Source organism: Saccharothrix deserti (genome assembly GCF_009769385.1).
Classification (GTDB): Bacteria; Actinomycetota; Actinomycetes; order Mycobacteriales; family Pseudonocardiaceae; genus Actinosynnema; species Actinosynnema deserti.
The window spans coordinates 351,119-462,885 of record NZ_ML775961.1 but is presented as its reverse complement, the minus strand read 5'-3'; the positions used below and the strand labels follow the sequence as shown (position 1 = coordinate 462,885).

The 111,767-nt window shown below is 71.8% G+C and carries 119 protein-coding genes and 1 pseudogene (1 of these 120 cut by a window edge); 63 read left to right on the top strand and 57 right to left on the bottom strand.

Annotated features, from left to right (window positions below; all coding sequences use genetic code 11):
* Positions 1–881, bottom strand: partial view of a KamA family radical SAM protein gene (locus tag FM051_RS06950; RefSeq protein WP_158841790.1) — the 5' portion only. 508 nt of this gene lie to the left of the window's left edge; only the first 881 of its 1,389 coding nucleotides appear in the window; its start codon is at positions 879–881; its stop codon lies off the left edge, out of view.
* A gap of 108 nt (positions 882–989) precedes the next feature.
* On the opposite strand from FM051_RS06950, the gene FM051_RS06945 reads away from it, so the two are divergent.
* The 3 genes from FM051_RS06945 to FM051_RS06935 all read left to right on the top strand — a co-directional run bounded on the left by FM051_RS06945 (position 990) and on the right by FM051_RS06935 (position 4,097).
* Positions 990–1,478, top strand: coding sequence for an FxsA family protein (locus FM051_RS06945; protein ID WP_158841788.1), 489 nt, complete (start codon positions 990–992; stop codon positions 1,476–1,478).
* A gap of 118 nt (positions 1,479–1,596) precedes the next feature.
* Entirely contained in the window at positions 1,597–2,556 is a 960-nt protein-coding gene (locus tag FM051_RS06940) for a TIGR03885 family FMN-dependent LLM class oxidoreductase (RefSeq protein WP_158841786.1), read from the top strand.
* A complete protein-coding gene (locus FM051_RS06935; RefSeq protein WP_158841785.1) occupies positions 2,553–4,097 on the top strand; it encodes an alpha-amylase family protein in 1,545 nt (514 codons plus the stop codon). Before FM051_RS06940 ends, FM051_RS06935 begins: the two co-directional genes overlap by 4 nt.
* Here FM051_RS06935 and FM051_RS06930 read toward each other — a convergent pair.
* Together FM051_RS06930 and FM051_RS06925 are read right to left on the bottom strand one after the other, a co-directional pair.
* Entirely contained in the window at positions 4,082–4,759 is a 678-nt protein-coding gene (locus FM051_RS06930; RefSeq protein ID WP_158841783.1) for a response regulator, read from the bottom strand. The two genes, FM051_RS06935 and FM051_RS06930, sit on opposite strands and share 16 nt — an antisense overlap.
* The gene (locus tag FM051_RS06925; RefSeq protein ID WP_238412189.1) at positions 4,756–6,327 is read right to left on the bottom strand and encodes an ATP-binding protein; all 1,572 of its coding nucleotides are present in this window, start codon (positions 6,325–6,327) and stop codon (positions 4,756–4,758) included. The genes FM051_RS06930 and FM051_RS06925 overlap by 4 nt, the downstream gene beginning before the upstream one ends.
* A gap of 171 nt (positions 6,328–6,498) precedes the next feature.
* On the opposite strand from FM051_RS06925, the gene FM051_RS06920 reads away from it, so the two are divergent.
* The 8 genes from FM051_RS06920 to kal all read left to right on the top strand — a co-directional run bounded on the left by FM051_RS06920 (position 6,499) and on the right by kal (position 15,345).
* A complete protein-coding gene (locus FM051_RS06920; protein WP_158841779.1) occupies positions 6,499–7,473 on the top strand; it encodes a Bug family tripartite tricarboxylate transporter substrate binding protein in 975 nt (324 codons plus the stop codon).
* On the top strand, positions 7,470–8,015 hold the full coding sequence (locus FM051_RS06915) for a tripartite tricarboxylate transporter TctB family protein (RefSeq protein ID WP_158841777.1): 546 nt from the start codon (positions 7,470–7,472) through the stop codon (positions 8,013–8,015). Before FM051_RS06920 ends, FM051_RS06915 begins: the two co-directional genes overlap by 4 nt.
* A complete protein-coding gene (locus FM051_RS06910; RefSeq protein ID WP_158841775.1) occupies positions 8,008–9,516 on the top strand; it encodes a tripartite tricarboxylate transporter permease in 1,509 nt (502 codons plus the stop codon). Before FM051_RS06915 ends, FM051_RS06910 begins: the two co-directional genes overlap by 8 nt.
* A 317-nt stretch (positions 9,517–9,833) precedes the next feature.
* The gene (kdd, locus tag FM051_RS06905; protein ID WP_158841773.1) at positions 9,834–10,850 is read left to right on the top strand and encodes an L-erythro-3,5-diaminohexanoate dehydrogenase; all 1,017 of its coding nucleotides are present in this window, start codon (positions 9,834–9,836) and stop codon (positions 10,848–10,850) included.
* The gene (locus tag FM051_RS06900; RefSeq protein WP_238412187.1) at positions 10,847–12,439 is read left to right on the top strand and encodes an amidohydrolase; all 1,593 of its coding nucleotides are present in this window, start codon (positions 10,847–10,849) and stop codon (positions 12,437–12,439) included. The genes kdd and FM051_RS06900 overlap by 4 nt, the downstream gene beginning before the upstream one ends.
* Positions 12,440–12,620: 181 nt before the next feature.
* On the top strand, positions 12,621–14,219 hold the full coding sequence (gene kamD / locus FM051_RS06895; RefSeq protein ID WP_158841771.1) for a lysine 5,6-aminomutase subunit alpha: 1,599 nt from the start codon (positions 12,621–12,623) through the stop codon (positions 14,217–14,219).
* Complete coding sequence (gene kamE / locus FM051_RS06890) at positions 14,216–14,959, top strand: lysine 5,6-aminomutase subunit beta (protein ID WP_158841769.1); 744 nt, start codon at positions 14,216–14,218, stop codon at positions 14,957–14,959. The genes kamD and kamE overlap by 4 nt, the downstream gene beginning before the upstream one ends.
* Positions 14,956–15,345, top strand: a complete 390-nt coding sequence (kal, locus tag FM051_RS06885; RefSeq protein ID WP_158841767.1) for a 3-aminobutyryl-CoA ammonia lyase — start codon at positions 14,956–14,958, stop codon at positions 15,343–15,345. The genes kamE and kal overlap by 4 nt, the downstream gene beginning before the upstream one ends.
* Before the next feature lie 37 nt (positions 15,346–15,382).
* Here the strand turns inward: kal and FM051_RS06880 are convergent, their stop codons facing one another.
* Positions 15,383–15,832 (bottom strand): hypothetical protein, encoded by a 450-nt coding sequence (locus FM051_RS06880; RefSeq protein ID WP_158841765.1) that lies wholly within the window; start codon positions 15,830–15,832, stop codon positions 15,383–15,385.
* A 98-nt stretch (positions 15,833–15,930) separates the two neighbouring features.
* Here FM051_RS06880 and FM051_RS06875 point away from each other — a divergent pair, with 98 nt between their 5' ends.
* Both FM051_RS06875 and FM051_RS06870 read left to right on the top strand, forming a co-directional pair.
* Positions 15,931–16,284 carry a GntR family transcriptional regulator gene (locus FM051_RS06875; protein ID WP_158841763.1) on the top strand — a complete coding sequence of 118 codons (354 nt, stop codon included), beginning with the start codon at positions 15,931–15,933 and terminating at the stop codon, positions 16,282–16,284.
* A gap of 22 nt (positions 16,285–16,306) precedes the next feature.
* On the top strand, positions 16,307–17,074 hold the full coding sequence (locus FM051_RS06870; protein WP_158841761.1) for a TetR/AcrR family transcriptional regulator: 768 nt from the start codon (positions 16,307–16,309) through the stop codon (positions 17,072–17,074).
* A gap of 18 nt (positions 17,075–17,092) precedes the next feature.
* On the opposite strand, the gene FM051_RS06865 is transcribed toward FM051_RS06870, so the two are convergent.
* Entirely contained in the window at positions 17,093–17,278 is a 186-nt protein-coding gene (locus tag FM051_RS06865; RefSeq protein WP_158841759.1) for a PspC domain-containing protein, read from the bottom strand.
* Positions 17,279–17,616: 338 nt separating this feature from the next.
* Between FM051_RS06865 and lnt the strand changes: the two genes are divergently transcribed.
* Together lnt and FM051_RS06855 are read left to right on the top strand one after the other, a co-directional pair.
* Positions 17,617–19,239, top strand: coding sequence for an apolipoprotein N-acyltransferase (gene lnt, locus FM051_RS06860; RefSeq protein ID WP_238412186.1), 1,623 nt, complete (start codon positions 17,617–17,619; stop codon positions 19,237–19,239).
* Positions 19,214–20,005 (top strand): polyprenol monophosphomannose synthase, encoded by a 792-nt coding sequence (locus FM051_RS06855; RefSeq protein ID WP_158841757.1) that lies wholly within the window; start codon positions 19,214–19,216, stop codon positions 20,003–20,005. The genes lnt and FM051_RS06855 overlap by 26 nt, the downstream gene beginning before the upstream one ends.
* Positions 20,006–20,071: 66 nt before the next feature.
* Here FM051_RS06855 and FM051_RS06850 read toward each other — a convergent pair whose 3' ends face one another.
* The 6 genes from FM051_RS06850 to FM051_RS06825 all read right to left on the bottom strand — a co-directional run bounded on the left by FM051_RS06850 (position 20,072) and on the right by FM051_RS06825 (position 23,931).
* Positions 20,072–20,416 (bottom strand): RNA polymerase-binding protein RbpA, encoded by a 345-nt coding sequence (locus tag FM051_RS06850; RefSeq protein ID WP_158841755.1) that lies wholly within the window; start codon positions 20,414–20,416, stop codon positions 20,072–20,074.
* Between the two features lie 475 nt (positions 20,417–20,891).
* Complete coding sequence (locus FM051_RS06845) at positions 20,892–21,365, bottom strand: NUDIX hydrolase (RefSeq protein WP_158841914.1); 474 nt, start codon at positions 21,363–21,365, stop codon at positions 20,892–20,894.
* A 36-nt stretch (positions 21,366–21,401) separates the two neighbouring features.
* Positions 21,402–22,022: a helix-turn-helix domain-containing protein gene (locus tag FM051_RS06840; protein ID WP_158841753.1), complete on the bottom strand. Its 621-nt coding sequence runs from the start codon at positions 22,020–22,022 to the stop codon at positions 21,402–21,404.
* A gap of 98 nt (positions 22,023–22,120) precedes the next feature.
* Positions 22,121–22,855: a thymidine kinase gene (locus tag FM051_RS06835; protein ID WP_158841751.1), complete on the bottom strand. Its 735-nt coding sequence runs from the start codon at positions 22,853–22,855 to the stop codon at positions 22,121–22,123.
* 197 nt (positions 22,856–23,052) lie between these two features.
* Complete coding sequence (locus FM051_RS06830) at positions 23,053–23,445, bottom strand: RidA family protein (protein ID WP_158841749.1); 393 nt, start codon at positions 23,443–23,445, stop codon at positions 23,053–23,055.
* Between the two features lie 36 nt (positions 23,446–23,481).
* Positions 23,482–23,931, bottom strand: a complete 450-nt coding sequence (locus tag FM051_RS06825) for an RrF2 family transcriptional regulator (RefSeq protein ID WP_202918711.1) — start codon at positions 23,929–23,931, stop codon at positions 23,482–23,484.
* Between the two features lie 91 nt (positions 23,932–24,022).
* Here FM051_RS06825 and FM051_RS06820 point away from each other — a divergent pair, with 91 nt between their 5' ends.
* Both FM051_RS06820 and FM051_RS06815 read left to right on the top strand, forming a co-directional pair.
* Complete coding sequence (locus tag FM051_RS06820) at positions 24,023–24,337, top strand: PadR family transcriptional regulator (RefSeq protein ID WP_158841747.1); 315 nt, start codon at positions 24,023–24,025, stop codon at positions 24,335–24,337.
* Positions 24,334–25,122 carry a hypothetical protein gene (locus tag FM051_RS06815; protein WP_158841745.1) on the top strand — a complete coding sequence of 263 codons (789 nt, stop codon included), beginning with the start codon at positions 24,334–24,336 and terminating at the stop codon, positions 25,120–25,122. The genes FM051_RS06820 and FM051_RS06815 overlap by 4 nt, the downstream gene beginning before the upstream one ends.
* A 3-nt stretch (positions 25,123–25,125) precedes the next feature.
* Here the strand turns inward: FM051_RS06815 and FM051_RS06810 are convergent, their stop codons facing one another.
* Positions 25,126–26,523: an MFS transporter gene (locus tag FM051_RS06810; RefSeq protein ID WP_158841743.1), complete on the bottom strand. Its 1,398-nt coding sequence runs from the start codon at positions 26,521–26,523 to the stop codon at positions 25,126–25,128.
* Between the two features lie 100 nt (positions 26,524–26,623).
* Entirely contained in the window at positions 26,624–27,400 is a 777-nt protein-coding gene (locus FM051_RS06805) for a glycerophosphodiester phosphodiesterase family protein (protein WP_158841741.1), read from the bottom strand.
* Positions 27,401–27,467: 67 nt separating this feature from the next.
* Here FM051_RS06805 and FM051_RS06800 point away from each other — a divergent pair, with 67 nt between their 5' ends.
* The 3 genes from FM051_RS06800 (at position 27,468) to FM051_RS06790 (ending at position 30,668) form a co-directional block, all read left to right on the top strand.
* Complete coding sequence (locus FM051_RS06800; RefSeq protein WP_158841739.1) at positions 27,468–27,824, top strand: hypothetical protein; 357 nt, start codon at positions 27,468–27,470, stop codon at positions 27,822–27,824.
* 68 nt (positions 27,825–27,892) lie between these two features.
* Entirely contained in the window at positions 27,893–29,938 is a 2,046-nt protein-coding gene (locus FM051_RS06795; protein WP_238412184.1) for a putative bifunctional diguanylate cyclase/phosphodiesterase, read from the top strand.
* A 49-nt stretch (positions 29,939–29,987) separates the two neighbouring features.
* A complete protein-coding gene (locus FM051_RS06790; RefSeq protein WP_158841737.1) occupies positions 29,988–30,668 on the top strand; it encodes a VOC family protein in 681 nt (226 codons plus the stop codon).
* Positions 30,669–30,854: 186 nt separating this feature from the next.
* Here FM051_RS06790 and FM051_RS06785 read toward each other — a convergent pair whose 3' ends face one another.
* On the bottom strand, positions 30,855–31,316 hold the full coding sequence (locus FM051_RS06785; protein WP_158841735.1) for a PPOX class F420-dependent oxidoreductase: 462 nt from the start codon (positions 31,314–31,316) through the stop codon (positions 30,855–30,857).
* A 34-nt stretch (positions 31,317–31,350) separates the two neighbouring features.
* On the opposite strand from FM051_RS06785, the gene FM051_RS06780 reads away from it, so the two are divergent.
* Positions 31,351–32,205, top strand: coding sequence for an alpha/beta fold hydrolase (locus FM051_RS06780; protein ID WP_202918709.1), 855 nt, complete (start codon positions 31,351–31,353; stop codon positions 32,203–32,205).
* A 16-nt stretch (positions 32,206–32,221) separates the two neighbouring features.
* On the opposite strand, the gene FM051_RS53045 is transcribed toward FM051_RS06780, so the two are convergent.
* From FM051_RS53045 to FM051_RS06740, 9 genes are all read right to left on the bottom strand, one after another.
* On the bottom strand, positions 32,222–32,350 hold the full coding sequence (locus FM051_RS53045; RefSeq protein ID WP_274383496.1) for a hypothetical protein: 129 nt from the start codon (positions 32,348–32,350) through the stop codon (positions 32,222–32,224).
* A 54-nt stretch (positions 32,351–32,404) separates the two neighbouring features.
* Entirely contained in the window at positions 32,405–32,962 is a 558-nt protein-coding gene (locus FM051_RS06775; protein WP_338019460.1) for a GrpB family protein, read from the bottom strand.
* 194 nt (positions 32,963–33,156) lie between these two features.
* Positions 33,157–34,062: a non-homologous end-joining DNA ligase gene (ligD, locus tag FM051_RS06770; protein WP_158841731.1), complete on the bottom strand. Its 906-nt coding sequence runs from the start codon at positions 34,060–34,062 to the stop codon at positions 33,157–33,159.
* A complete protein-coding gene (gene ligD / locus FM051_RS06765; RefSeq protein ID WP_158841729.1) occupies positions 34,052–35,530 on the bottom strand; it encodes a non-homologous end-joining DNA ligase in 1,479 nt (492 codons plus the stop codon). Before ligD (FM051_RS06765) ends, ligD (FM051_RS06770) begins: the two co-directional genes overlap by 11 nt.
* Positions 35,531–35,546: 16 nt before the next feature.
* Positions 35,547–36,437: a non-homologous end joining protein Ku gene (ku, locus tag FM051_RS06760; RefSeq protein ID WP_158841727.1), complete on the bottom strand. Its 891-nt coding sequence runs from the start codon at positions 36,435–36,437 to the stop codon at positions 35,547–35,549.
* Positions 36,438–36,533: 96 nt separating this feature from the next.
* Entirely contained in the window at positions 36,534–37,325 is a 792-nt protein-coding gene (gene ku / locus FM051_RS06755; protein ID WP_158841725.1) for a non-homologous end joining protein Ku, read from the bottom strand.
* A gap of 70 nt (positions 37,326–37,395) precedes the next feature.
* Positions 37,396–38,367: a tyrosine-type recombinase/integrase gene (locus tag FM051_RS06750; RefSeq protein WP_158841723.1), complete on the bottom strand. Its 972-nt coding sequence runs from the start codon at positions 38,365–38,367 to the stop codon at positions 37,396–37,398.
* Positions 38,368–38,399: 32 nt separating this feature from the next.
* Positions 38,400–39,269 carry an SDR family oxidoreductase gene (locus tag FM051_RS06745; RefSeq protein ID WP_158841721.1) on the bottom strand — a complete coding sequence of 290 codons (870 nt, stop codon included), beginning with the start codon at positions 39,267–39,269 and terminating at the stop codon, positions 38,400–38,402.
* Entirely contained in the window at positions 39,266–39,700 is a 435-nt protein-coding gene (locus FM051_RS06740; RefSeq protein ID WP_158841719.1) for a nuclear transport factor 2 family protein, read from the bottom strand. Before FM051_RS06740 ends, FM051_RS06745 begins: the two co-directional genes overlap by 4 nt.
* 61 nt (positions 39,701–39,761) lie before the next feature.
* Between FM051_RS06740 and FM051_RS53040 the strand changes: the two genes are divergently transcribed.
* Positions 39,762–40,412: a TetR/AcrR family transcriptional regulator gene (locus FM051_RS53040; protein WP_202918708.1), complete on the top strand. Its 651-nt coding sequence runs from the start codon at positions 39,762–39,764 to the stop codon at positions 40,410–40,412.
* A gap of 556 nt (positions 40,413–40,968) precedes the next feature.
* On the opposite strand, the gene FM051_RS06730 is transcribed toward FM051_RS53040, so the two are convergent.
* Entirely contained in the window at positions 40,969–42,195 is a 1,227-nt protein-coding gene (locus FM051_RS06730) for a glycosyltransferase (protein ID WP_158841715.1), read from the bottom strand.
* A 64-nt stretch (positions 42,196–42,259) separates the two neighbouring features.
* Positions 42,260–42,670 carry a VOC family protein gene (locus tag FM051_RS06725; protein WP_158841713.1) on the bottom strand — a complete coding sequence of 137 codons (411 nt, stop codon included), beginning with the start codon at positions 42,668–42,670 and terminating at the stop codon, positions 42,260–42,262.
* A gap of 92 nt (positions 42,671–42,762) precedes the next feature.
* On the opposite strand from FM051_RS06725, the gene FM051_RS06720 reads away from it, so the two are divergent.
* Entirely contained in the window at positions 42,763–43,707 is a 945-nt protein-coding gene (locus FM051_RS06720; RefSeq protein ID WP_158841711.1) for a helix-turn-helix transcriptional regulator, read from the top strand.
* Positions 43,708–43,732: 25 nt separating this feature from the next.
* Here the strand turns inward: FM051_RS06720 and FM051_RS06715 are convergent, their stop codons facing one another.
* Positions 43,733–44,200 carry a MarR family winged helix-turn-helix transcriptional regulator gene (locus tag FM051_RS06715; RefSeq protein ID WP_238412183.1) on the bottom strand — a complete coding sequence of 156 codons (468 nt, stop codon included), beginning with the start codon at positions 44,198–44,200 and terminating at the stop codon, positions 43,733–43,735.
* Between the two features lie 42 nt (positions 44,201–44,242).
* Here FM051_RS06715 and pip point away from each other — a divergent pair, with 42 nt between their 5' ends.
* Complete coding sequence (gene pip / locus FM051_RS06710; RefSeq protein WP_202918707.1) at positions 44,243–45,190, top strand: prolyl aminopeptidase; 948 nt, start codon at positions 44,243–44,245, stop codon at positions 45,188–45,190.
* On the opposite strand, the gene FM051_RS06705 is transcribed toward pip, so the two are convergent.
* Together FM051_RS06705 and FM051_RS06700 are read right to left on the bottom strand one after the other, a co-directional pair.
* Positions 45,178–45,975: a GNAT family N-acetyltransferase gene (locus tag FM051_RS06705; protein ID WP_158841709.1), complete on the bottom strand. Its 798-nt coding sequence runs from the start codon at positions 45,973–45,975 to the stop codon at positions 45,178–45,180. The two genes, pip and FM051_RS06705, sit on opposite strands and share 13 nt — an antisense overlap.
* 11 nt (positions 45,976–45,986) lie before the next feature.
* The gene (locus FM051_RS06700) at positions 45,987–46,952 is read right to left on the bottom strand and encodes a helix-turn-helix transcriptional regulator (protein ID WP_158841707.1); all 966 of its coding nucleotides are present in this window, start codon (positions 46,950–46,952) and stop codon (positions 45,987–45,989) included.
* Between the two features lie 63 nt (positions 46,953–47,015).
* On the opposite strand from FM051_RS06700, the gene FM051_RS06695 reads away from it, so the two are divergent.
* Entirely contained in the window at positions 47,016–48,137 is a 1,122-nt protein-coding gene (locus tag FM051_RS06695; RefSeq protein ID WP_158841705.1) for an epoxide hydrolase family protein, read from the top strand.
* 46 nt (positions 48,138–48,183) lie between these two features.
* Here the strand turns inward: FM051_RS06695 and FM051_RS06690 are convergent, their stop codons facing one another.
* Together FM051_RS06690 and FM051_RS06685 are read right to left on the bottom strand one after the other, a co-directional pair.
* Positions 48,184–48,774, bottom strand: a complete 591-nt coding sequence (locus FM051_RS06690) for a class I SAM-dependent methyltransferase (RefSeq protein WP_238412182.1) — start codon at positions 48,772–48,774, stop codon at positions 48,184–48,186.
* Between the two features lie 35 nt (positions 48,775–48,809).
* Complete coding sequence (locus FM051_RS06685; protein WP_158841703.1) at positions 48,810–49,067, bottom strand: helix-turn-helix domain-containing protein; 258 nt, start codon at positions 49,065–49,067, stop codon at positions 48,810–48,812.
* Between the two features lie 46 nt (positions 49,068–49,113).
* On the opposite strand from FM051_RS06685, the gene map reads away from it, so the two are divergent.
* Positions 49,114–49,908 carry a type I methionyl aminopeptidase gene (gene map / locus FM051_RS06680; RefSeq protein ID WP_158841701.1) on the top strand — a complete coding sequence of 265 codons (795 nt, stop codon included), beginning with the start codon at positions 49,114–49,116 and terminating at the stop codon, positions 49,906–49,908.
* Here the strand turns inward: map and FM051_RS06675 are convergent.
* Together FM051_RS06675 and FM051_RS06670 are read right to left on the bottom strand one after the other, a co-directional pair.
* Positions 49,868–50,581 carry an SDR family oxidoreductase gene (locus FM051_RS06675; protein ID WP_158841699.1) on the bottom strand — a complete coding sequence of 238 codons (714 nt, stop codon included), beginning with the start codon at positions 50,579–50,581 and terminating at the stop codon, positions 49,868–49,870. The genes map and FM051_RS06675 overlap by 41 nt on opposite strands.
* Entirely contained in the window at positions 50,569–51,288 is a 720-nt protein-coding gene (locus FM051_RS06670; RefSeq protein WP_158841697.1) for an alpha/beta fold hydrolase, read from the bottom strand. The genes FM051_RS06675 and FM051_RS06670 overlap by 13 nt, the downstream gene beginning before the upstream one ends.
* A gap of 164 nt (positions 51,289–51,452) precedes the next feature.
* On the opposite strand from FM051_RS06670, the gene FM051_RS06665 reads away from it, so the two are divergent.
* Together FM051_RS06665 and FM051_RS06660 are read left to right on the top strand one after the other, a co-directional pair.
* On the top strand, positions 51,453–52,340 hold the full coding sequence (locus FM051_RS06665; RefSeq protein ID WP_238412181.1) for a sucrase ferredoxin: 888 nt from the start codon (positions 51,453–51,455) through the stop codon (positions 52,338–52,340).
* A 216-nt stretch (positions 52,341–52,556) separates the two neighbouring features.
* Positions 52,557–53,069: a CGNR zinc finger domain-containing protein gene (locus FM051_RS06660; RefSeq protein ID WP_158841693.1), complete on the top strand. Its 513-nt coding sequence runs from the start codon at positions 52,557–52,559 to the stop codon at positions 53,067–53,069.
* Positions 53,070–53,143: 74 nt separating this feature from the next.
* Here FM051_RS06660 and FM051_RS06655 read toward each other — a convergent pair whose 3' ends face one another.
* A complete protein-coding gene (locus FM051_RS06655; RefSeq protein ID WP_158841691.1) occupies positions 53,144–54,022 on the bottom strand; it encodes a pentapeptide repeat-containing protein in 879 nt (292 codons plus the stop codon).
* A gap of 99 nt (positions 54,023–54,121) precedes the next feature.
* Here FM051_RS06655 and FM051_RS06650 point away from each other — a divergent pair, with 99 nt between their 5' ends.
* Both FM051_RS06650 and FM051_RS06645 read left to right on the top strand, forming a co-directional pair.
* Positions 54,122–54,562, top strand: coding sequence for a DUF1707 SHOCT-like domain-containing protein (locus tag FM051_RS06650; RefSeq protein ID WP_158841689.1), 441 nt, complete (start codon positions 54,122–54,124; stop codon positions 54,560–54,562).
* Positions 54,563–54,642: 80 nt separating this feature from the next.
* Positions 54,643–55,971 (top strand): amidase family protein, encoded by a 1,329-nt coding sequence (locus FM051_RS06645; RefSeq protein WP_158841900.1) that lies wholly within the window; start codon positions 54,643–54,645, stop codon positions 55,969–55,971.
* A 364-nt stretch (positions 55,972–56,335) separates the two neighbouring features.
* On the opposite strand, the gene FM051_RS06640 is transcribed toward FM051_RS06645, so the two are convergent.
* From FM051_RS06640 to FM051_RS06600, 10 genes are all read right to left on the bottom strand, one after another.
* Positions 56,336–56,755, bottom strand: coding sequence for a hypothetical protein (locus tag FM051_RS06640; protein ID WP_158841687.1), 420 nt, complete (start codon positions 56,753–56,755; stop codon positions 56,336–56,338).
* Positions 56,752–56,886 carry a hypothetical protein gene (locus FM051_RS53035; RefSeq protein WP_274383491.1) on the bottom strand — a complete coding sequence of 45 codons (135 nt, stop codon included), beginning with the start codon at positions 56,884–56,886 and terminating at the stop codon, positions 56,752–56,754. Before FM051_RS53035 ends, FM051_RS06640 begins: the two co-directional genes overlap by 4 nt.
* Before the next feature lie 368 nt (positions 56,887–57,254).
* Complete coding sequence (locus FM051_RS06635) at positions 57,255–58,268, bottom strand: hypothetical protein (RefSeq protein ID WP_202918706.1); 1,014 nt, start codon at positions 58,266–58,268, stop codon at positions 57,255–57,257.
* 78 nt (positions 58,269–58,346) lie between these two features.
* A complete protein-coding gene (locus FM051_RS06630; RefSeq protein WP_158841898.1) occupies positions 58,347–59,498 on the bottom strand; it encodes an SPFH domain-containing protein in 1,152 nt (383 codons plus the stop codon).
* 69 nt (positions 59,499–59,567) lie between these two features.
* A complete protein-coding gene (locus FM051_RS06625) occupies positions 59,568–59,993 on the bottom strand; it encodes an NfeD family protein (protein ID WP_238412179.1) in 426 nt (141 codons plus the stop codon).
* Positions 59,994–60,033: 40 nt separating this feature from the next.
* Positions 60,034–60,858 carry a DUF3097 domain-containing protein gene (locus tag FM051_RS06620; protein ID WP_158841686.1) on the bottom strand — a complete coding sequence of 275 codons (825 nt, stop codon included), beginning with the start codon at positions 60,856–60,858 and terminating at the stop codon, positions 60,034–60,036.
* A 38-nt stretch (positions 60,859–60,896) separates the two neighbouring features.
* Positions 60,897–61,679, bottom strand: a complete 783-nt coding sequence (locus tag FM051_RS06615; RefSeq protein WP_158841684.1) for an aminoglycoside phosphotransferase family protein — start codon at positions 61,677–61,679, stop codon at positions 60,897–60,899.
* A 56-nt stretch (positions 61,680–61,735) separates the two neighbouring features.
* Positions 61,736–62,212, bottom strand: a complete 477-nt coding sequence (locus tag FM051_RS06610; protein WP_158841682.1) for a GNAT family N-acetyltransferase — start codon at positions 62,210–62,212, stop codon at positions 61,736–61,738.
* Positions 62,213–62,287: 75 nt separating this feature from the next.
* A complete protein-coding gene (locus tag FM051_RS06605; RefSeq protein ID WP_158841680.1) occupies positions 62,288–63,082 on the bottom strand; it encodes an SCO1664 family protein in 795 nt (264 codons plus the stop codon).
* 13 nt (positions 63,083–63,095) lie between these two features.
* Complete coding sequence (locus FM051_RS06600) at positions 63,096–63,662, bottom strand: DUF3090 domain-containing protein (protein WP_158841678.1); 567 nt, start codon at positions 63,660–63,662, stop codon at positions 63,096–63,098.
* A gap of 116 nt (positions 63,663–63,778) precedes the next feature.
* Here FM051_RS06600 and FM051_RS06595 point away from each other — a divergent pair, with 116 nt between their 5' ends.
* Positions 63,779–65,713, top strand: coding sequence for a prolyl oligopeptidase family serine peptidase (locus FM051_RS06595; RefSeq protein ID WP_158841676.1), 1,935 nt, complete (start codon positions 63,779–63,781; stop codon positions 65,711–65,713).
* A gap of 56 nt (positions 65,714–65,769) precedes the next feature.
* Positions 65,770–66,654 (top strand): S66 peptidase family protein, encoded by an 885-nt coding sequence (locus tag FM051_RS06590; protein WP_238412177.1) that lies wholly within the window; start codon positions 65,770–65,772, stop codon positions 66,652–66,654.
* Between the two features lie 211 nt (positions 66,655–66,865).
* Here FM051_RS06590 and FM051_RS50405 read toward each other — a convergent pair whose 3' ends face one another.
* On the bottom strand, positions 66,866–67,465 hold the full coding sequence (locus FM051_RS50405) for a hypothetical protein (RefSeq protein WP_202918705.1): 600 nt from the start codon (positions 67,463–67,465) through the stop codon (positions 66,866–66,868).
* A gap of 101 nt (positions 67,466–67,566) precedes the next feature.
* Between FM051_RS50405 and FM051_RS06580 the strand changes: the two genes are divergently transcribed.
* Entirely contained in the window at positions 67,567–68,004 is a 438-nt protein-coding gene (locus FM051_RS06580; RefSeq protein WP_158841674.1) for an Hsp20/alpha crystallin family protein, read from the top strand.
* 37 nt (positions 68,005–68,041) lie between these two features.
* On the opposite strand, the gene FM051_RS06575 is transcribed toward FM051_RS06580, so the two are convergent.
* Entirely contained in the window at positions 68,042–69,328 is a 1,287-nt protein-coding gene (locus FM051_RS06575) for a glycosyltransferase family protein (protein ID WP_158841672.1), read from the bottom strand.
* Between the two features lie 62 nt (positions 69,329–69,390).
* On the opposite strand from FM051_RS06575, the gene FM051_RS06570 reads away from it, so the two are divergent.
* Positions 69,391–69,915, top strand: coding sequence for a DUF6886 family protein (locus FM051_RS06570; protein WP_158841670.1), 525 nt, complete (start codon positions 69,391–69,393; stop codon positions 69,913–69,915).
* A gap of 73 nt (positions 69,916–69,988) precedes the next feature.
* Here the strand turns inward: FM051_RS06570 and FM051_RS06565 are convergent, their stop codons facing one another.
* A complete protein-coding gene (locus FM051_RS06565; RefSeq protein ID WP_158841668.1) occupies positions 69,989–70,816 on the bottom strand; it encodes an NmrA family NAD(P)-binding protein in 828 nt (275 codons plus the stop codon).
* Positions 70,817–71,015: 199 nt separating this feature from the next.
* On the opposite strand from FM051_RS06565, the gene FM051_RS06560 reads away from it, so the two are divergent.
* Genes FM051_RS06560 through FM051_RS06540 form a run of 5 tightly spaced genes read left to right on the top strand, consistent with a single transcriptional unit; the run spans position 71,016 to position 75,063 of the window.
* Positions 71,016–71,657: an HAD family hydrolase gene (locus tag FM051_RS06560; protein ID WP_158841666.1), complete on the top strand. Its 642-nt coding sequence runs from the start codon at positions 71,016–71,018 to the stop codon at positions 71,655–71,657.
* On the top strand, positions 71,654–72,658 hold the full coding sequence (locus FM051_RS06555) for a phosphotransferase family protein (protein ID WP_158841664.1): 1,005 nt from the start codon (positions 71,654–71,656) through the stop codon (positions 72,656–72,658). Before FM051_RS06560 ends, FM051_RS06555 begins: the two co-directional genes overlap by 4 nt.
* The gene (locus tag FM051_RS06550) at positions 72,658–73,869 is read left to right on the top strand and encodes an acyl-CoA dehydrogenase family protein (protein WP_158841662.1); all 1,212 of its coding nucleotides are present in this window, start codon (positions 72,658–72,660) and stop codon (positions 73,867–73,869) included. The genes FM051_RS06555 and FM051_RS06550 overlap by 1 nt, the downstream gene beginning before the upstream one ends.
* 4 nt (positions 73,870–73,873) lie before the next feature.
* The gene (locus FM051_RS06545; RefSeq protein ID WP_158841660.1) at positions 73,874–74,245 is read left to right on the top strand and encodes a winged helix-turn-helix transcriptional regulator; all 372 of its coding nucleotides are present in this window, start codon (positions 73,874–73,876) and stop codon (positions 74,243–74,245) included.
* On the top strand, positions 74,242–75,063 hold the full coding sequence (locus FM051_RS06540; protein ID WP_158841658.1) for an SDR family oxidoreductase: 822 nt from the start codon (positions 74,242–74,244) through the stop codon (positions 75,061–75,063). Before FM051_RS06545 ends, FM051_RS06540 begins: the two co-directional genes overlap by 4 nt.
* On the opposite strand, the gene nikE is transcribed toward FM051_RS06540, so the two are convergent.
* From nikE to FM051_RS06520, 4 genes are read right to left on the bottom strand one after another with little or no spacing between them, the layout of a single operon-like run.
* Positions 75,018–76,601, bottom strand: coding sequence for a nickel ABC transporter ATP-binding protein NikE (nikE, locus tag FM051_RS06535; protein WP_158841656.1), 1,584 nt, complete (start codon positions 76,599–76,601; stop codon positions 75,018–75,020). The two genes, FM051_RS06540 and nikE, sit on opposite strands and share 46 nt — an antisense overlap.
* The gene (locus FM051_RS06530) at positions 76,598–77,482 is read right to left on the bottom strand and encodes an ABC transporter permease (protein WP_158841654.1); all 885 of its coding nucleotides are present in this window, start codon (positions 77,480–77,482) and stop codon (positions 76,598–76,600) included. Before FM051_RS06530 ends, nikE begins: the two co-directional genes overlap by 4 nt.
* On the bottom strand, positions 77,479–78,480 hold the full coding sequence (locus tag FM051_RS06525) for an ABC transporter permease (protein ID WP_158841652.1): 1,002 nt from the start codon (positions 78,478–78,480) through the stop codon (positions 77,479–77,481). The genes FM051_RS06530 and FM051_RS06525 overlap by 4 nt, the downstream gene beginning before the upstream one ends.
* Complete coding sequence (locus FM051_RS06520) at positions 78,432–80,114, bottom strand: ABC transporter substrate-binding protein (protein ID WP_238412174.1); 1,683 nt, start codon at positions 80,112–80,114, stop codon at positions 78,432–78,434. Before FM051_RS06520 ends, FM051_RS06525 begins: the two co-directional genes overlap by 49 nt.
* Positions 80,115–80,307: 193 nt before the next feature.
* Between FM051_RS06520 and FM051_RS06515 the strand changes: the two genes are divergently transcribed.
* The 3 genes from FM051_RS06515 (at position 80,308) to FM051_RS06505 (ending at position 83,105) form a co-directional block, all read left to right on the top strand.
* A complete protein-coding gene (locus FM051_RS06515; protein ID WP_158841650.1) occupies positions 80,308–81,135 on the top strand; it encodes a M55 family metallopeptidase in 828 nt (275 codons plus the stop codon).
* Positions 81,128–82,414, top strand: a complete 1,287-nt coding sequence (locus tag FM051_RS06510) for a M20/M25/M40 family metallo-hydrolase (RefSeq protein WP_158841648.1) — start codon at positions 81,128–81,130, stop codon at positions 82,412–82,414. The genes FM051_RS06515 and FM051_RS06510 overlap by 8 nt, the downstream gene beginning before the upstream one ends.
* A gap of 103 nt (positions 82,415–82,517) precedes the next feature.
* Entirely contained in the window at positions 82,518–83,105 is a 588-nt protein-coding gene (locus FM051_RS06505; protein WP_158841646.1) for a dihydrofolate reductase family protein, read from the top strand.
* A gap of 22 nt (positions 83,106–83,127) precedes the next feature.
* On the opposite strand, the gene FM051_RS06500 is transcribed toward FM051_RS06505, so the two are convergent.
* Positions 83,128–83,559 (bottom strand): MarR family winged helix-turn-helix transcriptional regulator, encoded by a 432-nt coding sequence (locus tag FM051_RS06500; protein ID WP_238412173.1) that lies wholly within the window; start codon positions 83,557–83,559, stop codon positions 83,128–83,130.
* A 100-nt stretch (positions 83,560–83,659) separates the two neighbouring features.
* Positions 83,660–84,502 carry a PucR family transcriptional regulator gene (locus FM051_RS06495; RefSeq protein ID WP_158841645.1) on the bottom strand — a complete coding sequence of 281 codons (843 nt, stop codon included), beginning with the start codon at positions 84,500–84,502 and terminating at the stop codon, positions 83,660–83,662.
* Between the two features lie 75 nt (positions 84,503–84,577).
* On the opposite strand from FM051_RS06495, the gene FM051_RS06490 reads away from it, so the two are divergent.
* The 11 genes from FM051_RS06490 to rox all read left to right on the top strand — a co-directional run bounded on the left by FM051_RS06490 (position 84,578) and on the right by rox (position 97,484).
* Complete coding sequence (locus tag FM051_RS06490; protein WP_158841643.1) at positions 84,578–85,894, top strand: serine hydroxymethyltransferase; 1,317 nt, start codon at positions 84,578–84,580, stop codon at positions 85,892–85,894.
* Between the two features lie 49 nt (positions 85,895–85,943).
* Positions 85,944–87,029, top strand: a complete 1,086-nt coding sequence (locus tag FM051_RS06485; RefSeq protein WP_238412172.1) for a winged helix DNA-binding domain-containing protein — start codon at positions 85,944–85,946, stop codon at positions 87,027–87,029.
* A gap of 475 nt (positions 87,030–87,504) precedes the next feature.
* Complete coding sequence (locus tag FM051_RS06480) at positions 87,505–89,172, top strand: GH3 auxin-responsive promoter family protein (RefSeq protein WP_158841641.1); 1,668 nt, start codon at positions 87,505–87,507, stop codon at positions 89,170–89,172.
* Positions 89,169–90,035, top strand: a complete 867-nt coding sequence (locus FM051_RS06475; protein WP_158841639.1) for an SAM-dependent methyltransferase — start codon at positions 89,169–89,171, stop codon at positions 90,033–90,035. The genes FM051_RS06480 and FM051_RS06475 overlap by 4 nt, the downstream gene beginning before the upstream one ends.
* 36 nt (positions 90,036–90,071) lie before the next feature.
* Complete coding sequence (locus FM051_RS06470) at positions 90,072–91,505, top strand: FAD-dependent oxidoreductase (protein WP_158841637.1); 1,434 nt, start codon at positions 90,072–90,074, stop codon at positions 91,503–91,505.
* 2 nt (positions 91,506–91,507) lie between these two features.
* Positions 91,508–92,662, top strand: coding sequence for a hypothetical protein (locus FM051_RS06465; protein WP_158841636.1), 1,155 nt, complete (start codon positions 91,508–91,510; stop codon positions 92,660–92,662).
* Positions 92,659–93,396 carry a DUF6182 family protein gene (locus tag FM051_RS06460; protein WP_158841634.1) on the top strand — a complete coding sequence of 246 codons (738 nt, stop codon included), beginning with the start codon at positions 92,659–92,661 and terminating at the stop codon, positions 93,394–93,396. The genes FM051_RS06465 and FM051_RS06460 overlap by 4 nt, the downstream gene beginning before the upstream one ends.
* Positions 93,383–94,000, top strand: coding sequence for a LysR substrate-binding domain-containing protein (locus FM051_RS06455; RefSeq protein WP_158841632.1), 618 nt, complete (start codon positions 93,383–93,385; stop codon positions 93,998–94,000). Before FM051_RS06460 ends, FM051_RS06455 begins: the two co-directional genes overlap by 14 nt.
* On the top strand, positions 93,997–94,749 hold the full coding sequence (locus FM051_RS06450; RefSeq protein WP_238412171.1) for an alpha/beta fold hydrolase: 753 nt from the start codon (positions 93,997–93,999) through the stop codon (positions 94,747–94,749). The genes FM051_RS06455 and FM051_RS06450 overlap by 4 nt, the downstream gene beginning before the upstream one ends.
* The gene (locus FM051_RS06445; protein ID WP_158841630.1) at positions 94,739–95,572 is read left to right on the top strand and encodes a class I SAM-dependent methyltransferase; all 834 of its coding nucleotides are present in this window, start codon (positions 94,739–94,741) and stop codon (positions 95,570–95,572) included. Before FM051_RS06450 ends, FM051_RS06445 begins: the two co-directional genes overlap by 11 nt.
* Before the next feature lie 484 nt (positions 95,573–96,056).
* Positions 96,057–97,484, top strand: coding sequence for a rifampin monooxygenase (rox, locus tag FM051_RS06440; RefSeq protein ID WP_158841628.1), 1,428 nt, complete (start codon positions 96,057–96,059; stop codon positions 97,482–97,484).
* Positions 97,485–97,606: 122 nt separating this feature from the next.
* On the opposite strand, the gene FM051_RS06435 is transcribed toward rox, so the two are convergent.
* Complete coding sequence (locus tag FM051_RS06435) at positions 97,607–98,491, bottom strand: aminoglycoside phosphotransferase family protein (protein ID WP_158841626.1); 885 nt, start codon at positions 98,489–98,491, stop codon at positions 97,607–97,609.
* 102 nt (positions 98,492–98,593) lie between these two features.
* Here FM051_RS06435 and FM051_RS06430 point away from each other — a divergent pair, with 102 nt between their 5' ends.
* Positions 98,594–99,115 (top strand): TetR/AcrR family transcriptional regulator, encoded by a 522-nt coding sequence (locus FM051_RS06430; RefSeq protein WP_158841624.1) that lies wholly within the window; start codon positions 98,594–98,596, stop codon positions 99,113–99,115.
* A complete protein-coding gene (locus FM051_RS06425; RefSeq protein WP_158841622.1) occupies positions 99,112–100,239 on the top strand; it encodes an FAD-dependent oxidoreductase in 1,128 nt (375 codons plus the stop codon). Before FM051_RS06430 ends, FM051_RS06425 begins: the two co-directional genes overlap by 4 nt.
* 147 nt (positions 100,240–100,386) lie before the next feature.
* On the opposite strand, the gene FM051_RS06420 is transcribed toward FM051_RS06425, so the two are convergent.
* Complete coding sequence (locus FM051_RS06420; RefSeq protein WP_158841620.1) at positions 100,387–101,781, bottom strand: tyrosine-type recombinase/integrase; 1,395 nt, start codon at positions 101,779–101,781, stop codon at positions 100,387–100,389.
* 357 nt (positions 101,782–102,138) lie between these two features.
* Here FM051_RS06420 and FM051_RS06415 point away from each other — a divergent pair, with 357 nt between their 5' ends.
* Positions 102,139–103,203: a coiled-coil domain-containing protein gene (locus tag FM051_RS06415; RefSeq protein ID WP_158841618.1), complete on the top strand. Its 1,065-nt coding sequence runs from the start codon at positions 102,139–102,141 to the stop codon at positions 103,201–103,203.
* A complete protein-coding gene (locus tag FM051_RS06410) occupies positions 103,200–104,129 on the top strand; it encodes a DUF2268 domain-containing putative Zn-dependent protease (RefSeq protein ID WP_238412170.1) in 930 nt (309 codons plus the stop codon). Before FM051_RS06415 ends, FM051_RS06410 begins: the two co-directional genes overlap by 4 nt.
* Before the next feature lie 25 nt (positions 104,130–104,154).
* Here FM051_RS06410 and FM051_RS06405 read toward each other — a convergent pair whose 3' ends face one another.
* Positions 104,155–104,586: a VOC family protein gene (locus tag FM051_RS06405; RefSeq protein ID WP_158841616.1), complete on the bottom strand. Its 432-nt coding sequence runs from the start codon at positions 104,584–104,586 to the stop codon at positions 104,155–104,157.
* Between the two features lie 87 nt (positions 104,587–104,673).
* Between FM051_RS06405 and FM051_RS06400 the strand changes: the two genes are divergently transcribed.
* From FM051_RS06400 to FM051_RS06380, 5 genes and pseudogenes are all read left to right on the top strand, one after another.
* Positions 104,674–105,336, top strand: coding sequence for a GntR family transcriptional regulator (locus FM051_RS06400; protein WP_158841614.1), 663 nt, complete (start codon positions 104,674–104,676; stop codon positions 105,334–105,336).
* 111 nt (positions 105,337–105,447) lie between these two features.
* Positions 105,448–105,897, top strand: a complete 450-nt coding sequence (locus tag FM051_RS06395; protein WP_158841612.1) for a GNAT family N-acetyltransferase — start codon at positions 105,448–105,450, stop codon at positions 105,895–105,897.
* Positions 105,898–105,914: 17 nt separating this feature from the next.
* Positions 105,915–106,226, top strand: a pseudogene (locus FM051_RS06390) (epoxide hydrolase N-terminal domain-containing protein); the annotation flags it as partial.
* Between the two features lie 98 nt (positions 106,227–106,324).
* Positions 106,325–106,558 (top strand): DUF3418 domain-containing protein, encoded by a 234-nt coding sequence (locus tag FM051_RS06385; RefSeq protein WP_238412169.1) that lies wholly within the window; start codon positions 106,325–106,327, stop codon positions 106,556–106,558.
* A gap of 315 nt (positions 106,559–106,873) precedes the next feature.
* Entirely contained in the window at positions 106,874–107,683 is an 810-nt protein-coding gene (locus FM051_RS06380; RefSeq protein WP_158841608.1) for a phosphotransferase, read from the top strand.
* A gap of 106 nt (positions 107,684–107,789) precedes the next feature.
* On the opposite strand, the gene FM051_RS06375 is transcribed toward FM051_RS06380, so the two are convergent.
* Entirely contained in the window at positions 107,790–108,068 is a 279-nt protein-coding gene (locus FM051_RS06375; protein WP_158841606.1) for a MarR family winged helix-turn-helix transcriptional regulator, read from the bottom strand.
* Between the two features lie 175 nt (positions 108,069–108,243).
* Complete coding sequence (locus tag FM051_RS06370) at positions 108,244–111,243, bottom strand: Tn3 family transposase (RefSeq protein WP_202918719.1); 3,000 nt, start codon at positions 111,241–111,243, stop codon at positions 108,244–108,246.
* A gap of 65 nt (positions 111,244–111,308) precedes the next feature.
* On the opposite strand from FM051_RS06370, the gene FM051_RS06365 reads away from it, so the two are divergent.
* Complete coding sequence (locus tag FM051_RS06365; protein WP_158841880.1) at positions 111,309–111,650, top strand: DNA glycosylase AlkZ-like family protein; 342 nt, start codon at positions 111,309–111,311, stop codon at positions 111,648–111,650.
* Positions 111,651–111,767 lie beyond the last annotated feature (117 nt).

Sequence of the window (111,767 nt, the reverse complement as noted above, 5' to 3'; positions counted from 1 at the left end):
GTGTGGATGGCGAGGTTGACGCCTCGGCGTGAGGCGGTGTGGGCGACTCGTTCGAGGCCTTCGACGACCTTGGGTTGGAGCCAGTGCTGGGGGAGTCCGGCGAGTGCCTTGGTGGCGAGGCGGATGTCGCGGACGGTGTCGATGTCGAGCAGTCGCATGAGGAACGATTCGAGCTGGGGCCAGGGGACGTTGGCGACGTCGCCGCCGGAGACGACGACGTCTCGTACGCCGGGGGTGCGTTTGAGGTAGTCGATCATCTGGTCTTGGCGGTCGACGGGTTTGAGGGCGAGTTTGTGCTTCTGGATCTGGGGGGTGGAGTTGCCGACGAGGTCCATGCGGGTGCAGTGGCCGCAGTACTGGGGGCAGGTGGAGACGAGTTCGGCGAGGACTTTGGTGGGGTAGCGGTGGGTGAGGCCTTCGACGACCCACATCTCGGCTTCGTGGAGTGAGTCGCGGGTGGAGTGGGGGTGGCTGGGCCAGTCGGGGTCGCGGTCGGATCGCACGGGGATCATGTAGCGGCGGATGGGGTCGGCGAGGAACGCGGTGGTGAACCCTTCGGGGTCCAGTGGGGCGTCGGGCGCCATGGTGTTGAGCATCTGGGGTGGTACGAGCATGGACATCGTGGCCGATTGCTGCTGGTCGGCGGCGAGGTCTTCGTAGAACCGGTCGGTGAGCAGGTCGCCCATGAGGGTGCGGAGCTGTTTGGGGTTCTTGACGCAGTTGGCGCGTTGCCATTGGGCGTCGCGCCATTGGGCGTCGGTGGTGTCGCGCCAGCCGGGGATGCGGCGCCAGTCGGGTTCGACGAGTTCTCGGCGCACGTAGGTGTAGGGCTGTAGGTCGGCCCGGTGCATCGTGGGGGCGACCTCGTGCAGCGCAGTCATCCATGCTCCCTAACCGTCGAGTGGCATGAAGATATGCTGCCAGATGGCTAGTTCGGCGTAAATATTCCGGCGGGGAGCGTTTTGGGGGGCTCGTGCGTTGGGGTGGGTATGCGCGTGTTGGCGGTACTGCTGATCGGCCTGGCGGTCGAGGTGACGGCCCTGGTGGCGGCGTTCGGCGCCTGGGGTCTGCTGCCGACCCTGGGTCTGCTGATCCTGGGTGGGGTGGTGGGGTCGGCTCTGATGCGTCGTGAGGGCGCCCGCACGATGGCGGCGTTCTCGGAGGCGTTGCGGACGCGTCGTGCGCCGCATCAGGAGATCGCGGACGGCGTGCTGATCGCGGCGGCGGGTTTCCTGATCGTGGTGCCGGGGTTCATCAGCGATGTCGTGGGTCTGTTCCTGTTGTTCCCGCCGACGCGGCGGTTGATCAGCAGGCGGATCGCGCGGCGGGCCGAGGAGCGTGAGCGGGCGATGACGTTGAACCTGCGGTACGGGCGGGACCCGATGGCGGGTGGTGTGGTGGTCGACGGCGCGGTGGTCGAGGGTGATGTGGTGGACGTGCGGCCGGAGAGGCCGGCGAACCGCCCCGAGCTGACCTGACCCGCCCCGAGCCGACCTGCCCCGGCCTGACCGGACCCGGACCGTCCCGGACCTGGGTGACGTCGGGCTGACCGGTTCGCCCGGTTCGCCCGTCGGGTGGTGGGGTACGTGAGACGGCATGACCGTCATCGGTGTGCACGCGTCGCACGAGCAGGTTCACCCGTCCGCGTTGTTGGCCGCGGTCCGCCGGGCGGAGGAGGTGGGTTTCGACGCGGCGATGAGTTCGGACCACTTCTCGCCGTGGAGTGCGCGTCAGGGGCAGTCGGCGTTCGCGTGGTCGTGGTTGGGTGCGGCGATGCAGGCGACGGGGTTGCCGTTCGGTGTGGTGAACGCGCCCGGTCAGCGGTATCACCCGGCGATCGTGGCGCAGGCGATCGGGACGTTGGGTGCGATGTTCCCGGGTCGGTTGTGGGTGGCGTTGGGCAGTGGTGAGGCGAGCAACGAGCACGTGACCGGTGATCCGTGGCCGCGCAAGGAGGTGCGGAACGCCCGGTTGAGGGAGTGCGTGGACGTGATCCGCGCGTTGTTGGCGGGGGAGGAGGTCTCGCACGACGGTCTGGTCCGGGTGGATCGGGCGCGGTTGTGGACGAGACCGGAGGAGCCGACGCGGCTGGTGGGTGCGGCGGTGAGCGAGGCGACGGCGCGGTGGTGCGCGGAGTGGGCGGACGGGTTGATCACGGTCAACGCGCCCGTGGAGCACCTGAAGCGGATGGTGGGGGCGTACCGGGACGCGGGTGGCCGGGGGTCGTTGTACCTGCAGGTGCACTTGAGCTGGGCGGAGTCGGAGGACGAGGCGCGGGCGGTCGCGCACGAGCAGTGGCGGAGCAACGTGTTCGGTCCGCCGGTGTGCTGGGACCTGGAGACGGCGGAGCACTTCGACGTGGTGTCGGAGCACGTGACGGCGGATCGGGTGGCGGAGGTCGTGAACGTGTCGTCGGATCTGGGTGTGCACGCCGCGACGTTGCGGGATTACGTGGATCTGGGGTTCGAGGGGCTTTTCCTGCATCACGTGGGTCGGGAGCAGGAGCGTTTCCTGGAGGCGTTCGGTGCGCGGGTGCTGCCGGGGGTGCGGGCGTGAAGCTGACCAGGACGGCGGACCTGTGGTGGAAGAACGCGGTGGTGTACTGCCTGGACGTGGAGACGTTCCACGATTCCGACGGTGACGGCCGGGGTGATTTCCGGGGGTTGGCGCAGCGGATCGACCACCTGCACCGGCTGGGTGTGACGTGTGTGTGGCTGATGCCGTTCTTCCCGACGCCGGAGCGGGACGACGGGTACGACATCACCGATTTCTACGCGGTGGACCCGAGGCTGGGGACGTTGGGTGATTTCGTCGAGTTCGTCCGCACGGCCCGTGACCGGGGGATCCGGGTGATCGCGGACCTGGTGGTGAACCACACCTCTGACCGGCACCCGTGGTTCCGGAGCGCGCGGGAGCCGGGCAGCCCGTTCCGGGACTGGTACGTGTGGCGGGACCAGCCGCCGCCGGATGCGGAGAAGGGCGTGGTGTTCCCGGACAAGGAGAAGTCGCTGTGGACGTACGACCGCACGGCGGGGCAGTACTACCTGCACCGGTTCTACCGGCACCAGCCTGATCTGAACGTGGCGAACCCGGCGGTGCGGGACGAGATCGCGCGGGTGATGGGGTTCTGGATGGAGTTGGGGCTGTCGGGGTTCCGGGTGGACGCGGTGCCGTTCCTGCTGGAGGCGCCGATCGAGGAGTTGCCGGATCCGCACGACTACCTGGGTGATCTGCGGGCGTTCCTGTCGCGGCGCAACGGTGAGGCGGTGCTGTTGGGCGAGGTGAACCTGCCGTACGCGGAGACGATGAAGTTCTTCGGGCGGAGCGACGGTGTGGGCGACGAACTGCACCTGTGTTTCGACTTCATCGGGATGCAGCAGATGTACCTGTCGTTGGCGCGGCAGGACGCGGGGCCGTTGACGCACGCGCTGGGTGAGCGGCCGGAGCCGCCGCGTGACTGCCACTGGGCGACGTTCGTGCGCAATCACGACGAGTTGACGTTGGACAAGCTGACCGTTCCGGAGCGGCGGGAGGTGTTCGAGGCGTTCGGGCCGGAGGAGGACATGCAGTTGTACGGGCGGGGTCTGCGGCGCCGGTTGCCGGGGATGCTGGGGCACGACATGCGGCGGATCCGGATGGTGTACAGCCTGTTGTTCTCGTTGCCGGGGACGCCGGTGTTGTTCTACGGCGAGGAGGTCGGCATGACCGAGGACCTGGCCTTGGAGGGTCGGGAGGCGGTGCGGACGCCGATGTGGTGGGGCGCGGAGGCGGAGCAGCGGCGGGATCCGGAGTCGTTGTTGGCGTGGACGAGGCTGCTGATCGAGCGGTACCGGGAGTGTCCGGAGTTGGCGTGGGGTGCGTTCCGGGTGGTGGACACGGCGGATCCGGGGGTGTTCGCGCACCGGTGCGACATCGACGGCGGCACGGTGGTCGCGGTGCACAACCTGGCCGACCGGGACGCGGTGGTGGAGCTGTCGGATCTGGACGGGGATCTGGTGGACGTGCTGGTGGACGGCACGGTGAAGGTGGAGGACGGTCGGGCGCGCGTGGAGTTGGGTCCCTATGGCTGCCGGTGGTTCCGTCAGGTGAGGCGGTAGCCGTGGGCGGGGCGGTTGGCCATGCCGTAGCGGGGGAGGACTTCGGCTTTGCCGACGGTGACGAGGTGTTCGAGGTAGCGGCGGGCGCTGACGCGGGACAGTCCGGCGCGGTCGCCGACTTCCTGTGCGGACAGGTCGTCGTCGGTGGTGCGCAGGGCGTCGATGACGAGTTTCAGGGTCACGGGTGAGAGGCCTTTGGGCAGCGCGACGCGTGGTCGGTGTTGGAGGAGCTGGTCGACTTCGTCCTGGTCGAGCCAGGGGCCGAGGCGCTGGACCTCGGTGCGGCGGGCGAGGTATTCGCGCATGCGGTCGAGGAACGCGGTGCGGGTGAACGGTTTGACCAGGTAGTGGTCGACGCCGCGGGACATGGCCTGGCGGACGGTCTCGCGTTCGCGGGCGGCGGTCACGGCGATCACGTCGACGGGCGGCCCGGAGCGGGCGCGCAGCCGGGCCAGGACCTCCAGTCCGGAGATGTCGGGCAGGTGGATGTCGAGGAGCACGAGGTCGGGTTGGAGTGCTTCGACGGCGCGCAGTGCCTCGCCGCCGCCGTGGGCCTCGCCGACGACGGTGAACTCGGGCAGGGCCTCGAGGAAGCCGCGGTGCACGGCGGCGACCGCGAAGTCGTCGTCGACGACGAGTGTGCGGACGGTGGGGAGGGTCATCTGACGGCCTCCGGCAGCCACACGTCGAACGACGCGCCTCCCAGTTCCGAATCGGAGATCCGCACCCGGCCGCTGCGCCGGGTGACCACCCTCGACACCAACGCCAGTCCGATCCCTCGTCCGTGTGCGCCCCGGGGCGCTTTCGAGCTGACGCCCAGCGTGAAGATCCGTCCGCGTTGGGATTCCTCCACGCCGGGTCCGTCGTCGTCCACGACGACCCGCACGCCCGACGGGTCCGACCGCACCAGGACCCGGACGGTTCCGCCGGTGGACACGGCGTCCACCGCGTTGTCGACCAGGTTGCCCAGCACGGTGAGCGCGTCGTCACCGGTGCGGGCGTCGACGGTGGAGGACGGGTCCAGGCGCAGGGCGACGCCGCGTTCGTGCGCGGTGGACGACTTGGCGAGCAGGAGCGCGGCGAGCGCGGGGTCGGTCATGGCGCCGCCGATGATGTCGGAGGTGACCGACCCGGCGCCACCCACCCGTTCGATGTAGCGCACGGCGTCCTCGCGGCGGTCGAGTTCGACCAGGCCGCTGATGACGTGCAGGTGGTTGGTGAACTCGTGGGCCTGGGCGCGCAGCACCTCGGTGACGGTGCGCTGGCCGTCGAGTTCGCGCAGCGCGTCGTGCAGTTCGGTGCGGTCGCGCAGCGTGAGCACGACGCCGACGGGGCGGCCTTGGGTCTTGGCGGTCATCCGGTTGGCGACCAGGACGCGTTCGCCGGCGAGGACGAGCCGGTCGGCGACGTCGTCGCCGGTGCGGGCCAGGTCGAGCAGGCCGCCGTCCTCCAGCACGGAGGCGGCGGGTTTGCCGGTGGGGTCCTCGGTGAGGCCGAGCAGTCGCATCGCCTCGTCGTTGACCAGCGCGAGGCGTTCCCGGTCGTCGACGGCGACGACGCCTTCGCGGATGCCGTGCAGCATCGCGTCGCGGGTCTCCAGCAGTTGGGCGATCTCGGCGGGTTCGAGCCGGAACGTGCGTTTGCGGACCATCCGGGTGACCAGGGCGGCGCCGAGGACGCCGACGAGTGCGGCGGCGGCGAGCCAGCCGATCAGTTCGGGGAGGTCCTCGGCGAGGTCGGCGGCCAGTTCGCTCTCCAGGATGCCGACCGAGGCCATGCCGATGACCTCGCCGGACGGGGAGCGCACCGGCACCTTCGCGCGCAGCGACGTGCCGAGCGTGCCGGTCTCGGTGCCGACGAACACCTGCCCGGACAGGGGGCTGCTGGGGTCGGTGGACACCTTCTCGCCGATGCGGGCGGGGTCGGGGTGGGCGTAGCGGACGCCGTTGCGGTCGGTGACGACGACGTAGGTGACGCCGGAGGCCTTGCGTATCAGTTCCGCCAGCGGCTGGATGGTGACCGCCGGGTCGGGGGAGTCGAACGCGTCGACCACGGTGGGCAGTCGGGCGACGCTCTCGGCGACGGACAGCATCCGGTCCTTGTAGGACTCGCGGATCCGGTCGCTCTGCAGTTTCGCCGCCAGCAGACCGGCCGCGCTCGTGGTGGCCAGCACGATGACCACCTGCAACACGAGCAGGGTGACACCCAGGGGGACCGAACGGCGGCGCATGCGACGCATTCTGGCCCAACCCCTGTGAGCCCGGCCACGACCAAAACGACCAATACGGCCCTTACGACCTTTGCCCCACCCCGGACCGGCCCGACTCCTACCGTTCCCGCGCACCGGAGCGATGGCGCCCCGGGGTTGGCCAATCAGGCCGAATCTGTGGTGGAGGACCCGATGGCAGGACAGCACACCCGACTTCTCGCGGCAGTGGCCGCCGCGAGCCTGGTGCTCGCGGGGTGTGGGGGAGGCGCGGCGGCGAACGGCGACGTCGGCAGGTTGGAGATCATGGCGCCGGCCGACCCCGGCGGCGGCTGGGACCAGACCGCGCGCGCCATGCAGGCGGCGATCAGCGGCGCCGATCTGGCGGACTCGGTGCAGGTCAGCAACGTCGGCGGCGCCGGCGGCACGGTGGGGCTGCAGAAGCTCGCCAACGAGAGGTCCGAGAGCTACCTGATGATCACCGGTCTGGTGATGGTCGGCGCGGTCGAGACCAACGGCGTGGACAAGCGGCTGGAGGACACCACCCCGATCGCCCGGCTCACCGCCGAGGACGAGGTCGTGGTCGTGCCCGCCGAGTCGCCGTACCGGACGATCGACGACCTGATCACGGCCGTGGACCAGAAGGGCCAGGGCGTGTCCATCACGGGCGGCTCGGCCGGCGGCACCGACCACATCCTGGCCGGGATGCTGCTCAAGGCGAAGAACATCGACCCGTCCAAGCTGAACTACGTGCCCTACTCCGGTGGCGGCGAGTCGCTGGCCGCGCTGCTGGGCGGCAAGGTCGACGCGGGCATCTCCGGTGTCGGCGAGTACGCCGAGCAGATCAAGGCGGGCAAGCTGCGGGCCCTGGGCACGTCCGGCCCGGCGGAGCACCCCGAGCTGAAGGTGCCGACGCTCAAGAGCTTCGGCACCGGTGTCGAGCTGACCAACTGGCGCGGTGTGGTGGCGCCCGGGTCGATCTCGGTGGCGGCGAAGGACCGGCTGGTCAAGCTCGTCACCGACATGCACGCCAGCCCGCAGTGGCAGGAGGAGCTGAAGAAGAAGGGCTGGACCGACACGTTCCAGACCGGGCACGACTTCTCCACGTTCCTCACCGTCGAGATCGGCCGCATCAAGCCGGTGCTGCAGGAGATCGGGCTGGTCAAGTGACCTCTCCCGAGACCTCTTCGGGAGACTCGGCTTCGTCGACGCCCCCCTCGGCGTCGGCGAAGGCCGAGGAGTACGTCTTCGGTGGCCTGGTCGTGGCGCTCGGGGTGTTCACCCTGGTCGACGCGACCACCATCACCGCGCGCGGCCCCCTGGGCACGGTGGGGCCGCGTGCCTTCCCCTACGCGGTCGGTGTCCTGCTGGTCGTGACCGGGGTGATGGCGATCGTCGCCACCCTGCGCGGCCGGCTGGGCCCCGCCGAGGACGCCGAGGACGTGGACACGTCGGTGCTCACCGACTGGCCCACCGTGGCGAAACTGGTCGCGGTGCTGGTGGCGCACCTGGCGCTGATCGACCTCGTCGGCTGGCCCGTCGCCGCGATGGTGCTGTTCTTCGGCGCGGCGTGGACGCTGGGCGCGATCTGGTGGAAGGCGCTCGTGATCGCGGTCGTGCTGGCCCTGGCCGTGCAGGTCGTGTTCGCCTCCGGTCTGGGCCTGTCGCTGCCCGCCGGCGTGTTCGAGGGGGTGCCACTCCTCGATGGGTAGCCTCACCGCCCTGCTGGAGGGTTTCGCGACCGCCGCGCAGCCCGAATACCTGCTCTACGCCCTGCTCGGCGTCACCCTCGGCACCGCCGTGGGCGTGCTGCCCGGCATCGGCCCCGCCATGACGGTGGCACTGCTGCTGCCGCTGACCTACTCGCTCGAACCCACCGCCGCGCTGATCATCTTCGCGGGCATCTACTACGGCGGCATGTACGGCGGGTCGACGACCTCGATCCTGCTGAACACGCCCGGCGAGTCGTCCTCCGTCGTGACCGCGCTGGAGGGCAATCGGATGGCCCGCGCGGGCCGGGGCGCGGCGGCGCTGGCCACCGCCGCGATCGGCTCGTTCGTGGCGGGCACCATCGCCACGATCCTGCTCACCGCGCTCGCACCGACCATCGCCGACCTCGCGGTGACGCTCGGACCGGCGGACTACGTGGCGCTCATGGTCGTCGCGTTCACCACCGTCGCCGCCCTGCTCGGCGCGTCCCCGGTGCGCGGCCTGGCGTCGCTCGGGATCGGCCTGTTCATCGGGCTGGTCGGCACCGACACCCTCACCGGGCAGCAGCGGTTCACCCTCGGCGTGCCGACGCTGTCCGACGGCATCGACGTCGTCGTGGTCGCCGTCGGGGTCTTCGCCGTCGGCGAGGCGCTGTACGTGGCGGCACGCATGCGGCACGGCCCGGTCGAGGTCGTGCCGGTCGGCGGGAAGTGGATGACCGCCGAGTTCTGGCGGCGGTCGTGGAAGCCGTGGCTGCGCGGCACGTTCATCGGCTTCCCCATCGGCACCGTCCCCGCGGGCGGCGCGGACGTGTCCACGTTCCTGTCGTACGCGGCGGAGAAGAAGCTGGCCAAACGGCCCGAGGAGTTCGGCAGGGGCGCCATCGAAGGCGTCGCCGGGCCCGAGGCGGCCAACAACGCGGCGGCGGCCGGCGTGCTCGTGCCGCTGCTCACGCTGGGCCTGCCGACGACCGCGACGGCGGCGGTGATCGTGGCCGCGTTCCAGAGCTACGGCATCCAACCCGGACCGCTGCTGTTCACCAACAACTCGGCCATGGTGTGGGCGCTGATCGCGTCGCTGTACATCGGCAACGTCATGCTGCTCGTGCTCAACCTGCCGCTGGTCAAGATCTGGGTCAAGGTGCTGCAGATCCCGCGCCCCTACCTGTACGCCGGGATCCTGCTGTTCGCCGCCCTGGGCACCTACGCGGTGAACTTCGTGGTGGACGACCTGATCGTGCTCCTGGTCATCGGCGTGGCCGGGTTCTTCATGCGACGCCACGGCTACCCCGTCGCGCCGCTCGTCGTCGGCCTCATCCTGGGACCGATGGCCGAGGAACAGGTGCGCCGCACCCTGCAGATCAGCCAGGGATCGCTCACCGCACTGGTCACCAGCCCGTTCGCCGCGGTCGCCTACAGCGTGCTCGCCGCGGTGCTGGCGTTCGCGATCGTCCTGCGCGTGCGGCGCAAGGCGAGTCGACCGACGGCGGCGCCGACCCCGTAGACCGCGACCCCGTAGACCGTGATCGGGTGACCGCGATCGGGTGACCGCGCGCAACGAGGGGCTGCGCGCGGCGGCGTGGAACACCCCCTGGGGGCCGCGCCCGCGGTGTCCCGCATACGACGTGCCCGACCCGGGCGTCCACCGTGACGTCCCGGGTCGGGCACGTCGCGTTTCCGCCGGTCGGTGCGTGGCGCGGCCGTCCCGCCGGTCCGGCGGACCCGTACCACCCCACCCCCAGCGGAACTTAGATACTTGCGGAAACTTGACGTTGCACGTGAAGATATCCGCGTCCCGGCCCTGTCGACAGAAGGATTTCCATGACTTCGCCGTACGGTCTGCATCGCGTCCTCGAACCCGCCGGGGTGCTGCCGCAGCAGGCGTGGCGGCTGGACGCCTCCCCCGGGTGCGGTCCGGACGAGGTCGTGGTCGACGTCGCACGGCTCAACCTCGACGCCGCCTCCTACCGGCAGCTGCGCGAGGAGCACGGCGTCGCCGGCGTGCGGAGGGCCGTGCTGGACATCGTCGCGTCCCGCGGCAAGATGCAGAACCCCGTCACCGGATCGGGCGGCATGCTGCTCGGCACCGTCCGCGAGGTCGGCCCCTCGTCACCCCTCGGGCTGCGCGTGGGCGACCGGATCGCGACGCTGGTGTCGCTCACCCTGACGCCGCTGCGCATCACCGACGGCCTCGCCCGGTGGGACGGCGCCGACGAGCAGGTGCCGTGCGAGGGCACCGCGGTGCTGTTCGGCCGGTCCATCGCCGCCGTGCTGCCCGACGACCTGCCCGAGGAACTGGCGCTGTCCGTGCTGGACGTGTGCGGCGCGCCCGCGTTGACCGACCGGGTCGTGCGCCGCCGCGACGCGCCGTCCGTGCTGGTGCTCGGCGGCGGCGGCAAGTCCGGCTCGCTGTCCCTCGCCGCGGCCCGCCGCGCCGGCGCGTCCCGGCTCGTCGCCCTGGTCCCCACCGAACGGGAGGCCGCCGCCGTCCGCGACGCCGGTCTGGCCGACTCCGTGGTCGTCGCCGACGCCCGCGATCCGGTGGCCGTCGCGGACGCGGTCGGCGACCGGGTGGACGTGACCGTCGTGTGCGTCGACGTGCCCGGCTGCGAGCACGGCGCGATCCTCGCCACCGCCGACGGCGGCACCGTGGTCTTCTTCTCCATGGCCACCTCCTTCCCCGCCGCCGCACTGGGCGCCGAAGGCCTCGCCGCCGACGTGGAGATGCTCGTCGGCAACGGCTACGTGCCTGGTCACGCCTCCTTCGCGCTGGACCTGCTGCGCGCCGAACCTGCCGTGCGGGCCCTGTTCGAGCACAGGCAGACTCAACAGGCGTGACTACAGTGAACGGCGTCCCGGCGTCGACGAGCACCTCGACGCGTCTGCTCGTGGGGGGACGCATCCACTCCCCGACCGCACCCGACGCCACCGCGATGGCGATCGCCGACGGCACCGTCGTGTGGCTCGGCCAGGACTCCGTCGGTCGCGCCCTGCACCCCGGCGCCGACGTGACCGACCTGGACGGCGCGTTCGTGGCCCCCGCGTTCGTCGACGCCCACGTGCACGCCACCTCCGCCGGCCTCCTGCTCACCGGCCTCGACCTCACCGGCTGCCGCACGCTCACCGAACTCCTCGACGCCGTGCGCGCCGCCGACGGCCCGCTGATCTGGGGCCACGGCTGGGACGAGACCCGCTGGCCCGAGAACCGCCCCCCGACCAGGGAGGAACTCGACGCCGCCGCCCGCGGCGCACAGGTCTACCTGTCCCGCGTCGACGTCCACTCCGCGCTCGTGTCCTCCGCCCTGGTCGACCTCGCCCCCGCCGCCCGCGACGCCGACGGCTGGTCACCCGACGGCCCGGTCTCGCGGGCCGCCCACCACCACGTGCGGGGCGCGGCGAAGGACGCCATCCCCGCGGCTCGGCGACGCGCGGCGCAGCAGGCGTTCCTGGAACACGCCGCGTCACGCGGCATCGCGTCGGTCCACGAATGCGCCGGCCCCGACATCTCCGGCCGCGACGACCTGGCCGACCTCCTCGCCACCGACACCCTCGACGTCGTCGGCTACTGGGGCGGCCTCGAACCGATCGACCTGCCCGTCCGCGGCCTCGCCGGAGACCTGTTCGTGGACGGCGCCCTCGGCTCCCGCACCGCCGCCCTGTGCTCCCCGTACACCGACGCCGACACCACCGGCGCCCTCTACCTCGACGCCGACGCCATCGCACGACACCTGATCACCTGCACCGAAGCCGGGCTGCAGGGCGGGTTCCACGTCATCGGCGACGCCGCCGTCGCCGCCGTCGTCGAAGGCTTCGAGAAGGCCGCCGCGGCGGTGGGCGTGCCCGCGCTGGCCGCCCGCAGGCACCGCCTCGAACACCTCGAGATGATCACCGCCGAGCAGGCCGCGAAACTCGGCTCCTGGGGCGTCGTCGCCTCCGTGCAGCCCCTGTTCGACCACGAATGGGGCGGACCGGACGGCATGTACACCCGGCGCCTGGGCGTGGAGCGCGGCACCGCGCTCAACCCGTTCTCCCGGCTCGCCGCCGCCGGCATGATCCTCGCGCTGGGCTCCGACGCCCCCGTCACCGCCGTCGACCCGTGGGCCGCGATCAAGGCCGCCGTCCACCACCGCACCGACGGCTCCGGCATCTCCCCGAGGGCCGCGTTCAACGCCCACACCCGCGGCGGCTGGCGCGCCGCCGGCGTCGACGACGGCATCACCGGCACCCTCCAGCCCGGCGCACCCGCCACCTACGCGGTGTGGGACGCGGGCGAACTGGAGGTCGCCGCACCGGACAGCCGCGTGCAGCGCTGGTCGACCGACCCCCGATCCCGCGTCCCCGCCCTGCCCGCCCTCGACGGCCCCGCGCCGACGTGCCTGCGCACCGTCCTGCGCGGCCGCACGATCTACGACAAGGACACCCGATGACCGCCCCCGCCGACGCGCCCCACAGGACCGCCGGACCGGCACAGGACACCCGGCGCCCGACTCGACCCGACCACCGGGACGCCCGATGACCACCCTCACCGGAACACCCCACAGGGCCGCCGGACCGGCACGGGAGACCGGGCGCCCGGCCCGGCCCGACCACGAAGAACAGGAGTGACAGATGGCGTTGCTCGACCTCGACCCCGAGGTGGTCGCCACGGCGCGGGAACTCGCCGCGCGGGCCGCCGAGCCGGTGGTGGCCATCGCGAAGGCCCACACCACGGTGGCGGTCGAGCGCGCCACGCTCCGCCTGGCCGGCATCACCGGCGCGGACTCCACCCACCGCGCCGGTGACGTGCCGTGGGTCAACCGGGTGGTCGACACCGTGCGCGAGCACTGCGGCCTCGAACACGGCGTCGCGCTGCCCGTGTTCCACGCCCTCGAAGAGCACAACCTCGCCACCCTCACCGAACTCGCCGAGGCCACCGCCGCCGGACAGGTCCGCTACCGGCTCCCCGAAGGACGCGACCGCGCCCGCGCCCGCAAAGCCGCCACGACCGCCGTCACCAAGGGCATCCGCACCGTCGACCGCAACCGCGCCCGACGCGACCGGCTCGTCGCGAAACTCGGCGACCCGCCCCAACGCCCCTGGATCTACCTCATCGTCGCGACCGGCGACATCGACGAGGACGTCGTCCAAGCGCGCAACGCCGCCCGCGCCGGAGCCGACGTCATCGCCGTCATCCGCTCCACCGGGCAGTCCCTGCTCGACTACGTCCCCGAAGGCGCCACCCACCACGGCTTCGCCGGCACCTACGCCACCCAGGAGAACTTCCGCATCATGCGGGCCGCCCTGGACGACGTGTCCAAAGAGGTCGGCCGGTACGTGCGGCTCACCAACTACGCCTCCGGCCTGTGCATGCCCGAGATCGCCGTCCTCGCCGGCCTGCAACGCCTCGACATGATGCTCAACGACTCGATGTACGGCATCCTGTTCCGCGACATCAACCCCATCCGCACCTTCGTCGACCAGCGGTTCTCCCGCCAGGTCCACGCCCGCGCCGGGATCGTCATCAACACCGGCGAGGACAACTACCTCACCACCGCCGACGCCGTCGACGCCGCCCACACCGTCACCGTGTCGCAGCTGCTCAACGAGCACTTCGCCCATGAAGCCGGCCTGCCCGACCACCTCCTCGGCCTCGGCCACGCGTTCGAGATCAACCCCAAGGTCCCCGAGTCGTTCCGCCTCGAACTCGCCCACGCCCTGCTGGCCCGCGAACTGTTCCCCGACGCGCCGCTGAAGTGGATGCCGCCCACCAAGCACATGACCGGCGACGTGTTCAACGGCTACCTGCTCGACGGGTTCTTCAACCTCGCCGGCGTCCTCACCGGCCAGAGCATCCTGCTCGTCGGCATGATGACCGAAGCCGTCGTCACCCCGTTCCTGTCCGACCGCGACCTCGCCCTGGCCAACGTCCGCTACGTCCTGGGCGCCGCCGGCGGCCTGAGCGAGGACTTCCGCCCCGCACCCGACGGCCTCATCGTCAAACGCGCCCACCAGGTCCTGGGCGAGGCCGTGGACCTGCTCGCCCGCATCGTCGACGACGGGCTGCTCGACGCGATCGCCGACGGCACGTTCGGCCTCATGAAACGCCCCGCCGACGGCGGCAAGGGCGCGGACGGCGTGGTGGAGAAGGCCGACGGATACCTCAACCCGGCCTCCGAACTGCTGGAGACGGCACCCCGGGAGACGGCACCCCAGGAGGAGGCACGGTGAAGCGGCACGTCCGGCCCTACGGCGACACCACCGGCGACGGCATGGTGCAGACCTCGTTCACCCTGCCCGTCCCCGCCGGGCCCCACGCCGACGGCGCCGCGCGGCAACTGGCGAACAAGATGGGCATCGACCCCGCCATGGTCGTGCACTCCCACCCCATCGGCGACGACTTCACCTTCTTCGTCGTCTACGGCTCCGTCCGCCACATCGTCGACCTCGACGACGTGCGGGTCGTGGAACGCGAATACCCGCTGCTGTCACCCGCCGAGGTCAACACCACCCTGAAGAAACTGCTGCGCCGCAAACTCGTCGTGGTCGGCGGGTGCATCGGCACCGACGCCCACACCGTCGGCATCGACGCCATCCTCAACATCAAGGGCTTCGCCGGGGAGAAGGGCCTGGAGTACTACCGCGAGCTCAAGGTCGTGAACCTCGGCGCGCAGGTGTCGGTGCCCGAACTCGTCCGCCGCGCCCGCGCGGAGAAAGCCGACGCGGTCCTCGTGTCGCAGGTCGTGACACAACGCGACGCGCACATCCACAACACCCGGGAGATGTCGGCGGCGTTCCGCGAGGCGATGGGGGAGCGGCGCCCGCTGCTCATCGCCGGCGGCCCCCGGTTCGACCCGCTCATGGCCGGGGAACTGGGCGTGGACCGGGTGTTCGGCCGCAGCACCACACCCGGCGAGGTCGCCAGCTACCTCGTGCACGCCGTGCAGACCAGGAAAGAGGAGAGCGCGTGAGCCCGACCGAGGGATTCGCCGTCACCCACCGCCGCTACGTGCCGCACTCCCACGCCCACTACGGGGGCAACCTCGTCGACGGCGCGTACGGGCTGGGCATGTTCGGCGACGTCGCCACCGAACTGCTCATCCGCACCGACGGCGACGAAGGCCTCTTCGCGGCCTACTCGAACGTCGAATTCCTCGCCCCCGTCCAGGCCGGCGACGTGATCGAGGCGACCGCCACCCTCGTCCGCGTCGGCACCCGGTCCCGCGAGATCGACTTCGAGGCCCGCGTCGTGTGCCGCTCCGCCCCCGACCGCGGTCCGTCGGCGGCCGACGTGCTCGACCCGCCGATCGTGGTCACCCGCGCCCGCGGCACCGTCGTCGCCCCCAAACGCCCCTAGCACCCGAACGGCCCCGGTCCCGGCCGGTCTCTTCCGGCTAGTCCTCGTCCTCCCAGACCACCGGGTCCTCGCACGCGTCGGAGTAGGTGACCCGGTACTGCAACCGCAGCTCGTCGGCGAACGCCTCGGCGTCGACACCGAACGCCTCGATCACCCGGACGGTCGCCGGGGTGTCGCCCACCCGGGCTGCGTCGGCGAGATCGTCGCGGCCCGACGCCCGCAGCTCCGTCGTGAGCCGCTCGTGGTTCTCCGCCTTCGTCCGCTCGTCCCGGACCTCCCGCACCCGGCTGTCACGCCGCAACTCCCCGGCGACACGCCGCATCTCCTCGTCGGCGTCGAACAGCACGTGCAGATCCGTGCAGTAGGGGACCGGCGTGCCCGCGACACGGTCACCCGGCGGGAAGAGCACCACGAACGCGGCCACACCCGTGACCAACGCCAGGGCCACGACCAGCAGCCATCTGACGGGCAGCCATCTGCGGAGCACGGCCACCACCCTGCCACGCACCGTGGACCGCCCGCGACTCATCGTCACCCCGTGGCCGTACCCGACCCGCGGACCGCACCTCTGCCACTATCGACCACGTGATCAGCCTAGATCCGGCCTCGCCCGTACCGCCCTACGAACAGGTGCGGTCCCAGTTCGCCCGCCAGATCACCGACCGTGAGCTGGCCGTCGGCACCCGGCTGCCCACCGTCCGCGCACTGGCCGCCGAACTCGGCATCGCCGTCAACACCGTCGCCCGCGCCTACCGCGAACTCGAGGAGGCGGGTCTCATCGAGACCCGAGGCAGAGCCGGCACCGTGGTCAGCGCGGCGGGCGAACGCAGCCGCGAACGCGTGCTGCGCGCCGCCCGCTCCTACGCCGCCACCGCCCGCGAACAGGGCCTCACCGCCGACGAGGCGCTGGAGATCGTGCGCGCCGCGCTCGCCGGCTGAACCACCCGTAGGGTGGCCAGGCGTGACGACCGAACACACCGGCACCGGCGACCCGGCCAGGACCCTCGCGGTGCTGTGGCGCACCACCGGACGGACCGCCCGCAAGGACCTCGGCGTGGACCGCATCGTCACTGCGGCCGTCGAACTGGCCGACACCGAAGGCCTCGGCGCGCTGTCCATGCGACGGGTCGCGGACCGACTCGGCGTCGGCACCATGTCGCTCTACACCCACGTGCCCGGCAAGGCCGAACTCGTCGACGCCATGGTGGACGCCGTGCAGGCCGAGACGGCCCGGCCCGACCGGGTCCCCGGCGGCTGGCGCGGCAGGCTCACCCAGATCGCCCGCGAGAACTGGGCCCTGAACCTGCGCCACCCGTGGCTGCTGCACGTCGCCACCAACCGCGCCGTCCTCGGCCCCAACGTGGTCGCCAAGTACGACTACGAACTCGGCGCCGTCGACGGCATCGGCCTCACCGACCTGGAGATGGACTCGGTGCTCAACCTCGTCCTCGCCCACGTCCAGGCCGCCGCCCGGATCGCCGTCGAAGCCGCCCGGACCCGGCAGCGCACCGGCCTCACCGACGAGCAGTGGTGGCACGCCGCCGCACCGTTCCTGGCGAAGGTCCTCGACCCCGAACGGTTCCCCACCGCGGCCCGCGTCGGCGCCGCGGCGGGCGAGGCGCACGGCGCCGCCTACGACGGCGAGCACGCGTTCACGTTCGGCCTGGAACGCGTGCTGGACGGCATCGAGACCCTCGTGCGATCCCGTCAGCAAGGACCCGCCCGGTAGGGGCCCGCCCGGTAGGGCTCAGTAGGGGCGTTTGGGCATCATCACCCACAACACGAGGTAGATGACGAACTGCGGTCCCGGCAGCAGGCACGACAGCACGAACAACAACCGCACGGTGCCGGGCTTCCACCCGAAGCGAGCGGCGAGTCCCGCGCACACGCCCGCGATCATCTTCTGGTTCTGCGGCCTGGTCAACGTGGTCATGACTCCACCATCCCCGCGTTAGGGTCCCCTGCCATCGGTGGGAACCCTGATTGATACCCCCGCCCACCCCCGCCGAATCCCAGGGCAACCTCGACCCACCCGACACGTCCTTCCGTCCCCTGAACGGGTGTCACCGCGTCGGCGGAACACCCCCACCTCCTGGCCCGGATCGCGTCGACAAGAATCCGTCGCGAGCGGGCACGGCGCTGCGGGCACGTCGTCAGCGGTACCCGGCCGGGCGACGGTGACACCGCGTGCGCGGAGGGCGACCGGCGTGCGTTGTGTGAGGCGCGCGGCCTGGCTGCGGGTTCGTGACCGGGGGCTCGTAGGCTGATCCGGTGGTCGCTCCCCCCGTGACGTCGGACCAGCCCGTCGCCGACATGCCCCCCGTCCGTCGTCGCCGGGACGTGCGCGGCACGTCGCTGAGGGTGCTGTCGGCGGCCGCGGGCGGTGTGGCGGTGTTCCTCAGCTTCCCCCCGCGCACGGTGTGGTGGTTGGCGCCCGTGGGGTTCGCGGTGCTCGGTGTGCTGCTGTACGGGCGGCGGGCGCGGGCCGGGTTCGGGCTCGGGCTGGTGTGGGGGCTGGCGTTCATGGCGCCGCTGCTGCGGTGGACCGGCGAGTTCGTCGGCCTCATCGCGTGGCTGCCGCTGGCGCTGCTGTGCGCCCTGCTGATCGCCGTCGGCACGGCCGCGATGGCGGTCGTGTCACGGCTGCCGGGCGCGCCGCTGTGGATGGCGCTGGTGTGGGTCGCCGACGAGGCGCTGCGCGCCGTGGTGCCGTTCGGCGGGTTCCCCTGGGGCAAGATCGCGTTCGGGCAGCCCGAGGGCTGGTACCTGCCGCTGGCCTCGATCGGCGGGGCGCCCCTGATCGGGTTCGCCGTCGCGCTGACCGGCCTCGGCGCCGCCCACCTGGTGCGCGACCGGAAACGCCACTGGAAGCTCGGCGCGGCCGCCGTCGTGCTGCCGCTGGCCGCGGGCCTCGGGGCGACCGCGCTCGTGCACACCGACCCCGACCAGGGTGCGGCGACCGTCGCGGCGATCCAGGGCAACGTGCCGCGCGCCGGCCTGGACTTCAACGCCCAGCGCCGCGCCGTGCTCGACAACCACGTCACACGCACCCTCCAACTCGCCGACGACGTGAAAGCCGGCCGCGCCGAACAACCCGACCTGGTGATCTGGCCGGAGAACTCCTCCGACATCGACCCCTTCCGCAACGTCGACGCCGCCGCGCAGATCCAACGGGCCACCGAGGCGATCAACGCGCCCATCGCCGTCGGCGCGGTCGTGATCGACCCCGGCGACGGGCTGCCCCGCAACACCGTCGTGCTCTACGAACCGGGCGTCGGCGCCACCGACACCTACACCAAGCGGCAACTGCAGCCCTTCGGCGAGACCATGCCCTACCGCTCGTTCTTCCGGATCTTCACCAAGACCGTGGACCGCGCGGGCACCTTCCAGCCGGGCACCGACCCGGAGGGCTTCACCATGGGCGACGCGAAAGTGGCGATCGACACCTGCTACGAGGTGGCGTTCGACGGCGTGGTGCGCGACTCGATCACCGCGGGCGCGAACCTGATCGCGATCCCCACCAACAACGCCACGTTCGGCTACACCGAGATGACCTACCAGCAGCTGGCCATGTCCCGGGTCCGCGCCGTCGAACACGGCAAATCCGTGGTGGTCGCGGCCACGAGCGGCGTCAGCGCCATCGTGCAGCCGGACGGCTCGGTCACCCGGCGGACCGGGATGTTCACGCCCGACGCGTTGGTGGCGACGGTGCCGCTGCGGGGGGAGGCTACGCTGGCCACCCGGCTCGGCGCATGGCCCGAGTGGGTGATGACCGCTCTGGGCCTCTTGGCCGTGGCGATCGGCTTGACAGTGACACGACGACGAACGCGTCCGACCCCTGGTGCGGGTGTCGGCGAGGAGGAAACGGATGGCGGACCAGCAGGCGCAGCCTGACCGCGAGCTCGGGCCGGTGCTGGTGGTGATCCCGACCTACAACGAGCGGGACAACATCGGGAAGATCGTGAAGCGGCTGCACACGGCGCTGCCGAAGGTGCACGCCCTCGTGGTCGACGACGGCAGCCCGGACGGGACGGGACGGCTCGCCGACGAGATGGCCGCCGCGGACGACCGGGTCCACGTGCTGCACCGCACGGAGAAGGCGGGACTGGGCGCGGCCTACGTGGCGGGCTTCCGGTGGGCGCTGGAGCGCGGGTACGCGGTGGTCGTGGAGATGGACGCGGACGGCTCCCACGCCCCCGAGGACCTGCCGCGCCTGCTCGACGCGCTGCGCGACGCGGACCTGGTGCTGGGCTCGCGGTACGTGCCCGGCGGCAGCACGGTGAACTGGCCGAAGTACCGGGAGTTGATCTCCCGCGGCGGGAACGTGTACTCGCAGGTCGCGCTCGGCGCGAAGGTCAAGGACATCACCGGCGGGTTCCGCGCGTTCCGCGCCGAGGTGCTGGAGCGGCTCAAGCTGGACACGGTCGCGTCGCAGGGCTACTGCTTCCAGATCGACCTGGCGTGGCGCACCATCGAACTCGGCTACCGCGTCGTGGAGGTGCCGATCACGTTCACGGAGCGTGAGATCGGCGAGTCGAAGATGAGCAGCAACATCGTGCGCGAAGCGCTGTGGCGGGTCACGAAGTGGGGCGTGCGGCGACGCGCGACCCAGTTGCGCGACCTGTTCGCCCCGAAGGCGAAGACGCCCAGCAACCGCTGACCGCGGCACACATGCGTGAGGGCCCGCCGGAACTGTTCCGGCGGGCCCTCACGCATGTCACAACGGTCAGGCGGTGCGGGTGCGCCGCCCCTTCAGCTCTTCCAACCGCTCGTCCAGCAGCTCTTCGAGCTCCGGGATCGTGCGCCGCTCCAGGAGCATGTCCCAGTGCGTGCGCGGCGGCTTGATCTTCTTCTCCTCGGGCACGGCGCCGTCGATGATCTTCGACACCTGGCCGTGGAGGCGGCACTCCCAGGTGTGGGGGATCTCGGCGTCGTCGGAGAACGGGACCTCGAAGTCGTGGCCCTTGGGGCAGGCGTACCGCACCGACCGGCGCGGGGCGAGGTCGTGATTGCGGTCGGTCTCGTAGCTGACTGCTCCGAGCCGGCTACCCCGTAGAACGCGGTCGGCCATGGCGGTGTCCTTTCGCTCGGCTCAGGGCCGGGGCCCAGGCTTGTTGCTCACCGAGTGCAACGATCGGACTGCTCCGTTCGTTCCCGGCTTCACGGTCATCGTCGCCCACAGTGACGTCTTTCACCCGTCAACGAAGGCTTCCTCCTAAGGGATGCAATCGCGGCCGGTTCGTGACGCGTTATCAAGCTACCGGGCTACACCATCACACGAATGGAGCAGTCCCGGGAGAAGTCGTGCGGCTGCGACAGCTTAGACCGACCACGTAGGGCGACGTTACGGCGGGTTTAACGCAGCGGCAGTGACGTCCGTCATGGTTTCGGTCACGCAAAGTCATTTCGAGGGTTTTCGACCCGGCCGCCACGCTCGGTGGCGGCACGGTTGTGTTCGGTGGCGGGCATGAGGATGAAATCACCCGTCCGGACCGCACCCAAACGTCCAGTCGGATGCTTTATGTACTCGATGATCTCAGTGCTGCCTAAAAAGCAACCTTCTCGGTCAGTCTGTCGAGCAGTTCCCGTTGGGCTTTCACCACTTTCAACCGCGCTTCGACCAGGGGAAACCAGGCGACGCGGTCGACCTCGGGATACTCCCGGAACCGGCCGGAGCCGCGTGGCCATTCGAGGGTGAACGTGCCCGGAACCACCTGATCGGGGTCGAGATCGCCGGCCAGCGCCCAGGCCTGGACGACCTTGCCGCCGGACTGGCGGACCTCGCCGAGGGGCACGAGGTCGCCGTCGGGCACGGGCAGGCCGAGCTCCTCGGTGAACTCGCGCCGCGCCGTGGCCACGGGGTCCTCGTCGCCGTCGGGTTCGCCTTTGGGGATGGACCACGCGCCGTCGTCCTTGCGGGCCCAGAACGGGCCGCCCATGTGGCCGAGGAGGACCTGGGGTTCGCCGTCGACCACGCGGTGGAGCAGGATCCCGGCGCTGCGCCTGCCTGCCCTGGGCATGCCTGTCATGGGCACAGTGTGGCGGGTCGGACGGGATCAGGTCTTGCGGCGGGTGCGCATGTGGATCTGCTCGCCCTGCTTGCCGAAGAGGCTGAGGATCTCCACCGGGTCGTCGCCGGCCGGGCCGAACCAGTGGGGCAGGCGGGTGTCGAACTCGGCGGCCTCACCGGGGCCCAGGACGACGTCGTGGTCGGCGAGGATCAGGCGCAGCCGCCCGGACAGGACGTAGAGCCACTCGTAGCCGGTGTGGGTCCGCGGATCGGGCTCGCCGCGCGACGCGATGATCATCTTGTAGGCCTGCAGGCCGCCGGGCTGCTGGGTGAGCGGCAGGATCGTCATGCCGTGGCGGCGGATGGGCACCGGGCGGACACGGGGGTCGCCGACGGGCGGTGCGCCGACCAGCTCGTCCAGGGGGACGCGGTGGGCGCGGGCGATGGGCAGGAGCAGTTCGAGGCTGGGACGGCGTTGGCCGGACTCCAGGCGCGAGAGGGTGCTCTTGGAGATGCCGGTGGCGGCGGCGAGGTCGGCGAGGGTCGCGCCCCGGCTGGTGCGGATGTGGCGGAGTCGTTCGCCGACCTTGCCGAGCACGTCGTCCGTCGGGTCGTCCGTCGGGTCGTCCGTCGGGTCGTCGGTCGTTCGGCCCACTGCGTCGCTCATGATCGCGTCCCGGTTCCGGCAACAAGGTTTGCCCATTGTGGGACGACGGGGCGGGCGTCGTCCACGCGGGTGCGGCGGTGGCGCGTCGGTGTGCGGGGTCAGGTGAGGCTGAGCTGGTGGCCCTTGACGGTGTGGGGGCCGAGGTCGCCGGTGCGGTAGTGGGTGCGGCACAGCACCTGGTAGCGGACTTCGACGGTGTCCGGCGCGGTGTCGGCGACGAGGACCGTGTCGGCGACGAGGACGGTGTCGCCCGCGCGGACGACGTCGCCGTCGTGGACGCGGGCGTTGAACCGGCCGGGGCGGCCGCACCAGCAGAGGACCTCGACCTGGATGGCGTTGAGCTCGTCGGCGAGTTCGAACAGGCGCTGGGAGCCGGGGAACAGGGTGCTGCGGAAGTCGGTGGCCAGACCGAAGCAGTAGACCTCGAGATGGGCGTCGTCGGCGAGTTCGGCGAGCTGGTCGACCTGCTCGGCGGAGAGGAACTGGGCCTCGTCGACGATCAGGTAGTCGACGCGGGCGCCGCGGGCCCAGTGGTCGCGCACGACGGTGCAGAGGTCCATGTCCTCGTGGACTTCGAGGGCGTTGCGGGCCAGGCCCATGCGGCTGGAGATGGTGGGCGTGCCGGAGCGGTCGTGGCGGACGAGCAGGAGCCCGCGGCGGCCCTGGCGGGCCTGGTTGTGGTCGATCTGCAGGGCGAGGGTGGACTTGCCGCAGTCCATGGGGCCGAAGAAGAACCGGAGTCGCCCGGTGGGCGCCGGACCGCGGCCGGCGCCGGAGGCGGGCACGGAGGACAGCGCGTCGGTCGGGTCCTGGGCGGGAGTGATCGGTTCCACGGCGGGCCACCCTAATGGGCGATATGGGTGCGGGTGCCGGTGCCTCCTCCGTGCGGTGGTCCACCGGAGGGGACACCCGTGCGCGGGGTGGTCGCGTTCCCGGTCCTGCCGTCGGCGTCGACCACGGCGGTGCGGTACCGCCGGCACGACCGCACCGCACCGAACCGAACCGTGGCGCGCCGCCGGTGGGCGCCGGGTCAGCGGGCGGCGACGGCGTCGACCTCGAACAGCATGCCGGGCAGGGCGAGGGTGGCGACGCCGAGGAGGGTCTGGGCGGGTGGCGTGTCGCCCCAGATGCGGGTGATGCGGTCCAGGAGCACGGTCAGCCGGTCGGCGTCGTGGTCGACGACGTAGGTGCCCAGGCGTGCGACGTGGCGGTAGTCGAGGCCGGCGGCGCGCAGGGCGACGCCGAGGTTGGCGAAGGCCCGGTCGACCTGGGCGGCGAAGTCGTCGGAGACGACGTGGCCGTCGTGGTCGGAGCCGTACTGGCCGGCGACGAACACGAGGTCGCCGGTGGTGGCGGCGAGGTGGCTGTAGCCGTAGCCGGTGGGGTCGTGCAGGTCGTCGGGGTTGGAGAGGGTGTGCGGCACGGTCGGTGTCCTTCCCTGGTCGGGGGTGCCCGGTGTTCAGGTGAGTCGGGCCCGGGTGTGGTCGGGGGCGTCGGGGTCGGCGCGGCGGACGTCGGCGTCGAGGTCGGCGAGGGTGCGGGCGGCGAGTTCGCGGCGTCGGGCGAGTTCGGCGCGGTGCATGGCGGTGTCGATGGCGCAGCGGGTGGTGTGGGGGCCGTCGGGGCGGATCTCGGTGCAGCGGAACGCGGGGTCGGGGCCTTCGACGGCGGTGACGACGTCCATGAGGGTGACGGCGTGCGGGGGGCGGTCGAGGAGGTAGCCGCCGCGGGGGCCGGGGGTGGAGCGGACGATGCCGGCGCGGCCGAGGGCCTGGAGTTGTTTGGTGAGGTAGGCCGGGGGCAGGCCGTGGTGTGCGGCGAGGCGGGCGGCGGGGACGGGGGTGTCGCCCGCCCAGGCGAGGTCGAGGCAGCAGTGCAGGGCCCATTCGACGCCCTCGGCCATCTTCATGATCACCACCCTAGCCGGATCCTGGACATCCAGTATCCAGATTTATTGCCGAGATGTACCGCTTCGCGATATAACCTGCGGTGTGAGAGGTATGTCGGAGCAGGCGTTCCTGGTGCTCACCGCGTTGGCGGAGGAGCCGTTGCACGGGTACGCGATCGTGCGTGCGGTCGAGGGGTTGTCGGAGGGGCGGATGGTGCTGCGGGTGGGCACGCTCTACGGGGTGCTGGACCGGCTGGTCGCGGAGGGCCTGGCCGAGCGGGAGCGCGAGGAGGTGCACCAGGGCCGGTTGCGGCGCTACTACCGGTTGACCGACGCGGGGGTGCGGGCGTTGTCGGCGGAGGTGGCGCGGCTGTCGGCGAACGTGCGCGCCGCGTCGTCGGTGCTGCGGGCGAGGGGGGCGCTGTGAGCCCGAACCCTGTGAGCCCGAACCCCGGGAGGTCGAACCTGGAGCGCCGCTACCGGGCTCTGCTGCGGGTGCTGCCGGGCTGGTACCGGGGGGAGCGGGAGGAGGAGATGGTGGACACCTTCCTCGCCGACCGCACCGACGAGCTGGACCTGGAGTACGGGTGGCCCGGCTGGGGAGAGGCGGGCGCGACGCTGGGGTTGGCGGTGCGGGTGCGGTTCGGCGCGCGCCGCCCGGCGGGGGCCGTGGTGCGGTTGGCGGCGTTGACGGGTCTGCTCGCGCAGCTGGTGGCGGGTGCCCAGTCGTGGACGGTGTCCGCGCTGTCGGCCCTGTCGACCACGCCGGCCTTCTCGGCCTGGTCCCCCGGGGAGCAGCAGCGCTGGTGGTCCGACCCGCTGACGGTGGTGGCGTTCGCGGCGTTCGCGGCGCTGGTGTCGGGGCGTCGCGCCGTCGGCCGGGTCGCCGCCGGGCTGCTGGGCGTGGCGGGTCTCGTGCCGGTGGTGGCGGCGCTGGAGCTGGGGTTCCTGCCGTGGCTGACGGTGCTGTGGCAGCTGCCGGTGTGGGCGACCGCGGCGGCGGTGCTGCTGGGGTTCCACCGGGAGGCCCCGCCGGTGCCGCGGCGGTGGTGGGCGACGGCGCCGGTCGGGCTCCTGGCGGGCGTGGTGTCGGTGCTGTCCACGCTCGAGCTGTCGATGGTGACGATGCTGGTGGCGTGGCTGATCGCCGCCGCCGTCGTGGTCGCGTTCCGGCCGTGGAGGGCCCGCGTCCCGACGGCGACCGGCCGGTAGGACTCACACCTTGGCGGGCACCGGGTTGCCGGAGGCGGCGATGGCCTTGCGGACCGGCACGAAGATCATCAGCACGAACCCGACGACGAAGAAGACCACCAGCGAGATGATCGCCAGCCGGAACGACCCGGTGGCCTGCCCGACGCCGGCGAACACCAGCGGCCCGAGCCACGAGGTGGAGCGCTCGCCGACCTCGTAGAGGGAGAAGTACTGGGCCTCGCGGCCGGGCGGGATCATCTGGCTGAACAGCGACCGCGACAGCGCGTTGGTGCCGCCCAGCACCAGGCCGATGCCGGCGGCGAGGGCGTAGAACTGGGTCTGCTGCCCGGCCTGCACGAAGAACGCCGCGGCGATGACCACGATCCACACGCACAGGCTGACCATGATGGTGCGCTTGGCGCCCCACGACCTGGCGAGGCGTCCGTGCAGCATGCCGCCGAAGAACGCGACGAACTGCACGATCAGGATGGTGGTGATCAGCACCGTCTCGTCGAGTTTGAGCTCGTCGCGGCCGTACTGGGCGGAGACGTTGGCGACGGTGGCGATGCCGTCGGTGTAGATGAGGTAGGTGCCCAGGAACGCCAGCGTGAGCGGGAACAGCCGGGCCTGCTTGATCGTCTGGCGCAGTTCGGCGAACCCGGCGGTGACGACCGACGCGCCGGACTCGGTGCCGTGGGGCGCCTGGTGCCGCTTGAGCCGGGCGAGCGGGATGAGGGTGAACCCGGCCCACCACAGGCCCGACAGCACGAACCCGACCCGGACCGCGGCGCCCTCGCTCAACCCGACGGCGTCGTGGCCGATGAACAGGGCCAGCTGCACCGCCAGCGCCACGCCGCCGCCGAGGTAGCCGAACGCCCAGCCGCGGGAGGAGACGGCGTCGCGTTCGTCGGGTTCGGCGATCTCGGGCAGGAACGCGTAGTACACGACGACGGACGCGCCGTAGCAGATGTTGCCGAGGATGAACAGGCCGACGCCGAGGTGCCAGTTGTCGCCGGCGACGGTGGCCAGGGCGATGGTGGCGGCTGAGCCGGTGAACGCCAGGCCGCCGAGCATGCGGCGCTTGTTCTGGGTGCGGTCGGCGATGGCGCCCATGACCGGCAGCACGACGACCTGCACGACGGTGGCGATGGACAGCAGGTAGCCCCACAGGGACCCGGCGGGGAAGTAGGCGCCGAACAGGGAGATGTCGCACTGCCGCAGCGACCCGTCGGCGCAGGCGTCCGGGCCGTTGCGGGCGGTGTCGGCGATGGCCGCTTCCTTCGCCACGGCCGTGAGGTAGCCGGAGAGGAACACGGTGACCACGGAGGTGGGGAACACCGAGTTCGCCCAGTCGTACCAGGTCCACCCGCGCTGTTCCCGCTTGCGGTCCACGGCGGGTGCGGTGCTGTCGGCCACGCTCATGGGGGCGGACTGTATAACGCCCGCCACTCGTTCGTGGTGATCACCGCCAACCTGTTGCCAACCGTTCGCCGGTGGTGTCCGCGGGTGGTGTCCGCCGCGGTCAGCCGCCCGCCCAGGCCTCGCGGGCGATGAGCACGTCGCGCAGCCGGTCGGGACGGTCGGTGACCAGGCCGTCGACGCCGAGGTCGAGCAGTCGGCGCATCGCGGTCTCGTCGTCGATGGTCCACACGTGGACCTCCAGGCCGCGGCGGTGCGCGGCCCGCACGAACCGGTCGTCGACCACGACGAGCCGGCCCTGGTTGACCGGCACCTGCGCCACCATGCCCCGCACCGGCAGCCCGACCAGCGGCACCCGGCCCGCGGCCCACAGCGCGCCCGCCGACCGGGGTCCCATCGACGTGAGCAGGTCGGGTCCGCCGAGGCGGCGCAGTCGGGCCAGGCGTTTCTCGGAGAACGACGCCAGGCACACGCGGTGCAGCGCGTTCGTGCGGCGCAGGACGTCCAGCACCGGCACGACCGCCGAGTCGGCCTTGACGTCGATGTTGACCAGCGCGTCGGGCAGGTCCTCGAGCAGGTCCTCCAGGCGGGTGATCGGTTCCCGGCCGCCGACGTTCGCGCGCCGCACCGCCGACCAGGGCTGGGTCGCGACCGGGCCCGTGCCGTCGGTGGTGCGGTCCAGCACGTCGTCGTGGTGCACGACGACGACACCGTCGGAGGTGGCGTGCACGTCGGTCTCCAGGTACCGGAACCCCTCCTGGGCGGCGCGGCGGAACGCGGCCAGCGAGTTCTCCATCCCCGCCAGTTCGGCGAGGTGCCAGCCCCGGTGGGCGAACGCCCGGGGGTGCGGTCCGGACAGGTACGGGTGGTTCGCGGTCACACCCGGAGTCTGCCCTGGCGGCGTGGCGCGGGGGTGACCGGCGGGTAGCCGGATACCGTCGCGGGCCATGGAGTTGGTGACCGAGGCCGTCGCGGCGCGCCGTGAGGAAGCCAGGCACTGCGCCTGGTGCGGACGCCGTCTGCCCGACAGCGGACGGATCGGGAGGCCGCGCCGGTACTGCGCGCAGCCGTGTCGTCAGCGCGCCTACGAGCGGCGTGCGGCGGTGCAGCGCGGCGGGCTGCCGGAGGACGCCGTGGTGCTGTCGGCGGGGGAGTTGGCCGATCTCCAGGACCGGCTGTTCCAGCTGCGGTGCGCCGCGGAGGACGTGGCGACCGCGGCGGAGGACGGCGCGGCGCGTGCGGAGTTGCGGAGGTTGGCGGGGGAGCTGGTCGACACCGCGCGGGGTCTGGAGCGGTTGCGCTGAATCGTGTCGGCTTGCCCCCTTCGTGTGATCTCGACCATCATGACGCGCGGGTGGGCGAGGAGGGACGCGTGGACGGCAACGGCGCGTTGCACCGGGAGGTGCTCGACCGGGCCGACGTCGGTTTCGGTGTGACGGACGCGAAGGGCACGCTGGCGTGGGTGAACCCGGCGCTGGCGGAGATCCTCGGCGTCGGCGTGGAGCACGTGGTCGGCCGGTCGCTGCCCGCGCTGCTGCCCGGCGCGCCCGACCGGCCGCGTCCGGGACTCGCGCTGCTCACCCCCAGCGCCTACCGCAAGGGCCACCGCTGGCTCGAGGTCACCTGCCAGCCGTTCGGGTCGACCGGGGAGCCGTCGACGGGGGAGCTGCTGTACCGGGTGGTGGACGTCACCGCGTGGCGTGACCGGGAGTTGGAGGCCACCCACGAGGCCGACGCGTTGCGCCGTGCCCAGGTGCTGGGCCGGATGGGCACGTGGGAGTGGCACATCGCCGAGGACCGCGTCGTCTGGTCCGACACGCTGCTGAAGATGTTCGGGTTCCCGCCCGACACCGAGCTCGACTTCGACCGCTACGCCGAACTCGTCCACCCCGACGACCTGCCCATGATCCAGGCCACCCTGCAGGAGGCCATGCGGTCGGGCGCCGGGTTCTCCTACACGCACCGCATGACGCTCGGCGACCGCCGCACCGAACGCTGGTTCGAGTGCTTCGGCGAGATCGCCGTCGGCGACGACGGCGCACCGGTGCGGGTGCTGGGCACCGCGCACGACATCACCCAGGCCCGCCGCGTCCACGACGAACTGCTCGCCCTGGCCGAACAGGACCCCCTCACCGGGCTGGCCAACCGGCGCGCCGTGACCCGTGAACTGGAACGACAGCTGGCCACGGGCGGGCCGGGCACGATGCTGCTGCTGGACCTGGACAACTTCAAGGACGTCAACGACCTGCGCGGGCACGCCGTCGGCGACCGCCTCATGAAAGCCCTCGCCGCCGCGCTGCGGTCCCGTCTCGCCCCGGGGCAGCTGATCGGCCGCCTGGGCGGCGACGAGTTCGCCGTGGTGCTGCCCGGCACCGCCCTGGCCGAGGCGGCGCGCATCGCCGAAGGCCTTCGGGATGCCGTAGCCGCGTTGCCGCTCGTCGGCGCCACCGGACGCGTCACCGTCTCCACCGGTGTCGCCGAGTACGGGCCCGGCGACACGTGGGAACTGGTCCTGGCCAACGCCGACCTCGCCCTCTACGCCTCCAAGGCCGCGGGCCGCAACCGCGTCACCGTCTACGAACCCGGCCACTACGCCGACACCGCCAAACGGGTCTCCGTGCTCGACCGGCTCCGCGCCGCGCTCGACAACGGCGGTCTCGCCCTGCACGCCATGCCCATGGTGCGACTGGCCACCGGCAAGACCCTCGGGCACGAACTGCTGCTGCGCCTGGAGGACGGCCAGGAGCCCTACCTGGGGCCCGCCGAGTTCCTGCCCGAGGCCGAACGCTCCGACCTCGTCCTCGACATCGACCGCTGGGTGCTGTCCACCGCCATCGACGCCCTCGTGCGCCACCCCGACCCCGAGCTCCGGTTCAACGTCAACGTCTCCGGCCGGACCCTGGAGGACGAGGACTTCGGCGGGTTCGTCCTGGACCGGCTCGCCACCGCCGGTGTCGCACCGGGGCGCCTGGGCCTGGAGATCACCGAGACCGCCGCCGTCACCAACCTCGACGCCGCCCGCGCCCTGGCCCTGCAACTGCGCGGCTTCGGCTGCCGCATCACCCTGGACGACTTCGGCTCCGGGTTCGGCTCGTTCGTCCACCTCAAACACCTGCCCATCACCGGCATCAAGATCGACGGCGAGTTCGTCCGCAGCATCGACGAACGCTCCACCGACGCCGTCCTCGTCGCCGGCATCGTGCAGATCGCCCGGGGCCTCGGCCTGTCCGCCGTGGCCGAATGGGTCGAACGCCCCGCCCAGGTCGACGCCCTCATGCGCCTGGGCGTCCGCGTCGGCCAGGGATTCCACCTCGGCAGGCCCGTTCCGCTGGGACAGGTCCTTTCGGCGCAACCGCTGCCGCCGAACGGAGCATTGTCGTCACGCATGGCCGGTGCGGAGGATGGGGCCCGATCCTGATCCCGTGATCGTCGTCCCGTGATCGTGGTCTCCGCCGCCCCACCCCCCGATGGGAAACACCGCCGTGCCCGGTACCCCCGACAGCCCCGCGCGCGGTGTCCGCCGCGTCGAGCTGAGCACCACCCACCCCGAACCCGTCGCCGAGTTCTACGCCCGACTCCTCGGCTGGGTGATCATCGCCGAACCCGACGGCTCGTTCACCGGCTGGGTCGGCGACCGCCTCGCCACCCGCGTCCACCCCGGAGACCCCGGCTGGCGCGTCGTCTTCGCCGGCCGCGAACCCCGCGACCTCGACCGCGGCGCCGCCGTCGACCGGGGACGCGTCCTGCACGGCCCCTGGGCGCCCGAACCCCGCACCGGCGAACCCTGCTGGGTCGAACTCATGGGCGACGCCGGCACCGACGACTACTGGGCCGGCGAACTCGGCTGGCAGGTCCGCGACCCCGGCGGCGACTTCACCCTCTACGACGCCGCCCTCGCCGACGACCGCCGCCCCGTCGCCGGCCGCCTCACCGCCGAAGGCGGCTGGACCTGCTACTTCGCCGTCCCCGACGCCACCCGGTCCGCCGCCGACGCCACCGGACTCGGCGGAACCGTCCTCGTCGGCCCGAAACAGGTCCCCACCGGTGTCGTCGCCGCCGTCGCCGACCCCGCCGGCAACGTGTTCGCCCTGCTGGAGAACCCACCCGGCTGGGGCGGCACCTGGTGCGCCGGCCGCACACCCGCCTGACGGCCCGGCGCCGTCCCCGGCAGTTGTCCACAGGCAGCCTCCCGGCGCCCCACGATTGTCGGCCCCCGCCGGCAGGATCACAGCAGGGGTCCCCTCGGCGGGGACCCCTGCGAAGCATCACGGGCACGGCCCTGTGCGACGGACCAGCGGCAGTGCAGCGGCACGCCGAGGGGACGTGGGGGAGGGTCAGTCGGCGAGTTCGGGTGGGAAGCCGCCGGTCGCGATCGGGCCCCAGCGGTCGATCGTCACGCGGATCAGGGACTTGCCCTGGCGGCGCATCGCGTCGCGGTACTCGTCCCAGTCCGGGTGCTCACCGGCGATGCACCGGTAGTACTCCACCAGCGGCTCCAGGGCCTCCGGCAGGTCCAGCACCTCCGCCCGGCCGTCGACCTGCACGTAGGGGCCGTCCCAGTCGTCGGACAGCACGCACACCGTCACCCGTTCGTCCCGGCGCGCGTTGCGGGACTTCGCCCGCCCCGGATAGGTCGACACCACGATCCGGCCCCCGTCGTCCACCCCGCACGACACCGGCGACACCTGCGGACGCCCGTCCGCGCGCGTGGTGATCAGCAGTGCCCGGTGGCGGGGCCGGAGGAAGGCGACCAACTCGTCGCGGGACACGGTGTCGGCAGTGGCGATTCTCGGCATGCCGCCAGCCTAGGAGACACCACCGCGGGAGAAGATGACCACCATGCACCGCTTCACCGCCCACGACGGCACCACCCTGGCCTACCACGAGACCGGCGACGGCCCGCCGCTGCTGTGCGTGCCGGGAGGCCCCGGCCGGGCCTCCGCCTACCTCGGCGACCTCGGCGGCCTGCACCGCCACCGCACCCTGCTGCTGCTCGACAACCGCGGCACCGGCGACTCCGACACCCCCGCCGACCCCGCGAGCTACCGGCGCGACCGGCTCGCCGCCGACGTCGACGCCCTGCGCGCCCACCTCGGCCTGGACCGCGTCGACCTGCTCGGCCACTCCGCCGGCGCGGGCATCGCCATGGCCTACGCCGAACAACACCCCGACCGGCTCGCCTCGCTCGTGCTGCTCACCCCCTCGCTGCGCGCGATCGGCACCGCCCCCACCGAAGCCGACTGGGCCGACCACGTCGCCGCCCACGCCCACCAGCCGTGGTACCCGGAGGCCGCCGCCGCCCTGAAGGCGTGGAGCGACGGCGACGACACCCCCGTGAACCGGCTCGCCGCCGCACCCCTGTTCTACGGCCGCTGGGACGACCGGGCCCGCGCGCACGCCGCCGCCGAAACCACCGAGGCGTCCCCCGAAGCCCAGACCGGCTACACCGCCGACGGCGCGTTCAGCCCCGGCCACACCCGCCGCGCGCTCGCCGACCTCGACATCCCCGTCCTGGTCTACGCGGCCGACGCCGACCCCGTGTCCCCACCACACCTGGTGCGCGGACTGGCCGACCTGATCCCCGGTGCCCGGTACGTCGAACAGCCCGGCGGCGGCCACTTCCCGTGGCTGGACGACCCCGCGTTCCTCGTCGACCGGCTCCGCGACTTCCCACCCCGCCACTGACACCGGTTGTCCACGCTCAACCGGTCGACGCCACCACCCGGCCCGCGTCCACCGCGAGCACCGCCCGTAACCGGGGCCCGCCCACCGGCACCACGGTCCCGTCCGCGCGCCGCACCGGCATCGGACCCGACACCCCGAACCTCACCCGCGAACCCTCCCCGACCCGCCCGCGCCGGCGCGCCCCTTCGGCGCGCCGGGATCAGGCGCGGCCCATGATGTCGTCCACCACCGCGTTCTTGGCGTCGGCGTACTCCTGGATGTAGGTCCAGGTCCGCGCCGCCAACTCCCGCTTGGTCCGCTCGTACAGCTCCCGATCGGCGTCGTCGGCACGCAACCGGTCCCGGAACGCCACCATCCGCGCGATCTCCGGACTGCCCGGCGGGTGCACGTGCAGGTTGATGTTCGTGTCCGGACCCTTGAGCGCCCGGTGCTCGTGCCACTCCGGCTCCCGGATCACCAACCGGTACCCGGCCGCCTCCAACGGCGCCACGTACGACGCCTCGTCCGCCGGATCGGCCACCACCAGCAGCATGTCGATGATCGGTTTCGCCGCCAACCCGGGCACCGAGGTCGACCCCACGTGCTCCAGCCCCACCACCACGTCACCCAACAGCGACCGGACCCGCGCCGCCTCCCGCGCGAACAGCCCCGGCCACGCCGGGTCGTACTCGGCCAGGTGCACCGTCGAGTTCAACACGGGCGCCTCGTCCACCCAGAACGCCTTGATCTCCTCGTGCGTACTCGCCTGACGACGCATGATCATCCCCTCGATAGGCAGTCGGCCAGAATACGACGCCCACCGAGACGGTGGAAACCGGTTTCCCCGACGCCGACCGGATCAGGGGAGGACCGGGGTCGGGCGCGCCTCGCCCGCGTGCACGGCCCGGATCCCGTCCTTCGACAACCCCACGACCGACCCCTCCCGCAGACCGACAGGCCGGGACAGGGCGGTCAGCGGGGGAGAGGCACCGGCTTTCCCACCGCGAACAGGTCACCGTCGGCCTCGACGCGCTCCCGCACGTCATCCGCCAGGAACAGCAGGTCCTGCGGCACCCGGCACGCCTCCACCTCGTCCCACGTCACCGGCGTCGACACCGACGGACGCGCCCGCGCCCGCAACGAATACGGCGCCACCGTCGTCTTCGCCGGGTTGTTCTGCGACCAGTCGATCAGCACCTTCCCCGTGCGCTGCGCCTTCGTCATCCGCCACACCACCTCGTCCGGCGTCTCCGCCGCCAACCGCTGCGCCACACCCCTCGCGTACTCCGACGTCCGCTCCGCCGCCGACACCCGCACCGGCGCGTACACCTGCAACCCCTTCGACCCGCTCGTCTTCACCAACGGCGCCAACCCGTCGCCCTCCAACGCCTCCCGCACCCGGCACGCCACCCGACAGCACTCCACCACCGTCGCCGGCGGCCCCGGATCGAAGTCGAACACCACCAGATCGGGGGAGCGGCGACCACCCCGCGCCCCCACCGTCCACTGCGGCACGTGCAACTCCAACGCCGCCAGGTTCGCCAACCACACCAGCGTCGCCAGGCCGTCCACCACCACGAAATCCGCGAAATCCGCACCCCGCGACGACCCCGGCGTCTCCAACCTCACCGTCCGCACCCACTCCGGCGCGTGCGACGGCGCGTTCTTCTCGAAGAACGACGCCCCGTCCACCCCGTTCGGGTACCGCCGCAACGTCGTCGGCCGATCCTTCAGGTGCGGCAACAACACCGGCGCGATCCGCGTGTAGTAGTCGATCACCTCGGCCTTGGTGAACCCCACCTCCGGGTACAGCACCTTGTCCAGGTTCGTCAGCTTCAACCGACGCCCCTCCACCTTCACCCACGCCTCAGCCGTCAAGACGCCGCACCTCCCCGGGCGCCTTGTCCGGCCGCAACCCCCGCCACGTCGGGAACCGCATCCGCCCGTCCGCCGTCCACTGCCGGTGCGCCACCTCGCCCACCAACTCCGGACGCACCCACCGCGCACCCCGCGCCCGCTCCCGGGGCACCTCCGACACGAACGGCGACCGCTTCACCTCCAACGACCGCAACCGCGCCGTCAACCGCCCCAACTCCGCCTGGTCGAACCCCGTCCCCACCGACCCCGCGAACACCAGCGCACCGTCCGGGCCGTCCGGATCGGGGATACCGAGCAGCAGCGCACCCACCAGACCTGCGCGCTTGCCCACCCCCGGCCGCCACCCGCCGATCACCACCTCCTGCGTCATCACCGCCGTGACCTTCACCCAGTGCGGCGACCGCTGACCCGGCACGTACCGCGAATCCAGCCGCTTCGCCACCACCCCCTCCAGCCCCTGCTCACGACTCGCCGCCAACACCGCCGCCCCCTGACCCGGGAACGCCTTCGGCGTCAACCAGTGAGCCCCCTGCAACCCCAGCCCCTCCAACAGCTCACGCCGCCGCGAATACGGCAGATCCAGCGTGGGGGAGCCGTCCAGGTGCAACACGTCGAACACCAGGTACGTCACCGGCGTCCGCGCCACCAACCGCCGAGCCTGCGCCGCCGACGCGTGCATCCGCTCCTGCAACGCCCCGAAACTCGGCCGCCCACCCGACAACGCCACGATCTCGCCGTCCAACAACACCTGCGTCGCACCCAACTGCGCACCCAGACCCTGCAACTCCGGATACGTGGCCGTGACGTCGTTGCCCAACCGGCTCGTCAACCGCACCCGGCCGCCCTCCACCCGGGCCACCGCGCGCACACCGTCCCACTTGAACTCGAACGCGAACCGCGACGCGGGCCTCGGCAACTCCCGCGCCGCCGTCGCCAACATCGGCGCCACCGACTCCGGCAACGGCACCCAGTCCGGCCGCACCGCCTCGTGCCGCCGCCGCACCATCCAGTCCTTCCCACCCGCCGAGCCCGCCCCACCGGCCGGATCACGGCGGAAGAACACGAACTCACCCTCCACCCGCGAGCCGTGCAACACCACGTCGACCTCGCGGTCGGACCACTTCACCGTCTCGTACCGGCCCCGGTCCCAGATCACCATCTCGCCCGCGCCGTACTCACCCTTCGGGATCACCCCCGAAAACGACGCGTACTCCAACGGGTGATCCTCGGTGCGCACCGCCAACCGGATCGTCCCCGGCTCGGGCGGCAACCCCTTCGGCACCGCCCACGACACCAACACCCCGCCCCGCTCCAACCGCACATCCCAATGCAGCCGCGACGCGTGGTGCTCCTGGATCACGAACGTGTCGTCCCCACCATGCGGCAACACCACGTCACCGGCGGGCACAGGCTCCGGCGTCCGCCCCGGAACCCTCTTACGCCGGTACTCCGAAAGGTCCCCACCCATCCCGCGCCGCCACGCCTCAGGCGGGCTTCGCCTTCTTCTTCGCCGGAGCCTTCCGCGACGACGACCCGTCCGAGGAGGCGGCCTTCTTCGCCGCGGGCTTCCGCGACGGAGCCTTCCGCGCCGCCGGCCGCCCACCCCGCGCCGACTTCGCCTGCTCCACACTCCGCTCCAACGCCGTCATCAGGTCGATCACCTCACCGGCCTCCTCCTCGGGCCGCTCCGGCAACTCCGCACCCTCCGCCTTCGCCTCGATCACCTTCTGCATCGCCTCGGTGTAGTCATCGGTGAAATCACCCGGATCGAACGACCCCGCCATGCTCTCCACCAACGACGACGCCATCTTCAACTCCTGCGGCCGGACATCCACATCCGACTCCAGGAACTCGAAATCCGCCTTCCGCACCTCGTCCGGCCACAACATCGTGTGCATCACCAACAAGTCCTCCCGCGCACGCAACATCGCCAACGTCTCCCGCTGACGAATCGTGATCTTCACCACCGCGAGCTGCCCACTGCGCTCCAAAGCGGTCCGAAGAAGCACGTACGGACGCGTAGCCGCCTTGTCCGGCTCCAGGTAATAAGTCTTCTGGAAATAGATCGGATCCACTTCCTCGACCGGTACGAACTCCAACACGTCGATCGCGTGATCGGTGTTGATCGGCAACTTGTCGAAATCCTCGGTGTCCAACACCACGACCCGACCGTCGTCCAGCTCGTACCCCTTCGCGATGTCGGCGTAGGCGACCTCCTCGCCGCACACCTGACACACCCGCTTGTACCGGATGCGCCCACCGTCCTCCCGGTGCACCTGGTTGAACCGGAAGTCGTGCTCCTCCGTGGCCGTGTACAACCGGACACCGATCGTCACCAACCCGAAGGAGATCGCGCCACGCCACACGGACCTCATGCCACGTGACTACCCGCGAACACCACGATCCGCACCAGCACGTCACCCGAACGGTCTAACAACCGGGCCGCGCCGCCCACACCGGGGCAGCGCCCACTACTCCTCCCGCCGGATCCGCCCGGACCGCACCCGCTCCAGACTCCGCCGCAACGCATCCAGCAGATGCTCACCGCCACCGGTCTCGTCCGGCGCCCGACTCGCCGGAATCCCCTCACCCGCCGCCCGCGCCTCGATCAACGCCCCCAACGCCTCCCGATACCCGTCCGAGAACACCGACGGATCGAACCGCGCCGTCATCGAATCCACCAACGACTCCGCCAGCCGGACCTCCGCCGCACCCGGACCCACGTCCACATCCACCAGATCGAAATCCGGCTCCCGCACCTCGTCCGGCCACAACAACGTGTGCAACACCAACACGCCACCCCGAGGCCGCAACACCCCCAACACATCACGGCGCCGCAACCCCATCCGCACCACCGCCACCCGCGAAGACCGCGTCAACACATCACGCAACACCGCATACGACGGCACCGCCACCCGCTCCGGCTCCACGAAATACGACCGGCCGAACAAAATCGGATCCACCTCGTCCGCCGCCGCGAACTGCACCACCTCCATCGTCGACTCCACCGGACCGGCCAACCCCTCGAAATCCTCCGCCTCCAACAACACCAACCGGCCGTCCGGCAACTCGTACCCCTTGCACATCCCCTCCGGGTCCACCTCGTCACCGCACACCGAACACACCCGCCGATGCCGCAACCGACCACCATCGGCCCGGTGCACCTCGTGGAACCGGAAACCGTGATCCCGCGTCGCCCCCACCAACCGCACCGGGAACACCACCAACCCGAACGACACAGACCCCCGCCACACAGCCCTCATAACACCTGCGTACACCTGTGCGAACATCCACTCACGCAAGTCACCCGAAAGGAGTAACAAAGGGCTGCCGTTACTCCCGATGAGGCAACGCCGACAACGAAACATACGTCCGATTGCCCGCCACCGCCGCCCGCCGCTCCCGCGCCGTCGCCTCGATGTAGTTCTGCGACGTCGCCAACGACGCATGCCCCAACAACGCCATGATCTCCGACGCCGACGCCCCGTCCTCCGCCAACCGCGTCGCGAACGTGTGCCGCAACGCGTGCAGATTCGCCCCCGACGGCACCCGGTCGTGCAACCCCGCCCACCGGAAACACGACCGGACCAGATACTCCAACCCACCACGCCCGATCGGCTCACCATGTCGATCCCGCACCAACGCCGACCCCCGATCGAACCGCGCCTGCGGAAAACGCCGCCGACACGACACCAGGTACTGCTCGATGATCCGATCCATCGCCGGCTCGATCGGCACCGACCGATCCCGATTCCCCTTGCCCACCACGTGCAACCGGCGCTCACCCGCCCGACCCACCACCGACGCCAACGTCAACGTCCGCATCTCCGCCGACCGCAACCCCGCCACCAACCCCAACGCCAACACCAACACATCACGCTCCGGCCACGGATCACGCCCCTTCCGCGCACCCTCCGCAGCCGCCGTCAACAACCGCTCCGGCGTGTCCTCACCCCGCAACGGCTTCGGCACCAACGGAGGCGTCTTCGGCCGCGCCACCGCACCCATCGGATTACCCGGCACCAGATCCTCCGCCACGCAGAACGTCAGGAACTGGTTCCACGTCGACCACGCCCGCAACACCGACGACTTCGCGTGCGAATCCGCGAACACCCCGAACGCCTCCCGCAGATTCCGACCCGTCAGATCCGAGATCTCCAACCGATCCGGGGGAGTGGCCGTCACCTCCGACAACAGAGCGGTGATACCCGCCAGATCACGCCGGTAGGCCGCCGTGGTGTGCGGCGAATCCTTCCGCGGCCGACGGGCGAGGAAGAACGACTCCTGAGCGGCAAGCACACGCATGTCGATCTTCCTACCGCACACCACCGACAAGATCACGACGCGCTCTGGCGACTCCCCACCACGAAACCGTGCACGAACTCCGCCAAAGACGTCGCCACAACCCCGTACCCGGCGTACAACGCGGACGAATCCAACGGCGAATCGTAGGTCTCCAACGACCGCAACACCTCGGCCACGAACCCCGGCATACCCGGCAGCGACTCCTCCAACGGCACCGTCCGCACCGGCACATCCCGCCCCAGCTCACGCGCGAACGCGGCCACGACATCCCACCACGACACCGCCTGCGGACCACCGAGCACCAACGTCGCGCACTCATCGCGCTCCAAGGCCGCGACGGCGAACGCCGCGACATCCCGCACGGCGATCGGGGTGTGCACCCGCCTGCCCTCACCCACCAGCGTCACCGGCTCACCCGCCAACGCAGGCAGGCCCACCACCAGCACCGGCAACTTCTCCATGTACAGGTTCGGCCGCAACACCGTCCACACCATCCCGCTGTCCCGCAGACGCCGCTCGGTCTCGCCCTTCGCCCGCAGGAACGGCACCGGGTGCCCCGGATCGGCACCCAACGCCGACACGAACACGAAACGCCGCACACCCTCCGCCTCGGCCGCATCCACCAGGTCACGGTTCCCGACCCGGTCCACCGACTCGACCGTGTCCGCACCACCCCGCGCCGACGAGTTCGCCGTCGTGACGACCGCGTCGACACCCCTGCAAGCCGCGCGCAGCGAAGCACGATCCTTCACATCACCGAACACCGGCTCCGCACCGGCCAGGACCAACTCCTCGAACGGCGAACCCTCACGCACCAGAATGCGCACCGGCCGGTGACCGTCCAGCAGCATCCGCGCGATGAGCCCACCGAGCAGCCCGGTGGCTCCCACGACCAGAATCATGACGAATCCTTCCCGCCACGCGCGGACCCCTCGTCCACCAGGCGGTGTGTAGCCGCATCGACGTCGCCGCTGAGCTCCTCGACCGGCTCGAGGAAGAACCGCGCCGACGCGATCGTGTCGTCCGCGACGGTGAAGACCACCACGCCGCGCATCAGGAACGCGGCACCATCGGTGCGCGTGCCGGACATCTCCCACTCGGTCCACACCGCGCGGCCGTCCACGGCCAAGCGGGGGACACGTGCCCGGATGTCGGGAACTCCGGCGAAGATCCGAGACCAGTTCCGGCGCACCTGCGCACTACCCACGAAACCCCGCCGCGGATGGACGGGCGTCTCGTTGACGTAGTCGTCGGCGAAGCACGCCACCAGACCGTTCAAGTCGTGGGCGTTCAGCGCGCCCAGCACCCGCTCCACGACATCGTGACCGCTCATCACGGCCTCCCGGCCGTCCAGTACAGTTACCTGTAACCAATACAGAAGCATGGAACGAAATATGGACCGCGTCAAGGGCAGACGCCGCTACAACTCCACAGGACGACAGGAACAGGCACGCCGCAACCGCGAAGCCGTGCTCGACGCCGCCGAGCGCCTGTTCCTCGCCGACGGCTACGGACCCACCACGATCGCCGCGATCGCGTCCGAGGCCGGCGTGTCCGTCGAAACCGTCTACAAGACCTTCGGCGGCAAGACAGGCCTGGTCCGCGCACTGTACGAACGAGGCCTGACCGGCCGCGGTCCCATCCCCGCCTACGAGCGGTCCGACCGCATGCGCGCCGAGCAGACCGACCCCGAGACGATCATGCGCGAGTGGGGGGCGCTGACCGCGGAAGTGGCCTCCGTGGTCACACCGATCCGGCTCCTCATCCGCTCCGCCGCCATCACCGACCCCGAGATGGCCACGCTGCTCGCCGACAGCGACGACGAGCGGCTCATCCGCATGCGCCACCACGCCGTCTTCCTGGGGGAGCGGGGCTACCTGCGCGAGGGCGTCACGACGGACGAAGCCACCGACATCCTGTGGACGTGCAGCTCGGTCGAGCTCTACGAGTTGCTGGTGCTGCGGCGCGGCTGGTCGTCGGCCCGGTTCGCCCGGTTCGTGGGGGAGTTCATGATCTCGGCACTGCTTCCCGAATCCCGCGCGTAAGGGATGATCCGAACCGATCTCGCGCCGGGTTTTTGATGGATAATCGCCATTATCCATCAAAAGGCGATCCGGAAGGGGTTCGAGCCCCGACCGGGGGATGCCCCTCTCGGACATCCTGCCGTCGACCGATTCGGCCTCCGGAACGCACATTCGCGTGCACTCGTCGCGTCACGCGCCCTGGAATGCCGTCGAAACCCGACGTGACCCGCCGAGGGCCTCAAAGCTTCCGACTGCCGGGTTGATCAACATCGACCGGGAACGCGGCGCGTGCGTCGACTCGACATCCGCCGACACCACCCATGATCCGTCACTGTGACGTTTCTACGGTGGTGTGTCGCGGGATACGTGGCCCGCCACTGCCGCCAGTCCACCCCGTCCGCCGAAGGCTGTCGGCCCGGCGCCCGCACCGCCCGCCGTCGTCTGCATCGATGGCTGCCGTGAGCCGCGCGCGGACGACGCGACGGACTGGCGACGGTGTGCGGAACAACGTGTGCGGCCTGTGTGGACGGTCCGCGCCTCGACCCCTGATCACCGGCCTGTCTGTAACGCCGATAATCTACATTATGTTAAGTAAGAGGTTCGGGGGTGTCCTGGGTACTTCCCTGCCCACTCGCCGGGCCTCGGCGGTGATGACGTCGCCCCAGCTGTGCCACATGCCGTTCAGCCGTGACGTGACGACGACCCTCTCCACGGACTTGTCCGGTAACGGGATCTGCAGGCCGATCGCGTGGTGGCGCGCGTGTCCGCCGTTGGCCTTCTCCAGGAGTTCCGCGTCGAAGTCGATCAGGACGCTGCCCTCGGGCAGGGTGTCCGGGATCTCGTCGCCACAACCGAGGACGCACACCGGTCCGGTGGCGTCGGCGGTGTGGTGTTCGATCTCCGCTCGTACGTCGAGGGTCCTGGCGTGTTCGGTCCACCGGGTCAGGGTGCGGTGTTCGGCTTCGGCGATCAGCGGGTCGTCGCGTTCCAGGGCGGCCCAGAGCAGTTCGACGTCGGGTTCGTGGGTCTGGTCGAGGAATTGGCGCATGGTGCGTTTGGCGCTGGCGAGCATCTCCCCCGTGTCCCGGTCGTGTGGTGGTTCGACGGCCCAGGCGGCGTGGTCGAAGTGGGTCGCGAGGCCGTGTCTGTGGAGGCGGTAGCCGAGTTCGATGTCCTCGGTGCCCCAGCCGAGGAAGCGTTCGTCGAAGCCGCCCGCGGTGTCGAAGTCGGTTTTGCGCAGGGAGAGGTTGAGGCCCCAGGCGTACAGCCAGGGAAACGCGAGCCGGTCGGGTTGGAAGTCCACTTCCGACAGTGGTTGGTGGCGGATGTCGCGGAAGCCGGGGTCGTCCTTGAAGCGTCGGTGGACTTTGGTCGGGGTGTGGGTGGCGATGGCTTCGGCGAGGCCGGGTGTGGGGTCCCAGGGGCGGTAGCCGTGGGTGTAGCCGAGGTTGAGGACCGGGTGGCCGGTGTCGGTGTGGGCCCGGGTGTGGGCTCGGGTGAAGTCGGGGCCGGCGAGGGTGCCGCTGTCGAGGAACGCCAGGATCGGTGCGGTGGCGAGGCGTGCGCCTGCGTTGCGGGCGTGTGCGACGCGGCGGCCTTGGTCGGGTTGGTGGTGGTAGTGCAGGTGGAGGCGGTTCTGGAAGGCCTGTACGACGGTGGTGGTGTGGTCGTGGGAGCCGTCGTCGGCCACCACGACCTCGTAGTCGTCGGGTGGGAGGGTTTGGTCGGTGAGGCTGTCGAGGGTGCGGCGGAGTAGTTCGGCGCGGTTGTAGGTGGGGATTACGACCGAGATCCGCGGCGGCATCCGTTCTCCTTCTGGCGCTGGGGAGGAGCGGACTGTACCGGGGTTTTCGGAACCGATGCAGCCCCTAGGTGCGGGGTGTGGTCATGGCGTCGAGGACGGCGTGGTAGTGGGTGTTGGTCATGATGCCCAGGATGTTGCCGAAGGGGTCGACGACGCTGGCGGTGACGAAGCCTTCGCCCCGTACCTTCGGTTCTTCGTGGGGTTTGGCGCCGAGTTCGGTGAGGCGGTCGAGGGTGGCGTGGAGGTCGTCGACGGCCCAGTAGGCGATCGCTCCGGCGGGGCCGGTGTGGACGTCGTGCGGTGCGTAGTCGCTCTTGACGATGCCGAATTCGTGTTGGTAGTCGCCGATGCGGAATTCGATGTAGCCGCCGGGGACCGTGAAGTAGGGCTCGATGCCGAACAGTTCGGTGTACCAGGCGGCTGCGGCGTCGAGGTCGTCGGCGAAGAAGCTGGTGGTGGTGAGTCCGCGGAGCATGGTGGTCCTTCTTCCGGTCGTGTTCTCGCTCGGGGCCAGCCTGGCGGTCAAAGTGCTCACGGAGTGAGCACTTTTCCGGCGAGACTGGGGCCATGCGTGCGGACCGGTTGGTGGCCACCCTGCTGTTGATGCAGGCGCGGGGGCGGGTGACGGCGGCGGAGTTGGCCGCGGAGCTCGAGGTGTCGGTGGCGACGGCGCGTCGGGACCTGGAGGCGTTGTCGGCGGCGGGTGTGCCGGTGTACCCGCAGCCGGGGCGTGGTGGTGGTTGGCGGTTGGTGGGGCGTGCGCGGACGGATCTGAGTGGGTTGACCTCGTCGGAGGCGCGGGCGTTGTTCCTGTTGGTGGGTCCTGCGGCGGCGGGGTCGCCGGAGGTGCGGGCGGCGTTGCGGAAGTTGGTGCGGGCGTTGCCGGAGACGTTCCGGGAGGGGGCGCTGGCGGCGGCGGACGCGGTGGTGGTCGATGTGGCGCGGTGGGGTCAGGTGGGTCGGGGGCGGCCGGGTTTGGTGGAGGTGTTGCAGGAGGCGGTGGTGGGGCGGCGTCGGGTGGGGTTGGTGTACGAGGGGCGTGGGCGGGTGCGGTCGGAGCGGGTGGTGGAGCCGTGGGGGTTGGTGGACAAGGACGAGGTCTGGTACCTCGTGGCGGGCACGGGTGCGGGTGAGCGGACGTTCCGGGTGGATCGGGTGGTGTCGGCGCGGGTGACGGACGAGGTGTTCGTGCGGCCGGCGGATTTCGACTTGTCGTCGGCGTGGGACCGGGTGGTGTCGGAGGTGGAGCGGCGGCGGTCGACGGTGTCGGCGGTGGTGTCGGTCGAGCCGCGGTACGTGTTCGTGTTGCGGGATCAGTTCGGGCGGCATTGTGAGGTGTTGGGTGAGGTGGAGGGCCGGGTGCGGTTGCGGTTGTCGGCTCCTGGTCCCCTGATGATCGCGCAGGTGTTGGCGGGGTGGGGTGGGTTGGTGGAGGTGGTGGAGTCGGACGGGGTGCGGGCGGAGTTGGCGCGGTTGGGTGCGGAGTTGGTGGCGCGGTACGGCTCGCCGTGAGGCTCCCCCGGTGTGCTGCCCGGTCTTACATGCGGTCGTGGATGCGGTCGCGCAGGGGGCGCTCCCCCAGTGCTCGCAGGGCGGCGTCGACGAGGTCGGTGAGGGGGTAGGGCAGTTCGGCGTCGAGGTCGCGGGTGGCGGCGGTGGTGGCCTGCCATTCGGCGTCGAGGATGGGGAGGATGGCGAGGGCGTGGTCGGTGAGGTGGACGATCCGTTGGCGGGCGTCGTCGCCGGGTTCTAGTTCGACGAGGCCGTCGCGGCGCATCTGGCTGACGGTCTGGCTGACGGCGGAGTGGGTGACGCCGATGGTGGCGGCGAGGTCGCGGATGGACTGCGGTCCCCCGGTGTTGACGAGGCTGATGACCGGGGTGTAGCGGGAGCGGAAGCCCGGTAGGCCGAGGTCGGTGTAGACGCGGGCGACGTCGCCTTCGAGGAGGTCGAGCAGGTGGCGGAGGCGGGTGCCGAGGAAGTGGTCGGCCGACTTGTGGTCCACTCCTCTAATGTAACAGCACTGTTGCATTCCTGAGGAGGGGTCGTGTACCCGGAGATCGAGCCGTACGAGCACGGGATGTTGGACGTCGGGGATGGCAATCTCGTGTACTGGGAGGCGTGCGGCAACCCGGACGGGAAGCCGGTGGTGGGTCTGCACGGTGGGCCGGGCACGGGCTGCTCCCCCGGCATGCGTCGCCTGTTCGATCCGGAGGCGTATCGGATCGTGTTGTTCGACCAGCGCGGCAGCGGTCGCAGTCGGCCGCACGCGAGCGAGTACTCGACGGACCTGTCGGTGAACACGACCGCGCACCTGGTGGCCGACATCGAGCGGTTGCGCGGGCACCTCGGCGTCGAGCGGTGGATGGTGTTCGGGGGGTCGTGGGGTTCGACGTTGGGTCTGCACTACGCGGAGTTGTTCCCGCATCGGGTGACGGAGATCGTGCTGGTGGCGGTGACGACGAGCCGGTACGTCGAGTTGGACTGGCTGTACCACGGGTTGGGCATGTTGTTCCCGGAGCAGTGGTCGAGGTTCAAGGCGGGCGCGGGTGAGGGTGCGACCGATCTGGTGGCGGCCTACGACGTGCTGCTCAACGACCCGGATCCGGCGGTGCGGGTGAAGGCGGCGACGGACTGGACGGACTGGGAGTCGTCGATCGTGTCGTTGGACCCGGATCACGAGCCGGGGCCGAGGATGGCGGATCCGGCGTGGCGGATGGCGTTCGCCCGGCTCACGGCGCACTTCTTCCGGCACAAGGTGTGGTTGGAGGACGGTCGGGTGTTGCGGGACGTCGGGCGGTTGCACGGGATCCCGGGGATCCTGGTGCACGGCCGGCTGGACCTGCAGGGTCCGTTGTGGACGGCGTGGGAGCTGGACCGGGCGTGGCCGGACGCGGAGTTGGTCGTGGTGCAGGGCGCGTCGCACGCGGCGTCGGACCCGGGGATGTCCGAGGCGGTGCTCGCCGCGACGGACAAGTTCGCCTATCGCCGGTAGGTGACGGTGCGCTGTCCGGTCGGGGTGAAGCCGACGGACCGGTAGAGGCGGAAGGGCACGGGGTAGGCGTCGTCGCCGCGGGCGTGCACGATCGCGGTGTGCGCGCCGAGGTCTCGTAGCCGGTGCAGGGCGTCGAGGGACGCGGTGCGGGCCAGGCCGAGGCGGCGGTGGTCGGGGTGGGTTCCGACGGGTTCGAACTCCCCCACACCGCCGTCCAGCCAGGCCAGGCAGTAGGCGGCGACCGTGCGGTCCGCGGTGAGGACGATCCGGTCGAGGTCGTCGCGGTAGGGCTCGGCGGCGCGGACGACGCGGTAGCTGTGTTCGGTGACGCGGGAGGGGTGCCAGGCGGCGCGGTGGGCTTCGACGCGGGCGGGCACGAGGTCGTCGGTGACGTGTCCGGTCCGGTAGCTGGCGGGCGGTGCCGGGTCGGGCGGGGGTGTGTCGAGGGCGTGGGCCAGGCGGATGAAGAACGGGCCGTCGACGGGCCGGTAGCCGCGGCGGGTCAGGGCGTCGAGTTGGTGGGGTTCGTCGGACCACGCGACGACGTCGGTCAACGTCGTGACGGTGTCGGCCCAGTCGAGCACTTCGTCGGCCAGGTCGGGGTGGTCGGGGTGGACCTGCCATTCGAGGACGCCGGGGGCGGGCAGCCAGCCCCACGCGTGGTCGTCCCACACCCGGATGGGCCAGTCGGTGCGGGCGTGCTGGTGCAGGCTCCACGCCAGTCCGCCGGGGTGCCAGCGGCCGGTCGGCCAGGTGTCGCGGGCGAGGTCCCGCATCTCGCGCATGATCACCGACTCTAGGCGGTGGGTGTGGCGCGGCCGTAGCGGGTGGCCAGGGCGCGCAGGTGTTCGAGGAGTTCGGGTGGGGAGGTGACGTCGAAGTCGGCGTCGAGCATCCCGAGGTGCACGGCGAGGGTGGTGAGGTCGTCGGCGCCGGTGCGCAGCAGGCAGGTGGTGTCGCTGAGGGGTTCGACGGTGCCGACGGCGGGGTTGACGCGGGCGGCGACGGTGTCGGCGGGCGCGTGCACGACGACTTCGGCGTGGTGGCGCCAGGCGGCGGCGGACGCGGTGCGGGCGACGTAGGCGGCGGCGTCGCCGTCGGGCAGGTCGCGCGGGGTGAAGCGGGGGCCGGTCGGGGTCTTGGGGGTGAGGCGGTCGACGCGGAAGGTGCGCCAGTCCTGTCGGTCGACGTCGAACGCGACGAGGTACCAGCGTCTCCCCCACGTCACCACGCGGTGCGGTTCGACGGCGCGGGCGGAGGTGGCGCCGTGGTGGTCGTGGTAGTCGAACCGCAGTCGTTCCCGGTCGCGGCACGCCGTCGCCAACGTGGTGAGCACGGCCGGGTCGACGGTGGCGGCGGGGGTGTCGCGGGGCACGGGCACGGTGTAGGTCTGCAGGGTGTTGACCCGGTGCCGCAGCCGTGACGGCAGCACCTGTTCGAGCTTGGCCAGTGCCCGCAGGGACGTCTCCTCGATGCCGGCGACGGTGCCGGTGCTCGCCGTGCGCAGGCCCACGGCGACGGCGACGGCCTCCTCGTCGTCGAGCAGCAGCGGTGGCAGGGCGGCGCCCGCGCCCAGGCGGTAGCCGCCGAACGTGCCGGTCGTGGCGTGCACCGGGTACCCGAGTTCGCGCAGCCGGTCGACGTCGCGGCGGACGGTGCGCGGGCTGACGTCGAGGCGTTCGGCCAGTTCGGGGCCCGGCCAGTCGCGGCGGGTCTGCAACAGCGACAGCAGGCGCAGCAGTCTCGCGGAGGTTTCCAGCACGTCGTGCAGTCTGGCAGTCGTTCAGGCCAGAACCTGGCCGCAAGGGCTTCTAGCGTGGTGTCCATGACGAACAACAGCGAGATCCGGCCCTTCCGCATCGACGTGCCGCAGTCCGGGTTGGACGACCTGGACGCGCGGCTGGACGCGGCGCGGTGGCCCGACCAGCCGGCGGGTGTCGGGTGGTCGCAGGGCACGCCGGTGCCGGTGGTGCGGGAGCTGGCCCGGTATTGGCGCGAGTCGTTCGACTGGCGGGCGGTGGAGCGGCGGATCAACGAGCTGCCGCAGTTCACCACCGACATCGACGGGCAGACCGTGCACTTCCTGCACATCCGCTCGGACGCGCCGGACGCGTTCCCGGTGCTGCTGACGCACGGCTGGCCGGGCACGTTCGTGGAGTGGCTGCCGGTGATCGGGCACCTGACCGGCGCCGGGGTGCACCTGGTGATCCCGTCGCTGCCGGGGTTCGCGTTCTCCGGTCCGACCGCGACCGGCGGCTGGGACCTGGACCGCACGGCGCGGGCGTGGGCGGAGCTGATGCGCCGCCTGGGCTACGACCGGTACGTCGCGGCGGGCAACGACGGCGGGTCGCTGGTCTCCCCCGTCGTCGGCCGCGTCGACCCCGACCACGTCGCCGGTGTGTACGTGACGCAGGCGTTCTCGTTCCCGTCCGGCGATCCCGCCGAGATGGCGGACCTGACCGAGGACGAGCAGCGGCGGCTGGGTGTGCTGGGGCGCTTCTGGGAGGAGATGTCGGGCTACGACAAGCTGCAGTCGACGCGTCCGCAGCAGTTGGCCTACGCGTTGACCGACTCGCCGGTGGGGCAGCTGGCGTGGGTGTTGCAGCTGCTGTGGGGCGAGGACATGCCCGAGGACACCGCCGCGGCGTTGGACCGGGATTTCGTGCTGACCGTGGCGACGATCTTCTGGGTCACCGGCACCGCCGGGTCCTCGGCCCGGTTCTACTGGGAGAACGCCCACGCCGACCAGCCGGAGGGGCCGACGACGGCGCCGTTGGGGGTGGTGGTGTTCCGGGACGACTTCCAGTCGATCCGCCGCTTCGCGCAGCGCGACCACGCGAACATCGTGCACTGGTCGGAGTTCGACACGGGCGGCCACTACCCGGGGTTGCAGACGCCCGACCTGTTCAGCGCCGACCTGGTCGGGTTCGTCGGCAAGGTCCGGTAGCCCAGATCCCGGTAGCCCAGGGTCCGGTGGTTCGGTGTCCGGTGGTTCAGGGAGCGGGGCGCCACACGGTCGTCGTCTTCACCGCGACGCCTTCCAGGTCCGGGGGAACCGGCACCGGGAAGGCGTCGACCCGCGTCCAGCCCCGCGGCAGGAACGACCGCTGCGGGTCGCCCACCAGCACCAGCGTGCCGCGGCGGTGGGCGGCCAGCAGGAACGGCTCCACCCGTGCGGCCATGTCCCGGTCGTAGAACACGTCACCCGCGAGCAGCACGTCCACGTCGGGGGTGGTGTCGAGGAGGTCGCCGGTGGTGACCTCGACGGTGACGTCGTTGGCGCGGGCGTTGAGGGCGATCGCCGCCGTCGCGACCGGGTCGATGTCGTTGGCCGTGACCAGGCCGCCCGCGCGGGCCGCGGCGACCGCCACCAGCCCCGAGCCCGACGCGATGTCCAGCACCCGGCGGCCCGCGACCAGCTCCGGGTGGTCGAGCACGTGCCGGGCCAGGGCCTGACCGCCCGCCCACGGGAACGCCCAGAACGGCGGCTCCGGCGAGCCCGTGCGCTCCCACAGCGCGATCATGTCGTCCGCGGTGCGCAGCACGATGTCCGGCGTCAACGGCACCGGCCGCGGGCTCGTCACCGAGCGGACCAACTCCTGCGCCGGGCCCGGTTCCACTAGGCCGACAGCCTCTGCGGCTCCAACGCCCGGGACAGCCCGTCCAGCGACAGCCCGACCGCCTCGCACAGCGCCGCCACGGTGAAGAACGCGGGCGTGGGCACCCGGCCGCGCTCGATCTTGCGCAGCGTCTCCACCGAGATCCCGGCCGCCGCGGCGACCTCGACCATGCTGCGCTGCCCTCGTGCCCGGCGCAGCAGTTCGCCGAGGCGTTCCCCGCGGTCGCGGTCGGACTGGGTGAGAGGCTGTCGCACCATGCTGTGATAGTAATACCGGTATTACTATCACGGTTGGGAGCATGCGGTGATCGAGTTGAAGAGCCCCGGCGAGCTGGACGCCATGCGCGCCGCCGGCGTCGTGGTGGCCGACGCGCTGGCGGCGGTGCGCGACCACGCCCGGGTCGGGGTCTCCCTGCTGGAACTGGACGAAGTGGCCCACCAGGTCATCCGCGACGCGGGCGCCAGGTCGTCGTTCCTGCACTACCTGCCGTCGTTCGCGCCGACCCCGTTCCCCGGCGTCATCTGCGCCTCGGTCAACGACCTCATCGTGCACGGCATCCCCGACGGCTACCGGCTGCGCGAGGGCGACCTGGTCAGCATCGACTGCGGCGCCCACCTCGACGGCTGGCACGGCGACTCCGCCATCAGCTTCGTCGTCGGCCGGGCGGACCCCGCCGACCTGCTGCTCATCGACACCGCCCGCCGCGCCCTGGACGCCGGGATCGCCGCCGCCGTGCCCGGCGCGAAACTCGGCGACGTGTCCCACGCCGTCGGCGTCATCGGCCGCGCCGCCGGCTACGGCATGCCCGCCGACTTCGGCGGCCACGGCATCGGCCGCGCCATGCACGAGGCGCCCGGCGTGCCCAACGAGGGCAAACCCGGCCGCGGCCTGACCCTGCGGCCCGGCATGGCCATCGCCATCGAGCCCATGTTCCACGCCGGCGGGCACGACGCGTACTACGCCGCCGAGGACGGCTGGGCCCTGCACACCGCCGACGGCAGCCGCGCCGCCCACGTCGAGCACACCGTCGCGATCACCGAGGACGGGCCGCGGGTGCTCACAGCCCCCCGGCAACCCGCAGCACCGCGCCCGTCGTGAACGACGCGCCGTCGCCCAACAGCCACGCGACGGCCTCCGCGATCTCCTCCGGCTCGCCGGGCCGGCCCAACGGGATGCGCGACGCCACCCGCTCCGGCCGGTCCGGCACCCCGGACAGCTCGTGGATCGCGGTGCGGACCGTGCCCGCCGCGACCGCGTTCACCCGGATCCCGCGCGGACCCAGCTCCTTGGCCAGCCCGACCGTCATCGCGTCCACCGCCGCCTTGCTCGCCGCGTAGTGCACGTACTCGCCCGGCGAGCCGAGCGTGGCCGCCGCGGACGACACCGACACGATCGACCCGCCCGCCACCAGGTCCCGTGCCGCCCGCCGCGCGCACAGCAACGCGCCCACCACGTTCACCTCGACCACGCGCCGCAGGTCCTCGGTCCGCAGCTCCGCCAACGTGCCCACCGGGCTGGTGATACCGGCGTTGACCACCACACCGGTCACCTGGCCGAGTCCGGCGGCGGTGTCGAACAGGGCGTCCACGTCCGCCTCGTCGGACACCTCCGCCCGCACCGCGACCCCGCCCACCTCCCGCGCCAACGCCTCCGCCTCGGCCGTCGCGGCGCGGTAGCCGATCACCACCCGGTGCCCGTCGGACGCCACCCGCCGCACCACCGCCGCGCCGATGCCCCGACTGCCACCGGTCACGACGATCAGGCCAGCCACGCCTCGACCTCCGCGTCCACCCTGCCCACCACATCCGGCGCGTCCGGCTGCGGCACCAGCATGTGCGCCAACCCCGGCACCTCCACCAGCCGCGACCCCGGCACCGCCGCGCACAGCGCCGCCTGCACCGGCCGGAACGCCGGATACTCCCGCTCACCCCGCACCACCAGCAGCGGCACGTCCAGCTCCGCCGCACGCGCGAGCACGTCCAACGGCTCCGCCGCCGCGTGCGAGGCGTCGGTCCAGGTGTAGGAGTCCAGCGCCCCGATCTCGATCGAGGCCTCCACCACCGCCCGGGCGGTCACCGCCGGGTTCACCACCGCCACCCGCCGCACCGCCACCACACCGCGCGCCGCCGTCAGCAACGACACGTGACCGCCCGCCGAGCCGCCCACCAGGTCCACCGGCCCGTCGTCGCAGCCCAGCTGCGCCCGCGCCTTCTCCACCAGCTCGGGCATCGCGGCCACCGCCGACTCCACCATCGGCGCGTACCCGTCCACTAATCCGTCGGGGCCCTCGCCCCACGCCGGCAGCGCCGCGTACACCCGCCACGCGTCCACCCCCGCCAACGGCAGCGCCTCGGCCATCGCCTCCGGAGTCCCCGGCTCACCCACCAGGTGCCACACCACCACCAACCGCCGCCCACCCGCCGCCGGCGGCGGCACCGCCACGAACCGCACCCCTGCCGCCTCACCCGTGATCATCATGACCCCGAACCTACGTCCCACCCTCGGGTTCCAGCGGCCATTCCGCGTCCACCCAACGCGAACACCCACCCCGAACACACACCCACAGCAGTCCTCGGACGTCCGAAAGCGTGAATCCGACCCCCGGTGTCACTCGAATGGCGCTGCCAGGGCACCCTGAGGCCGTGACCGAGCCGCGTTGCGCCGCGATCTCCGCGGACCTCGAGGAACCCCAGGCGGGCACCGCCGCCACCGCCGCCGCGTGGATCTGCCTCGAACAACCCGGCCCCTGGGGACGCGACGCCCTCACCCAGAGCCGCCTCGACCCCGCGCTCGGCGCCGAACTCGCCCGCCGCGCCGCCGCCACCGGCGTCCGCGTCCTGCTCATCCGCCGCCCCGGCCGCCACGCCGACACCCACCGCGACACCCCGCGCCGCGTCTACCTCGCCGCCACCACCCCCGGCCGGCCGTGGCTCGAACAGACCGACGTCGCCGCACCCGACGCGCTGCTCGACCTCGACTTCGCCGCCCTCGGCGCCGGCCGCTCCACCGGCTTCGGCACCCCCGTCACGCACCCGCTGCTCCTGGTGTGCACCAACAGCCGCCGCGACGTGTGCTGCGCCCTGCGCGGCCGCCCCCTCGCCGAAGACCTCGCGGCCACCCGCCCCGACGCCGTCTGGGAGTGCACCCACACCGGCGGCCACCGCTTCGCACCCACCGGCGTGCTGCTGCCCACCGGCTACACCTACGGCCGCCTCGACACCGACTTCGCCACCCTGCTGCTCGACCACGCCGCCCGCGGACGCGTCGTCACCGACCGCTGCCGGGGCCGCTCCACCCACGCCCCGCACGGCCAGGCCGCCGAACTCGCCGTCCGCGACCACATCGGCGAACACCGCGACGTGCTCACCGTCCACGGCGACACCGTCCACCACACCGACGGCCGCGCCTGGCGCGTCACCGTCGACACCCGCGACCTCCCGGCCGCCCGCCCCGCCAGCTGCGGCGCGATCCCCACCCAGGCCACCGAACTCGTCGTCACCGCCGTCGAGCAACTCGTCCCCGTCGGCTGACCCGAGCCGGCCTGTCAGGGGGACGTGACCCCGGCCGATCGCGGCCGTCCCGCGGTCGCCACCACCCGTCCCGCCTCCACCACCAGCCACACCCCGCACACACAGCGCACGTAGTCCACCGAACGGTGCGACGAGACCGGGTAGACGTGCTCGGCGCTGGGCCACCCGCAACAAGGGCATCTGGTGTTCACCCCACCAGCGTGATGTCATGGTTCAGTGCATTTCAACCCTTACGGCGGCGCGGCCGCGCAACTCGCCGCCGCCCTGGTCAACGCCGACCCCGACAGCAGCGCCGACGACCTGCTCGACCTGCTGCGCGAGCACGGCTACAAACCGGTCGGCACCCTCGACGCCGACCAGGCCCGCCAACTCACCGACTGGGCCGCCCGCCTCTCACCCGTCTTCGACGGCACACCCGACCAGGTCGCCCTGGTCAACGACCTGCTCGCCGAAGCCGCCGCCAAGCCCTACATCTCCACCCACGACGGCCGCACACCCCACCTGCACTTCGCCCCCGAACACGCACCCACACCCCACCGCGTCCGCGCGTTCACCGCCGCCGGCCTCGCCCACACCGTCTGCGAAGACCCCGGACGCCTCGGCCGCTGCTCCCGCCCCGGCTGCCACACCGTCTACGTCGACACCTCCCGCAACGGCCGCCGCCGCTTCTGCACCACCCGCTGCGCCAACCGCGTCCACGTCGCCGACCACCGCACCCGCACCGCCTGACCCCGCCCGCCGGGGCCGCGACGACGGCACCAACCGCGTCGACTCTCCACCACCCGCAACCCCGGACCGCGCCCTCACTGCATGACGCGGCGGCCGAAGCGGGCGTTGCCGAACTCCGCCGCCTCACCGATCAACGCCGACCCCACATCCGTGCGCCCCCGGAACCAGGCGTGCCGGAACCACGCGTCCTGGTGGAACACCACGTCACCGAACAACGCCCGCCCGCCGAACCGCACGTGCCGGAAATCCGCCCGACCCGACACCTCGGCCCGCCGCAGGTCCGCCCGACCCGACACCTTCGCCCGCGCGAACACCAACTGGTCCGCCACCTGCGCCGACCGCAACGACACGTTCCCCGTGAACACCGCCGACCCGAACGACGCCGACCGCGCGAACAACGCGTCCGTGAACACCGCGTGCCGCAGGAACCGCGCGCCCGCGAAGTCCGCGTCACCCGTCACCGTCATCGCCTCGAACCGGGCATCACCCAGGAACACCGCGCCCGTCAGGTTGACCTGGTTCACCCGGCAGCCCGACAGGTCGAAATCCACCAGGATCGCCCCCGGCGCGACCACGTTCATGCCCGGCCAGAAATCCTCACCCGGCCGCAGGTGCGACACCAGCTCCCGCTCCACCGCCGTCCGCCACGGCGCGTCCAACCCCAGGCTCACCCCGCCCCGCAACGCCGCCAGCCACGTGTCCACCACCGCCTGCCGCCGCCGGGGCGCCTGCCGGCCGATCTCGGCCAACAGCAACAACCCCTCCTCCTCGCCCGCCCGGAACAACCGGTTGGCCTCCCGCCACACCGACACCGGGGCGGGCACCGCCTCCGGCCCCACCCGCCGCCGCGCGTGCTCGTCGAGCAACGTCGCCGAGTGGGACGCGCGCACATGACGCACGACCACCCAGACGACGACCAACGCCACCGCCAACGGCACCAGCCACGAGGACATACCCCCGATCATGCCCGCACACGTACGTCGACGGACGTAACTCCAGTCACCGCTTCCCGACCGACGCCGCGACACGCGCCCGAGCGGAGCATCGGACACATGGACACCCCGCACACCCACACCCCCCAAACCCGGACCCCGCAAACCCGGACCCCACAGCCGGGCCTCCCGCTGCGCGCCTCCGACACCGACCGCGAGCACACCGCCACCCGGCTGCGCGACGCCGTGGGCGAAGGCCGCCTCACCCTCGCCGAAGCCGACGAACGCATCGCCGCCGCCTACACCGCCGTCCACCACCACGACCTCGCCGCACTCACCGCCGACCTGCCCGCCCCGCCACCACCACCGGCCGCACCCGAACGCCGGCGACCACGGCTGCTGCCCGTGGTCCTGCTGCTGCTCACCGTCGCCTGGATCGCCTCACCCCTGCCGTTCCCGTGGCCGCTCCTGCTGATCGGACTGCTGGTCCTGCGCGGGGTGCACCGGCGTCGCCTCCGCCACCACGACCCGATCACCCCGAACCCGCCCGCCCGAGCCTGACCCCGACACCCCGGTACCGCCGATCTCCGTGCGCGCCAGGGGCTCGGCCGACCCGGTCCTGCCATAGAGTCCGGACATGGCTGCTGCGATCCGGCGCGCTCACCTCACGCGACCTCGTCGCCGAATGCCTGCGCCGCATCGACCGCTACGACCGCGGCCTCAACGCGTTCCGGCTCGTCTTCACCGACCGTGCCCTCGCCGACGCCGACCACGCCGACGCCCGCCGCGCCCGCGGCGAGGACGCGCCCCTGCTCGGCGTGCCCGTCGCGGTCAAGGAAGACCTCGCCATCGCCGGACTGCCCACCACCAAGGGCACCGCCGCCGTCGACACCACCGCGCCCGCCGACTCCGGGATCGTCCGCCGCCTGCGCGACGCCGGAGCCGTCATCGTCGGCCGCACCCGCATGCCCGAACTCGGCCTGTGGCCCTACACCGAGTCCACCTGGGCCGGCGCCACCCGCAACCCCTGGTCACCCGACCACTCGCCCGGCGGGTCCAGCGGGGGATCGGCCGCCGCCGTCGCCGCCGGTCTCGTCGGCGCCGCCATCGGCACCGACGGCGCGGGCTCCATCCGCATCCCCGCGGCGTGCACGGGCCTGTTCGGCCTCAAACCGCAACGCGACCGCGTCCCGCTCGACCCCGACCGCGACGTCTGGAACGGCCTCGTCGCCGCCGGACCCATCACCCGCCACGTCGCCGACGCCGCCCTGCTCCTCGACGTCCTCGCACCCGGGACCGACCACACCACCGCCGTCACCGACACCCGGTCACTGCGCATCGCCGTGTCCCTGCGCCCCTGGGGCCCCGGCATCCCCGTCGACCCCGAGGTCCGCGACGCCGTCCTCGACACCGCCGGGCTGCTCGTCGACCTCGGCCACGACGTCACCCGCGTCGACCCCGAGCAGCACGACCTCACCGGACCCGTCGGGTTCGCCGTCCGCTACCTCACCAGCGCCGCCACCACCGAACACGAACTCGACCGACCCGACCGGCTCGACGCCCGCACCCGCGCCGTCGCCGCCCTCGGCCGCTCCCTGCCCGCACCGGTCGTGCGCGCCGCCCTCGCCCAGACCGCGAAACTCACCGAACACGCCAACCGGATCTTCGGCGACCACGACCTGCTGCTCACCCCCGCGCTCACCCGCCCACCCCTGCGCATCGGCGAATGGGACCGCCGACCCACGATCGCCGCACTGCTCGCCGCCGACCGCATGACCACGTTCCTGCACCTGTGGAACGTCACCGGCAACCCCGCCGCCGCCGTCCCCGCCGGCCACACCCGCACCGGCCTGCCCCTGGCCGTGCAACTCGTCGGCCCCACCGGCGACGAACGCACCGTCCTCACCGCCGCCGGCCAACTCGAACGCGCCCGCCCCTGGACCGACCGCCGCCCACCCGCCTACACCTGACCCCGAGAGTCGAACCCCCAGCGTGGGCCGCCGCCAGCTCGGCGGCGTGCGCCGTCTCACGGGCGGCCAACGCCGCCGGGTACTCGGCGCGGTCGGACCGGTTGGCGGTCATGAGCCGGTGGTCCACCGAGAGCAGGTAGTCCACGACCACCAGCGCCCCGGCCACGCCGAGGCTGAGCAGGAACGAGAAGTCCAGGAGGCCACCTCCCGGGTACGGCACAACATGCCGAAGACGTGGGCGGATGCAGCAGGGCACGGATCACAGGTGCGGTTTCCTTTACGCCAGGCGGAGTTCCGGTCGTCGATGAGTGCTGGCGTGCTTATAGTCGCCTTCCCGGAACGGGTGGGGTGAAGCGTGTGCCCGTCAGGGACGGGTGGGTGTGCGGGCACGCACCGCGGCTGCGGCGGTGGCCAGCGGTTGGTCGGTGTGCGGGTCCAGCCCGCCGAGTGGGCCGGTGACCGGGGCTGCCGAGATCACGCCCGGTGCGGGGTTCGGGGCGCACAGCAGCGCCAGCGCCAGGCCCACCGCGGCCTTCGCGGCGTGCTCGGAGCGGTGCCAACAGGTCAGCCGGACCACCACACGCTGAACAGCCGGCCACCGCCAGGTGTGACCGTCCTCCGCGACCAGCAGCCACGGCAACGACGGCGGACCACCATCGCGGCCGTGCCCGACCCGGGTGGACACCCGGATGCCGGACACGACCGGTTCCGGGCGGGCGGCGAGCTGCGGCCGGAGCACGCGGACGACCAGCCCGGCCACGTCGACCGGCACCGGCAGGGTCACGACTCCCCGCCCGCGCCCAGGCCCTCCACGGTCGACCCGTTGGCCTCGGCGGCACGTTTGAGCAGCCCGTAACGGGCCTCCACTCGATGCGCTCCCGCGCGGCCAAGCGCTCGATGCCGAACAACCGCCACGAGGTGACCACGGGTTGGCGGACGAGTTCGACCGGTGACGTTGCGCGCCGAGCACGTGCCGCAGCCCGGTTCGGTAATGGGCACCTGGCCAGCGCACGGCTCCGCGTTCGTACCGCGCGATCCCGTGCGCATCGAGGCTGTACCGCTTCCCGGTGGTCTCCCACAGCCAGGCGTTGACCGCCTCGGCCAGTTCACGACGCGACATCGGTTCGTCAGGGAGAGCGCGGGACGGCGTGCTGGCGGAGATCCGGCCGTTGATCCCCGACGACGTCGAGGAAGACAGGCTGCGCCGCCTGCACGAGTGCGGGTCGCCCTCGCTCGAGTGCTGCCGACCTCGCTGCTGTCGGCCCGAGCGTCCCGCCCCGCGCCTACCGCTCCCGACGCGCCAACTCCGCGCGCAGCCGCTGCAACCACTCCGGCACCGACCCGCCCGACACCGCGCCCAACTCGGCCTCCACCACCTGCCGCAACACCTCGTCCGAGCCCTCGCCCAACTGCGCCAGCACGTCCGCCCGCACCGACGGCCACACGCCCACCCCGGCCGCCACGGCCCGCAACCGCGTGTACGTCTCCAACGCCGGGTGCGCCAGGAACGCCCGCCGCCGCAACTCCACCGCCCGCTCCACCCACCCCGCACGCAGGCACTCGTCCACACCCAGGTCCACCAACCGGGTCGCCGCGCCACGCCCACCCGTCGCCGCCAGACCGCGCCCCACCCACTCCAGCGCCTCCTCCGACCGGCCAGCGTCCCGCAGCACCGTCGCCACCTGCAGGTAGTGCCACCCCGACGACAGGTCCCTGGCCAGCACCAACACCTGCAGGTCCACGTCACCGGTGAACTCGGCCAACTCCTCCATCACCCGCAGCAACGCCCACCGCTCCCGGTCGTAACGCCCGGTCCGGCCGAACCCGATCACCGGCAGCCGCTCGAACCGCGCCACCGCCTCCGCCCGGTAGAACGCCAACCCGTCCTCACCCAACGACGACGCGTACGGCGCCAACCGCACCTCCGGCGGCTCGACGAACCCCGTCTGCAACTTCAGCAGCCACGCCGCCAACTCCCGCCCGTCCGGCGGCTCCGCCAGGCACGCCACCGCGTGCAGGTCCAACACCCGGTCCACCAACCCGGCCAACGCCGCACGGTGCCCCACACCCGGCGCGGCCGCCACCAGCACCTCGGCCAGCTCCTGCGCCACCACCCGGCCACCCGGACCGCTCCGCACGAGGGCCGACAGATCCGCCAACACCGACGCCAACTCGTCGAACCGCACCGACCACGGGACGTCGACCCGGGCCAGTGCGGCCGCCGCACGACCGGTCAGAACGTCCACCGCGACATCCAACCGCACACCGACCCACCCGGCGACGCGCCACCCGGACACCCGTCACGTGATCAACCACCGTGAACACGCCGAAGGGCGCCGGCGATCACGCCGACGCCCCCGAAACCGCGACCAAGATCACTCGTTCAGCGAGCGCGGCGGCTCCGTCTCCCCGGCCGTCTCCCCGGACTCCACCTCACGCACCGACGGACCGGACGCCAACGGGCTGTGCTCCAGCGGACCGGGCACCTCCTTGCGCGCCACCGCCTCCGCCGCCCGCACCGCCTCGGCCACCGCCGGGTCCGGCGCCGTGTCGAACCAGTCCGCCACCGCCGGGTCGTCCTCCTCCGGCGCGGACGTCGTCGGCTCCTCGTAGGCAGGGGGCTCGTAGCGGAACACCCCGTCCTCACCCGGCGCGCCCAGCATCCGCGCGAACCCCTCCAACGCCTTGCCGTAGTCCGACGGCACCAGCCACACCTTGTTCGCGTCGCCCTGCGCCATCTGCGGCAACGTCTGCAGGTACTGGTAGGCCAGCACCTCCGGCGTCGGCTTGCCCGCCTTGATCGCCGCGAACACCTTCTCGATCGCCTTCGCCTGACCCTGCGCCTGCAGGTAGCGGGCCGCCCGCTCGCCCTGCGCCCGCAGGATCCGCGACTGCCGCTCCGCCTCCGCCGCCAGGATCGCCGCCTGCTTGGCGCCCTCGGCCTGCAGGATCTGGCCCTGCTTCTGGCCCTCCGCGGTCTTGATCGCCGACTCCCGCTGGCCCTCGGCGTTGAGGATCATCGCGCGCTTCTCCCGGTCCGCGCGCATCTGCTTCTCCATCGAGTCCTGGATCGACGGCGGCGGGTCGATCGCCTTCAACTCCACCCGCGCCACCCGGATGCCCCACCGCCCGGTCGCCTCGTCCAGCACACCGCGCAACTGGTTGTTGATCTGGTCACGCGACGTGAGCGTCTCCTCCAGGCTCATCCCGCCGACCAGGTTGCGCAGCGTCGTGGTCGCCAACTGCTCCACACCCACGATGTAGTTCGAGATCTCGTACACCGCGGCACGCGGATCGGTCACCTGGAAGTACACGACGGTGTCGATCGACACCGTCAGGTTGTCCTGCGTGATCACCGGCTGCGGCGGGAACGACACCACCTGCTCGCGCAGGTCGATCCGGGCACGCACCCGGTCGAAGAACGGCACCAGGATGTTCAACCCGGGCGCGGCGGTGGTGCGGTAGCGGCCCAGCCGCTCGATCACCGCGGCCGTGGCCTGCGGGATGACCAGCACCGACTTCACCATGACTACCAGCACGAACAGCACCAGGACCGCGATGACGATCAGCGTGGTGGTCAACTCTCCAGCCTCCACTCAGGCCCCGGACAGCACCACTGCGGTCGCGCCCGAGATCTCGACAACAGTGACTTCGGCGCCGGGCTCGATCACCTCGCGGTCCAACGACCGCGCCGACCACACCTCGCCACCGATCCGCACCCTACCGCCGTGGCCGTCCACAGTGGACACGACGATCGCCGTGCTGCCCACCAGGGCCTCCACGCCCGACTTGTGGCCCGTGCCCAACGCCATCCGGCGTTTGATCGCGGGCCGCGCGCCCACCACCAGCCCCAGCGACACGATCCCGAACACGATCGCGCTGACCACCACGTCCGCGCCCAACGCCGACGCACCCGCCGCGCCCAGGGCCGCCAGGCCCAGCATGACCAGCACGAAATCGCCCGAGAGGATCTCGGCCGCCACCAGGACGACACCGAGGATCAACCAGATCAGCGCGGCCACACGTCCATACTCGCACCTCGCCGGGTCGGGGTGGGGCGTTTCACCCGAGTGCAGGGTCCGTCACGAAGTCGATCAACCGCTCCACCGCGCCGATCAGCGGCGTCTCCAGGTCCCGGAACCCCGACACCCCGGCCAGCACCCGACGCCAACCCTCCCAGGTCTCGCCCCAGCCCAGCGCCTCGCACACCCCTTCCTTCCACGGCACGCCACGCGGCACCACCGGCCACGCCGCGATCCCCACCGACGCCGGTTTCACCGCCTGCCACACATCCACGAACGGGTGACCGGTGACGAGGACGTGGTCGTCGCGGATCGCGGACACCAGCCGCGACTCCTTGCTGCCCTCCACCAGGTGGTCCACCAGCACGCCCAGCCGCCGCCCCGGACCGGTGCCGAACTCGTCGATCCGGTCGGCCAGCACGTCCACCCCGTCCAACGGCTCGACCACGACGCCCTCCACGCGCAGGTCGTGACCCCACACGCGTTCCACCAGTTCGGCGTCGTGCAGGCCCTCCACCCAGATCCGGCTGTCGCGCGCCGTGCGGGCCCGCAGCCCCTCGACCTTCACCGAACCCGACGCCGTCCGCGCCGGTTTCATCTGGGCGGGTTCGGCGGCGGCGGGCGCGGGCCGCACCAGCGTCACCGGGCGGCCGTCCACCAGGAACCCCGCCGGCCGCAGCGGGAACAGCCGGTGCCGGCCCTGACGGTCCTCCAGCACCACCTGCCCGTGCTCGAACCGCACCACCGCGCCGCAGAACCCCGACGCCGGGTCCTCCGCCACCAGCCCGACCTCGGCCACCACCTCGGGCACCGTCTTGCGCTTGCGGCCCGACAGCACGTCGCGGCCGTAGTCGTGTGATCGCACGGCCGGCGACGTTACCGGCCCGGGACGCGTGAGCGCGGCTACGCCGTGCGGTCGGCGGCGGACGGGTCGGCAGACCGGGCGACGGACGGGTGGTCCGGGAAGAACCCGGCGAACACCTCGCACCACGCCGCCAACCGGTCGCCGTCCACCACCGCGGACATCCGCCCGATCCCTTCCCGCAGGTCGGGGTAGGAGTAGGCGAAGTCGACCGCGTCGACCGCCGGATCACCCACGCACGCCCGCGGATCGATCGCCACCAGACCCCGCGCGCCCGCGTCCAGCACGTTGCGCAGGTGCAGGTCGCCGTGCAGCAACGTCGGCGTCACCCGGTCCCGGGCCAGCTCCGCCGCCTTCTCGTGCGCGGCGTCGTGGTCGCCCGGGTATCGCGCACGCAGCACCCCGAACACGAAGTCCACCCGCTCCGACAACGGCGGGAACCCGTCCGGCGGCGGAACGCGCAGCCCGCGCAGCACGTCGAGCAGCTCCGCACCGTCCGGCTCCGGGCCGTCGGCCGCGGGCGTCCCCGGCGCCAGGCCCTCCAGCAGCAACGCCCCACGCGCCGGATCCGCCGCCAACACCCGCACCACCCGCGGCGACGCCTCCCACGCCCGCAGCGCCGCGTGCTCCGCGACCGCGAGCGCCGGCTCCGGCGTCACCTTCAGCACCACCGGCACACCGGCCCGGTCGCACAACACCGTGTGCGACGTGCCACCGGAGAACGGCCGCACCACCTCCAGGCCCCAGTCCCGGCACAACCCCGCCACCAGCGACGGCAGCCCGTCCAACCACGACCGCACCCCCACGCCGAAACGCCGCGTCATGCGGTCCTCCAGCGTCGTCCCAAGCCTGGCCGGCAACGGTCCGGTCGGCGGTCCGGTCATCGGCGGTCCAACCTGAAGATGAACTCCTCCACGTCCTCGCCCCGCCCCTCGGCGAACCCGACGTCCTCGCCGACCGCGACGAACCCGCACTTCTCCAACACCCGCAGCGCACCCAGGTTGTCCACCACCGCCCGCGCGTACAGCGGTCGCAGCGGCTCGGCCTGCAGGAACAACTCCAACGCCGCCGTCGCCAGCCCTTCACCCCAGTGCGCCGGATCGATCCAGAAACTCACCTCGGGCTCACCGAACTGCGCCGACCGCAGCACGTGCCCCACCACCACGCCGTCGAACACGACCGTCCGCGCCACCACCTGCTCGTCGGCCAGGATCCGCGCCCACCGCACCAGGAACGCCCCCCGGTCCGTCGGATCCGCCGAGGTGAACGCGGCCATCCGCACCGCCTCCGGATCGCACTGGTGCTCGAAGAACATCAGCACGTCGGCCGCGGTCACCTCGCGCAGTTCGACGTCCACGCGGCAAGTAGACCGCACACACCCTCGGTGCCAGAAGATCCCCCCGGACGGGATCCACCCGCGCGATCCCGCCGGTCAGAACGCCGGCCAGGGGATCGCCGGCCAGTCGTTCGACGGCTCCGGGTACACCCCGGACGCCAGCAGCTTCTCCACCCGCTCCGTCAACGCCCGCACCTCCACGCGCGTCAGGTGCTCACCCAGCCGGTCGGCCAACCCGCCGTCCAGACACGACCGCAGCCGCCGCAGCGCCTCCACCGCGTCCTCCGGCAACGCCTCGCCCAGCCACCCCCACAACACCGTGCGCAGCTTGTCGTCGGAATGCAGGCAGATCCCGTGGTCCACCCCGTACACACCGCCGTCCACCGCGTGCAGCACGTGCCCGCCCTTGCGGTCGGCGTTGTTCACCACCACGTCGAACGCCGCCATCAACCGCACCCGCGGGTGGTCGGCGTGCACCAGCACCGCCGGATCGCCGTACCGGTCGTGCGCCCGCAGCACCGAACGCCACCCCGGCCGCACCTGGTCCACCGGCACGATGTCCACCAGGTCGTCGTCCTCGCGGGTCTCCACCCACAACTGCACCATGCCCGACCCGAACGGCCCCGCACGCAGCACCGTCGGCGGCACGATGTGCACCCCCGCCGCCTCCGACACCAGGTAGGTCGCCACCTCGCGGCCCGCGAGCGTGCCGTCGGGGAAATCCCACAACGGGCGCTCGCCGCGCACCGGCTTGTAGACGCACTGCGCGGTCACGCCCTCCAGGCTGATCTTGCAGAACAACGTCGCGTTCGACGCGTCCACCAACCGGCCCTCGACCTCGATGCGACCGCGCTGCAGTAAGTCGAGCACCCCGTCGTCGCCAGGACTCACGCCCACGTCCGGCTCAGCCCTCGTCCGAGCGACGGTAGCCGTTCTGCCTCGGGCAGACGTGGCCCTCGGGGTCCAGCGGCTCCGAGCACAGCGGGCACGGCTTGCGGCCCGCCCGCACCACCCGGTCGGCGCGTTCGGCGAACGCCCGCGCCTCCACCGGGGTCAGGAACACCCGCACCGCGTCCGGCCCCTCCTCGGTGTCGTCGAGGACCACCGCCTCGTCGACCTCCTCCTCGGTGATCGCGAGCAGTTCGATGACCACCGCGCGGGACTCGGCGTCCCAACCCAGCCCCATCGTGCCGACCTTGAACTCCTCCTCGACCGGCACCGTCAGAGGTTCGGTGTCCCGGAGGTCTTCGGGTACCGCCTCGGGGACCTCCGCGCCGAACCGCCGGTGCACCTCCTCCAGCAGCGAGCCGATGCGCTCGGCGAGTACGGCGACCTGTTGCTTCTCCAGCGCTACGCTGACCAGCCTGGCCTCCTCGGAGGCCTGCAGGTAGAACGTGCGCTCGCCAGGCTGCCCGACTGTGCCGGCGACGAACCGGTCGGGCTGGCGGAATACGTGGATGACGCGTGCCATGACAACGACGACCCTAGGCCACGCGAGCAAGATCGGCAGCCCTGCCCCCCGGGTTTTCGTCAACTGCGTTCGATCGGCGCTGACCCGCCCCCGGACACCCCTATAGGGTCGGCCGCGTGGTGAAGATCGCACCGTACGGAACGTGGACATCGCCCATCGGCGCGGCCGACGCCGCCGCCGCAGGTGGGGGCCTGCAGTGGGTCGACCTGCACAACGGTCGACCCTGGTGGGCCGAGGGACGCCCCGCCGAGGACGGCCGGGTCGCGCTGGTGCGCGACGGGCAGGACCTGCTGCCGCCGCCGTGGAACGTCCGCAACCGCGTCCACGAGTACGGCGGGCGGCCGTGGGTCGTGCTGGACACCCCCTCGGGAACGCGCGTGGCCTTCACCAACTGGGACGACCAGCGGATCTACGTGTTCGACCCCGACGACCCGCAGCCCGTGCCGCTCAGCCCGACGCCCGCGCGGCACCACGGCTACCGCTACGCCGACCTCACCGCCGGACCCGGACACACCGAGGTGTGGTGCGTGCGCGAGACCGTCACCGGCGACGCGCGCACCGACGTGCGGCGCGAACTGGTCGCGCTGCCGCTGGACGGCTCCCCGGTGCGGGTGCTGGCCGCCAGCCACCACTTCATGACCGGGCCCCGGCTCTCGCCCGACGGCCGCCACTACGCCTGGATCGGCTGGGGCCACCCCCGCATGCCGTGGGACGGCACCGAGCTGTGCGTCGCCGAGGTCGGCTCCTCCGAGCACCGGGTCCTCGCCGGCGGTGTGACCGAGGCCGTGTGCCAGGTCGAGTGGGAAGTGCCCGCCGTAGCCGGTCAGACGCCGGCGCTGCTGGCACTGACCGACCCCGACGGCTGGTGGAACCTGTTCCGCATCGGCCTGGACGGCACGTCCAAGAACCTCGCGCCGTGTGCGGAGGAGCTGGGCGGGCCGATGTGGCGGCTGGGCAACCGGTGGTTCGCCACCATCAGCCCCGGCCGCTACGCCGTGCTGCGCTCCGGCGCGCTGGCGGTGCTCGACGAACGCAGCGGCACCGTCACCGACATCGACGTGGACCTGCCCGTGTGGCACGCGCACCTCGCCGTGCACGACGGCGTCGTGGTCAGCGGCGCCGCCGGACCGCTGGCCGAGTCCGCCGTGGTGTCGCTGGACCTGTCCACCGGCACGCTCACCTCGCACACCCCGGTCGAATCGCCGTTCCCGGAGGAGTACCTGCCGGTGCCGGAGGAACGCGTCTTCACCGGCCCCGACGGCGACGTCCCCGCCTACGTCTACCCGCCGCGCAACCCCGGCTTCACCGGGCCCGCCGACGAGAAGCCGCCTTACGTCGTGCACGTCCACGGTGGGCCCACCGGCCGGTCGTCGCCCGTGATGGACCTCGACCTGGCGTACTTCACCAGCCGCGGCATCGGCGTGGTGGCGGTCAACTACGGCGGCTCCACCGGCTACGGGCGGGCGTTCCGGGAACGGCTGCGCGAGCAGTGGGGCGTGGTCGACGTCAACGACTGCGCCGCCGTCGCCCAGGCGCTGGCCGACGAGGGCACCGCCGACGGCCACCGGCTCGGCATCCGCGGCGGCAGCGCCGGCGGGTGGACCTCGGCGGCATCGCTGACGTCGGTGAAGACCTACCGGTGCGGGATGGTCGCGTTCCCCATCCTCGACCTGGTCGGCTGGACCGGTGCGGGCGGCGAGACCCACGACTTCGAGTCGCGGTACGTGGAAGGCCTGGTCGGGCCGTGGCCGGCGGCGGCCGACCGGTACGCCGAACGGTCACCGTCCAACAAGGTCGACCGCCTGGCCGGGCCGGTGCTGCTGCTGCAGGGCCTGGAGGACGAGATCTGCCCGCCCGAACAGGCCGACCGGTTCGCGAGCGCACTCGACGGCACCGGCATCCCGCACGCCTACCTCACGTTCGAGGGCGAACAGCACGGGTTCCGCAAGGCCGAGACCATCGTCGCCGCGCTGGAAGCCGAGCTGTCGTTCTACGGCCAGGTCTTCGGCTTCACCCCCGAGGGGATCCCCGTCCTGGAGTTGCGCCGGTGAGACCGGCCGCACCGGAGGCGGCCACCGCAGCCAGGACCCCCGCCGGGACCCCTGCTGTGGCCCCTGCTGTGACCCCTGCCGGTGCCGCCTCCGGTCAACCGCCGCTGCTGCGGCCGGGCGACCGGGTCACCGTCGTCAGCCCGGCCGGGCCCGTCTCCGCCGACCTCCTCGACGCCGGCACGACCTGGCTGCGCAAATGGGGCCTGGACGTCCGGCTCGACCCGAACGTCCTCGACATCCACCCGACCCTGCCCTACCTCGCGGGCCACGACGCCGACCGCGCCCGTTCCTTCGAACAGGCCTGGCTCGACCCGTCGGTGGACGGGGTCCTGTGCGCCCGCGGCGGGTACGGCAGCCTGCGCATGGTCGACCTGGTCGACTGGACCGCCGTCACCGCGCACCGCAAGGTCTTCGTCGGCTCCAGCGACACCACCGCCCTGCACGAACGGTTCTGGCAGCACGGCACACCGACCTGGTTCGGGCCGATGATCGCCACCAGGGCGTTCGTCGAGGACACCACCGCCCGCGAACGACTCCACCGCGCCCTGTTCACCGGCGTGCCGTCCTACACCGGCGTCGGCATGGCTCCCGGCACAGCACGCGGCGTCGCGGTCGGCGGCAACCTCAGCCTCCTCGTCGACCCGCCGCCCGACGGCGCGATCCTCCTGCTGGAGGACGTCAACGAAGAGCCCTACCGCCTGGACCGGATGCTCACCGGCCTGCTGCGGTCCGGGTGGTTCGCCCCGGTCGCCGGGCTGGTCCTCGGCTCGTGGACCGGGTGCGGCGACGCGTCCGCCGTGCTCGCCGACCGACTGGGCGGACTCGGCGTGCCGATCGTCGCCGACGCAGGCTTCGGGCACTGCGACGGCCAACTCACCGTCCCGCTCGGCGTGCCGGTCGAGATCGACGGCGCCACCGGTGCGGTCACCGTGGGCGGGTGAGGCCGGTCTTCCGGGCACGACTCTTCCGGGCACGACGACGCCAGCCGCACGCTTCGAAACTCCGGCATCCAGCTACCGACGCCACACCACCCCCTACCCGGTCACCGCGCCGAACACGTGGGTACACACCCCACTTCTGCCCGCCACCGACAAGTTGCGCCGCTCGAAGCCACCCGGACTAGGCGCGGTCGTCCCGCAGTGTCTGACCTCCTTACAGCGTCTGACTGTCACGCGGCGGCTGGTTGTCCCGCAGCGTCTGTGTCTGCGTGTCCCGCAGTGTTTGGGTGTCGCGTCGCACCTCCTCCGCCCGGTCGCTGACGGCCTGGATCTCGTCGGCCAACCCCGGATTGGTCGCCCGGACCTTGCCCAAAGCCGCCATCAAGGGCCCGAGCAGCGCGACGGCGTCGTCCTCCGCCAGCGCCTCGCGGACCACCACGTCCACCCGCCCCACCTGACCGGCCAGGCTGCGCAGTGACGCGGCGTTGTCGCGCGCCCACTGCGACACCGCGCGGTCGGCCGCCCGCTTGTCCCGCTCGGCGCGCACCCGTCCCTCGGCTGTCGCGCCCAATTCCGACGGGCGCAGCCTCAGGTACCGGCGCTCGGCGGCCTGTCGACTGGCCACCCCGAGCGCGGGCGCGAGCTCGGCCCAACTCGTGCCCAGCTCACGCGCCGCGGCGATCAGCTGTGGTTCCCATCCGGCCAGCTCACCGCGCAGTTGCCGCAGGAGGACCAGTGCGGACAACACCTGCCCCGCACTGAGGTCGTCTCCAGTGGCCGCCTCGCGGACGGTCTCGTAATCTCCGATCGCCATGACGTCAACTTACCGACGACATCCGGTGTTGTCAACGATATGACGACGTGGTAGAACTGGTGTCGACAGCGCATTGACCCGAAAACCAGGAGGTGTTCCCGATGTTGATGCGCACGGACCCGTTCCGGGAGCTGGACCGGCTGGCGCAGCAGTTCTTCACCGGACCGGGCACCTGGTCGCGGCCCACACCCATGCCGATGGACGCCTACCGCGCCGGGGACGAGTTCGTCGTGGAGTTCGACCTGCCCGGTGTCTCGCCGGACGCGATCGACCTCGACGTGGAGCGCAACGTGCTCACCGTGAAGGCCGAGCGGCGCCCGCACCGGACGGAGGAAGAGGTCGAGATGCAGCTGTCCGAGCGGCCGCTGGGCGTGTTCTCGCGCCAGCTGTTCCTCGGCGAGTCGCTCGACGTCGACCGGATCAAGGCCGACTACAACGCCGGCGTGCTGACGCTGCGCATCCCCGTCGCCGAGAGGGCGAAGCCGCGCAAGATCAGCATCGGTCAGACCGAAGGCACGACGAAGGAGATCAACGCCTGACGACCGACCGCCGTCGGATACCGGATGTGCACCGGGTCTACGGCAGGTAGGCCCGGTGCACGTCGTCCACCGACCACAACCACCGCGACGCCCCGACCGGCAGGGCCCACATGCGGCGGTAGTGGTCGACCATCGCGGTCTCGAAGTCCCAGCGGCGCTCGACCAGCCGTGCCGCGCCCTCGACGATCTCGCCCAGGTCGGCGCTGATCCTCTCGAACGACATGCTCGGCGAGCGTGGACCGTCGTCGTCCACCGGCTCCGGGTCGGGACCGAACAACGTGTAACAGGGGAACCGCGACACATCCGGCAGGACGCTGTAGAAGGGGGTGCCAGGGAAGTAGTACTCGGGCCACTTGTTGCCCGAGATCGTCAACCACGGGGCGCCGACCGCGAGGGCGGCCATCCCGAACCCGGTGTGCGGCGACACCAGCACGTCGCTGCCCGCCACGGCACCCAACTGGTCGAGCAGCGGCCGGTCCACCACGCTCACGGACCGCTCGACCGAGGCGACCAACCCGGCGAACTCGTCCCGGCCGAAGCTGGTGCTGGTGCGGCCGTCGTCGTTCAGCTTGCCGACGAACAGGAACTCCACGCCGGGGAACCGTTCGGCGAGGGCGTCGAGCACCAGACGCCACGACCGCACCGACGGGTACAGCTCGCGCGGCGAACTGCCTCCGGGCAGCACGGCGATCCGCACAGGCTCGGACGCCGAGGCGGACGTGGTGTGCCCGGACGACGGTCCGATCGCAGTCGAGTCGGCTGCACTCGAGTCGGCTGCCGTCACAGTGGCTCGGGCTGGACTGGCTGCGGTCGCAGTGTCTGCGGCCGGACCGGCCGGGACTTGAGTGGGACTGGCTGGGGCTCGAGTGGCTGCGGCTGGACTGACCGGGGCTGGACTGGCTGCGGGGCGGGTGGCGGCGATCGGCAGCCGCAGGTGCCCGCCGCGCTGGTACGGGAACGTCGCGGTGCCGGGCCGCAGGTAGGCCCGCGCGTCGTCGTAGTACCGCGCCAGGCCGGGGAAGGAGGAGCGTTGCCAGGCCTGACTGGCGCGTTCGTCCTCGACGATCTGGTCCCAGTCCGGCGCGATGGCGCCGAGTTGGGGTCGGAAGTCGACGGTGCCGTCGAAGACGTCGACGTCGACCGGGTACACCTCGTCGATGAACGGGCTGATCTCGGCCAGTTCGCACGGGGTGGCGGAGTTCAGCACGACTCCGATGCGCAGGTCGGGGTTGGCCAGGCGGTAACCGTGGCAGCGGTGCACGGCCTCGATGGCGTGGCCGACCGGATGGCAGTAGACGAAGTTGACCAGGAGGGAGCCCGACACGACGTGATCATGAGCGGAAACCGGTGGCTCGTGCCACCCGATTTCCGCGAGGATCGCCGGTCATGCGACCTGACCCGGGCGAAGTGCTGCACTTCTCGGAAGACCCGACGATCACCCGGTTCGAGCCGCACGTCGCCGCGACCGCACAGCAGCCCGAGGCCTACGTCTGGGCCGTCGACCACGCGAGGGCGCCCGACTACTGGTTCCCGCGCCAGTGCCCGCGCGCGATGACGTGGGTGGAGCCGACCACCAGCGCCGAGGACCGGGCGTGGCTGGGTGCCGAGCGGGTGCACGCGATCGAGTTCGGCTGGCTGCGCCGGATCCAGACCGCACACCTGTACGCGTACCGGTTCGACGCCGGGGCGTTCCGGCCGATCGGCGACCCGCCCAACGCGCACGTCGCGACCGAACCCGTCGAACCGCTCGGCGAACCGGAGCCGGTCGGGGACCTGCTGGCGTTGCACGAGGAAGCCGGGATCGAAGTGCGGCTGATGACCAACCTGTGGCCGTTCTGGCGAAGGGTGGTGGGCAGCACGTTGGGGTTCAGCGGCATCCGACTGCGCAACGCCGTGCCGGAACCCGTGTGACGGCGACCGGCGGGCTGGGCGCGCGGGGCAGGGTGTGGGCCGGTTCGGCGGAGTCGGCTCGTTCACGGCGGGGTCAGCGGAAGTCGGCGGCGTGGTCGCGGGCCCACTGTTCGAACTTGAGGCCGGGACGGCCCAGGACCTGCTCGACGTCCGGGGACACCCAGTTGTTGCCGTCGGGGTAGCGGCCCATCTCCAGGAACCACTCGATGACATCGGGCGGGTAGATGTCCCGCCACAGGTCACGGGCCTGCTCCGGGGTGAGTTCCACGAACTCGACGTCACGGCCGATGGCCTCGCCGATCATCCGGACCGCGTCCCGACGCCGCACCGGTTCCGGGCCGGTGGGCTGGTAGGTCCGGCCCGCGTGCCCGTCCTCCAACAGCGCCTTCACGATGATCGCGGCGATGTCGTCCTCGTGCACCATCGTGCTGTTCCAGTCGCCGAACGGCGCCCGCACCACGCTCTCCGCACGGATCGACGGCACCCATTCCCACGTGTTGGCCATGAACTCGGCGGGGAACAGGTGCGTCCACTCCATCCCGGACGACTCGATCGCCCGGTGGAACACCCGGTGCCACGACTCCAGCGGATCGTCGTCGGGACGGCTCGGGTCGTTGTGCCCGAGGTGCGTCAGACGCCGCACGCCCGCCTGCACCAGCACGTCGACGATCGCGGGGCCGTCGCCCTCCATCGACACCAGGTGCACCCGCTCCACCCCGCGTAACGCCGGAGCCAGCGACGACGGGTCGGTGAAGTCACCGGCCACCACCTCCACCCCGACCGGCAGCCGGGCCGCGGCCGGATCGCGGGTCAGCGCACGGACCGACCGGCCCGCCTCGAGCAGGCGGCGCACCACGCACCGCCCGACGGTGCCGGTCGCACCGGTGACCAGAATCGGCATCATTTCCTCCTTGTGAAACTCGCGGGCATGACTCATATGCCCAGGTGAGAGGGCTTGGCTGAGTGAGTTCGGCGACGGGACGGAGAATGCCGGGAGAAATACCGGATTGTCAAACGCGAACACCGTGTTCACGTTTTGCGGAAATGAACGCACGACGCCGCGGGTTGCCTACATACCGACCGGTCGGTACCCTCGCGGCGTGGACGAACGGCGCATCGACGCGGTGGTGCTGGACTGGGGTGGCGTGCTCACGGTCTCCGTGCCCGCCTTCATCGAGGACTGGCTGACTTCGGAGAACATCGACCGGGACCGCTACGGCGTGACCATGCGGAACTGGATGGGGCGCGAGGCCGCCCCGGACAACCCGGTGTTCCGGCTGGAGACCGGCGAGCTGACACCGGCGGAGTTCGAAGCGCTCCTGGCCGCCGAACTGGTCACCCTCGACGGCCGTGAGGTGGCGTCGAAAGGCCTGCTCCGCCGCATGTTCGGCAGTGCGCACCCCGACCCGAAGATGGTCGACCTGGTCCGCGAACTGCGCGCCGACGGCCTGCGCACCGTGCTGCTGTCCAACAGCTGGGGCGAGGGCTACCCCGAGGACCTGCTGCTGGAGCTGTTCGACACCATCGTGATCAGCGGCCGGATCGGCCTGCGCAAGCCGGACCCGCGCATCTTCCACCACACCCTCGACCAGATCGGGCTGCCCGCCCACCGCTGCGTGTTCTTCGACGACGCGCCGGTCAACGTCGAGGCGGCGCAGGCGGTCGGCCTGCACGCCCACCGGCACACCGACGCCGACACCACGCGCGCCGTGATCGCCCAGCTCAGGGGAGCCGCCGCATGACCGAACTGCCCGGCCTGGACCTCGACCGACTCGCCACCCATCTGAGGACCGGGCCGCTGACCGGCGAACTGATCCCCGGCGGACGCTCCAACCTGACCTACCGGGTCACCGACGGCGCACGCCGCTGGGTGCTGCGCCGCCCGCCGCTGGGCCACGTCCTGGCCACCGCGCACGACATGTCCCGCGAGTACCGGGTGATCAAAGCCCTCACCGACACCGCCGTGCCGGTGCCGGCGGTCGAGCTGCTGTGCGAGGACACCGACGTCATCGGCGCGCCGTTCTACCTGATGGAAGAGATGCCCGGCGCGGCGCTGCGGCACCGCGACCAGTGCCCGTGGCTGACCCCGGACAAGGCCCGCACCCTCTCGGAACGGCTGGTCGACGTGCTAGCCGACCTGCACGCGGTCGACCCGAAGGCGGTCGGCCTCGGCGACTTCGGCCGACCGGACGGCTTCCTCAAGCGCCAGGTCGCCCGCTGGGGCAAGCAGCTGGAGGCGTCGCGCAGCCGTGAGCTGCCCGGCATCGACGAACTGCGCGACCGGCTCGCCGACACCGTCCCGGACTCCGCCCGCGCCACGATCGTGCACGGCGACTACCGGCTGGACAACGTCCTGGTCACCGAGGACCCGCTGGACATCAGCGCGGTCCTGGACTGGGAGATGGCCACGTTGGGCGACCCGCTCGCCGACCTCGGCCTGCTGTGCGTGTACTGGAACGGCATCGGCGCGCAGGACGACCCGATCACCGGCACCGTGCCCACGTTGCCCGGGTTCGCGGGCACCGACGAGATGGTGCGCCGCTACGCCGAGCGCAGCGGCGCCGACACCGGCGGCCTCGCCTGGTACACGGCGTTCGCCTACTTCAAGCTCGCCGTGATCCTCGAAGGCATCCACTTCCGCTTCACCCGCGGCAAGACCGTGGGAGCGGGGTTCGACCAGATCGGCCAACTCACCCTGCCGCTGGTCCGGCAGGGACTCGCCGCGACCTCAGGGGAGCACTGATGGACTTCGCCTACGACGCCAAGACCGAGGAACTGCGCGACAAACTGCTGCGGTTCATGGACGAGTTCGTCTACCCCGCCGAGCCCGTCGCCGAGCAGCAGCTCCACGACGCCGAGGACCCGTGGGCCCGGCCGCCGGTCCTGGAGGAGCTGAAGGCCGAGGCCCGCAGGCAGGGCCTGTGGAACCTGTTCCTGCCCGACCCCGAGCACGGCGGCGGCCTGACGAACCTCCAGTACGCGCCGCTGGCCGAGATCACCGGCCGCAGCCCGCACCTGGCGCCCGAAGCGCTCAACTGCGCCGCGCCGGACACCGGGAACATGGAGGTGCTGGCGATGTTCGGCACCGAGCAGCAGAAGAAGCAGTGGCTGCGGCCCCTGCTGGACGGCGAGATCCGGTCCGCGTTCTGCATGACCGAGCCGGACGTCGCGTCCTCCGACGCCACCAACATCGCCACCAGCATCGAACGCGACGGCGACGAGTACGTGATCAACGGCCGCAAGTGGTGGTCGTCGGGCGCGATGAACCCGAACTGCGCGATCTTCATCGTGATGGGCAAGACCGACCCGGACGCCGAACGGCACCGCCAGCAGGCCATGATCCTGGTGCCCCGCGACACGCCGGGCGTGCACGTCAAGCGCGGTATGCACGTGTTCGGCTACACCGACGCCTCGCACGGCGGCCACGCCGAGATCGTGTTCGACGACGTGCGCGTGCCCGCCGACAACCTGATCGCCGGCGAAGGCGAGGGCTTCGCGATCGCCCAGGCCCGCCTCGGCCCCGGCCGGATCCACCACTGCATGCGGCTGATCGGCATCGCCGAACGCGCGCTGGAGCTGATGTGCCGCCGTGCGGTGCAACGGGTGGCGTTCGGCAAGCCGATCGCCCGCCAGGGCGTGGTGCAGGAGTGGATCGCCGAGTCGCGGGTGCGCATCGAGCAGGCCAGGCTGCTCGTGCTCAAGACGGCGTGGCTGATGGACACCGTCGGCAACAAGGGCGCGCACACCGAGATCCAGGCCATCAAGATCGGCACGCCGATCATGGCCGAGTGGGTGCTGGACAAGGCGATCCAGGCGCACGGCGCGGGCGGCGTGAGCCAGGACTTCCCGCTGGCCGAGCTGTGGGCGGCGGCACGCACCCTGCGCCTGGCCGACGGGCCGGACGAAGTGCACCGGATGTCGCTGGCCAAGCGGGAGCTCAAGCGGTATTTGTGACAGGGTGAGCGACTACGACGTGTTCCTTGCCGACTGCCCCGCCCGCACGACCCTGGAGGTCGTCGGGCACACCTGGTCGGTCGTGGTTGTCGTCGCCCTAGGCGAGGGGCCGCTGCGGTACGGGGAGTTGCTCGACCGCATCGGCGGCATCAGCAACAAGATGCTCACCCAGACGTTGGCCCGGCTGCGCGGCAACGGCCTGCTGACCACCGTCGACGGCTGGCACGAGCTGACCGACCTCGGCCGGTCGCTGCTCACGCCGGTCCGCGCGCTGGCCGCGTGGGCGGAGGAACACACCGGCGACCTGCTCGACGCGCGGCAGCACGCGGTGGAGGAACCGATCGGTTCCTCCACCCACGCGACCATGGGAGCATGAGCCGCATCTCCGTCGTCACCGGCGCCAACCAAGGTCTGGGCTTCGCCCTCGCCGAGGGTTTGGCGCGCCGCGCGACCTCATCCGACGTCGTCTACCTCACCGGCCGGGACGCCGGGCGTGTCGCCGAGGCCGCAGCCAGGATCGACCACAAGACGATCCGCACCCACGTGCTGGACGTCCGCGACGGGAACGCCGTCACCGCGTTCGCCGACGAACTGCGCGAACGCCACGGCGGCGTGGACGTCGTGCTGTCCAACGCCGCCGCACGGCTGACCCCCGGCGCCCCGTCGAGCGACCAGGTCGGGCCGTTCGTGGACACCAACAACCTGGGCACCACACACATGCTGCGCGCGTTCGGGCCGGTGCTGCGGCCCGGTGGCGCGCTGCTGGTCGTGGCCAGCTCCTTCGGCACCGTGCGGCAGCTGCCGCGGCACCTGCACGAGCGCTTCGCCGCGAAGTCCCTCGACGACGTCGACGCCACGATGCTCGCGTGGCGGGACGCCGTGCTCGACGGGACGGCAGCCGGTCAGGGCTGGCCGGACTGGATCAACATCCCGTCCAAGATCGGCCAGGTCGCCGCCGTGCGCGCGGTGGCCGCCGAACGCCGTGAGGCGGACTCGGCCACCGGCACGCTCGTCGCCGCCGTCTGCCCCGGCCTGGTCGACACCGACGCCTCCCGGCCCTGGTTCGCCGACATGAGCGGCGCGGCCAGCCCGGCCGAGGCCGCGGAACCGCTGCTCGACCTCGCGCTCGGGACGCGCCGCCCGGAGTTCTACGGCGAGCTGGTCCAGTTCGGCCGGGTGCTGCGCTGGTCCTGAGGCACGGCGGCGAGCAGGGTGCGGGTGTAGTCGTGCCGCGGTGACAGCAGCACCTGCTCCACCGTGCCCTGCTCGACCAACTCGCCCTGGTACATCACCGCGACCCGGTCGGCGATCGTCCACGCCAGACCGAGGTCGTGCGTGATGACCAGGGCGGCCAGGCCCAGTTCGCGGCGCAGCCGCAGCAGCAGCGCCAGGATCTCGCCGCGCACGGAGGCGTCCAGCGACGCCACCGGCTCGTCGGCGATCAGCAGCCGCGGTCCCAGCGCCAGCGCGCCGGCGATCACCACGCGTTGGCGTTGCCCGCCGGACAGTTCGTGCGGCAGGGACGGGAAGAACAGTTCCGGTGGGCGCAGTTCCGCGTGGGACAACGCCTCGGCGACCAGGGTCGGCTCGTCGCCCTCGATCCGGTGGATGCGCAGGCCCTCGGCGACGGCCTCGTACACCGAGTGCCGTGGGTTGAGCGCGCTGGTCGGGTCCTGCAACACCAGTTGCACCTGCCGGCGGTAGGCGCGCAGGCCCGACGACGAGCGGGGGAGTTCGGTGCCCTCGAACAGCACCCGGCCGGCGGTGGGGCGTTGCAGGCCGAGCAGGGTCCGGGCGAGCGTGGTCTTGCCCGAACCGGACTGGCCGACCAGCGCGACGATCTCCCCCGCCCGCACCTCCAGGTCCACCCCCGCCACGGCTTTCGTCGCGCCGTAGTCCACGCGCACGCCCTCCGCGCGCAGCAGCACCGGACCGTCGGCCGCGTCCTCCGCCGTGACCTGCCGCGACGCCGGATCACCGACCGTCGGGAACGCCGCCGCCAACGCCTGCGTGTGCGGGTGGGTCGGCGAGGCGATCACCTCGCGTGCCGGGCCCTCCTCCACGATCTGGCCGTACCGCATCACGGCCAGCCGGTCGCACGTCGACGCCAGCACCGACAGGTCGTGGCTGATCATCACCAACCCGATGCCGCGCTCGGACACCAGCCGCTTCAGCACGTCGAGCACCTGCGCCTGCACCACCACGTCCAGCGCCGTGGTCGGCTCGTCCGCGATGACCAACCGCGGCGCGCACGCCAACGCCATCGCGATCATCACCCGCTGCTTCTGCCCGCCGGACAGCTCGTGCGGATAGGCCCGCGCCGCACGCGCGGGCAGCTCCACCTGGCCCAGCAGGTCCGACACCGAGCCGCTCACGCCGTGCAGCCGCATCGGCTCGGCGATCTGATCACCCACCCGGTGCACCGGGTTCAACGCGTGCATCGCACCCTGGAACACCACCGACGCCGCCGCCCACCGCACCGTGCGCAGCCGTCCCCACGACATGCCCTGCACGTCCTCGCCGTCGAGCAGCACCTGGCCCTCGACGCGGGCGTTGCGCGGCAGCAGCCGCAGCACCGACATGGCCACGGTCGACTTGCCGCACCCGGACTCCCCCGCCAACCCCAGCGTCTGCCCGGCCTCCAAGCCGAGCGAGACCGACCGCACGGCCGCCACCTCGCCGCGCGCGCCCCGGTAGTGCACGCTCAGATCGCGCAGCTCCAGCAGGCTCATCGCTCCCCCTTCAGCCGCGGGTTGAGCACCGTCTCCAGCGCCCGCCCGCACAGCGTGAACGCCAGCACCACGCACACCACGCCCAGTCCCGGCGGCACCAGGAACCACCACGCCCGCTGCGACACCGCGCCGTGCATGTTCGCCGCGTGCAGCAGCGACCCCCACGACACCCGCGTCGGGTCGCCCAGCCCCAGGAACGACAGGGTCGACTCCAACACGATCGCGCTGGCCACCGTCAACGTCGTGTTCACGAACACCAGCGGCAGCACCGCGGGCAGCACGTGCCGGCCGATCACGTGCCCGTGCCCGCCGCCCAGCGCGCGGGCGCGCTCGATGAACGGACGCGCCTCCACCGCCAGCGTCTGCGCCCGCACCAGCCGCGCCGTCGCGGGCCACGACGTCACGCCGATCGCCAGCACGATCGTGCCCAGACCGCGGGGCAGCACGGTCGACAGCGCGATCGCCAGCACCAGCGACGGCAGCACCAGGAAGAAATCGGTGAACCTCATCAGCACCGCCGACACCCAGCCGCCGAAGTGCGCCGCCGCGATCCCGACCACGGTACCGATCAGCACCGACAACACCGTGGCCGCGAGCCCCACGACCAGCGAGATCCGGGTGCCCCACCAGGTCAGCAGCAGCACCGAGCGCCCGTTGTGGTCGGTGCCCAGCCAGTACTCCGCCGACGGTGGCCGCCACGGCGCCGCGGTCGCCCGCGTCACGTCCAGCCCCGACGCGTCGGTCACCAGCGGCGCCAGCACCGCCAGCACCGTGATCACGGCCAACCCGATCAGCCCGACCAGACCGCCGCGCTGGGAGGCGAACTCCCGCCACGTCGCCCGCACCGTGGCCCGGCGCCGTTGCCACGCGATCGTCGTCATGACGCACGCACCCTCGGGTCCAGGACCCGGTACAGCAGGTCCGCGAACACGTTCATGGTGATCACCGCGCCAGCCAGCACCACGAACGTGCCCTGCAGCAGCGGCAGGTCCGGCCCGGTCAGCGCCTCGTAGGTGAGCAGGCCCAACCCCGGCCAGGAGAACACCGTCTCCACCGTGATCGCGCCCGACACCACCAGCCCCAGGTGCAGGAACACCAGCGTCACGGTCGGCAGCAGCGCGTTGGGCACCGCGTGCCGACGCCGCACCAGGTCGTCGCGCAACCCCTTGGCGCGGGCCGTGGTCAGGTAGTCCGCGTGCATCTCCTCCAGCAGCGAGGACCGCATCACCAGCAGGTACTGCGCGTAGACCACCGCGATCAGGGTCAGGCACGGCAGCACCATGTGGTGCGCGACGTCCAACGCCTGGGACAGGAAGTCCGGCGGCGTGTCCGGGTAGCGCATGCCGCCGCTGGGGAACAGGTCCCCGGTCGCCAACGACAGCAGCATGCCCAGCCAGAACGTGGGCATCGCCCACTGCGCCAGCGCGAGCCCGGTCGAGATCCGGTCCGACCGCGACCCCCGCCGCCACGCGCCCCGGATCCCGAGCCACAACCCGAGCACGACGGCCAGCACGGTCGAGGTGCCCACCAGCAGCACCGTCGGCCACAGCCGTTCGCCGATCAGCTCCAGCACCGGCCGGCTGTAGACGTGGGACGTGCCGAGATCGCCGCGCACCATCCCGGACAGGTAGTCCACGAACTGCTCGCCCAGCGGCTTGTCCACGCCCAGCCGCACGCGCAGCTCGGCGAGCTGGTCGCCGGTCACCGGCCGGCCCCTGGTCATGGCCACCACGGGGTCGCCGGGGATCACCCGGAACAGCAGGAACCCCAGCGCCACCACGAACAGCAGGCTGACCAGCGCGCCGCCGACCTTGCCCGCGAGGTGCCTGATCACTCGCGCTCCTCCGCGCGCAGCCCACGCCTGCGCCCCATCAGCCACGCGCCGCCGACGAGCACGACCAGCGCACCGCCGACCACACCCACCACCAGGCCGGTCTTCGACCCGGACGCCTGCCCGGCCGACGCGACCGGCACCGCGCCGTAGTACCCCCACACGCCGTTCTGCGCCATGATCACGCCGCCGGGGTCGGGCTGCACCGGGAACGAGGCGAACTTGTCGCTGCGGTAGGCCTCCAGCGCGTTGTCGTAACCCAGCACCACCGCGGGCACCTGGTCGTAGAACCGCTGCTGCATCTTCTCGACCAGCTCCCTGCGCTTGGCCGGGTCGAACTCCGCGCGCTGCTGGGCGTAGAGGGCGTCGTACTCGGCGTCGCAGAAGAACGTGTCGGTGGTGCCGCCCTTGCCGTCGGCGTTGGGCCGCTGGCCGCACGTGTGCAGCGACAGGATGAAGTCCGGGTCGGGGTTGGTGCCCCAGCCGGAGAACTGCAGGTCGAACATGCCGCCGGTGCCGGCCTCGTCGAGCTGGTTGTCCGACACGATCTGCACGTCCACCACGATGCCGAGGTCGGCCAGCGACCGCTTGACGAACTCGCCGGTCTGCTCGTCGTAGGCACGGCTGGCGTGCCCGATCAGCCGCAGTTCCATCCGCCTGCCCTGCGGCGAGACGCGGATGCCGTCGGCGCCGCGCGCGTACCCGGCCTGGTCCAGGTCGGCGTTCGCGGCGGCCGGGTCGTATTCGTACGCGGGCTCGGGGGTGAGGTGGTAGTCGGCGAACACCGGGGGGATCGGGCCGGTGCCGCGCTGCGCGTAGCCGCCGTTGACCTTGGCGATGATCTCGTCGAGGTCCAGCGACTTGGCGATGGCCCGCCGCACCACGACGTCCCTCAGCGCCGGGTGCCCGTCGCCGATCGGCTCACCGGCGCGGGTCGCGGCCCCGGAGTTGATCACGATCTCGTTGAAGCGGCGGCCCTGCGCCTGGTTGCGGGTGACGCCGGGCTTGTCCTTGAGCGAGTCGAACTGCGCCGGGCCCATCCGGTTGACCAGGTCGACCTCGCCCTTGCCCAACGCCTGCACCGCGGCGTCGGCGGTCTTGTAGTAGACGAACGTCAGCTCGTCGTACCCGGGCGCGCCGCGCCAGTAGTCCTTGTTCGCCTTGAGCCGGATGAACTCGTTGGCCCGGTACTCGGTGAGGACGAACGGCCCGCTGCCCACCACGGGGCCCTCGTCGTTGCGGTACTCGCCGATGTCGGTGACCTTCGACCACACGTGCTCGGGCACGATCGGCACGTCCAGCGCCAGCATGGTGGCCTGCGGCTGCTTGGTCCTGATCACCAGCGTGCGGTCGTCGGTCGCGGTCACCGACTCGAAGTCGGCGGTGAAGCTGCCGTTGGCGGTGCCGGCGACCTCGTCGCGCATCATCAGGTTGTAGGTGAACGCCGCGTCCTTGGCGGTGATCGGCTGTCCGTCGGTCCACTTCTTGCCCTCGGGCACGTGGAACGTCCAGGTGAGCCGGTCCGGTGAGGACTCCCACTTGTCGGCCAGGCCCTCCACCGGGTGCTGGTCGGTGACGTCGTAGGCGGTCAGGTAGTCGTACATCAGCTTGCCGACCTCGGTGCCCGCCTGGGTGATCGACAGGAACGGGTTGAGCGAGTCGACCTGCTGGATGATCGCCACTCTGAGTGTGACCGTCTGTTGCGCGTGCGCCGGTGTCGGTGACAGCAACACCACCAATGCCATCGCCGCCGCGACCGCACCTAGCCGTCGGATACCCACAGTGACCGCCTCCTGCCCCTGAGTGGAAGTCAAGAAGTAACCACTACGGTGACGTGCGCGTCAAGAAATGACAATCACTCGGTACGGTACCGTCATGCGGATCTTGATCTCGGCGGACATGGAAGGGGCGACGGGGGTCACCTGGACCGCCGACGTCGTCCCGCAGACCGAGCAGTGGCAGCGGTTCCGCCGGCTGTTCACCGGTGACGTCAACGCCTGCGTGGCCGGGGCCTTCCCCGGCGGCGCGACCGACGTGCTCGTCAACGAGGCCCACTCGTCCCAGCGCAACCTCCTGCTGGAGGACCTGGACCCGAGGGCCCGCCTGCTCACCGGACGGCACAAACCGCTGTCGATGATGCAGGGCATCGACTCCGGCGTGGACGGCGTGGTGTTCCTCGGCTACCACGCCGGCGCCGGCCAGGAGGGCGTCCTCGCGCACACCTACCTGGAGAACTCCATCACCGGCGTGTGGCTGGACGGCGTCCCCGCGAGCGAAGGCAGGCTCAACGCCGCCCTGGCCGCCGAGCACGGCGTCCCCGTGCTGCTGGTGACCGGTGACGACAAGGCGTGCGACGATGCCCGCGACTACGCGCCCGACGCCGAACTCGTCGCCGTCAAGGAGTGCGTCAGCCGCTACGCCGCCGTCTGCGCACCGCCCCGGGTGACCTCCGAGATGATCACCACCGCCGCCCGGACCGCCATGGGCCGCGCCGGACGCGTGCCCGGCACGGTCGCCCCGCACCGCGTCGAAGTCGAGTTCGACGCCACCCACCTGGCAGCCGCCGCGGCGGTGGTCCCTACGGTGGAGCAGGTCGGAACACGCCGGGTGGGGTTCGACGCCGCATCCATGACCCTGGCGATGCAGGCGTTCAAGGTCGTCACCGCCATCGCGGCGGGCGCGGTGGAGGGCATTTATGGCTGAGGACGTCGTCGACCTGTGCGCCGCGCTGCTGCGGTTCGACACCACCAACCACGGCGGCGGCGAGTCCGCCGGTGAGCGGGAGGCCGCCGAGTTCGTCGCCGCGCACCTGGACGCCGTCGGCGTGCACGCGACCCTGCTCGAACCCGCGCCACGCCGCGGCAACGTGCTGGCCCGCGTGCCCGGCACCGAACCGGACCTGCCCGCGCTGCTCGTGCAGGCACACCTGGACGTGGTGCCCGCCGACGCCGCCGAGTGGAGCGTGCCGCCGTTCGCCGGGATCGAACGCGACGGCTACCTGTGGGGCCGCGGCGCGGTCGACATGAAGGACATGGTCGCCATGGTGCTCGCCGTGCTGGGCGCCTGGTCGCGCGAGGGACGACGGCCGCGCCGCGACATCGTGCTCGCGTTCGTCGCCGACGAGGAGGACCGCGGCGAGTTCGGCGCGCAGTGGCTGGTCGAGCACCACGCGGACTTCTTCGCCGGCTGCGCCACCGCGATCAGCGAGTCCGGCGGCTACTCCTACCCGGTCGGCGACCACCGCATCTACCCCATCGGCACCGCCGAACGCGGCACCTCCCACCTGCGGCTCACCGCCACCGGGCGCGCCGGGCACGGATCGCGGCGCAACGAGGACAACGCCGTGGTCAAGCTGCTCGGCGCACTCGCCCGCGTCGCCGCCATCGAGCACCCCGTGCGGCTCACCCCCACCGTGCGGGCGTTCATCGAGCAGGTCGGCGCGGCGCTCGACGTCCCGGTCGACCTGTCCGACGTGGACGGCACCGTGGCGCGGTTCGGACCCGCCGCACGGCTGGTCGAGAACACCATTCGCAACAGCACCACGCCCACCGTGCTCAAGGCCGGGTACAAGGTGAACGTGATCCCCGGCAGCGCCACCGCCGAGATCGACGTGCGCACCCTGCCCGGCACCGTGGACGAACTCCTGGCCGCGATCGACATCGCGCTGGGCGCAGACGTGCGGCGCGAGTTCATCGCCGACGAACCGCCCGTGCAGGCCCCGATCGACTCGCCGTGGTTCGACGCGATGGCCGCGGCGCTGCGCGCGGAGGACCCCGAGGCCGTGGTCGTGCCCTACTGCATGGGCGGCGGCACCGACGCCAAGGCGTTCAGCCGGCTGGGCATCGACTGCTACGGCTTCTCGCCGCTGACCCTGCCGCCCGGCTACGACTACCGGGCCATGCCGCACGGCGTGGACGAACGCGTGCCCGTGGAAGGCCTGCGCTTCGGCGCCCGCGTCCTCGACCGGTTCCTGTCGTCGTAGGGCCCACCGGTTCACCCGACCGATTCACCCGAAAGGGCGGCGATGAGTTTCGTCGCCGGTGGACGTTCTACTCCGTACCGACGCCACCGGCAGGAGGTCGACCATGGGCAAGGTCTTCACGCACATGACGATGTCGCTCGACGGGTTCATCGCCGACCCGCAGGACGGCATCGCCGAGCTGTTCGCCTGGTACGAGGTGGGCGACGTGACCGTGCCGAGTCGCCATGAAGGCGTGTCGTTCAAGGTCGACGAGAACAGCGCCGCGTTGCTGCGCGAATTCCTCGCGAACACCGGTGCCCTCGTGTGCGGACGTCGCCTGTTCGACATCACCAACGGCTGGGACGACAGCCACCCGGTGGGCGCCCCCGTGGTCGTGGTGACCCACCGTCCACCCGAGGACGCCGACAAGTGGAAGACGATCACCTTCGTCACCGGCGTGGAGGAGGGGATCGCGCAGGCCAGGCGGATCGCCGGCGGGAAGGACGTCACGATCGCCAGCGCGGACATCGCCCGGCAGGCACTGGACCTCGGTCTCGTCGACGAGGTCGACGTCAGCCTGGTGCCCGTGCTGTTGGGCGAGGGCATCCCCTACTTCGCCAACCTGACCCGCGCACCCCACCGGTTCGACGACCCGGTCGTCATCCCGGGCTCGCGCGCCACCCACCTGAGGTACCCCGTGCGACCGCGTTGAGGCCGGGACGTTGAGGCCGGCGCTACAACAGGTTGGGGTCTGTGATCTCGCGCAGCCTGGTCAACGCGTCGCGCAGCGCCGCCATCCGCCGCTGACCCAGGTGCGCGGTCCACTCCCGCTCCACCTCGGCGATCGCGGCCAGGCCGACCGGGATCGCCCGCAGCCCGCGTTCGGCAATCCGGACCAGCCGGGCCCGCGCGTCGGTCGGATCGGGGGTGCGCTCCACGTAACCGGCGCGTTCGAGCTGGTCGACGAGGAAACCGGCGGTCTGCTTGGTGATCCGCGCGGCCTCCGCCAGCTCGGTCAGCCGCGACCCGTTGCGGCCGATCCGCTGGAACACCCGCGCCTGCGCGGGCGTCACGTCGTCGAAACCCGCCTCCGCCAACGCGGCGAACACCCGGTTCTCCAGTTCGCGGTACGGCAGGTACAGCAGCATGCCGAGGTCGTCGGGCACATCACTCCTTGACGTCGGTCAGAGAAGTCGATCACCCTATCGTGAATCCGGGCGAAACGGATGCGCTTCGGCGAGGCCCACCTCGGGAGCACACCGCCGACTACGGGCGCCGCGCCAGCCGGACGAGCTTGAGCGCCAGGTGCAGCTCCAGCCGCGCCCCGCCGTCGGCCAGGTCGCGGCCGGTCAGCGCGGCGATCCGGCCCAACCGGTAGTACAGGCTGGTGCGGTGCAGGTGCAGCTGTTCCGAGGTGGCCCGCGCGTCGCACCCCGAGTCCAGGTACACCTCCAACGTCCGCAGCAGCACGTCCGACAACCCGGACAGCACCTCGTCCGGCTCCGCGCCCAACAACAGCCGGTAAGCACCCAGCTCCGACCACCGCGCCCGATCGGGCAGCGCCGGGTCCAGCCGCGCCAACTCCGCCGCCGCCAACGCCTGCTGGTACGCCGCGCCGGCCCGGTCGGGCGGGTGCGGATCGCTCACCCCGACGTACCCCGGCAACTCCGGCAGGGGATCACCGGCGGGCACCGTGCGCACCACCCGGGGCTCCAACGCCACCACCACCCGCACCGGCGTCCGCTCACCGGCCGGCACCTGCGCCGCCAACGCCGGCAACCGCCCGCTGATGTCGACGTCCGGCGGCTCGCCGAGCACCCACAGGTAGCCGACCAGAACCCCCTTGTGCCGCAACGGGAACCCGACCCGCTGCTGGAACCCCAACGCCGGGTTCCCCGGCACCCGCACCGGCCCCGTCGCGGTCGCGATGCCGTGCAGCTCCTGCCACGCCGCGACGTCCGCCGGCACGCGCCGGGTCAGGATCGCGCGCACCCGCGCCTGGTCGACATCGTCGGTCTGGGCGCTGTGCGCGACGACCCGTCCCGCCACGTCGTCCACCGACACACCGCGGCCCAGCACGCGGGACAGCTCGTCCAGCAGCTCCTGCATTCCGACAACTGTAGGAACAACTCCAGTCGCCCGACGGTCGCCCCACCCGATGCCGACGCCCTAGCGTTCTCGACCGTGACGAACAGCCGGATCGCCCCCTGGGCCTCCCCGCAGGCGCAGCGCAGGCTCGCCGAGGTCGAAGCCGCCGTCTCCGCCGACCTGACCGCCGCCGGTGTCGCGGCCACCGTGCGCAAAGCCCTCGAAGCACACGCCGTCCAGGTCGACGACGAGGGGATCGTGCTCTACGCGGGCACCAACGTGCTCAGCCCCGCCGCCGCGGCGGCCGTCGCCACCACCGTGTCCAGCCGGCCGAGCATGGGCTGGCCCGGCGAGAAGTACCAGGTGGGCCTGGACCACCTGGACACCCTCGAAGTCCTCGCGCCGATGCTCGTCGCGTCCCTCATGGAGGGCCGGTTCGCCGAAGTCCGGCTCCAGAGCGCCACGCTCGCGAACCTCGCCGTCTACACCGCGTTCGCCCGCGCCGGCGACAAGATCGCGGTGCTGCCGGAGTTCGCCGGCGGCCACGCCAGCCACCACGCCCAGGGCGTGCCCGCGATCCGCGGCCTCACCGTGGTCGACCTGCCCTACCTGCCCGACGAACTCGACATCGACTACGGGAGGCTGCCCGGGTTCCTGCGCGTGCACCGGCCGCGGATCGTGGTCATCGGCGCGAGCCTGATGCTGTTCCCGCACGACGTGGCGGCGGTGCGCGCGGCGGCGGACGAGGTCGGCGCCATCCTCGTCTACGACGCCTCCCACATGGCCGGGCTCGTCGCCGGCAAGGTGTTTCAGCGGCCCCTGCACGAGGGCGCGCACCTGATGACGTTCTCCACCTACAAGTCGTTCGGCGGCCCCTCCGGTGGATGCGTCGTCACCCGCGACCCCGACCTGGCGGAACGCGTCTCCACCGTCGCCTACCCCGGGATGCTCGCCAACTACGACGCCGGACGGCTCGGCGCGCTCGCCGTCACCGCCGCCGAACTCGCCGAACACGGCCCGGACTACGCCACCGCCTGCGTGGCCAACGCCCAGGCCCTCGGCGCGGCCCTGTTCGACCGCGGTTTCGACGTGGCCCGCCACGACGGCGTGTTCACCCGCTCCCACCACCTGGCCGTCGACGCCCTCGGCATCGGCGGCGGCGACGCGGCGGCCGTGCTGCTCGGCGAGGCGGGTGTCTACCTCAGCGGCATCGGCCTGCCGTGGCAGCGCATCGACGAAGGTCTGCGCGGCCTGCGCATCGGCACCCAGGAGATCACCCGCCGCGGTTTCGTCCCCGCCGACATGCCCGCGATCGCCGACCTCATGCGCCGCGCCCTGATCGACCGCGAGGCACCCGGACAGGTCCGGACCGACGCGGTCGCGCTGCGGCGGGAGATCAACACCCGCACCTGACCGTCGATCGCGGACCGTATCTGTCCGCGATGGTGGATACCGTGGCTCGGTGAACGACACGCGCGTACTGACCACGCGAGAGCTGAACCGGGCCACGCTGCACCGCCAACTGCTGCTCGACCGCGCCGACCTCACGGCGATCGAGGTCGTCGAGCACCTGGCCGGGATCCAGGCACAGGAACCGTTCTCCCCGTACTACGGCCTGTGGTCGCGGGTGCGGGACTTCCGCGCGGCCGAACTGGTGGCGCTGCTGGAAGGGCGGCAGGTCGTGCGCGCCTCGCTGCACCGCGCCACCATCCACCTCGTCAGCGCCGCCGACCACGGCCGGTTCGAGCCGCTGTTCCGGCCGTTCCTGCACCGCCGGTTCGGCTCCTCGCCGTTCGGGTTCGTCCTGGACGGCCTCGACGTGGACGCGTTCACCGCCGCCGCGACCGCGCTGATGGAGGAACGGCCCCGCACCCGCCGCGAGTTGAGCGACCTGCTCGGACCGCGTTGGCCCGAACACGACGCCACGGCCCTCGGCTACGCCGCCGGCATGCTCGTCCCGACCGTCCAGGTGCCGCCGCGCGCCCTGTGGGGACGGTCCGGGCCCGCGGCCTGGACGACCGCCGCGAACTGGCTGCCCCACACCACGCCGGTCGCGCCCGTCGAGGACTTCGTGCGCCGCTACCTGGCCGCGTTCGGCCCCGCCTCGGTCAAGGACCTGCAGACCTGGTCGGGCATGACCCGGCTCAGGACCGTCGTGGAACGCATGGACCTGCGGGTGTTCGCCGACGAACGCGGACGCGTGCTCTACGACGTGCACGACGGCCCACTGCCCGACCCGGACACACCCGCCCCGGCCCGGTTCCTGCCCGAGTTCGACAACATCCTGCTCGGCCACGACGACCGCACCCGCGTGATCTCCGACGAGGACTACCGGCGGGGGATCGTCATCGGCGGCAAGCCGACGCTGCTGGTCGACGGCGTGGTGCACGGCATCTGGAAGACCACCCCGACCGGCCTGGACATCGACCTGTTCCGGCCGCTGACACCCGCCCAACGGGCCGACGTGGAGGCCGAGGGGGCACGGTTGGCGCGGTTCGCGGGCGTGGAGACCGACATCCGGCTGCGAACCGACGCACTCGCCCGATGACGACGCCGGAACGGCCGCCGACAGGCCCGTGGTGATCGGATCGAATCAACGCCAGGACTTTTCGTCACGGTGACGAACGACTCCGGCATCCCGGATAAACAAGGCAGTCGCCGCCTCACCGAACCGACACGAGGGCGATTCGCCGGAATTGGGTGGATCGGTGCGGGATTCCGAAGTATTCGAGTGAATGCCGAATGAGTGCCATGCGCTTTTGTTATGGCTTGTGCGGGGGAACAGCGGACCCGGTGACCGGCACGCCCGAACACGCCATGTCCACATGGTGGCGGTCGTTCCCCCATCCGCGTAGCTTGGTGTAACTGACGTCGATCAGGACACCGCTTGGTCACGCAATGGCGCGGGCACCGTGACGAACCGGCTCGACCACAACGAAGGGTCGACGAAGCGTCATTCCGCATTCCAGGCCGACCTGCGCGACGAGCCCACACCGCCGACATCGTCCGGAAGGTCTTGTCGCATGAGCGAAGCCGACCACCGACTCAGCCAATACCGGGCCCGCGTCTTCGCGGAACGGGACAACCTCCTCGACGCATTTCCCGACGCCCGGGAACAACAGCACCGGGTGTTAGCCGACCTGCTCGACTTCAACGCCGGAACGGAATTCGGCCGGGCCCACGACTTCGGCCGCATCCGCACCATGGACGAATTCCGCAAAGCCGTTCCCGTCGCGGACTACGCGGCACTGTCGCCGTGGATCGAACGAATGGCGAACGGTGACCGGAACGTGCTCACCGCCGACGACCCGGCGGTGTACTTCACCAGCAGCGGGAGTACCGGAGCGCACAAGAAGATACCGGTCACCCCGCGATTCATGAAGACCACGTTCTTCCCGTTCTACTACGCCGCGTGGGCGCCGCTCGCCGAACATTTCCCGGATGTGCTGACCGCGCCGGACCGGGTGCTGAACCTCAAGCACGACCCGTTGTCCGCACCGCCGACCACGGCGTCCGGGCACGCCCACGTCGGCGCCAGCCAGGTCGACTTCGGCACGAAGTTCGGGGAACCGCTGTCGGCCGAACCCGGCACCGCGGCACCGTGGGCGACCCTGCCGGTGCCGGTGGCCGCGGACGACCACCTGGAGAAGACCTACCTGCGGCTGCGGCTGGCCGTCGAGCACGACGTGCGCTGCGTCATCGGCATCAACCCGGCCATGGTCGCCGCCCTGCCGTACCAGCTGACCCAGTGGTGGCCCCGGATCCTCGAGGAGGTCCACGACGGCACCCTGGGCGGCGTCCGGCACCGCTCTCCCAACCCCGCGCGCGCCGCCGAGCTGTCCCGCCTGGCCGAGTACGCCGGGACGGTCCGGCCCAGCCTGGTGTGGCCGAACATGCGGGTGATCTTCTGCTGGACCACCGGCCTGGCCTCGCTGTACCTGCCCCGGCTGCGCGAGCAGTTCGGCGCGGGCGTGACGCTGCTGCCCGCCCCGGTCGCCGCCTCCGAGGGCCCGGTCGGCGTGGCGCTGGACCGGCACCGGACGGCGGGCAGCCTGGTGGTGACCGCCTCTGCCTACGAGTTCGTGGACGCCGACCTCGACCTGGGGCCCGACGTGGCCACGCTCGACCAGCACGAGCTCGAACCGGGCCGTGACTACCACGTGGTCTTCAGCCACGTCGGCGGCCTGTACCGGTACGCGGTGGGCGACGTGGTGCACGTGGTCGACCGCGTGGGCGGCGTGCCCAGGGTCGAGTACGCGGGCCGGGCCACCCGCTCGGACTTCGCGGGCGAGCGGCTGCGCGACGTGCAGGTGATCCGCGCGCTGGCCGCGGCATCGGGCGGCACCGGTCTGGAGGTCGGCAACGCCGCGTGCCGGGTGACCGATCCCGCGGGCGGGACGCGCCGCTACGACTTCGCGGTGGCCACCCGATCGCCGTGGCACCCGACCGAAGTGGACCGCTTCGCGGCCCTGCTGGACGCCGGGCTGGCGAGCCGCTCCGAGGGTTACCGGTCCGCCCGGGACACCGGCGCGCTCGGCGCACCCCGCGTGCTGCCGGTCGACACCGACGCCTTCGCCCGGGACTGGCAGGAGACCGTCAGCCGCGGTGTGCGCCCGACCCAGGTGAAGGACCGGCTCTTCCGCCAGGACCCACAGCTCTGGCGGCAACTGACAGGAGAGGAAGGCAAGTGAGCGATCTTCTGGCCGCCGTCGAACGGACCGCGTTGCTGACCGCGGCGCTGCGGGCCGCGGAGAGCCTCCGCTCCGACCGGCTCTACCACGACCCGTACGCGGCGATGTTGTCCGGGCAGATCGGGCCCGAGTTGCTGGCCGAGGTGCGGCGGGTGACGTTCCCGTCCGACGGGTCGGTCCGGACGCTGCCCAGCACGCCGGACTACAACGCGATCCGCACCCGGTTCTTCGACGACTTCCTCACCGAGGCGGCGTCCGACCCGACGATGACCCAGGTCGTGGTGGCGCCCACCGGGATGGACACCCGCGCCTACCGGCTGACCTGGCCCGAGCACGTGCGCCTGTTCGAGGTCGACCGGCCGGCCGTGCTCGCGTTCAAGGAGGAACGGCTCGGCGACGCACGACCGGTCGTGGACCGGCGTCTGGTCGCCACCGACATGGTCACCGAGGACTGGGGCGCGGACCTCGTCGCCGCCGGGTACCGGCCGGACCTGCCGTCGGTGTGGCTGCTGGAGGGGTTGCTCTACTACGTGCCCGAGCCCGACGTGCACCGGGTGCTCGACCGGGTCCGCGCGCTGACCGCGCCGGGCAGCCTGGTGGCCGCCGACGTCGTCAACGCCGCCGCGCTGACCCTGCCGAACATGGCCGGCCTGCTCGACGTGTTCGCGGGCTGGGGCTGCCCGTGGCTGTTCGGCACCGACGAGCCGGAGGCGCTGTTCGACCAGTACGGCATCACCGCGCGGGCGGTGCAGCCCGGTGAGCCCGAGGCCGACTACGGCCGGTGGCCCGACCCCGTGCCGCCGCGCTCGGTGACCGACGTCCGACGGGTGTTCTTCGTCCACGGCAGGCGCCGCGCGAACTGACCGCGTCCGTCCACCACGTCGTCCTTGGGGGGATCGATGTCCACAGTCGTCGTCGCGGGGGCCAGCATCGCGGGCCTCGCGACCGCACTCGCCGCGAGCCTGCGCGGGCACCGCGTCATCGTGGTCGAACGGGACGGTCCACCACCGGACGGGCCGGTGGCGGACGCGGTCGGGCGGTGGGCGCGCCCGTCGGTGCCGCAGGCGTCCCACTCGCACACGCTGACCTCGGTGGGCGTGCGGGTCCTGCGCACCAGGGCGCCGCACGTGCTCGCCGCCGCACGGGCCGCGGGCGCCCAGCTGCTCGACCTGCTCACCGCCCGACCGCCCGGTGTCGCCGACGAACCCGAAGCGGACGACGCCGAACTGGTCGCCCTGGCCTGCCGCCGCACGACGCTGGAACTGGTGCTGCACCGCGCGGTGCTCGACCAGCCGCGGGTGCAGGTCCGGTACGGGCTGAAGGTCGAGGCCCTGCTGGTGGACCGGGCCGGGCGGCGGGCCACCGGCGTGACCACCGACGACGGCGACCGGATCGCGGCCGACGTCGTGGTCGACGCGACCGGGTGGCGAGCGGCGAGCAGGTCGTGGCTGCGGATCGCCGGGCACCCCGTGGCCGCCGACCTGACCAGCCCGACCGACATCCGCGGCTACTCCCGCTTCTACCGGCTGCGCGGCACCGACGCCCCCGGCCCGCTCAACCGGGGCAACGCGGCGGGCGTGGTCGGCGACCACTACGCGGGCGTGCTGCACCCCGGCGACGGCGGCACGTTCTCCATCGCCCTGGCCGTGCTGCCCGACGACGACGCGATGCGGGAACTGCGCGACCCGGCCGCGTTCACCTCCGTCGCCGCGTCGACCCCCGGCCTCGGACCTTGGCTCGCCGACGGCGTCGCCGACCCGATCTCCCCGGTGCACGCCATCAGCACCCGGCCCAACGTGCTGCGCGGCCACGTGGTCTCGCCGGAGCAGCCGCTCGCCGGGCTGTTCGGCGTCGGTGACGCGGCGGGCGTCACCAACCCGCTGTTCGGGCGGGGCGTGTCCCTGGCGCTGGCGCACGCGTTCGAGCTGGTCGACCTGCTCGACGCGCACCCGGACCCCGGACCCGCGCAGAGCCGGGCGGCCGCCGCGACGGCCCGCGACCTGCTGCTGCCGTGGTACCTCCAGGCGACCGAGGACGACCGGGAGCGCATCGCCCGCTGGCGCGCCGCGGTCACGGGCGCACCGCCCGCACCGGCGCCCGTCGGGCACGGCGGCAGACCGGCGCTGCGGACGATCGGCATGGCCGCCGCGACGGACCCGGTGGTGTGGCGCGGCCTGACCAGGGTGCTGATGGGCCTGGCGACGCCCGCCGCCGTGTTCGACGACGAAGGGTTCCGCGCCCGCGTGCGCGACGCCGTCCACGTGCCCGCGGCGCCCACCCCTGCGCCGACGCGGGCGGCCCTGGTCCGCGCCGCCGCAGGGGAACGGAGCTGACCATGAGCACTGTCCACTTGGACCGGTTACAGGCGCAGACCGCGCCGACGCGCGACCGGCCCCGCGTGCTCCTCGCGCCGATCACGATCACACCCACCAAGCCGTTGACCCTCAGCCACCTCAAGGGTCTGCTGTGGACGGACGTGATGTACCGGGCCACCGCGCAGCTGGCCGACGTCACCTACCGGTACAGCCACACCACCTACAACGTCACCGAGCAGACCCTGGGGTTCTGGGAGCACCTGGACCGCACCCTCGGGGACGTCGACTACTCCGGCTGGACCGAGGAGCAGATCGGCGAGTGCTACATCCGCTACCGCGCCGACGAACACCGGCCGCCGCCCTCCGCGTTCCAGCCCTACGCCGACGCGGTCGAGCAGCACGGCTGGACGCACCCCGCCACGTCCCGGGTGCTGGAGCTGTGGACCTCGCTGTACGACCGGCTGGGCCTGCACGACCCGGGGCTGCGCGAGCACCAGCCGCCCGGCCTGGGCCTGGCCGAGATGATCGACCGCCTGGACGGCCTGGGCATGTGCCTGGACCTGCGCGAGCACGGCGGCCCGGTCTACCTCGACGCGACCCGGTTCGGCCTGCCGCTGCGGCAGATCGTGCTGCCCGGCGGGCGGCCCAACTACCTGGCCTGCGCGTTGCGCGAGCTCATCCCGCTGGCCGCCGAGCACGACGAGGTGGTGCTGATCTACGACCGCGAACTGGAACCGGACTACCTGCTGCTGCAACGGGTGCTCTCCGCGCTCGGCCCGGCCGTGCGCCGGGTGTCGCTCGGCCGCGTACCGGTGGCGGGACAGGTCCTGTCGGCGCGGCACGGCGGCTGGCAGGGCAACACGGTCGGCGACCTGCTGGACCGGCTGACCGGCGGGGACACCGACGACCCGGCCGCGCTGCGGCTCGGACTGCGGCTGTACTTCATCGCCGTGCTCGGCCAGGGGCAGAGCCAGTCCTTCCGGGACGACCTCGTGGTCAGCTGCCTGGCCAAGGCCCGCAAGCTGCTCGCCACCACACCGGAACGGCCCGACGCGTCGGTGTCGAAGCACCGACGCGACCACGTCTACGTCGACCCGTACCGGCTGACCTCGGCACTGCTCGCCCGGCACCAGCCCAAACCGGGCCCCGAGCTGATCTCGGCGGTGTTCACATGAGCCTGTCGCAGGAGTTGCTGCGCGCCGAGGCCACCCGGCGCATCCTCCTCTCCCGGCCCGACCTGGCCGCCCGGATCGACCCCAGCACCACGCGGGGCCTGCTGGCCGCCCAGCACCTCGTCGACGCCGACGAGCCCGGCGAGGTGCTGGCCGCGGTCGTCATGCGACGGTTCGACCCGGTGTCCTGGGTGCGCGGTACGTGCGAGTTCGCCCTGGGTCTGACGCCGGAGCAGGCGGCCACGTGGCGCCGTTCGTTCACCCGGACGGTGTTCCTGGCCGGGAACCCGGAGAACCTGCGCGAGCGGTTCTCCTTCGACCACGTCGCCGAGGACGGTTCGGCCGCGTGGACCTCTCCCGCGCCCGCCGCCGCGTCCGCGCCGCTGCGCCGGCTGCTCAAGCTCTTCGACGGCACGCAGGCGGTGCCGACCCACCCCGCGCCGGTGGTGGAGGTCCCCGGCCGGCCGACCCGTGCCCCGGTGCGGCGCGACCTCTACCTGGCCACCGCGGGCGTCACCGTCGCGGAGAGCCTGGTCAGCCTCAACCACCTGCTGGTCGAGTCCGTGATGGACGGTCTGCTCGCGCCGGGCGACCGGCTGGTGCTGCGCCCGGTGCCCCGGCCGGCCGGCATCGCCACCCCGTTCGCCGCGCTGCGCATCGGCGCCGAGCGCGCCAACCCCGATCAGCTCCGCTGCTTCGCCTACCTGACCGAGGGGATCGACCATGACCAGGCATGACACCGGACGGATCCGGTTCGGCTACCACGGCTCACGGCCCGTCGCGCACCGGATCATCAAGACCGCCGGGCACGAGGTCGACGACTTCGAGCTGGTCGAGTACGACATCAACGAGCCGTTCCGGGCGCTGCGGGAGGGCCTGCTCGACACCATGATCGTCAAGTTCGGCATCCACGAGCCGGACCTGCTCAGCTCCGCCGCGCTGACCGCGGAGTCCCGCGTCGCGGTGGTCGGGACGACCCACCGGCTGGCCGATCGCGACTCGCTGTCGGTCGAGGAACTGGCCGACCACACCATGTTCGAGTGCCCCGGCAGCTTCCCCGCCTACGTGTGGGACCAGGTGGTGCCGCCGCACACGCCCTCCGGGCGGCCGATCCGGCGCGGCCACCGGGTCGGGAACATCCCGGCGATGATGGCGCTGGTGGCGTCGGGCGAGGCGGTGCACCTGTCGGTCGACTCGCTCGCCGACGTCGCGCCGCCGAGCGTCCGCGTCATCCCGGTGCACGACCTGCCGCCCGCCCCGGTGGCGCTGGCCTGGCGGCGTGACCTGGACCGCGAGCACGTGCTGCGGTTCATCGCCGACGCCGAGAGGAGCCACGCGTGATCCCCGTCGTGCTGCTGCACGCGCTGTCCCTGGACTCCTCGATGTGGGCGGAGCAGCGGGAGGCGTTGACGCTCCTGGGCCACCGGGTCATCACGCCCGACCAGCGCGGGTTCGGCGGCACCCCGCTGGGTGACGCGCCGCCGTCGCTCGACGTGGTGGCCGACGACCTGGCCGCCACCCTCGACGCGCTGGGCGTGGCCGGGGTCGCGGTGGTCGGCTCGTCCATGGGCGGCTACGTGGCGATGGCGTTCCAGCGCCGCTTCCCGCAGCGGGTACGGGCTCTGGCGCTGCTCGCCACCAGGGCGGGTGCGGACTCGCCCGAGGTGCGGGCCGGCCGCGAGGCGTTCGCCGAGCGGATCGTGGACGACCGGTCGCGAGACGGGCTGATCGCGGCCACCACGCCCGCGCTGCTCGGCGCGACCACCCGCGCGGAGCAGCCCGAGCTGGTGGCGAAGGTGCGCGGCATGGTCGAACAGGCCGACCCTGCGTCCGTCGCCTGGGCGCAGCGGGCCATCGCCGCACGTCCCGACTCCTTCCCCACCTTGCGCGCGACCTCCGTCCCCTCGGTGGTCATCGCGGGAGCGCAGGACGAACTGGTGCCGGTGTCCGAAGCGGACGCGATGGCGAACGCGCTGCCGCACTGCCGCCTGGTCACCATCCCCGACGCCGGACACCTCACCCCGCTGGAGGCGCCCGACCGCGTCACCGCCGAACTCACCGATCTGCTGCGGAGCGTCCATGTCGACTGATTCCTGGGGTTTCGCCGCGTCGACCGGGTTGGACTTCACCGAAGACACCATCGTGGACGCCCACTTCCGCGCGTGCCGGGACGCCTACCGGCGGCTGCTGCTGCGGGTGGGCATCGAGCCGGGCCGGCACGTGCTGGACGCGGGCTGCGGCGGCGGGTCGTTCCTGCCGTGGCTCGCCGAACTCGTCGGCCCGGAAGGCCGGATCACCGGCGTCGACCTCGCCCCGGAGAACGTCGAACTGGCCGCGGACCGGGCCCGCAGCTTCGGCGCCACGGTCGAGATCCGCCTGGGCGACCTGCGTGAGCTGCCGGTCGAGACGGCCTCGGTGGACGTGGTGTGGTGCGCCAACGCGGTCCAGTACCTGGACGACGACGACCTGCTCGCCGCGTTGCGCGAGGCACACCGGGTACTCCGCCCCGGTGGGACGGTCGCGGTCAAGGACCTGGACGCGGGCCTGGTGTCGGTCCGGCCCGGCGACCCGTTCCTGTTCGCGGACTTCTTCCGCCGCGCCGCCGAATCGCCCGGCTACGCCCGCCGGCTGCTGCGCACCCGCGACCTGTACCGGTGGCTGACGGTGGCCGGCTTCACCGCCGTCCGCCAGGAGACCGTCCTCATCGAACACTTCTCCCCTTTCTCCCCGGCGGTGCGGGATTTCTACGACGCGTCCTGCGCGCAGATCGCCGTCCAGGCAGGGAAATTGGGCCTGCCCGGCGCCTGGGAGAAATTCCTGAACCCTTCGGATCCGGACAATCCGCTCAACGACCCGTTGGCCTACATCAGCGAGGGGAACGTGCTCGCGATGGGCACCAAACGGGACACCTGAACGGGCTAGGCACTACGAGGCCGCGCGAGGAGGTCATGGCCACCTCCTCGCTGCAGGGAGCGCGCTGCCGCCTCCTCGCTGCAGGGAGCCGATCGGGCCTGCGGACGAGGAGGCCGAAGGCGGAGATGCGGTGCCCGCCGGCCACCGACGGGGAGGGATGAGCCCCAGGTGTGTTCCGCCGGCGGCGGCATCGCCGTTCACGGCGTTGCCGCCGCTTCGGGAGGAGCTTGTCCGTCCACAGCGGACGACAAAAGCATAGGCAAGGAGGTCGACCACTCCTTGCCACTCTCAACATATAGCGCACCGGGGGTCTTGCCGCAAGACCCGGGTCGTGCTGCAGAATCTCCGGCCGAAGCCAGGACCTGCGGAAATCAGGGATTCGCGAAGTACGTGTGCCTTGTCGACGTGTGGGACTCGCGATGCGGTCGGGGGCACTCGGCGCGGAGCAGCCGGCCGAAATGCAACCTTGTTGGATGGGGGGGTCATGATTGACGTGATCGTGGCCGGCGGCGGACCGACCGGCGCGATGCTGGCCGGTGAGTTGCGGTTGCACGGCGTGCACGTGGTCGTGCTGGAGAAGGACGCGGAGCCGACCAGGATTGAGCGCTCGCTGGGCCTGCACGCGCGCAGCGTCGAGGTGATGGACCAGCGCGGACTGCTGGAGCGGTTCCTCGCGCTCGGCCGGCAGCACCCGCTCGGTGGTTTCTTCGCCGGCATCATCAAGCCCTCGCCGGACCGGCTGGACACCGCGCATCCGTACACCCTCGGCATCCCGCAGACCAGCACCGACCGCCTGCTGACCGAGCACGCCACCGAGGTCGGCGCCGATATCCGGCGCGGCTGCGAACTGGTCGGGCTGAGCCAGGACGAGGACGGAGTGACCGTCGAGCTGGCCGATGGCGCGCAACTGCGCTCTCGCTACCTCGTCGGGTGCGACGGCGGCCGCAGCACGGTGCGCAAGCTGCTCGGCGTCGGCTTCCCCGGCGAGCCCGCCAGGAAAGAGTGGCTGCTGGGCGAGGTGGAGTTGACCGCGTCGCCGGAGACGGTGGCGGCCGTGGTGGCCGAAGCCCGCGAGACCCACAAGGGGTTCGGCGTCGGGCCCATCGGCGACGGGGTGTACCGCGCCGTCGCGCCCGCCGCCGGAGTGGCCGAGGACCGCACGGTCCCGCCGACCCTGGACGAGCTGAGGCAACAGATCCGGGAGGTCGCCGGCACCGATTTCGGCGTGCACTCGCCGCGCTGGCTCTCCCGCTTCGGCGACGCCACCCGGCTGGCCGAGCGCTACCGGACCGGCCGGGTACTGCTGGCCGGCGACGCGGCGCACATCCACCCGCCGCTGGGCGGGCAGGGCCTCAACCTCGGCATCCAGGACGCGTTCAACCTCGGCTGGAAACTGGCCGCCGAGGTCGACGGCTGGGCACCGGAGGGGCTGCTGGACAGCTACCACACCGAACGGCACCCGGTGGCCGCCGACGTGCTGGACAACACCCGCGCGCAGGTGCAGCTGACGTCCACCGAGCCGGGTCCCCAGGCAGTGCGCCGGCTGCTGTCGGAACTGATGGACTTCGAGGACGTGAACCGGTACCTGATCGAGAAGATCACCGCGATCGGGATCCGCTACGACTTCGGCGAGGGGCACGAACTGCTCGGCCGGCGGCTGCGGGACGTGGAGCTGAAGCGGGGGCGCCTCTACGAGCGGATGCACGGCGGCCGCGGACTGCTGCTCGACCAGACCGGCCGGCTCTCGGTGGCGGGCTGGGCGGATCGGGTCGACCACGTCGTGGACGTCAGCGAGGAACTGGACGTGCCCGCCGTGCTGCTGCGGCCGGACGGCCACGTGGCGTGGGTCGGTGAAGACCAGCAGGAGCTGCTCGGCCGGCTGCCCAAGTGGTTCGGCGCTGCCGTCGGCTGAGCGCGCAGTTGTGGCTCGAGAGGGCGGGACCCGTGTCCGGTCGAGTTCGGCACGGTTCGGTGTCGTACCCCCGCCAGCTCGACGCCGAGCGAACCGCTCGCGGCGGTCACTGCCGAGCCGCTTCACATCAGCAGGGCGGCGAGGGTGTCGACGACTGCGGTGACCTGGGCCGGCTCGTGGAGTTGGCGTGACCACAGCGCGGATTCGGCCGCCCTGGCCTGCGCCCATCGCCGGACCCGTTCGCGGTCTACTTCCGCTGCCTCGGCGAACTCCGCGATCCGCCGGTCCACCGCCCTGCGGGTGTTCGGTTCGGCGGTGACGGCGGGCCAGTCGCCGCGCAGCACCGGGAGCAGTTCGTAGGCCGGATCGCCCACCAGTCCGGTCGGGTCGATGGCCCGCAGTCCCGTGTCGTCGCGCATGACGTTGCCGAAGTGGAGGTCGCCGTGGACCAGGACCGCCGGCTGATCGGTCGCGAGATCACGCGCGTTGGCCACTGCGGCGTCGAGCACCGGTGCCGGCAACGGTGATCCCAGGCGTGCGGCGTGCGCGGGCATCTTCTCCGCCCATCCGAGCGCTTTGTCGGCCAACGAGGGCACGCCGGGAGGCGCGGCGATCGCCAGTCGACGGGTGAGCCTCCCGATCGCGGTGAACGGAGCGGGATCGGGCTTCTCCAAGTGCCGCAGGCGTTCCAGCAGCATGGCGGACCGGCTGTCGTCGCGCTCCAGCAGCCGCACCGCGCCGTCGCCGTTCCACGCCGCGAGCGCCACGGCCTCCGCGGTGTCGTACGACAGCGGGAACCCCAGCTTCAGCACCACCTGGCTCCCGTCCGCGCGGACGGCCGGGATCACCACGCCGACGAAGCCGTGCATCACCGGCCCGGACGTGGTGCAGGACCACCGGTGCAGGAACTCGGCGGCCAACGCGGGCAGCGCCTCGACCCACCGCCTACCCGCCTCGCCTTCACGGGCGATCGTGGCCTCGACGAACCCCGGCGGAACAACGAACACGCGAACCCCCTGTGCCTGCGGCTGGATGCAGCGTTCCTCGAGATCACGGTACGGGTGCGATCACGGTGGCGATTTGGACGTTCGTCCAGTACATTCGTCCAAATGACGGTCAGACAACGGCTGCTCGACGCGGCCGCCGAACTCATCGCCGAGCGGGGCTGGGGCGCGGTCAGCACTCGTGTCCTCGCGGACCGCGCGGGCGTCGGCTCGGGCGTGGTGCACTACCACTTCGACTCGCTGCAGGCCGTGCTCACGGAGGCGTCCCTCGGCGCGCTGCGGACCGCTGTCGACGAGTTGCCGCAGGTCCTCGACTCCGTCGACACCCCGGCCGACGCGCTCGCCGCCCTGCTGGCAGCCCTGGACGGGCACGGCGGGCAGGAGCTGTTCATCGAGACGTTCCTCGCCGCCACGCGCAACGACGAACTGCGCGGTGCGGTCGCCGAGATACTGATCCGGTTCCGTGCCGTGCTCGCCGCGTGGCTCGCGGAGCGGGACGTGCCCACGCCCGTGGAGACCGCCGCGGTGCTGGCGGCGGCCGTGGACGGCGTCCTGCTGCACCGCGCGTTGTCGGCCGACCTGACGCGCGAGGTCGTCGTGCCGGTGCTGGGGAGGGTGTTGCGATGAGGGTCGTCGTCGCGGGGGCGGGTATCGCCGGATTGGCCCTGGCGCACCGGCTCGGGACGCTGGGCCACGACGTCGTGGTGGTCGAACGGGCGCCCGCACCGCGCTCCACCGGATACATGATCGACTTCTTCGGGCCGGGCTACGACGCCGCCGAACGGATGGGCGTGCTGCCGCGCCTGCGTGAACTGGGGTACCGGATCACCAAGGCCGGTTACGTCGACGAGCACGGCAGGCTGGTCGGCGGCATTGGGTTCGACCGGTTCGCCCGCGCGGTCGGCGGGCGGCTGCTGAGCATCATGCGCCCCGACCTCGAACGCGCCTTCCGGGAAGACCTGCCGGCCGGTGTCGACCTGCGGTTCGGCGCCGGTGTCGTCGAGGTCGCGCAGCACGACGACCGGGTCGAGGTGGCGCTGGAGGACTCGTCCACGGTGTCCGCCGACCTGCTGGTCGGCGCGGACGGCGTGCACTCGACGGTGCGGCGGCTGGTCTTCGGCGACGGGCACCTCCGTCACCTCGGCTTCCACACGGCGGCGTTCACCTTCGACGACCCCGAGACGCACGCCCTGGTCGCCGACCGGTTCCACGTCACCGACACCGTCGGCCGCCAGTTCGGGTTCTACGGACTGCGCGACGGGCGGGTCGCCGCGTTCACCGTGCACCGCACACCGTCGCCCGACCTGCCCGTCGACGCACGTGCTGCGGTCCGCGATGTGTACGGGTCCATGGGCTGGGTCGTGCCCCGCGCGCTGGCCCGCTGTCCCGCCGACCTCTACTACGACCAGGTCGCGCAGGTGGAACTGCCACGTTGGTCGGACGGGCGGGTTGTGCTTGTCGGCGACGCGTGCGGCGCGGTGTCGCTTTTGGCCGGACAGGGCGCGTCGCTCGGCATCGGCGGCGCGTACGTGCTCGCCGAGCACTTGGACGACCTCGCCGCCTACGAGCGGGCCTGGCGGCCGGTCGTGATCGAGAAGCAGCGTGTGGCCCGGTCCGCCGCCCGCTGGTTCCTGCCCGATTCGCGGCTGAGGCTGCGGGCCCGGCGGGTGGCGATGCGCCTGTCGCACCTGCCCGGCGTCGACCGGCTGGTCGCGACGAGCCTGGTGGGCAAACCGGTCACGCTCGGGTGAGCCGCAGGTGCGCACCGGCATCCCGTCCGACACGTCCGGCACGTCGAACGAGGTCATGTCGGCGCCGGCGAAGCTTGATCCAGACCACCCCTACCCCAACGAGGCTTTCGTCACGGTGACAGTCCACTGTGCAGGGACCTCAACCGGTCACAGGTCGCCGCCGATCCGCTGGCGTGCCGCACGTGCGGCGTCGGCGACCTTCGGGTGGTCGGCTGAGGTAGCGGACACCCGCTCCAGCACTGTCGACACCGCCTCGGCGGTGGCGGGGACGTCGCGAGCCAGGCGTTCCAGCCCGGCCACGGCCAGCAGCCGGTCCAGCGGGTCGGCGGAGGCGGCCTCGTGCTCCAGCCGCGTGATCTCCCCCTCGACAGCCCGGTCGGGCGAGCGGTGTCGCAGGAGGGCGCGTTCGACGACGTCCACGGCGGAGCGTTCGGGGGCGCGGGTGGCCTGGTTGTAGACGCGATGGGTGGTCTCGACCGAGGCGTGGCCGACGTCGGCCTGCACGTGGGTCATGTCCGCGCCGCCCTCGGCGGCGGCGGTGACGTAGAAGTGCCGCAGGGTGTGCGGGCCCATCCGGTCCGCGACCTCGGCCAGCGTCGGACCGGCCGCGACGGACAGCCGGCGGATCAGCGCCCACACGTCCCGGGGGTTCATCGCCGTCCCGGCCCCGGTGGCGATCAGCGGCAGCCGCCGTGCCGCAGCCTGCCCGACCCGCGCGGGCAGCGCCGCGTCCTGGTGCCGGTCACGTTCGGCCAGGTAGTCGGTCAACGCCCGCTCGGCCAGGCCGGACAGGAAGACCACCCGTGTCTTGCCGCCCTTGCCGGTCACCCGCAGCGCCCTGCGACCGCGCGTGGTGTGCAGGTCCTCGCGGCGCAGCGCCGTCAGCTCCGCCACCCGCAACCCCAGGGTGAACAGCGCGACGATCGCGACCGCCCGTGACCGCATCACCGGTGCCGTGCCCTGCCGGGCGGTGCCTGCCGCGTCCAGCAGCGCCCCGACCTGGGCTGCGGTGAGCACCACCGTGGCGCTCGTGTCCCCACGCGTGCCCAGTTGGAGCCCACGCCGGTCGAACGCGGCGGGATTGGCGTCGAGCACACCCCGTTCGACCAGGAACCGGTAGAACTCGGCCACCACCGCCAGGCGGTGCCCGCGGGTGGACTTGGCGACCCCGGCGGCGTCCAGCGCCTCCAGCCACCGCTTGAGGTCCAGCCCGATCGCCGTCAGCGGGTGCACGCCGTGCGCGGCGCACCACCGCAGCCACGCCAGCTCCCGGAAGCGTCCCGTCCGCACCGGCGGTCCGGACTGTCCGGGCTTCGGCTCTTCGACGACGTTCCGGAAGGCGGAGGCCGTGCCCAGGGCGCGGACCCACGGTCGCGGCAGGCCCAGCGCGTCACCGTAGGACAGGCGCGTCGCCGCCGACCGGTACCCCAGCAACCACTCCGCCACCAGCATTTCCAGGCGCTCCGGTCCCACGTCCCGGGGCGCGGTCCGGACGGCCGGAACGTCGGCCCGCAGGGACGGCAACATCGACTCGGTGCTCATGGTGATCGGCATTGTTCCGCATCGGCGTCCGACGTTCCGGGGGCACGCCGGGGTCACCGACGCCTTCTGACGCCCGTCCTGTCACCCACCCGACTTTCGTCACGGTGACGACCCCATAGTTTTCGGCTGCCCATCAGCGCCCTGAACCGGCCGTGATTCGCATTAGCACATCTTGCCGAGATAAGGCCACTTATCTCGGCAACTTCCTCTCAGTGGTTGTCGTTTCCGAAAACAAGAACCTCTTGTTGTTATCGATAACGATAACACTGCTAAGCTGGTCAAGTGAACCCGGCTCCGAACGCGCAGGTCGACGCGGCAACGCCACGCAGCCGTCCCTGCGCTTACTGCGGCTCCCCTGTGACGGCCCGACGCGCCACCGGACGGCCGCCCCGCTACTGCCCGCCCGACGTACGCGACTGTCAGGCGCGCGCCCGTACCGAGCGCGTCGCCGCCCGCGCCGCGCAGACCACCGGCGGCCCCATCGCGTTGCGACAGATCGCCCTGGACCTGGCCGGCCAGATCGACGAGGCGTGGGAGCCGGTCCAGGAGTTGACCGAGACCGTCCAGACCGCCCGCGACCTCCTCGAGGAACTGCAACGGGAACTGGTGGACCGCGTGGAGCAGGCCGAGCGCGCCGCCGAGGCCGCGACCGCGGCGAAAGAGCAGGCCGAACTGGAGAAAGCGGCCGCCGAGACCGCCCGGAACGCGGCCACGGACGACGCCCGCACCGCCCGCGAGGAGCGCACCAAGGCACTACGCGCCCGCGACGAGGCCGAAACCCTCAAACGGCAAGCCGAACTCAGGCTGGAACGCGTCACCGCCGAACGCGACGCCGCCCGCACCCAGGCCGAACAAGCCGCGACCACCGCCGCCGCCACGGTCGCCGCCATCACCGCCGCAGCCGATCAGCGCGTACAGGCGGCCACCGGCGCGGAGACCGCGGCACGCGAACAGGCCGCCGAACTGCGCACGGAACTGAAGACCCTGCGCGAACGGCTCACCGAACAACAGCAGCGCCTCCACGCCTCCGACCAGGCGGCCGAACGCCTGCGCACCGAGACCGCACAACGGATCGAGCAGATCACCGCCGAAGCCGACCGCAAGGTCGACCAGGCCCGCGCCGAAATCACCGCCCTGCGCACGCAGCAGGAAGACCGCGCCGCCCGGTTCGGCCAACAGCTCGGCGCCCAAACCGAACGAGCCGACCGCCTGCAGCACAGCCACGACCGTTACCGGGCACTACTCGACCGCATCGCCGACACCGTGCGACAACTCGACACCAGCACCAGCACCGATGCCAACGCCGAAGGCGCTCTGGTCGACGAGACGACGACCGCGCTGCGGGCCGTGGCCACGCTCATACAGGGTCGGCACGACGTCCCCCACGCCTTCAACCAGGAGGCCGACGGTCGGGACGGTTGACGACGGTTGACTCTGACGTAACGTCAATGTCTAGCCTCGCGCAGGTGACGATCACCGTTCTCGACACCTACTCCGCCATGAAGCAGATCCTGCAGGCCCCGGTCACGGATCGCGTCGCCATGCTGCGCTCGATGCTCGAGCCCAGCAGCGGTATGTACCGCTACTTCCCCGGGGACGTCGATCTGGTGGCCATGCACCAACAGTCGTCCGGTTTTCCCGTCGACCGTGACGAGGAGCGTTGCCTCGACGCGCTCGAGACGCTGGCGGCGGCCGGGGCCTGGGAACGGATGCAGCGCGCTCTCGATGATGCTCTGGCCGTGCAGCTGGCGGGGAAGCCGGGGCTGGAAGTCCCGGACATCACCGTCCTGTTCCTGCTCGGTGACCCCGGCGATGCCCACTTCATGGGGCCCAGCCTCGGAATGACCGGGAGCGGCGGGATCTCGGGCTACATCGTGATCACGCTGTGGCCCTTCCCCGAAAACGTGGAACGGCTGGAGGCCACCGCCGTGCACGAGCTCAACCACAACCTGCGCTACAGCCCGGGCGGGGTGGTGTGGAACCCGATGACCGTCACGGTCGGCGAGCACGTGGTCTCAGAGGGCCTGGCCGACGCCTTCGCCCGCCAGCTCCACGGCGACGAACTCGGCTACGCCCGCATCGGTGTGCCGCACCTGCACGACGATGCGGTCTTCGCCAAGGTGGTGTCCGGACTCGACGTGACCGGCATGCAGAACTTCACCGCCTGGGTGCACGGCGACGCCACGGCGGAACGCTTCGGCGTCACCCCGGTGGGATTGCCGACCGGGGCCGGATACGCCGTCGGCAACAGGCTGGTCGACACCTACCTCGCAGCGACGGGGCAGACGGCGGCACAGGCCCTGCACGCCGACAGCTCGGAGATCATCGCTACCGCGCTCCACCGCTGATCACACGAACGGGCCGGCGGGATCGTCAGGCGGCGAAGACCTGGGAGTCGTCGGCGAACGCCTTGAACTCCAGGGCGTTGCCCGCCGGGTCCAGCAGGAACATGGTCCACTGCTCGCCGGTCTGGCCCTCGAAGCGCACGTAGGGCTCGATGACGAACTCGACGCCCGCCGCGCGAAGCCGGTCGGCGAGCTTCTGGAACTCCGGAACCGTCAGGATCAGTCCGAAGTGCGGCACCGGGACGTCGTGGCCGTCGACCGGGTTGTGCAGCCGCTGCGCGCGGGCCGGTGCCAGGTGCGTCACGAACTGGTGACCGTGCAGGTTCCAGTCCACCCAGGTGTCCGCGCTGCGGCCTTGCTCCAAGCCGAGCACCTCACCGTAGAAGTGGCGCGCGGCCGCCAGGTCGTCGACCGGCACGGCCAGGTGGAACCGGGGGATCGGGGAGTCGAGAACGGTCATGGGCGCTGCCTTCCTGAACGCGGGCGCGCGGCCTGTCGCCGGGCTGATGTCGCAATGTTAACATTGCGACAAGCGAGGAGGTAGTCGATGGGTGACCAAGCCGGGGTGACGCCCGCGCGCCGCCGTGGGCTGGCCGACGAGGTGGCGGACCGCATCCGGGACGCCATCTTCAGCGAGGCCTACGCCCCCGGCGCGCAACTGCGCGAGATGGAGCTGTCCGCCGCGCTGGACGTCAGCCGTGGCCCGGTGCGCGAGGCGCTGCTCCGGCTGGAACGCGAGGGTCTCGTCCGCAGCGCGTGGCACCGCGGGGCCACGGTGACGACGTTGTCCCCTCAGGACATCGCCGAACTCGACAGCCTGCGCGGCGCGCTGGAACAGCTCGCCGTCCAACAGGTGATCACCCATGCCTCGGACGGGGACATCGCGGCCATCGAGAAGGCTGCCGACCGGATGGAGCGCGCCGAGGACGAGCACGCGATGGTGGGCTGCGACATCGAGTTCCACGACGCCGTCTACGCCGCCACCCGGCACCAGCGCCTGAAAGAGGCGTGGGATGCCATCCGCTGCCAAGTCCACCTGTTCCTGCTGACCCGGATCGGCCGCAGCACGGACGGCTACCTGTCCCACGTACCCGACGAGCACCGCGAACTCGTCGCCGCACTGCGCGCCCGCGACGCCGACGCCGCCCTCGAACTCTTCGCCGCGCACCGCCGCCACGCCTTCGAAGTCCTCACCGAAACCACTTCCTGAGCCCGAAGCACCGCCGAAGCGTCCCGACGGGGTGGGGCACGAAAAGTGACGGGGCAGGCCTGCACGGGTAGCCCTGGGATCACATTTCCCGACACGCAGGCAGGTGGCCGCATGATCGTTCCCTTGGACCTCACCGACGACACGACGGCGGAGGCCGTGCACCGGATCGCGTTGCAGTCCTACGCGGTGGAGGCCGAGTTGATCGGCACCACGACGATCCCGCCGCTGCACGAGTCGGTCGACGACGTCAGAAGACTGCCGTTGCGGTGGCTCGGCGGGTACGTCGACGGCGATCTGGTGGCGTTCGTCGGCTACGCGAAGGTCGACGGCGTGCTGGACATCGACCGGCTGTGCGTGGCGCCGAGCCACTTCCGGCTCGGGTTCGCGCGTCGGCTGGTGGAGCAGGTGCTGGCCGAGGGCGGTCCGGCGATCGTGTCGACGGGTGCGGCGAACGCGCCCGCCATCGCGTTGTACGAGGGTCTGGGTTTCCGGTTGGTCGACACGGTGGTGGTGGACGGCGGGCTGCGGATCGCGCAGTTCGGGCATCCGGGTGTGATCTAGGACGTTTCCTGACCTATATGGCTTCTAGCGTCGGTGTCGTGACTGAGATCCGAGAGTTCCGCCTCGCCGTTCCGCAGACCGACCTGGACGACCTCGCCGACCGCCTCGCGCGTGCCCGGTGGGTGGAGCAGTTGCCCTGTGACGGTTGGCAGCGCGGTGTGCCGGTGGACTACCTGCGCGACCTGGTCGAGTACTGGCGCACCGGGTTCGACTGGCGGGCGCACGAGGCGCGGCTGAACGCGTTCCCGCAGTTCACGACGGAGGTCGACGGTCTGGACGTGCACTTCCTGCACGTCCGGAGCACCAACGCCGACGCGCTGCCGTTGCTGGGGTCCCCGTAGTAACCAGGAAATTTCGGGCGGATTTGTTTGACCTGGGGTGATGACCGAGGACCCTGAAGCCGCTCTCGGCCGCAAGGTCGAAGTTCATGGGCGGGTTGGTGTTCCGCAGCCTGGTCTGGATGGACCGCGTCCACGCCGTGCACACCGAGTACCGCGAACTGCGCGCCGCCCTGCCCGCCGACGAACCGCACGACGAGCTGGACGAGGTGCGGTGGATGATCGAGGAACTGCGGCTGAGCTACTTCGCCCAGACCATCGGCACCCGCTACACCGTGTCCGACAAGCGGATCTTCAAAGCCCTCGACGCCGTCCCCCGCTGACCACCCGTAAACCGGTTGAGCGGGCCGGGGCGGGTCGGTAGCGTCGGCCCCGTCCGGTTGATCAAGGTTCGGTTGTCCAGGAGGCTGACGATGACGTGCATGGTTTCCGGTGGAGTCACGATCGCTCCGACCGGGGAGCGCGCCGCGCGCTGACCGTGCCGCCGACACGTCGTCGGCCGTAGCAGCGAGACAGAGCGCGCACCCCTCCTCGACTCGGAGCGGTCCTCACCGGCCCGCGGGGTTCCTCCCCCGGGCCGCAGGCATCGCCGCGCGCGGTGCCGTGACCCGCGTACCGCACTCCACGAGGAGAAATCCGTGCATTCCGCACAATCCGGACCACCCGCACAGCCGTTGACCGCGGCCGAAGGCGGACCGAGCGACGTCACCCACTCCGACGGGACCGTCCTGCGTCCCGCCCGACCCTGGACCACGACCGTCCACGCGCTGCTGCGCCACCTGGAGGACGTCGGCTTCACCGGCGCGCCCCGCGTGGTCGGCGACGGCATCGACGCCGACGGCAACGAAGTCCTGACCTACATCGACGGAACCATCGTGCACCCGCACGCGTGGACCGACGAAGGCGTCCGGCAGGCCGGTGCGCTGCTGCGCGACCTGCACGACGCCACCGCCGGGTTCCGGCCGCCACCCGACGCGGTGTGGCAGCCCTGGTGGATGCACCACACCGGCCCGGACACCGTGATCGGGCACTGCGACGCCGGTCCGTGGCACATCGTGGCCCGCGACGGTCTCCCCGTCGGGCTCATCGACTGGACCCTCGCCGGTCCCGTCGACCGACTCGACGAGATCGCCGCCGCGGCGTGGTGGAACGCCCAGTTGCACGACGACGACGTCGCCGAGCGCAACGACCTGCCCGACGCGGACCACCGCGCCCGGCAGGTGGGACTGTTCCTCGACGGCTACGGACTCCCGTCCCGCGACCGGGACGGGCTCGTCGGCCGGATGATCGAGTTCGCGATCCGCGACTGCGCCGCCGAGGCGACGTACGCGGGGATCACCCCGGACTCGACCGACCCGGGGCCGCTGTGGGCGCTGTCCTGGCGGGCACGGGCAGCCGCCTGGATGATCCGCCACCGAGGACTGCTGGAAGGGGCCGTCCGGGGTTAGCCCGGGCCCGCTCACGCAGGCAGTCGTGAGGCAGGGTCGGGCCGTCGGCCCGGCCCTGCCTTCTGGAAGCAGCCATCCCGGACCACGGCCGCACGGTGTCGCGGGACTACTCGCACTTCTCCAGCAGGCTCCGCAGCGCGTCGGCGACGACGGTCTTCGTGTCGTCGTCCAACGGCTCCAGCAGCCGCGCGTACAGGTCCATGTGCTCGGCCAGCATCCCGTCCACGGGCCGCCAGCCCCGGTCGGTCAGCCTGATCCGCACCACCCGTCGGTCGTTCGCGTCCGCGACCCGTCGGACCAGGTCCTTGGCTTCCATCCGGTCGATCCGGTTGGTGATGGCGCCCGCCGTGACCAGCGACGCGGACAGGAACGCGCCCGCCGTCATGCCGTTCGGCGCCCCCCGAAGGACGGGTCCGCCAACCGGACCCGACGTCGTAGGTCCGCCGGCACCCGGCGGACGCGCAAGCGCCCGTGGTCCACCAGGACCCGCACGGGTCGTCGCGGCGGTGCCGCCGGACCACGACTCACCTCGGGCCGGAGCGGTGTCGCCGTTCGCGCGCTCAGAACAGGGTGTCGCGCACCCGCAGCGGCCGGTATCCGGTCGGGCCGAGCTGGGCCAGCTCGCCCTCGACGTCCACCTCGATCGCGCCGAAGAAGTTGATGTTCTCGCTGTGCGCCGGGGAGATGTGCGCCAGGACCTCGTCGTCCACGCGGCGTCCGGCGCGGCGCATCGACTCCACCGCCAGCCCGTAGTACTCGGTGGTCCAGGTGATCACCGCGTTGGTGACCAGGGTCAGGCACCATGCCTGTTCGGTCTGCGCCTCGATGTGGCGGGCCCGCACGGTTCCCTCGTGGGCGTAGAGCAGGTCGCGCTTGAGGGCGTGCAGGGACTCGCCCTTGTTCAGCTGCCGCGAGATCTTCCGCCTGTATGCCGGGTCGGCTAAGTACCGGGCCGCGTAGATCGTCCTTCTCAGCGCGCCGTACTCCTTGAGCGCCGCGGACAGGGCGTTCTGCCGTCCCGACGCCGAGAGCTTGCCGACCAGCAGCGACGCGGTGGCGTGCCCGAACTTCAACGACCCGGCCACACGGAGCAGGTCGTCGTAGTGCTCGGCGATCAGGTCGGTGTTGAGCTTGCGGGTCAGCAGCGGCCCGGTGTGCGGGAACTCGGCCTCGATCCGCGCCCGCGACCCGGTGCGGTACAGGGTGATCTTGCCCAGGTCCCGGATACGTGGGGACAGCTGCAACCCCAGCAGGTCGAACAGCCCGAAGTTGACCAGCGTCACCCCATGCGTGTCCGTCGCGTGCTCGGTGACGGGAACATCCGTCGCGTTGCCCAGAATCTCGTCGAGGACGTAGTGCGCCTCACGCTTCGTCGCCACGATGACCTTCGTGCCGTACGTGGTGTGCTGGTCGGTCACATGCGTATAGGTCGAGAGGACCTGACCGCCGTGGATGACCATGTCCCGGCCGGTCAACGTCTTGCCGCGCACCGGGAACCGCTGCACGTCGGAGGAGGACAGGGTGCCGGTGCCGAACACCGGGGTCAGCGGCAGCGTGCCGTGGTAGCCGATGATCGCCAGGTTCACCGCCCGCAGCGTCTCCTCCCGCACGTACCACTCCGCGGTCCACGCCAGGATGTCGTAGGAGATCCCGCAGGCATCCGCCATCCGCGTCAGCCCGAGGTTGGTGGAGTGGCTGATCAGCACCGCGATCAGGTTCCGCTTGAGCTCCGGGCTGCGGGACTGCTTGCCGCCGGCGTGGGTGAAGCAGTCCAGGAACCCGGTGCGCTTGTCCAGCTCGATCAGCAGCGACACGATCGGCGCGAACGGCAGCATCGCGGTCAGCTCCGCCTTGAGCGCCACCGCCTCGGCCGGGACGTCCTCGGCGGTCAGCGGGGAGATCACCAGGTCGCCGCCGTCGTCCAGGCGCACCGGGCCGTCACCGGCCGCCAGGACCTGTTCCAGTTCCCCGAGCGCCTCACCCAACTCGTCCTCGGCGGCGGCGAGAGCGCGGCCGGGGTCGGCGGGTCTGCCCACGAGCCGGCAGAACTCCGCGCGCTGCGCCGACCACTTCTCCGAAGTCAGCAGGTAGGTGGCGGGATCGGAGTAGCGCTGCGAGCCGGGTACGTACACATCACCCGTGCGCAGTCCGTCGCGTAGCCCGAGCAGCGTGCACAACTCCCAGTAATGCCGGTAGGCGCTGGTGTTCCCGGACTTGCGCGCGGTGTCGAGGTAGGCGCGCCACCGCGCGGGCACGAACCCGTCCGGCGCCTCGTCGGGGACACGCCGGGCGCCGGTGGCGTTGAGCTCCCGCAGGATCTCCACCGCCTCCAGCAATCCGGCGGCCGCAGTCCCGCCGGCGAACCGGACCGCAGCCAACACCTGCGGCGTGAACTGCCGCAGATACCCGTAGGAGGCGTCCAGCGCGGCCAGGTGCCCGTGGTCGCGCGGCAGCCGAGGCGCGGCCTGCTCCCGTGCCGACCGCAGACGGGGCCACCCGATCCGCTCGCCCCGGATCAACCCGCCGACCTGTTCGTCGTCCAGCCCCAGGTCGAAGATGATGTCCAGGAGGTCGTCGAGCAGGGCCTGGCGGTCCTCGCCGGAGCGCCCGCGCTCGGCCAGCGCGTCGCGCATCCTCCGCTCGGCCTTGCCTTCCCGCGCCGAGACGGCCTGGTCGAACAGCCCCACGACCTCGTCGAGCACGTCGGTCGCCGACTGCGCCAGCAACGTGAGCAGGATCGGGTAGCGGCGCTGCGGATCCCTCCGCTCCAACGCCTGGGCGGTCAGCCTGCGGCCGACGGTGGCCAGGAACCTGCGCCGCTCGGCCGGGAGCACCGACAAGTCCAGAGCGTCCGCCCCCAGGCCGCGCAGGAACTCCAGCTTGCCGACCTCCGCCTTGATCGCGGCCGGGGATGCCTCGACCGGACCGGTGGCCAGCCACCGCAGCCGCGTGGTCTTGACCTCGGGATCGGTGACCAGCAGCCCGTCCAGCGCGGCGCACCGGGCATCGGTGAACTCGTGCGCCAGCCGGGCGAAGGTCTCCCGCTGCGCCTCCTCGCGGGCGTGCGCGACCCGTTTCACCACGATCACCGGTCCGGGCCGGATCACCTGCGCGGAGATCAGGTACTCGCACGCCAGCCGGAACAACAGCGTGGGCGAGTCGTGCTCCATTGCCCGCGCGAGCAGGAACTCATCGAGCTCCTTCAACTCCAGCGTCGACGGCGGACGCCAGCCCAGGTACTGCGCGACCAGCCGCAGGTGCTCGGTGCGGGTCTTCGCTCGCCGGCCGTAGGACCGCAGCTCGACGGGGTCGACACCCAACTGGTCGGCCAACCGCGTCACAGCCACCGGCGGTGCGGTGGACACCTTGTCCGGCACGAATCCCAGCCACGGCAACGTGCACAGCGCCACCGCCAGGCCCAACCGATCCGCCGGACCTCGACCCCGGCCGGGGTCCACGAAGGCAACGTCCGCCGGGGTGAGGGTGAAGAACCGGAACAGTTCATCCCGGCCGATCTCCGGAAAGCCCCGCAGACGCTCCAGCTCCTCGTCCGCGAACACCTGCGCCGCCACCCAGCCTCCAGCCAGCACCCGAAGATCCCCAGCTCAGAAGCCTACTCAGCCGTATCCGCCCGAAATTTCCTGGTTACTACGGGGACCCCTACTTCGACGCGTACGTGGTGGGCAGCCACCCGCGTGAGGTGGTGTTCCCGGGGCGTGCGTTCGAGCGGGCGCTGTCCGGTGGGCAGGCGGGGAACTTCCCGGTGCTGCTGGTGGACGGCGTGGTGGCCGGCGTGTGGCACCAGAAGCGGTCGGGCAGGCGGATCGTCGTCACGGTGGAGCCGTTCGGGACGCTGTCCAAGGCGCGCCTGGCCGAACTGGACCAGCAGGTGGCGCGGGTCGGCGAGTTCCTGGAGGGACGGCCGGAGCTGACCATCGGCACGGTCGCGGTCGGCGGTCACGCCTGAACCCGTGCGGACGTCGACGTCGGCCGGCGCGGTACGAGAAGTGGGGGGGGGGGGGGGGGGGGGGGGCGGGGCCCCCCCCCCCCCCCCGCCCGCGCCCCCCGGGGCTCCAGGGACCCA

Coding starts and splice junctions, on each gene's coding strand:
- FM051_RS06910 (WP_158841775.1), top strand. CDS start 8,008: ATGGGTAGCCTCACCGCCCTGCTGGAGGGTTTCGCGACCGCCGCGCAG.
- FM051_RS06385 (WP_238412169.1), top strand. CDS start 106,325: ATGGGCGGGTTGGTGTTCCGCAGCCTGGTCTGGATGGACCGCGTCCAC.
- FM051_RS06540 (WP_158841658.1), top strand. CDS start 74,242: ATGAGCCGCATCTCCGTCGTCACCGGCGCCAACCAAGGTCTGGGCTTC.
- FM051_RS06465 (WP_158841636.1), top strand. CDS start 91,508: ATGAGCACTGTCCACTTGGACCGGTTACAGGCGCAGACCGCGCCGACG.
- FM051_RS06405 (WP_158841616.1), bottom strand. CDS start 104,586: ATGACCGTTCTCGACTCCCCGATCCCCCGGTTCCACCTGGCCGTGCCG.
- FM051_RS06565 (WP_158841668.1), bottom strand. CDS start 70,816: ATGCCGATTCTGGTCACCGGTGCGACCGGCACCGTCGGGCGGTGCGTG.
- kamD (WP_158841771.1), top strand. CDS start 12,621: ATGGCGTTGCTCGACCTCGACCCCGAGGTGGTCGCCACGGCGCGGGAA.
- FM051_RS06430 (WP_158841624.1), top strand. CDS start 98,594: ATGACGGTCAGACAACGGCTGCTCGACGCGGCCGCCGAACTCATCGCC.
- FM051_RS06420 (WP_158841620.1), bottom strand. CDS start 101,781: ATGAGCACCGAGTCGATGTTGCCGTCCCTGCGGGCCGACGTTCCGGCC.
- FM051_RS06810 (WP_158841743.1), bottom strand. CDS start 26,523: ATGAGCGTGGCCGACAGCACCGCACCCGCCGTGGACCGCAAGCGGGAA.
- FM051_RS06555 (WP_158841664.1), top strand. CDS start 71,654: ATGACCGAACTGCCCGGCCTGGACCTCGACCGACTCGCCACCCATCTG.
- FM051_RS06395 (WP_158841612.1), top strand. CDS start 105,448: ATGATCGTTCCCTTGGACCTCACCGACGACACGACGGCGGAGGCCGTG.
- FM051_RS06445 (WP_158841630.1), top strand. CDS start 94,739: ATGTCGACTGATTCCTGGGGTTTCGCCGCGTCGACCGGGTTGGACTTC.
- FM051_RS06670 (WP_158841697.1), bottom strand. CDS start 51,288: ATGATGATCACGGGTGAGGCGGCAGGGGTGCGGTTCGTGGCGGTGCCG.
- FM051_RS06850 (WP_158841755.1), bottom strand. CDS start 20,416: ATGGCCGACCGCGTTCTACGGGGTAGCCGGCTCGGAGCAGTCAGCTAC.
- FM051_RS06495 (WP_158841645.1), bottom strand. CDS start 84,502: ATGCAGGAGCTGCTGGACGAGCTGTCCCGCGTGCTGGGCCGCGGTGTG.
- FM051_RS06920 (WP_158841779.1), top strand. CDS start 6,499: ATGGCAGGACAGCACACCCGACTTCTCGCGGCAGTGGCCGCCGCGAGC.
- FM051_RS06865 (WP_158841759.1), bottom strand. CDS start 17,278: ATGACCACGTTGACCAGGCCGCAGAACCAGAAGATGATCGCGGGCGTG.
- ligD (WP_158841729.1), bottom strand. CDS start 35,530: ATGGGTGGGGACCTTTCGGAGTACCGGCGTAAGAGGGTTCCGGGGCGG.
- FM051_RS06785 (WP_158841735.1), bottom strand. CDS start 31,316: ATGCCGAGAATCGCCACTGCCGACACCGTGTCCCGCGACGAGTTGGTC.
- FM051_RS06480 (WP_158841641.1), top strand. CDS start 87,505: ATGAGCGAAGCCGACCACCGACTCAGCCAATACCGGGCCCGCGTCTTC.
- FM051_RS06460 (WP_158841634.1), top strand. CDS start 92,659: ATGAGCCTGTCGCAGGAGTTGCTGCGCGCCGAGGCCACCCGGCGCATC.
- rox (WP_158841628.1), top strand. CDS start 96,057: ATGATTGACGTGATCGTGGCCGGCGGCGGACCGACCGGCGCGATGCTG.
- FM051_RS06655 (WP_158841691.1), bottom strand. CDS start 54,022: ATGTCCTCGTGGCTGGTGCCGTTGGCGGTGGCGTTGGTCGTCGTCTGG.
- FM051_RS06780 (WP_202918709.1), top strand. CDS start 31,351: ATGACCACCATGCACCGCTTCACCGCCCACGACGGCACCACCCTGGCC.
- FM051_RS06925 (WP_238412189.1), bottom strand. CDS start 6,327: ATGCGCCGCCGTTCGGTCCCCCTGGGTGTCACCCTGCTCGTGTTGCAG.
- FM051_RS06470 (WP_158841637.1), top strand. CDS start 90,072: ATGTCCACAGTCGTCGTCGCGGGGGCCAGCATCGCGGGCCTCGCGACC.
- FM051_RS06425 (WP_158841622.1), top strand. CDS start 99,112: ATGAGGGTCGTCGTCGCGGGGGCGGGTATCGCCGGATTGGCCCTGGCG.
- FM051_RS06455 (WP_158841632.1), top strand. CDS start 93,383: ATGACCAGGCATGACACCGGACGGATCCGGTTCGGCTACCACGGCTCA.
- FM051_RS06820 (WP_158841747.1), top strand. CDS start 24,023: ATGTCGGAGCAGGCGTTCCTGGTGCTCACCGCGTTGGCGGAGGAGCCG.
- FM051_RS06720 (WP_158841711.1), top strand. CDS start 42,763: ATGCGTGCGGACCGGTTGGTGGCCACCCTGCTGTTGATGCAGGCGCGG.
- FM051_RS06375 (WP_158841606.1), bottom strand. CDS start 108,068: ATGACGGCGGGCGCGTTCCTGTCCGCGTCGCTGGTCACGGCGGGCGCC.
- FM051_RS06775 (WP_338019460.1), bottom strand. CDS start 32,962: ATGCGTCGTCAGGCGAGTACGCACGAGGAGATCAAGGCGTTCTGGGTG.
- FM051_RS06615 (WP_158841684.1), bottom strand. CDS start 61,679: ATGACGCGGCGTTTCGGCGTGGGGGTGCGGTCGTGGTTGGACGGGCTG.
- FM051_RS06515 (WP_158841650.1), top strand. CDS start 80,308: ATGCGGATCTTGATCTCGGCGGACATGGAAGGGGCGACGGGGGTCACC.
- FM051_RS06825 (WP_202918711.1), bottom strand. CDS start 23,931: ATGAAGATGGCCGAGGGCGTCGAATGGGCCCTGCACTGCTGCCTCGAC.
- FM051_RS06845 (WP_158841914.1), bottom strand. CDS start 21,365: ATGCCCAGGGCAGGCAGGCGCAGCGCCGGGATCCTGCTCCACCGCGTG.
- FM051_RS06505 (WP_158841646.1), top strand. CDS start 82,518: ATGGGCAAGGTCTTCACGCACATGACGATGTCGCTCGACGGGTTCATC.
- kdd (WP_158841773.1), top strand. CDS start 9,834: ATGACTTCGCCGTACGGTCTGCATCGCGTCCTCGAACCCGCCGGGGTG.
- ku (WP_158841725.1), bottom strand. CDS start 37,325: ATGAGGGCTGTGTGGCGGGGGTCTGTGTCGTTCGGGTTGGTGGTGTTC.
- FM051_RS06685 (WP_158841703.1), bottom strand. CDS start 49,067: ATGGTGCGACAGCCTCTCACCCAGTCCGACCGCGACCGCGGGGAACGC.
- FM051_RS06855 (WP_158841757.1), top strand. CDS start 19,214: ATGGCGGACCAGCAGGCGCAGCCTGACCGCGAGCTCGGGCCGGTGCTG.
- FM051_RS06745 (WP_158841721.1), bottom strand. CDS start 39,269: ATGATTCTGGTCGTGGGAGCCACCGGGCTGCTCGGTGGGCTCATCGCG.
- nikE (WP_158841656.1), bottom strand. CDS start 76,601: ATGAGCCTGCTGGAGCTGCGCGATCTGAGCGTGCACTACCGGGGCGCG.
- FM051_RS06945 (WP_158841788.1), top strand. CDS start 990: ATGCGCGTGTTGGCGGTACTGCTGATCGGCCTGGCGGTCGAGGTGACG.
- FM051_RS06510 (WP_158841648.1), top strand. CDS start 81,128: ATGGCTGAGGACGTCGTCGACCTGTGCGCCGCGCTGCTGCGGTTCGAC.
- FM051_RS06550 (WP_158841662.1), top strand. CDS start 72,658: ATGGACTTCGCCTACGACGCCAAGACCGAGGAACTGCGCGACAAACTG.
- FM051_RS06750 (WP_158841723.1), bottom strand. CDS start 38,367: ATGCGTGTGCTTGCCGCTCAGGAGTCGTTCTTCCTCGCCCGTCGGCCG.
- FM051_RS06730 (WP_158841715.1), bottom strand. CDS start 42,195: ATGCCGCCGCGGATCTCGGTCGTAATCCCCACCTACAACCGCGCCGAA.
- FM051_RS06650 (WP_158841689.1), top strand. CDS start 54,122: ATGGACACCCCGCACACCCACACCCCCCAAACCCGGACCCCGCAAACC.
- FM051_RS06705 (WP_158841709.1), bottom strand. CDS start 45,975: ATGCGCGAGATGCGGGACCTCGCCCGCGACACCTGGCCGACCGGCCGC.
- ku (WP_158841727.1), bottom strand. CDS start 36,437: ATGAGGTCCGTGTGGCGTGGCGCGATCTCCTTCGGGTTGGTGACGATC.
- FM051_RS06740 (WP_158841719.1), bottom strand. CDS start 39,700: ATGAGCGGTCACGATGTCGTGGAGCGGGTGCTGGGCGCGCTGAACGCC.
- FM051_RS06570 (WP_158841670.1), top strand. CDS start 69,391: ATGCGACCTGACCCGGGCGAAGTGCTGCACTTCTCGGAAGACCCGACG.
- FM051_RS06695 (WP_158841705.1), top strand. CDS start 47,016: ATGACGAACAACAGCGAGATCCGGCCCTTCCGCATCGACGTGCCGCAG.
- FM051_RS06800 (WP_158841739.1), top strand. CDS start 27,468: ATGGAGTTGGTGACCGAGGCCGTCGCGGCGCGCCGTGAGGAAGCCAGG.
- FM051_RS06600 (WP_158841678.1), bottom strand. CDS start 63,662: ATGGCACGCGTCATCCACGTATTCCGCCAGCCCGACCGGTTCGTCGCC.
- FM051_RS06790 (WP_158841737.1), top strand. CDS start 29,988: ATGGGAAACACCGCCGTGCCCGGTACCCCCGACAGCCCCGCGCGCGGT.
- FM051_RS50405 (WP_202918705.1), bottom strand. CDS start 67,465: ATGGCGATCGGAGATTACGAGACCGTCCGCGAGGCGGCCACTGGAGAC.
- FM051_RS06930 (WP_158841783.1), bottom strand. CDS start 4,759: ATGACCCTCCCCACCGTCCGCACACTCGTCGTCGACGACGACTTCGCG.
- FM051_RS06400 (WP_158841614.1), top strand. CDS start 104,674: ATGGGTGACCAAGCCGGGGTGACGCCCGCGCGCCGCCGTGGGCTGGCC.
- FM051_RS06840 (WP_158841753.1), bottom strand. CDS start 22,022: ATGAGCGACGCAGTGGGCCGAACGACCGACGACCCGACGGACGACCCG.
- FM051_RS53040 (WP_202918708.1), top strand. CDS start 39,762: ATGGACCGCGTCAAGGGCAGACGCCGCTACAACTCCACAGGACGACAG.
- FM051_RS06630 (WP_158841898.1), bottom strand. CDS start 59,498: ATGGTGAAGTCGGTGCTGGTCATCCCGCAGGCCACGGCCGCGGTGATC.
- FM051_RS06725 (WP_158841713.1), bottom strand. CDS start 42,670: ATGCTCCGCGGACTCACCACCACCAGCTTCTTCGCCGACGACCTCGAC.
- FM051_RS06530 (WP_158841654.1), bottom strand. CDS start 77,482: ATGACGACGATCGCGTGGCAACGGCGCCGGGCCACGGTGCGGGCGACG.
- FM051_RS06940 (WP_158841786.1), top strand. CDS start 1,597: ATGACCGTCATCGGTGTGCACGCGTCGCACGAGCAGGTTCACCCGTCC.
- FM051_RS06580 (WP_158841674.1), top strand. CDS start 67,567: ATGTTGATGCGCACGGACCCGTTCCGGGAGCTGGACCGGCTGGCGCAG.